The organism is Marinilabilia rubra, assembly GCF_003121985.1.
GTDB lineage: Bacteria > Bacteroidota > Bacteroidia > Bacteroidales > Marinilabiliaceae > Marinilabilia > Marinilabilia rubra.
Genome location: NZ_QEWP01000011.1, coordinates 1 through 115,343, shown reverse-complemented (window position 1 = coordinate 115,343; position 115,343 = coordinate 1). Strand labels below are relative to the sequence as shown.

Annotated in this window: 85 protein-coding genes (1 of these 85 running past the window's edge); 54 read left to right on the top strand and 31 right to left on the bottom strand. The window is 39.4% G+C overall.

All coding sequences use genetic code 11. The features are described 5' to 3' along the window. From DDZ16_RS13765 to DDZ16_RS13645, 28 genes are all read left to right on the top strand, one after another. Positions 1-906, top strand: partial view of a bZIP transcription factor gene (locus DDZ16_RS13765; RefSeq protein ID WP_109265067.1) — the 3' portion only. 96 nt of this gene lie to the left of the window's left edge; 906 of the gene's 1,002 nt are visible here — the last part of the coding sequence; its start codon lies beyond the left edge, outside the window; its stop codon occupies positions 904-906. 58 nt (positions 907-964) lie between these two features. Beyond that, positions 965-1,090 carry a hypothetical protein gene (locus DDZ16_RS21040; RefSeq protein WP_262511939.1) on the top strand — a complete coding sequence of 42 codons (126 nt, stop codon included), beginning with the start codon at positions 965-967 and terminating at the stop codon, positions 1,088-1,090. 11 nt (positions 1,091-1,101) lie between these two features. Next, positions 1,102-1,584, top strand: coding sequence for a hypothetical protein (locus DDZ16_RS13760; protein WP_109265066.1), 483 nt, complete (start codon positions 1,102-1,104; stop codon positions 1,582-1,584). Further along, a complete protein-coding gene (locus DDZ16_RS13755; protein WP_109265065.1) occupies positions 1,584-2,162 on the top strand; it encodes a hypothetical protein in 579 nt (192 codons plus the stop codon). The genes DDZ16_RS13760 and DDZ16_RS13755 overlap by 1 nt, the downstream gene beginning before the upstream one ends. An 11-nt stretch (positions 2,163-2,173) precedes the next feature. Next, complete coding sequence (locus tag DDZ16_RS13750; protein ID WP_109265064.1) at positions 2,174-3,115, top strand: hypothetical protein; 942 nt, start codon at positions 2,174-2,176, stop codon at positions 3,113-3,115. A gap of 11 nt (positions 3,116-3,126) precedes the next feature. Further along, positions 3,127-4,794, top strand: a complete 1,668-nt coding sequence (locus DDZ16_RS13745) for a hypothetical protein (RefSeq protein WP_109265063.1) — start codon at positions 3,127-3,129, stop codon at positions 4,792-4,794. Between the two features lie 4 nt (positions 4,795-4,798). After that, entirely contained in the window at positions 4,799-5,266 is a 468-nt protein-coding gene (locus DDZ16_RS13740) for a hypothetical protein (protein WP_109265062.1), read from the top strand. Positions 5,267-5,449: 183 nt separating this feature from the next. Further along, positions 5,450-6,019 (top strand): glycoside hydrolase family 108 protein, encoded by a 570-nt coding sequence (locus DDZ16_RS13735; RefSeq protein WP_109265061.1) that lies wholly within the window; start codon positions 5,450-5,452, stop codon positions 6,017-6,019. Positions 6,020-6,027: 8 nt separating this feature from the next. After that, the gene (locus tag DDZ16_RS13730) at positions 6,028-6,606 is read left to right on the top strand and encodes a hypothetical protein (RefSeq protein WP_109265060.1); all 579 of its coding nucleotides are present in this window, start codon (positions 6,028-6,030) and stop codon (positions 6,604-6,606) included. 2 nt (positions 6,607-6,608) lie between these two features. Continuing rightward, complete coding sequence (locus tag DDZ16_RS13725) at positions 6,609-6,827, top strand: hypothetical protein (RefSeq protein WP_158275680.1); 219 nt, start codon at positions 6,609-6,611, stop codon at positions 6,825-6,827. Beyond that, on the top strand, positions 6,784-7,008 hold the full coding sequence (locus DDZ16_RS20625) for a hypothetical protein (RefSeq protein WP_146192239.1): 225 nt from the start codon (positions 6,784-6,786) through the stop codon (positions 7,006-7,008). Before DDZ16_RS13725 ends, DDZ16_RS20625 begins: the two co-directional genes overlap by 44 nt. Beyond that, positions 6,996-9,044, top strand: coding sequence for an LPD1 domain-containing protein (locus tag DDZ16_RS13720; RefSeq protein WP_109265058.1), 2,049 nt, complete (start codon positions 6,996-6,998; stop codon positions 9,042-9,044). Before DDZ16_RS20625 ends, DDZ16_RS13720 begins: the two co-directional genes overlap by 13 nt. A gap of 5 nt (positions 9,045-9,049) precedes the next feature. Then, positions 9,050-10,501, top strand: coding sequence for a DNA methyltransferase family protein (locus tag DDZ16_RS13715; protein ID WP_109265057.1), 1,452 nt, complete (start codon positions 9,050-9,052; stop codon positions 10,499-10,501). Between the two features lie 92 nt (positions 10,502-10,593). Continuing rightward, the gene (locus DDZ16_RS13710; RefSeq protein ID WP_109265056.1) at positions 10,594-14,469 is read left to right on the top strand and encodes a strawberry notch-like NTP hydrolase domain-containing protein; all 3,876 of its coding nucleotides are present in this window, start codon (positions 10,594-10,596) and stop codon (positions 14,467-14,469) included. A gap of 19 nt (positions 14,470-14,488) precedes the next feature. Then, the gene (locus tag DDZ16_RS13705) at positions 14,489-16,162 is read left to right on the top strand and encodes an AAA family ATPase (protein ID WP_158275679.1); all 1,674 of its coding nucleotides are present in this window, start codon (positions 14,489-14,491) and stop codon (positions 16,160-16,162) included. A gap of 372 nt (positions 16,163-16,534) precedes the next feature. Beyond that, positions 16,535-16,678 carry a hypothetical protein gene (locus DDZ16_RS20760; RefSeq protein WP_158275678.1) on the top strand — a complete coding sequence of 48 codons (144 nt, stop codon included), beginning with the start codon at positions 16,535-16,537 and terminating at the stop codon, positions 16,676-16,678. A 205-nt stretch (positions 16,679-16,883) separates the two neighbouring features. Continuing rightward, the gene (locus DDZ16_RS13700) at positions 16,884-17,543 is read left to right on the top strand and encodes a hypothetical protein (protein WP_146192238.1); all 660 of its coding nucleotides are present in this window, start codon (positions 16,884-16,886) and stop codon (positions 17,541-17,543) included. A 243-nt stretch (positions 17,544-17,786) separates the two neighbouring features. Then, positions 17,787-22,697: a T9SS type A sorting domain-containing protein gene (locus tag DDZ16_RS13695; protein WP_158275677.1), complete on the top strand. Its 4,911-nt coding sequence runs from the start codon at positions 17,787-17,789 to the stop codon at positions 22,695-22,697. A 235-nt stretch (positions 22,698-22,932) separates the two neighbouring features. Next, positions 22,933-25,821, top strand: coding sequence for a type I restriction-modification system subunit M (locus DDZ16_RS13690; protein WP_109265052.1), 2,889 nt, complete (start codon positions 22,933-22,935; stop codon positions 25,819-25,821). Next, positions 25,821-27,086: a restriction endonuclease subunit S gene (locus DDZ16_RS13685; protein ID WP_109265051.1), complete on the top strand. Its 1,266-nt coding sequence runs from the start codon at positions 25,821-25,823 to the stop codon at positions 27,084-27,086. The genes DDZ16_RS13690 and DDZ16_RS13685 overlap by 1 nt, the downstream gene beginning before the upstream one ends. A gap of 99 nt (positions 27,087-27,185) precedes the next feature. Continuing rightward, the gene (locus DDZ16_RS13680) at positions 27,186-34,055 is read left to right on the top strand and encodes an AAA domain-containing protein (RefSeq protein WP_109265050.1); all 6,870 of its coding nucleotides are present in this window, start codon (positions 27,186-27,188) and stop codon (positions 34,053-34,055) included. 4 nt (positions 34,056-34,059) lie between these two features. Next, positions 34,060-37,878, top strand: a complete 3,819-nt coding sequence (locus DDZ16_RS13675) for an ATP-dependent DNA helicase (RefSeq protein WP_109265049.1) — start codon at positions 34,060-34,062, stop codon at positions 37,876-37,878. A 3-nt stretch (positions 37,879-37,881) separates the two neighbouring features. Next, positions 37,882-41,124 (top strand): type I restriction endonuclease subunit R, encoded by a 3,243-nt coding sequence (locus tag DDZ16_RS13670; RefSeq protein ID WP_109265048.1) that lies wholly within the window; start codon positions 37,882-37,884, stop codon positions 41,122-41,124. Continuing rightward, the gene (locus DDZ16_RS13665) at positions 41,124-41,798 is read left to right on the top strand and encodes a M48 family metallopeptidase (protein ID WP_109265047.1); all 675 of its coding nucleotides are present in this window, start codon (positions 41,124-41,126) and stop codon (positions 41,796-41,798) included. The genes DDZ16_RS13670 and DDZ16_RS13665 overlap by 1 nt, the downstream gene beginning before the upstream one ends. Positions 41,799-41,820: 22 nt before the next feature. Next, positions 41,821-42,282, top strand: coding sequence for a hypothetical protein (locus DDZ16_RS13660; RefSeq protein WP_109265046.1), 462 nt, complete (start codon positions 41,821-41,823; stop codon positions 42,280-42,282). Positions 42,283-42,420: 138 nt separating this feature from the next. Continuing rightward, the gene (locus DDZ16_RS13655; protein ID WP_109265045.1) at positions 42,421-42,798 is read left to right on the top strand and encodes a (deoxy)nucleoside triphosphate pyrophosphohydrolase; all 378 of its coding nucleotides are present in this window, start codon (positions 42,421-42,423) and stop codon (positions 42,796-42,798) included. A 4-nt stretch (positions 42,799-42,802) separates the two neighbouring features. Then, the gene (locus DDZ16_RS13650) at positions 42,803-44,617 is read left to right on the top strand and encodes a DNA/RNA helicase domain-containing protein (RefSeq protein WP_109265044.1); all 1,815 of its coding nucleotides are present in this window, start codon (positions 42,803-42,805) and stop codon (positions 44,615-44,617) included. Continuing rightward, positions 44,602-45,621 (top strand): HNH endonuclease, encoded by a 1,020-nt coding sequence (locus DDZ16_RS13645; protein WP_109265043.1) that lies wholly within the window; start codon positions 44,602-44,604, stop codon positions 45,619-45,621. The genes DDZ16_RS13650 and DDZ16_RS13645 overlap by 16 nt, the downstream gene beginning before the upstream one ends. Positions 45,622-45,959: 338 nt before the next feature. Here DDZ16_RS13645 and DDZ16_RS13640 read toward each other — a convergent pair whose 3' ends face one another. Beyond that, positions 45,960-48,722 (bottom strand): Ig-like domain-containing protein, encoded by a 2,763-nt coding sequence (locus DDZ16_RS13640; protein ID WP_109265042.1) that lies wholly within the window; start codon positions 48,720-48,722, stop codon positions 45,960-45,962. Positions 48,723-48,956: 234 nt separating this feature from the next. Here DDZ16_RS13640 and DDZ16_RS13635 point away from each other — a divergent pair, with 234 nt between their 5' ends. Both DDZ16_RS13635 and DDZ16_RS13630 read left to right on the top strand, forming a co-directional pair. Continuing rightward, positions 48,957-49,712 (top strand): LytR/AlgR family response regulator transcription factor, encoded by a 756-nt coding sequence (locus DDZ16_RS13635; protein WP_109265041.1) that lies wholly within the window; start codon positions 48,957-48,959, stop codon positions 49,710-49,712. Then, a complete protein-coding gene (locus DDZ16_RS13630; protein WP_109265040.1) occupies positions 49,699-51,798 on the top strand; it encodes a sensor histidine kinase in 2,100 nt (699 codons plus the stop codon). The genes DDZ16_RS13635 and DDZ16_RS13630 overlap by 14 nt, the downstream gene beginning before the upstream one ends. Before the next feature lie 312 nt (positions 51,799-52,110). Here the strand turns inward: DDZ16_RS13630 and DDZ16_RS13620 are convergent, their stop codons facing one another. Genes DDZ16_RS13620 through DDZ16_RS13610 form a run of 3 tightly spaced genes read right to left on the bottom strand, consistent with a single transcriptional unit; the run spans position 52,111 to position 53,663 of the window. Next, positions 52,111-52,626 (bottom strand): hypothetical protein, encoded by a 516-nt coding sequence (locus DDZ16_RS13620; RefSeq protein WP_109265038.1) that lies wholly within the window; start codon positions 52,624-52,626, stop codon positions 52,111-52,113. Continuing rightward, entirely contained in the window at positions 52,613-53,338 is a 726-nt protein-coding gene (locus DDZ16_RS13615) for an ImmA/IrrE family metallo-endopeptidase (protein ID WP_109265037.1), read from the bottom strand. The genes DDZ16_RS13620 and DDZ16_RS13615 overlap by 14 nt, the downstream gene beginning before the upstream one ends. Further along, entirely contained in the window at positions 53,328-53,663 is a 336-nt protein-coding gene (locus DDZ16_RS13610; RefSeq protein WP_109265036.1) for a helix-turn-helix domain-containing protein, read from the bottom strand. The genes DDZ16_RS13615 and DDZ16_RS13610 overlap by 11 nt, the downstream gene beginning before the upstream one ends. Before the next feature lie 611 nt (positions 53,664-54,274). Between DDZ16_RS13610 and DDZ16_RS13605 the strand changes: the two genes are divergently transcribed. After that, on the top strand, positions 54,275-54,793 hold the full coding sequence (locus DDZ16_RS13605; protein WP_109265035.1) for a hypothetical protein: 519 nt from the start codon (positions 54,275-54,277) through the stop codon (positions 54,791-54,793). Between the two features lie 439 nt (positions 54,794-55,232). On the opposite strand, the gene DDZ16_RS13600 is transcribed toward DDZ16_RS13605, so the two are convergent. From DDZ16_RS13600 to DDZ16_RS13585, 4 genes are all read right to left on the bottom strand, one after another. Continuing rightward, complete coding sequence (locus DDZ16_RS13600; RefSeq protein ID WP_109265034.1) at positions 55,233-56,423, bottom strand: ATP-binding protein; 1,191 nt, start codon at positions 56,421-56,423, stop codon at positions 55,233-55,235. A gap of 169 nt (positions 56,424-56,592) precedes the next feature. Next, positions 56,593-57,048 carry an RNase H family protein gene (locus DDZ16_RS13595; protein WP_109265033.1) on the bottom strand — a complete coding sequence of 152 codons (456 nt, stop codon included), beginning with the start codon at positions 57,046-57,048 and terminating at the stop codon, positions 56,593-56,595. A gap of 19 nt (positions 57,049-57,067) precedes the next feature. Next, entirely contained in the window at positions 57,068-57,361 is a 294-nt protein-coding gene (locus DDZ16_RS13590) for a hypothetical protein (protein ID WP_109265032.1), read from the bottom strand. A 2-nt stretch (positions 57,362-57,363) separates the two neighbouring features. Further along, on the bottom strand, positions 57,364-58,026 hold the full coding sequence (locus DDZ16_RS13585; RefSeq protein WP_109265031.1) for a ParA family protein: 663 nt from the start codon (positions 58,024-58,026) through the stop codon (positions 57,364-57,366). A gap of 350 nt (positions 58,027-58,376) precedes the next feature. Here DDZ16_RS13585 and DDZ16_RS13580 point away from each other — a divergent pair, with 350 nt between their 5' ends. The 4 genes from DDZ16_RS13580 (at position 58,377) to DDZ16_RS21090 (ending at position 61,867) form a co-directional block, all read left to right on the top strand. After that, on the top strand, positions 58,377-58,943 hold the full coding sequence (locus DDZ16_RS13580; RefSeq protein ID WP_109265030.1) for a DUF502 domain-containing protein: 567 nt from the start codon (positions 58,377-58,379) through the stop codon (positions 58,941-58,943). A gap of 87 nt (positions 58,944-59,030) precedes the next feature. Continuing rightward, entirely contained in the window at positions 59,031-59,636 is a 606-nt protein-coding gene (locus DDZ16_RS13575) for an SOS response-associated peptidase (protein ID WP_109265029.1), read from the top strand. A gap of 91 nt (positions 59,637-59,727) precedes the next feature. Further along, positions 59,728-60,861 carry a hypothetical protein gene (locus tag DDZ16_RS13570; RefSeq protein WP_146192237.1) on the top strand — a complete coding sequence of 378 codons (1,134 nt, stop codon included), beginning with the start codon at positions 59,728-59,730 and terminating at the stop codon, positions 60,859-60,861. Positions 60,862-61,189: 328 nt separating this feature from the next. Then, on the top strand, positions 61,190-61,867 hold the full coding sequence (locus DDZ16_RS21090) for a flavin reductase (RefSeq protein ID WP_109265027.1): 678 nt from the start codon (positions 61,190-61,192) through the stop codon (positions 61,865-61,867). Positions 61,868-61,909: 42 nt separating this feature from the next. Here the strand turns inward: DDZ16_RS21090 and DDZ16_RS13560 are convergent, their stop codons facing one another. Beyond that, complete coding sequence (locus tag DDZ16_RS13560) at positions 61,910-62,923, bottom strand: hypothetical protein (RefSeq protein WP_232526683.1); 1,014 nt, start codon at positions 62,921-62,923, stop codon at positions 61,910-61,912. Positions 62,924-63,138: 215 nt separating this feature from the next. On the opposite strand from DDZ16_RS13560, the gene DDZ16_RS13555 reads away from it, so the two are divergent. Then, positions 63,139-64,368, top strand: a complete 1,230-nt coding sequence (locus DDZ16_RS13555) for an ATP-grasp domain-containing protein (RefSeq protein WP_109265026.1) — start codon at positions 63,139-63,141, stop codon at positions 64,366-64,368. A 3-nt stretch (positions 64,369-64,371) separates the two neighbouring features. On the opposite strand, the gene DDZ16_RS13550 is transcribed toward DDZ16_RS13555, so the two are convergent. From DDZ16_RS13550 to DDZ16_RS13535, 4 genes are all read right to left on the bottom strand, one after another. After that, a complete protein-coding gene (locus DDZ16_RS13550; protein ID WP_109265025.1) occupies positions 64,372-65,277 on the bottom strand; it encodes a patatin-like phospholipase family protein in 906 nt (301 codons plus the stop codon). 178 nt (positions 65,278-65,455) lie between these two features. Further along, positions 65,456-65,650 carry a hypothetical protein gene (locus tag DDZ16_RS13545; protein ID WP_109265024.1) on the bottom strand — a complete coding sequence of 65 codons (195 nt, stop codon included), beginning with the start codon at positions 65,648-65,650 and terminating at the stop codon, positions 65,456-65,458. Between the two features lie 363 nt (positions 65,651-66,013). Continuing rightward, positions 66,014-66,295: a hypothetical protein gene (locus tag DDZ16_RS13540; protein ID WP_109265023.1), complete on the bottom strand. Its 282-nt coding sequence runs from the start codon at positions 66,293-66,295 to the stop codon at positions 66,014-66,016. A 468-nt stretch (positions 66,296-66,763) separates the two neighbouring features. Then, entirely contained in the window at positions 66,764-68,044 is a 1,281-nt protein-coding gene (locus tag DDZ16_RS13535) for a S28 family serine protease (RefSeq protein WP_109265022.1), read from the bottom strand. Positions 68,045-68,144: 100 nt separating this feature from the next. Between DDZ16_RS13535 and DDZ16_RS13530 the strand changes: the two genes are divergently transcribed. Then, complete coding sequence (locus DDZ16_RS13530) at positions 68,145-69,179, top strand: DUF4097 family beta strand repeat-containing protein (RefSeq protein ID WP_109265021.1); 1,035 nt, start codon at positions 68,145-68,147, stop codon at positions 69,177-69,179. Positions 69,180-69,260: 81 nt separating this feature from the next. Here DDZ16_RS13530 and DDZ16_RS13525 read toward each other — a convergent pair whose 3' ends face one another. From DDZ16_RS13525 to DDZ16_RS13510, 4 genes are all read right to left on the bottom strand, one after another. Continuing rightward, positions 69,261-75,986, bottom strand: coding sequence for an aminotransferase class I/II-fold pyridoxal phosphate-dependent enzyme (locus DDZ16_RS13525; RefSeq protein WP_109265020.1), 6,726 nt, complete (start codon positions 75,984-75,986; stop codon positions 69,261-69,263). Between the two features lie 208 nt (positions 75,987-76,194). After that, positions 76,195-77,139 carry a protease modulator HflC gene (hflC, locus tag DDZ16_RS13520; protein WP_109265019.1) on the bottom strand — a complete coding sequence of 315 codons (945 nt, stop codon included), beginning with the start codon at positions 77,137-77,139 and terminating at the stop codon, positions 76,195-76,197. Positions 77,140-77,274: 135 nt separating this feature from the next. Next, complete coding sequence (hflK, locus tag DDZ16_RS13515) at positions 77,275-78,279, bottom strand: FtsH protease activity modulator HflK (protein ID WP_109265018.1); 1,005 nt, start codon at positions 78,277-78,279, stop codon at positions 77,275-77,277. 29 nt (positions 78,280-78,308) lie between these two features. Further along, positions 78,309-80,534 carry a bifunctional alpha,alpha-trehalose-phosphate synthase (UDP-forming)/trehalose-phosphatase gene (locus DDZ16_RS13510; protein ID WP_109265017.1) on the bottom strand — a complete coding sequence of 742 codons (2,226 nt, stop codon included), beginning with the start codon at positions 80,532-80,534 and terminating at the stop codon, positions 78,309-78,311. Positions 80,535-80,645: 111 nt separating this feature from the next. Here DDZ16_RS13510 and DDZ16_RS13505 point away from each other — a divergent pair, with 111 nt between their 5' ends. Next, a complete protein-coding gene (locus tag DDZ16_RS13505; RefSeq protein WP_109265016.1) occupies positions 80,646-82,451 on the top strand; it encodes a glycoside hydrolase family 15 protein in 1,806 nt (601 codons plus the stop codon). Positions 82,452-82,567: 116 nt separating this feature from the next. Here the strand turns inward: DDZ16_RS13505 and folK are convergent, their stop codons facing one another. From folK to DDZ16_RS13475, 6 genes are all read right to left on the bottom strand, one after another. Beyond that, positions 82,568-82,942: a 2-amino-4-hydroxy-6-hydroxymethyldihydropteridine diphosphokinase gene (gene folK / locus DDZ16_RS13500; protein WP_109265015.1), complete on the bottom strand. Its 375-nt coding sequence runs from the start codon at positions 82,940-82,942 to the stop codon at positions 82,568-82,570. Positions 82,943-82,972: 30 nt separating this feature from the next. After that, positions 82,973-83,332: a dihydroneopterin aldolase gene (locus tag DDZ16_RS13495; protein ID WP_109265014.1), complete on the bottom strand. Its 360-nt coding sequence runs from the start codon at positions 83,330-83,332 to the stop codon at positions 82,973-82,975. A gap of 5 nt (positions 83,333-83,337) precedes the next feature. Continuing rightward, on the bottom strand, positions 83,338-84,057 hold the full coding sequence (locus tag DDZ16_RS13490; RefSeq protein WP_109265013.1) for an SDR family oxidoreductase: 720 nt from the start codon (positions 84,055-84,057) through the stop codon (positions 83,338-83,340). 385 nt (positions 84,058-84,442) lie between these two features. Further along, positions 84,443-84,907: a GAF domain-containing protein gene (locus tag DDZ16_RS13485; protein ID WP_109265012.1), complete on the bottom strand. Its 465-nt coding sequence runs from the start codon at positions 84,905-84,907 to the stop codon at positions 84,443-84,445. Between the two features lie 255 nt (positions 84,908-85,162). Then, positions 85,163-85,681 carry an RNA polymerase sigma factor gene (locus tag DDZ16_RS13480; RefSeq protein WP_109265011.1) on the bottom strand — a complete coding sequence of 173 codons (519 nt, stop codon included), beginning with the start codon at positions 85,679-85,681 and terminating at the stop codon, positions 85,163-85,165. 293 nt (positions 85,682-85,974) lie between these two features. After that, complete coding sequence (locus tag DDZ16_RS13475) at positions 85,975-86,454, bottom strand: phosphate-starvation-inducible PsiE family protein (RefSeq protein WP_109265122.1); 480 nt, start codon at positions 86,452-86,454, stop codon at positions 85,975-85,977. Positions 86,455-86,492: 38 nt separating this feature from the next. On the opposite strand from DDZ16_RS13475, the gene DDZ16_RS13470 reads away from it, so the two are divergent. Further along, positions 86,493-87,605 (top strand): nucleotidyltransferase domain-containing protein, encoded by a 1,113-nt coding sequence (locus DDZ16_RS13470; RefSeq protein ID WP_109265010.1) that lies wholly within the window; start codon positions 86,493-86,495, stop codon positions 87,603-87,605. On the opposite strand, the gene DDZ16_RS13465 is transcribed toward DDZ16_RS13470, so the two are convergent. Beyond that, entirely contained in the window at positions 87,586-88,299 is a 714-nt protein-coding gene (locus DDZ16_RS13465; RefSeq protein WP_109265009.1) for a phosphorylase family protein, read from the bottom strand. The two genes, DDZ16_RS13470 and DDZ16_RS13465, sit on opposite strands and share 20 nt — an antisense overlap. Positions 88,300-88,686: 387 nt before the next feature. After that, complete coding sequence (gene dinB / locus DDZ16_RS13455; protein ID WP_109265007.1) at positions 88,687-89,754, bottom strand: DNA polymerase IV; 1,068 nt, start codon at positions 89,752-89,754, stop codon at positions 88,687-88,689. Positions 89,755-90,000: 246 nt separating this feature from the next. Here dinB and mnmD point away from each other — a divergent pair, with 246 nt between their 5' ends. Together mnmD and DDZ16_RS13445 are read left to right on the top strand one after the other, a co-directional pair. Further along, the gene (mnmD, locus tag DDZ16_RS13450) at positions 90,001-90,687 is read left to right on the top strand and encodes a tRNA (5-methylaminomethyl-2-thiouridine)(34)-methyltransferase MnmD (RefSeq protein ID WP_109265006.1); all 687 of its coding nucleotides are present in this window, start codon (positions 90,001-90,003) and stop codon (positions 90,685-90,687) included. Between the two features lie 192 nt (positions 90,688-90,879). After that, a complete protein-coding gene (locus DDZ16_RS13445) occupies positions 90,880-91,695 on the top strand; it encodes an FKBP-type peptidyl-prolyl cis-trans isomerase (RefSeq protein WP_109265005.1) in 816 nt (271 codons plus the stop codon). An 893-nt stretch (positions 91,696-92,588) separates the two neighbouring features. Here DDZ16_RS13445 and DDZ16_RS13430 read toward each other — a convergent pair. From DDZ16_RS13430 to DDZ16_RS13415, 4 genes are all read right to left on the bottom strand, one after another. After that, complete coding sequence (locus tag DDZ16_RS13430; protein ID WP_109265121.1) at positions 92,589-93,806, bottom strand: DUF4861 domain-containing protein; 1,218 nt, start codon at positions 93,804-93,806, stop codon at positions 92,589-92,591. 13 nt (positions 93,807-93,819) lie between these two features. Continuing rightward, complete coding sequence (locus DDZ16_RS13425; RefSeq protein ID WP_109265002.1) at positions 93,820-94,629, bottom strand: gluconate 5-dehydrogenase; 810 nt, start codon at positions 94,627-94,629, stop codon at positions 93,820-93,822. A 92-nt stretch (positions 94,630-94,721) separates the two neighbouring features. Beyond that, positions 94,722-95,558, bottom strand: coding sequence for a 5-dehydro-4-deoxy-D-glucuronate isomerase (kduI, locus tag DDZ16_RS13420; RefSeq protein WP_109265001.1), 837 nt, complete (start codon positions 95,556-95,558; stop codon positions 94,722-94,724). Between the two features lie 48 nt (positions 95,559-95,606). Then, positions 95,607-96,650 carry a LacI family DNA-binding transcriptional regulator gene (locus DDZ16_RS13415; protein ID WP_109265000.1) on the bottom strand — a complete coding sequence of 348 codons (1,044 nt, stop codon included), beginning with the start codon at positions 96,648-96,650 and terminating at the stop codon, positions 95,607-95,609. 333 nt (positions 96,651-96,983) lie between these two features. Between DDZ16_RS13415 and uxaC the strand changes: the two genes are divergently transcribed. From uxaC to DDZ16_RS13365, 10 genes are all read left to right on the top strand, one after another. Continuing rightward, positions 96,984-98,378 (top strand): glucuronate isomerase, encoded by a 1,395-nt coding sequence (uxaC, locus tag DDZ16_RS13410; RefSeq protein ID WP_109264999.1) that lies wholly within the window; start codon positions 96,984-96,986, stop codon positions 98,376-98,378. Positions 98,379-98,417: 39 nt separating this feature from the next. Further along, on the top strand, positions 98,418-99,272 hold the full coding sequence (locus tag DDZ16_RS13405; RefSeq protein ID WP_109264998.1) for an SDR family oxidoreductase: 855 nt from the start codon (positions 98,418-98,420) through the stop codon (positions 99,270-99,272). Between the two features lie 80 nt (positions 99,273-99,352). Beyond that, positions 99,353-100,432, top strand: coding sequence for a sugar kinase (locus DDZ16_RS13400; protein ID WP_109264997.1), 1,080 nt, complete (start codon positions 99,353-99,355; stop codon positions 100,430-100,432). Positions 100,433-100,732: 300 nt separating this feature from the next. After that, positions 100,733-102,007, top strand: a complete 1,275-nt coding sequence (locus DDZ16_RS13395; RefSeq protein WP_109264996.1) for a lactate racemase domain-containing protein — start codon at positions 100,733-100,735, stop codon at positions 102,005-102,007. 124 nt (positions 102,008-102,131) lie between these two features. Then, a complete protein-coding gene (gnd, locus tag DDZ16_RS13390; protein WP_109264995.1) occupies positions 102,132-103,586 on the top strand; it encodes a decarboxylating NADP(+)-dependent phosphogluconate dehydrogenase in 1,455 nt (484 codons plus the stop codon). A 23-nt stretch (positions 103,587-103,609) separates the two neighbouring features. Beyond that, positions 103,610-104,653, top strand: a complete 1,044-nt coding sequence (locus tag DDZ16_RS13385) for a TRAP transporter substrate-binding protein (protein ID WP_109264994.1) — start codon at positions 103,610-103,612, stop codon at positions 104,651-104,653. Between the two features lie 49 nt (positions 104,654-104,702). Beyond that, positions 104,703-105,182 carry a TRAP transporter small permease gene (locus DDZ16_RS13380; RefSeq protein ID WP_109264993.1) on the top strand — a complete coding sequence of 160 codons (480 nt, stop codon included), beginning with the start codon at positions 104,703-104,705 and terminating at the stop codon, positions 105,180-105,182. Positions 105,183-105,298: 116 nt separating this feature from the next. Beyond that, the gene (locus tag DDZ16_RS13375) at positions 105,299-106,603 is read left to right on the top strand and encodes a TRAP transporter large permease (RefSeq protein WP_109264992.1); all 1,305 of its coding nucleotides are present in this window, start codon (positions 105,299-105,301) and stop codon (positions 106,601-106,603) included. A 608-nt stretch (positions 106,604-107,211) separates the two neighbouring features. After that, positions 107,212-108,255, top strand: coding sequence for a LacI family DNA-binding transcriptional regulator (locus tag DDZ16_RS13370; RefSeq protein ID WP_109264991.1), 1,044 nt, complete (start codon positions 107,212-107,214; stop codon positions 108,253-108,255). A 133-nt stretch (positions 108,256-108,388) separates the two neighbouring features. Then, positions 108,389-109,639: a tagaturonate epimerase family protein gene (locus tag DDZ16_RS13365; protein ID WP_109264990.1), complete on the top strand. Its 1,251-nt coding sequence runs from the start codon at positions 108,389-108,391 to the stop codon at positions 109,637-109,639. Between the two features lie 89 nt (positions 109,640-109,728). On the opposite strand, the gene DDZ16_RS13360 is transcribed toward DDZ16_RS13365, so the two are convergent. Beyond that, positions 109,729-110,277: a DUF4251 domain-containing protein gene (locus tag DDZ16_RS13360; protein WP_109264989.1), complete on the bottom strand. Its 549-nt coding sequence runs from the start codon at positions 110,275-110,277 to the stop codon at positions 109,729-109,731. A 295-nt stretch (positions 110,278-110,572) separates the two neighbouring features. Between DDZ16_RS13360 and DDZ16_RS13355 the strand changes: the two genes are divergently transcribed. Continuing rightward, positions 110,573-111,238, top strand: coding sequence for a transaldolase family protein (locus tag DDZ16_RS13355; protein WP_109264988.1), 666 nt, complete (start codon positions 110,573-110,575; stop codon positions 111,236-111,238). Between the two features lie 277 nt (positions 111,239-111,515). Here the strand turns inward: DDZ16_RS13355 and DDZ16_RS13350 are convergent, their stop codons facing one another. Next, a complete protein-coding gene (locus tag DDZ16_RS13350) occupies positions 111,516-112,637 on the bottom strand; it encodes a Fic family protein (protein ID WP_109264987.1) in 1,122 nt (373 codons plus the stop codon). 592 nt (positions 112,638-113,229) lie between these two features. Here DDZ16_RS13350 and DDZ16_RS20620 point away from each other — a divergent pair. Both DDZ16_RS20620 and DDZ16_RS13340 read left to right on the top strand, forming a co-directional pair. Next, the gene (locus tag DDZ16_RS20620) at positions 113,230-113,577 is read left to right on the top strand and encodes a hypothetical protein (RefSeq protein WP_146192236.1); all 348 of its coding nucleotides are present in this window, start codon (positions 113,230-113,232) and stop codon (positions 113,575-113,577) included. A 642-nt stretch (positions 113,578-114,219) separates the two neighbouring features. After that, positions 114,220-114,975 (top strand): DUF6261 family protein, encoded by a 756-nt coding sequence (locus tag DDZ16_RS13340; RefSeq protein WP_109264985.1) that lies wholly within the window; start codon positions 114,220-114,222, stop codon positions 114,973-114,975. The last annotated feature ends 368 nt before the right edge of the window (positions 114,976-115,343 follow it).

Sequence of the window (115,343 nt, the reverse complement as noted above, 5' to 3'; positions counted from 1 at the left end):
GAAAACGACTCCAATCCGGGCATAGCCCACAAATTCATCACCAAACGCATGAAGGGTGGAACGGTTTTTCGTGAGTGCATCAACAAGATGATGAATAATTTCACCCCTGATGTGATCATCATCGATGAATACACCGGCATCAAAGGCAATGCATTGAGCAATTATCCATTGCGCATCCGGGTCAACGAAGAACCGGCTCCGGGAACTGCCCCGATTAACATTCCGGTAATGCAACCAATGGCGCCTCCCTCTGCCATTGATAATGTTTTTGAAGGGCTAAACGGCATTGAGGGTTTTGAAGGAGTGAAAAACGGCCTGGGAGCTTTATTGGCTTTTGAACGGGAGCGTCACACCAAAGACATGATGATTGACCGGCTGAACTATGACCGGAAGTTCACCGAGATGGAACTCAAAAACCACATCTCGGCCCTGGAAGAAAAGCTTGAAAAACTCTCCGAGGCCAATCAGGAACTGGAGAGTGAACTCAGCCATACCCGCGAAGCACTGGAAGGTCTGGAATCCGCCAATGAAGAACTCAAAGAGGAGAATGAGCAATACAAACCCAATCGCCTGATCAAGGATGTGGGCATTGGTGCCATTACCAGCATTGCCATGCAACTGGCCAACAAAAGTCCAATGCTAAAAGGTCTGCTGGGTATTGACGGGGAGATCTCAGGAACCTCTCCAGCACAGGCTCAGCAAACGTCAAACATGGAAGGGGGAACGGAAGCGCCATCTGGCAAAACCAATATCATTCGGGAAATCACCCAGGCACTGAACAACTGGTCCGAGGAGGCCATCAACCACCTCATTCATGTGATGGCTTACATGGAAAACAATGTAGAGGGTCAGCTTGAACTACTGGAAGTCATACGTCACAAAACCAATCAGCAACAGGAGGCTTAATATGAAAACTACCATCAGCATACAAGTGCAATGCGATAGTCTTTTAAAAGTCAAACGCATGGAAAACCTGCTTCAAAACGTGGTCAAAAAGGTCAACCATGATGATTTCCTTTTGCTGCTGCAGAAGGTCAACGACAATCCTTCGGTGGCCAAAACGGCTTTGAAGTTTATCCATCTTGTTTAAATCCTTTTTTTATGAACCCTCTAGTCGCTGCAGCTGCGGTACAGGCAGCTCCCGGAATCATTGACAAGTCTTTCTCGCTGATGAAGGTGGTCTTTCTAACGGCCATTACTGCCGGTGGCGGATTCTTCATTTACAAAAAGATCAAGGGCAATACGAAAGTGACACCGGGCAACAATCTTAGTAAGCTTCAGATCAGCAAGACCGGTCTGTCGTACAGTGACAGTGAATACGGCATCATGGCCCAAAGTCTTTACCTGGCCATGGACGGCCCGGGTACGGATGAAGAAACCATATTTGCCATACTCCAAAGTATGCGCAACCGCGACGACCTCTTAATGCTCATCAAAGCATTTGGGATACGGCGTTACGGAATCGTCACCAGTCTTTGGTTTGGCAATGATCTAAACCTGGTGGGCTGGCTCAATGAGGAGCTCGGCAGCAGTGACAAAGCAAAAGTTCGGTCCATATTCAACAACCTTAATGTGCCCTTTTGATGATGACAACCAAATCTAAACATATTGTGGCGGCTTCATTGATTACCGGGAGCATCATTCTGGCCATTCTGGCCGTGAGAACTGCCAACAAAAGAAAATCTTTTCCATATGTCAGTCGTGAGAGTGACCCGGTGGTCAGAAATTATTTTGGACTGCCGGGCTTTCTCAACGCCTCCCACCCCCGGGGCATCCGTAACAACAATCCGGGCAACCTGAGAATTACAACATCTGCCTGGAAAGGAAAAATTCCGGTGGAAAAGAACTCGGACGGGGCATTTGAACAGTTTGTTTCTTTTGAACACGGTCTCAGGGCAATGATCCGTCAATTGAAAAACGACATTGACCGGGGTTATAATACGCTGACCAAACTCATTGGTAAGTATGCTCCTTCGTCAGAAAACAACACTTCCGGGTACATTGCCTTTGTGTCAGGACAAACCGGCATTCACAAAGATGCGGGACTCATCAGTACCAAAGCTCTTTTAAAAAATCTTGTCAGGGCCATGGCTTTGATGGAAAACGGGCCGGCCTATCCGGTGTCCGACCGTCAATTTGAACAGGCTTACAGTATGCTTTAATCTTTTTTATCATGATACTCATTACATCTGTCAATGGCGTGGATGCCAGATTTCCGGACTATATCTTTTCCACCCGCCGTGTGCGTTACGTGGAGGGGGAATACGTCATTATTGACAATGAACCTTACATTGCGGCTTCCATTCGCCGAATCAGTGACATTGGCACCCCTGGCACCCCTGCAGAGGTGGTTCCTGTTACCGATCTGCCCTTTGACGGCAACCGGACGGTTAAACGGGCCGGTCTCCCCCAAGTCAACCCGGCAGCTTTATCAGTGAAAGGGTTTCTGGAAAAGTATTTCTATCCTTTCGTGCCGGCTGAGATAGCCTTCACGGGCAGTGATGCCACCTTTGAGTTTGGCCGACGACAGAATGTAACACTAAGGGCCAAAATAACGGTCAATGATGAGACCGAAATTGCCAACCGTCGCATCATTCACGTTACCAACGGAAACAGTCTGCTTTTTGTGGGTTCTGACAATGATTTCTCGGTGGAGACTACCATGCAGGGTGATGAAACGGTTTTGCTGCACAACAAGAAACAGGTGTTTAAAGCACTGGCTGATGTGGGTGGCAACGGATCGCCGGCCAGTATTGCATCAGCTCTGAGGACATTCAATTTCTATTATCCGGTGCTTTACGGAATGGCGGGGTATCTTAATGGTGCTACCATGTATGATGCTCTGACCAAAATGGTGGTTAGTGAAAATACCAAACAGTTCTCCATTGCTTTAAACGGCACCAATCAATACATCTGGTTTGCGACACCCTTTTCTCTTTTGAAACCGGTGTTTCGTGATCATAACGGATTTGACATTTCCGACTCTTTTGTTTTGCAGAACATCAACATCACCACCAGTCAACAATACCCCAACTGGACGTATGGCTATTTCGTGTGGAAGACCGGCTTTACGACTTCGGTGGCCAACAAAACATTCACCATCACTTATCCTTAAAACATCAGACTATGCCCATTGAAGTTATTGACGGCTTTAAAGTCAGCAAGAATGTGCCTGTAGACACCCAAAGAACAGTAGTGGCCACCCTGGAAGATCGGGACGCCATTGACCTGGCAGTCCGTTACGAAGGCATGGAAACACGGGTACTAACCACTAAAACCAAATACGTATTGGAAGGTGGTATAACCAACAACCATTGGAAACCGGTACTGGAGGATGAGCTGAATGCTTTGGTATCCCCTCTGGAGGTGCGTCTGCCTGACAGCCAGGATCGCTTGCTGGCTCTGGATCAGGATATTGAGCTGAGCATCCCGGAAAACAATATGGGGATTAAAGATCTGTCCCTGATCAATGTTTTCGGACAGGAAAAGCCCGTTTTATCGAATTTCGCATTTGCGGCAGGATCCATTTTAATGGTGCCCGAAGGATTGCACAAGATCAGCGGGACCATTGTCGGCGCTGCAGGAACAGCTCTGTTTTCAAGGAAAAACCTGGGACGTCGATATCTCAACAAGGGCTCCAAAGGCTTTAACCTCACTTCCTCCTTTAACCCCAGTGTGGCAGCCATTGAAGCTGACTACACCGATGATCCCGATCATCCACGCATATGGCTGCTTTGCTCGGCTGTGGATTATCTGGGCACAAAAATTACCGACCGGCTTCTACTCCTGGATCACGATGGGGCTCTGATACGATCGGACTTCGGTGGATATTTCACAGGATACATGAAAAAGGTTGAAATGACACCCGATCACTCTGGTCTGATTGTCCTTGGCAACATTGACAACGCGGAGTTCAAACACATTTGTAAGATCGACCGGCAGGGCAACCTGGATCCCGGGTTTCTGAAATGCACTGTCGGGTTTGCCGGTTCATCAGGGGCTTCAATCTTTCCCAATTATTTCCGCTTATCGCCCGATGGCAAAATCTATGTCTGGGGAGCTTCCATGGTCAGCTATGAAGGCCAGCCATTCACCGGATTCCTGGCCAGATTGAATGCGGATGGCACTTTAGACAATACATTTTCCTTTTTAGGGGCCAGTTCTCAAAGTGCCCCGATCGGCGTATTGGTTCAGGAAGATCTGAAAGTGGTTGTGCACTACCTCTCCAAAACCAGGATTAATGGTGATACTGTCTCCCGATATTGCATAAGGCTCAACCCTGACGGAACCACCGATCCGACCTTCACGGCAGGACTAATGGATCTGGCCTATTACGGCATGGCCATTCAACCGGACGGAAAATTTTTGGTCGCAGGTGGAAGCAACATTGGCACCAACGGACAGTCTCAAATCTGGCGGTTAAACCAGGATGGCTCAGTGGATGATTCCTTTATCACTGATTTCAGCCTTGGCTCTGCAGTCCACAACAGCAACGGCGGAAGACTTTTCCCAACGCCGGATGGTAAAATTCTGGCTTCAACCAATGGGGTGACACCTCTGACTCATGATCGGGAAGATTTTACTAACAGTCTTTTCAGGATGAATGATAATGGCTCTTTCGACAGGAGTTTTCAGCCACCGGTGATTACGACTTCCAACGGGAGTAAAGGAACCGGGTACTGCTTGAAACCCATGAACGACGGCTCTTTCCTCTTTGGGGGATCATTCGTCAAATGCAACGGGGAATCCAAAGCGGCACTGGTCAAACTCAACTACAACGGATTTAACAGGTAAAGACATGAAAGAACTTTTTCAACACATCAGACTGATAACCAACAGCACACTTTTTTCCGCCAGGACAATGAACCTGCTGGTGGTTTGCATTCTCTCGTTTTCAGTAATTACCAAGATATGGACCATTGGCCGGAAAGTGGACAACACCTTGGCTTACCTGCAGGCCATTCCATCGCTCCAGGCAGAGTTGTCGGAGCTCAGACATGAAAAGAATGCCAATTCTGACAGTCTGCTCCTGTTTCGAAGTGAGGTGGCTGGCAGTTTCCGTCAGGTGGCCGGTAACCTGGAACAAATGGACGGGCGCATAACGCATACCAATGCCAGTGTAAAAATGGAACTGAAAAAGATGAATGAATATTTCATATTGCTCAGCTCCAGCAATGAAGAAATCAAACGGATGCTGATGATCAAAAAGGAAAATGATAAGCTGCTTTTTGAGCAGATATTTCCCACCGGACTGGCTACCAAATAGTGTTCACAAATAAAGCCCGTTTACGGCGTTATGCTCACATTCAAAACCGGTCATTTACGAAAAGCAAACTCCCGGCATTGAATATTCGCAAGCCTTGTACACGTACTTTATTGGCAAACACAGGAATTATAAAATGGAGGGTCTGTTTTATCGTCCGACTCTTAACAGAAAAAATTTCACAAAATGGCACGAGAACATCTATTCATCTCCAAAATCATTCAGATCGAAGGCGGATATGTGAATGACCCATCAGACGCGGGTGGAGAAACAAAATTCGGGATTACGCTTAAGACTGCCAGAGACAATGGCTATAACGGTTCGATGAAAGATCTGACCATAGAGACCGCGCGGGATATTTATCTGCAGCAGTATTGGTTCAAACCGGGATTTAATAAAATCACCAATGACCAGTTGGCTTTTGAACTGCTGGACACGGCTGTCAATATGGGCCCTGAAACGGCCGTTGAGATGCTTCAAAAAAGCTGCAACCTGCTAAACCATGCCAACCGGTATGGAAATGACCTGGAGGTGGATGGCCGTCTGGGCTATAAAACGCTGGCGTTTGTCAACCGTTACCCCATGCCCGACAGGCTGCGCATGCTGATGAATGCGGTGCAGTGTGCCCGTTATGTCAAGATTGCTCAGGCGCGACCGGAGCAGCGAAAGTTTATCTACGGATGGCTCAAAGAACGGGTATTTAATCAAACCTCATTCGATGACAAATTCTCAATCTCGACCACCCTTAACACCTAACCCATCCCATGGCAAAGAAATCATTTAAACAGTTCTGCGGGGAGGTGGTACAAAAAGTGCCTGCCATCGCAACCGGTATTTTTGAAGTGGTCACCTCTCCCAACCCGGCAGCTACGGCCATTGGGAGGGTAAGTGAACTACTCAAAAGCAAAGCTGAAAAGGACGAGAAGGCCCGGATGGCTCTGCAGGAACTGGAGCAGCACCGGATGGAATGGGAAAAAGAGATGTACGAGTTGGACATTGAAGCTTACAAAGCAGAAGTCTCTGACCGGTCCAGTGCACGGCAAAAATACCTGGATGCTGACAAAGCTTCAGCAGATGCCATTGGTCGGCAGATCATCGGACGCAATCTGACTTACATTTTCATTCTTCTTCTGGTTCAGGTGCTGGTGACTATCAGTTCCGTTTTCCTGGCTTCCGGCTTTATTGAAGACAAAGAAACTGCGGTAACCATAGGCAGTTCCCTGGGATCGGTCGTCGGAGCGGCTATTGGAACGGTTATCGGATCGCTTCTGCAGGAGCGCAATCAGGTGGTTGGTTTTCACTTTGGCAGCTCAATGGGCAGCCGGCAAAAAGACTACAAATGAAGATGCGTGCAGTTGTCAGTTTCCGAAACGGGAATTCTTACACCAGCGGGGTTCTTACAGGCATTACCGAAAAGAACGGCTATTACCTGCTGATAAAAAGTTACAACAAACGCAGCCTGCCTCTGGCAGAAATCATTGTTCACAAAACACAAGTCAAATCCATCGCAATACTTGAGTATGGCAACGACAAGATCAGAAGAACTATTCTCTCAGCTTTTTGACCGCAGTCACATATCGGTGATCCGCGATCAATCGGAGATTACCATCGAGGTTTATGCCTTTAACAAAACATGTGCTCACGGGAAAGTAACTGAGGCACCTGAAAGTACCGGCCTCAAAGGTCAGTGGCTGGATGTGAATCTAAACGAAATCATTGATGTCTTTGATCCATGGGAAAGGTGAAATACATTTTTCTAAGCGGAACATTAGGACAATCGCCTGATGTAGTGGAGTTCCTCCGTGAAAAGCAGAAAAAGCGAAAGTTCAGGGATGCCGGGGAGTATGTACCCGGATCTGCCAAAGAACGGGCCGCTATGCGTTCCCTGGTCAACTCCAAAGACCTCGACAAACTGGAACAGGATGAAGCTTCTGCCATTGAAATGGTGGTAAAAGACAATGTTTGGGCGGCTTATGACTTCTCTATCCTCAAGGCATCCAATGCCGATCCGGCTCTTTGCTATCTGAGAAATGAATTTCGGAAATCTTTTCCGCCAAAGCCTTCTGTCAATACCCCAGATATGCGAAAGGTTTATGTCAGAACGGCGGAATACCTTCAACAAAAATTGAATGACTACGATACCATCAAGCCACTGGTGGACACTCTACCGGATGTATTGTGGTCTCTGGAGGCAGCGAAGGCTTACAGCACTTCCGCTCAAATAACTCTTGAGCTTTCAGCAATGATTAAGCACTCCATTGAATTTAAGGATTGCCGGGATTATACTGAAGTTGATCTTTTCCTTAAAGATCATTATGACCGGTTAGATCATTATTTTAAAACCCAAAAGCGCTATTACTTTACACGCCTGCTAAGAGAGAACTTCTCAACTCGCTTTTCCAACATGGTTATGCTCAAAAGCAGTAAGGTTCATGAAACAGCCAATGCTCTCTACAAAGAACCTTCCTGGGACTGGGCTTTCCCCAAAAACAATAAAGGCACAAAGTCAAACGATAAAATTGAGATCAATTCAGGCTTGCCGCTTTCACACATCAGAAGAAAAGGAGGCCTCTTCATCTCTGATAATGATATTTCCGAGAAGGTTTTGACCGAAAGATACGGTTTTAATGCCGTTCAAATAGGTCATTCCATTACCGACAAAGAGCTGAAAGAACACATCCGCTATTTCATTGGTGCCATCACCGATTTATGCGAAGCTCTGGACATCGATATTTGTCAGATCCATAAAATCGGGAATCTGGCGATTGCATTTGCGGCCAGGGGAAAAGGGAAAGCCCTGGCACATTATGAACCGATGCGTCAGATCATAAACCTGACACGAAAACACGGTGACGGAACTGTGGCTCACGAGTGGGGTCATTTCTTCGACCATCTTTTAGGCATCAATCTCGGACTCAGAAAGGGTAAAATGGCCACCGGTTGTTATGCCTTCCGGGAAAAACACATTGAAATTGACAGCGACCAGTACATTCAAAATCCAAAGGCCCTGAACCTATACGACAAAGTCACCAATCTGGCTCGTTTCACCTATCGGGGCAATAATGAGCAAACTGCAGGAAAATCCATTACCCGAAGGTTTTACACCAAAGATGCCAAATACGCTTTCCGCCTTGAATACGGAGCCTCTCCCGAAGAATCGCTCGATTTCCTGAAACGGAGATATCCCGGCTATCTGAAATATCCTTCTTATTACAGCAATGCCAAGGCACTTCTGAGCAGTATTCCCCGAAAGTTTGGACTGGAGTTTCTGGACATTCCGCTAACCCTGAACAATATTTCCGAATTCTATGCAGAATCGAAGTTTTACGGTTCCAAATACTGGGCCTCTCCGGTGGAGATGTTTGCCAGGGCCTTTGAGTGTTTTGTCTTTGACCGACTGACCGCCAGAGGGATGGAAAACAACTACCTGGTCAGCGGGGCGCATTTCGGGGTGGGTGTTTATCCTCAGGGGGAAGAAAGGGCTTTTCTTAACCGGTTGTTCGAAAGCATCATCCGGGAGGCCCGTAAAGTGATCGGATTGGGTCGGTTTGTGCCTTTTACCGATCAGCGGGTAGATGAATTTATTGAACTGGACAAACAGGGCGATGCTGAAAGCGGGGTTGTTTTTGTGGAAACTGAAAAACAGAAAAATAAAAAAACTCCGAAACTGAAAAACAAAGAAACTTCCCAACAAAAAAAGAAAGAAACTAAAAAACAAAAAACCCCGGTAACCATGGCCACAGCTCTGGAACTGGAGATGGAAATGGCCTTTGAATTCTGATTGTTATGAAGACCGCGAAAGTAAAACTCACCATATTGGCCATTGCACTGGCTCTGGAACTGGAAACAGAGATAGAATTCGCTTTTTCTGATAATTCCAACAGCTCCAAAAGCCGGGAAACGGATTTTGTAAAAGCCGTTCAGCAGGAACTTGGCAAACGAACTTCTCACAATAAAACCACCATTGAGAAACTGGCCCGTCAGCGCTTTGGGATTGATAACCAAAACAAGGTAAAAGAGCTGACAGAGCTGGCCATTGCCCTGGAAGCCCGCCGCATTGCTTTTAGTGAAAAACGAAACTTTCGCCAGCGCTTTGAGAGGGTTGTTGAGCTTTACCGCTCACAGGTCAATCTTTCGCATCGCACCTCCATGAGTGTGCTTTTGCAACAGTATTCCACCCCCGCGCCCATCTCCTTCATGGCCGGGCTGTGGGTCAGAAAGGTCAAAGGAGAAGCCCTTTACTTTGAGCCCAGCGCGGGTAACGGACTGCTTTGTCATGCGCTCCCATACAATCACCTCCATGTAAACGAACTGGACAAGATACGTCTTCAAAATCTGAACCGTCAGCCTTACAAAACCATTACCAGTCTGGATGCTTCACTTCCTTTCGGATTCGGCAAAATATACGATGGCATTGTCACGAACCCGCCTTTTGGCGATCTGGAAACCATCGAACAGGTGGAAGGTTTTCACATCAAAAAACTGGAACACATCATGGCCATCCGTGCTCTCGAAACCATGAAAGATGACGGACGGGCAGCTATCATTATTGGCGGTCATACCAAATACAATCCGGATTCCGGAGTAATTACCAATAAGGGTGACCGCTATTTCCTGAACTTTATCTATCATTTTTATCATGTGGAGGACATCATTCCCATTGACGGGCATCAACTTTACTCCCGTCAGGGAACAGCTTTCAACACCCGTCTCATTCTGATTGCGGGGCGCAAAGAAGCTCCCGGGGGAATTGCCGAATATGCCGCCGAACACAGCACCAAAAACAGACATCTGCGGGAGGTTGTCTCTTCTTTTGATCGTTTTTATGACCGGGTTCTGAATGCCGACATGAGTCATTTCCTGGATCTGGCAGCTCAAAAACCGGAGGAGAACCATCGCTGTAAAATAGGAGACCGCATTTCTTTTCTGACATCAGGGAACATCATCATTAATGGCATCGTGACCGGATTACCACGTTCCGGTATTGTGGAGATCACCATCAAAGGAGAAAAAGAGCCGGTTGTACTCCCTGAATCACAGGTGGTACCCGAGCTTTTTGCCTGCAAGGCGGACAAACGCGAGAAAGGCTACAAAGCTTTTTCCAAAGTACAGTTTTACCACGACCGCACCTGGACGGCCCGTTTTATCGACGGAAAGGAAATAACCGTTGGCCGGGTTTTCAATAACCGGGAGGCCCGCATTGCAGCCATTAAAGAAAGATTAAAACAACAAAATTGAAAAACAAAGAAACTCAGGAACTGAAAAACTGAGGAATAAAAAAACAATAAAACTAAAAAACAAGGCAAGAGAAAAACTTAAAAACAAATAACATGAACTTTCATATACAGATTGACAAAAAGCAACAGGTTCTCTTAACTAAAACCGTCATTACATTTGATAAAAGACCGGCCCCGGAAATCAGTGAGAAACTTCTATTCTGGGGGTTTGATGTATCTACCGGCTTTAAGAAATTCTCCGCCAGACTAAAAGATTTGTCCGAGCGCACCCCTCACCGTTGGCGGTTATTTCTAAAATCACATGGATACAAACCAACCGGCAAAGGACTGGGGGAGCCATACATCCCGGTATCGGAAGGGGGTATTATTCTGGAAACCCAGGTGCCGGACTCCATGGCTGATGAGACGCACATCGCTGCACGGAAAATCAAAAAGCACATGGGCGGAAATGTGTTTGATCTGGTTCGCAAAAAGCTGGGCTACAAAACAAAAGAGGAACTGGAAAAGGCTTTGTCTGCCGAGCAGATCGATGCTGTTGCTTTGGCCATTTACAATATTGAGGAGCGCAACCAGTCTTTGATTGTAGGTGACCAGACAGGTATCGGCAAGGGACGCATTGCGGCGGCCATGATCCGGTATGCCAATCAGCAAAAGAAAATTCCCATCTTTTTAAGTGAAAAGCCCAATCTCTTTTCGGATATCTACCGGGATCTTGCGGATATTGGTTCCGGTCACCTGGTGCCCTTCATTGTCAATGCCGATGATGCCAAAACCAGAGTCAAGGATTCGGAAGGAAATCTGCTTTACCAGGCGGATGCCCGGGCGGTTCAGGAGTCTGTTTTCAAATCACAACAACTACCAAAGAAATATGATGTGATCCTGGCCACTTACACCCAATTCAACCAACCGGAAAAGAAACCTTTGAAACCCATGTTTCTGGCCAAAATGGCTGAAGGCAACATCATTATTATGGATGAAGCTCACAATGCTTCAGGGGCTTCACAAACAGGCACTTTTCTGATGAATGTGATTCAGAATGCTGCGGGTGTGGTATTCCTGTCGGCGACTTTTGCCAAGCGACCGGACAATATGCCCATTTATGCTTTGAAAACCTGTCTATCGGAGGCGAACATGACCAAAGATGAGTTGGTGGATTCCATTACCCGAGGTGGCGTAGCACTTCAGGAGATTCTTTCTGCGCAGCTGGTGTCGGAAGGCCAAATGATACGTCGTGAGCGCTCTTTTGAAGGCATCGAGGTGGATTATGTGACCCTCACGGAAAATGAGCGGGAACATCGCCGGATTGCCGACAAGGTAACAGAGATCATCCGGGACATCATTGCTTTCCAGAAAGATTACGTTGCAGAGGCTGTCAACAACCTGGATGATGCCATGAAGGCTGAAGGCGGGGAGGCCAGCTCCAGAAAAGGTACTTCTTCTGCAGGGGTGGACAATCAGCCATACTTCTCGAAGGTTTTTAATGTAATCAATCAGCTTCTGCTAAGTCTGAAAGCGGAGGATGTGGCACGCGATGCCATCCGTTCCCTGAAAGCGGGACGCAAACCGGTCATTGCCTTTGCCAACACCATGGGCTCGTTCCTGGAGGAGATTGCCGAATCGGCTCCGGGTGAAGTCATCAATACGGATTTTAAGCATGTTCTCTATAAAGGACTCAAATCGGTTTTGAAAATTACCATTACCGATTACCGGGGACAGAAGAAATATGATTTCCTGGAACCGGCCATGATCAGCGAGGAAGCCCTGGCAGAATACAACCGGATTACCGATGAGATAGACCGGGTAGCAACGGGGATCACCATCTCTCCCATCGACCGGATTGTGGAGATCATTGAAAATGCCGGCTTCATAGTGGCTGAGGTGACCGGACGGAAAATCATGGTGCAGTTTTCAGGCAGAGAGTCAGGCACCATTCTCAGTCGCAAAAGGATTGCCACCAATGATGCTTTCCGACAGTTCAACGACAATGAGGTGGATTGCCTGCTGATTAATCAGAGTGGTTCCACAGGTGCTTCTGCCCATGCCATTGTAACCCGGAAAGTATCCAAAGCACAGGTTAAACAGCGGGAGATGATTGTGCTTCAGCCTGAGCTGGACATCAACACCGAGGTGCAAAAACGGGGGCGCATCAACCGCACCGGACAAATACTCAAACCGCGTTACCGTTACATTTCATCAGCTATTCCGGCTGAGAAGCGTTTACAGATGATGCTGCAACGCAAGCTCCGCAGTCTGGATGCCAATACCACCAGTAACCAGAAAGCCAACCAGAGTCAGATTGGTGAGCAGGTGGATTTCCTGAACAAATACGGTGACAAGCTGGTGGCGGATTATCTGATTGAAAACCCGGAAATCGATGAATTGTTAGGCAAGCCACTGGGTGTGGAAGCACCTGAGATCAGAGAAGGTGGCATTCAGAAGGTGTCGGGTCGTGTAGCTATTCTATCTGTGGCAGATCAGGAGAAGTTTTATACCGACATGGCACTTCGATACACAGAATATGTGGAGTACCTCAAACAAATTGAGGAATACGACCTGGAGGTGGAAGCCGTTGCCCTGGATGCGGTGGTCATCGACCGGAAAGTGATCAAAGCAGGGAAAGGCGGAAAGAGCGCGTTTGGAAGAGATTCGATTCTGAAAACCTGCGATTGTGCCAATCTTCGCAAGCCTTTTCGTAAAAGCCAGATTCAGGAGCTGATCAAACAGACTGTTGGGAATCAGGATCCGCTGTCTTATACCGAGAAGATTATCCAGGATATGGAACAGGCTCTGCAGGCACGATTACAGAACATGCTTTCGCACATTGATGAGCGGCTGGAAGTGGCACGGTCATACATTCGAAAGGAAAAGAACTACAAAAAATTAAAAAATCAGGCAGAGCAAGCAGCTTACGTCAAGAAGCGGCTGCAGGAAATTGAAAATTCCAGGGAATCTCTGATTAATGCGGAACGGGAAAAGTCAGATCGCCTCAGGCGGGCCATTAGAAACCGGATCAGGACTTTCTATCCCGGTCGCGGAGTTTATGTGCCCAATGTGGTTTCCAACGATCCCTCCCCTGCTGTATTTCTCGGGTTTGTCATCAATCACAAAGAGGAGAATCCTTATACGCTTTCCAAAATAAAGGTGCGGTTTGCAGTTGGTGATGGGCGAAAATACATGGTACTGGCACTGTCCGGTGATCAGGGAGCCATGGTGGAGCGCATCATCGGGTTAAGCAGTTCGCTGGACAATTACAGTCAGGTGGAAATTCTCAATCAATGGGATGAGATGATGAAAAAACGCCAGGCAGATCGCATCACCCGTTACATCATCACGGACAACATTCTTCAGGGCATTGCCAACTATCGGGGAAAGCTGATTGATTTTACACTTCAGGGCGGTGGCAAAGAGAAAGGCATTCTGATGCCTGATGGCTGGGAAAAGGAAAAGGCCACCGCCAGCGTTCAGGTACCGGTCATAAAGATATTGCCCTATCTGCAATCCTTAAACAAGAATTCTCTGGTGGCCCTGACAAACGGCATTGTGCTTTCAAGAGGGTACGATGGTTACGAGCTGGTTATTCCCTATGGGGCCCGCAACAAGGAGATTTACACAGATCCCGATTTGTTCAGGCTCATGGAGGGCAATGACGGATTCAACAAGCGCAGCAGCAATATGGTGGGCAGTTTTGATCCTTCAAGGCTTACCCAGGTCACACGGATTTTGCAGGACAAATATTCCCTGTCAGCCCAGATGTCCAGAACCATGTTCGAGCTCATCTTTGAAGATGAAGATGTCTCCGAAGTGATTGCCCGCCGGGATCCTGATGAAGCATATGCACGAGAACAGCTGGCCATTGACAAGAAGCGATACCGCCAGCGTGTGGGGCAAAACAAAGAAACTAAAAAACTTAAAGCACTCTCTCTGGCAACAGCTCTGGAGCTGGAAATGGAGATGGAATTTGAATTCTGAAAAACTAAAATTTCACAAAATGGCATTTACTATCGACAACTACATTGAGAAGGCAAAAGGGATTGACTTCTCAAAACTGGCACACGGTGACTTTTTTACCCGTAAACACCCGGAGGTAATCAAGATCATTGAAAACATTCATGAAGAAACCAACCCGGAGAATGTGGCAACCATTCACCGGATTCTTGGTAAGTATTTCGAGAATCTGGATAAGGACATTAAAGCCAACCCGGAGGCGCTGAAAAAGGGAAGTAGCAAGCCGGAAAACAAAGAAACTTCCAAACAGAAAAACTCAAAAACTAAGAAACAGGAAAACAAAGAAACTCAAAAACAAAAAAAGCCGCGTCAGTCACGCAAAAAACTGAAGAAGCACAAATACAAAGCCGGACAATTTCTTTATGCCTATGTAAACGGCTATGTGGAAAAGTCAGAAATTGAAACTCTTTCCCACTCTGTGTCGGGAGAACCCGTTTATGTGTATCGAACCGATAAAGGCACCAAAAAGGAGGTTTCGGAAACCATTCTGAAAGGTCTTATCAAACAGAAGCTTGCCCGGATGGATAAGCCGCTACCGGAGCACACCGAAAAGGTGGATGCGGAAGTTTCTTTCCTGCGCCGGTTTGTGGCCATGAACGGGAAAACAAAAACACATGAAGAGCTACTTAACATGCTGAAATCATTGCAAACGGCCATTGTCGAACGAAGGGTTCGCAAGGCATCTGAATATGCTGACCAGATTGAATACATGCAAGACAAACTGATTTCAATGGTCAATGATGGCGGCAGTATAACCGTGAATTTCTCCGGGGATAAGCTTGCAGAACTTAAAGCCATTACCACCGGACTGGCAACCATGCCGGCTGTTCTGGTCATTAAGCGGTTCTTACGCATTCAGGGTAAACCCGGTGTTAAGGAAGAAGCTAAAAAACTGTTAGAGAGAATTGAAACCGGGAAAGCAGCTCTCAATGCATCAAAGCCACTTCATGAAAAGCTTCGGGTGATCAGGAAAGCACTGGAAGATTACCTGGCTGGTCGGTCTATTACGCCTTCCATTAGTCAGTCTGAGCTGAATGGTCTGGAGGGATTGGCCGGTATTGACGGATGTAATAAGACCGAACTGAAAATCACGGTGAAATCAGGGAAGGCCATGCGCTCCACAGATTTTGAACGAAAGGCTTTTTATCCCATGGGACTTACCGGCAAGTGGCACAAACTGCTGGGGGATATGAGCGAACCATTCCGGTTAATGATCTACGGCAAAGGCGGAAGTGGTAAGTCCACCCTGGCTCTTGACCTGGCCAAATACCTGGCTGACCAAATGGGCAAAACCGTTCTTTTTGTGGCCAATGAGGAAGGTTTTGGAGCGACGCTCCAGAAAAAAATCAAAATGCTCAAGGCAGTACATCCGGAGCTCTTCCTAGTGGATAAAATTCCGGCAGATCTGAGTAAATACGATGTTGTGTTTCTGGATAGTGCAGACAGTCTTAGACTCAACCCAGAGGCTGCTACCAAACTCACATTGAAATACCCTAACATGAACCTGGTTACCATTCATAAGGTCACCAAAACCGGAAATTTCCGGGGCAGTGCCGAATGGGAACATGATTGCGATACGTCTGTGGTAGTCACAGGCGCTGTCGCCAGGGCTGAGAAAAACCGGTTTGGAGGAAGTGGTGAAATTACCGTGTTTTGAGCGTTTGGGAATGATTATATTTAGAAAAAGGCTGCCTAAGGGTGGCCTTTTTTTCGTTTCCCTAATGACAATTAGGAAAAAATCTGTTAACCATTTTTGGAAAATGAGAACAAAAAAATTAGTTTTACAGTAAACTAAAAAACTTTAAAACAATAAAACAAATTGACGGCCCTACCCCACATAAAGCTTAAAAGAAATTTGATATTCCTCTCCTCCACTGGATGGGGATTGATTGATAAGAAATATAAAGGTGTACGAGGCATTCCGGATTTGGATGTTTTGTGCACCTTTTGTTTTTGTTAAATGATTGTCGGAACAAACCGAAAAAAGACGTAAAACAGGAGTAGGCAATAACTTAAAAAGATGAATGCAATGGGAAAAACAGGACAACAAGGACAAGGAAATGCTGGTGGATGGCCTTCGACTACAGGTGGAAAATCAGGAGGTGGAAGAAGCAATAATTCATCGGGAGGTGGTAAATCTTCAGGTGGATCTAAAGGCGGTGGAAAAAAGTGAATAAACTAACTGTAAAATGCGGATAGAAATAAATTTCCTATCCGCATTATTTTTATTGGACTAAAAAAAATTAAAAATTTCATATGTATTTTATTTTAAGAATGGAAACAACAACTTTATTAATCAAGCACACACAACATAATAAACACCTTATATTTACAAGATTACACAAACAAAAAATGCAATTAATTAATTTCATATTATTATGAAAAATCTATTTTTATCGACTCTTACAATGACATTTTTGTTAATTGGATGTAGTAAGAATAATGATACGATTGAAAAAGAAGATCCCTCAATTGTTTTATGGGCTTATAAGGGTTACTTCGATCAAAGTTACCCTTATCCATCTAATTTTTCATGTGGAATATTCTCATGTTCGAAATCAGCTGCTAAATTTTATTTTTATGATGCTAAAGATATTACTTCAGAAATACAAAAAGACGAATTCCATTATGATGTAGTATATCCTCACGATAAAAAATCTGAAACATTTGATCTTCTAACAAAAGAGAATGGAAAACTAAAGCTCGATAATGGATCAATAATAGATCCAATTACTATAAAAACTAAAACCCACTATTCCTCTAACACTCCTGGAGAAATTATAACAAGAGAAGAAGAATCTGATTATGCTGTACTTCTCTTAGATGTAAATAATTCAGATCAATATAATGATGTTCTAACTGAAAATATTGTTCTTTTACCAGAAGGCGAATATTACATTGTGGCCGTTAATAGTGACCTAAAATATTCGGGCAAGTTTATTACAGTCTCTCATAAAATGATAGATAATAGATTCAATATTGTTTTTCCTGTTGATAGTTATTACGATGGATATTTTGATTGGATTGAATTGGAGTAAAATAATAAAAACATAGGACGTGGGCACAATGAAGCTATCACATGCCAGACGTGGTACTCACAGCATATTGAGGTTTTCGTTTTACCCTCTCCACTGTGTTCAAGCTGATAAAGTCACAGCGGATCTTAAAGCCACCGCCAGGCGCATATAGCCGGGAGGTTGCGACATATAAAGCAAAAACAAAAAGCACCCACATCCTTCTTCCCAACGCACATGATAAGAGAACATCAAACATTAAGAAAAATGAAAAAAAATTACCCAAATTTTACCCTAAAACTATTAGCAACAGTTTTATTAATTGGAATTAACACTTTAACACATGGCCAAATTGTGTTGCAAGATTCCACCTATACAGATAATTCATTTGGGACTTCAGCTTCCTCCAAAATTATACATCAATACAATGAACATAGTGAATCTATAGGTTATGAATCGTATCGTTTTGAAACATCATCAAGAAAATGGATTGGGACATCGAAACATACAAGTACCTATACCGATGGTGCAACTGAATACGCTTATACATACTATCAATGGAATTCCGTATCGAATTCATGGGGAGAGCATTATCAGAAGATTGAATATGAAGTTGAGAATGGTGTAACTACAGGAACTCAATATAATTGGGAAGCTACAGGTTGGGTTATAGATTCAGACTTTCGGTATAAATCATACTACGAGACTAATAGTGATAACAAAGCAACATTGTCTCAAACTTTTGAATGGAATGAAAAACTAAAAGACTGGATAAATTCATGGAAAATTGAATATGATTATTTTGAGAATGGTAATCAAAAAAATCTTACATGGTTTCAATGGGATAAGGTTACTAATACATGGCAGAATTGGAACAAACAAGAATACACCTATGATGCTCAAAATAATAAACTCACGGAGGATCACTATTTAGCTGATGAAAAACATCAACTATATAAATATTCGGAAAAAATATATAAAAATGAGTATGATGCAAATAATAACCTTACAGAGGTAATTACCACGTTAAATTATTTAACGCATGATATACCTCCTAGCCTAACTAAGGAAGTTCATTTATATGATAAAAATAACTTTAAAACAGAAACTATAACTTACTTTTGGAACAATAATGATTGGGTTATCTCTAACAGACAAACATTCTTTACAAAAAATACAGATCAGGTATTTAATGCTATCTCGCCATCAAATTTTGGAATTAATATAGGTACATTATTTGAAATACCCGTTTTGGAAAAGCCAATTGCAACATCAAGAGAATGGAAATATAAAAAAGGTGGCGAATCGACTTATTCAAGTTTCTCACCAAAACAAACTAACTCTACATTATCAAAAATATTTACAGAAGCAGGTGATTATGAAATAATTTGTGAATCTAATATTAACGGACAGATATACACAAGTAATAATGCGAATCTGAAAGTTATAGGCATCAGTATTGCACCTACGGCTACTCAAAATATTAATGTTGATGAGCTAGGAAAAACACTTACTGTTAGTGAAAGTCCAGAGGCAGACAGTAGGTATTGGTATTATTCAAAAACTTCGGGTGGGCCTTATGAAAGAATAAGTTACAATGCACGAGATGAGAATTATAATCCCGAATTTTCAGAACCGGGCACATACTATGTAATTTGTCAATCTAAATGGGGTAATACCACAGTTAATAGTAATGAAGTAATTGTAAATGTTTCAGGAACAAAATTATCATCAACTGAAACGCAGCTTTTAAGAGTTGGAGAAACAGGCGAAGATATTTCTGTTATCGAATATCCAACATCAGATTCACGAGAATGGAAATATAAAACATCAGAAACGGGGATTTGGAAATCATTTACCCCTGCAATTACAACTTCAAATTATACTCCAAGTTTTTCTACTATAGGAGAATACTATATTGCTTGCTTTTCTGAATATGGCAACGATGTTCAAATGAGTGATATGGCTAAGGTATGGGTAGTTGAGCAAAACAAGATAGACCCTGTTACAGAGCAGACAATTGATGTACTACAAGACGGTTCAGAATTAACTGTTACAGAATTCCCAACTGCTGATTCAAGAAGTTGGTATTATTCAAGTGCAACAGATGACTTTACAAATAACACTAATACTGGAACTTTAAATTACACACCTAATTTTGACGAATCCGGCATCTTCTATGTGGTATGCAAATCAAAATATGATGGTGTTGAATTAACAAGTAATCCAGTTAAAGTTAATGTAATTGGTAATGATATTAGTCCTTACGAAAACCAATGTTATGTAACAGGAAACATTGGAAATACCTTAAAAGTGAACGAGAATATTATCGCAAGTTCACGAGAATGGAAATACAAAACCTCAGAAGCAGGAAGTTGGCAGTCATTTAGTCCTATCGAAGATTCAACGTTCTTAAATCCATCATTTACAACTATAGGAACATATTACATTGCGTGTTTTTCAACTATAGAGGGTAAAGATTATACAAGTAATGAGGTTAGAGTAAGGGTTGTTGAAGCAACTACTATTGCCCCATCAGGAACTCAAACTATCAATATTAATACTGATGGGGATTTGTTGACAGTTTCGGAGAATACTGCTGCTGATTCAAGATATTGGCATGTTTCAAAAGTATCTGGTCAGTACAATTATACAACAAACACGTATAAATCAGCTGAAACTTATCAGCCTAAATTTTCAGAATCGGGGACCTACTATGTTGTATGTCAATCTAAATGGGATAATACAACTGTAACAAGCAATGAGGTTGTTATAACTGTTAATGGATATGGTTCAGCAACATTTGAAAATAGCATAGCTCCAACTGCAGAACAGATTATCGACATTAATACAAATGGAACTGACTTAACTGTTACCGAATCACCGGTAGCTGATTCAAGATACTGGTATTATTCAAAAAATGAGCCTAGTAATTTTACAAGCAATACATATAGAACAACCGAAACTTATACTCCAAGATTTAATTCTTTAGGTGTTCATTACGTAATTTGTAAGTCCAAACTAGACACCTTATACAAAGAAAGTAACTATGTGAAAATATCTGTACATGGTAATAAGATTTCTTCTACATCTTCTCAAAGCTTAGTTGTTGGTTATAACGGAAAAGGTTTGTCTGTTGAGGAGTACCCTGCTGCCACTTCAAGAGAATGGAAATATAAATTGACATCAGGTGGTACATGGCAGTCTTTTTCAACTCCTGAAACTACTCCTATTTACACTCCAAATTTTGCGAAAAGCGGAGAATATTATATTGCCTGTTTTTCAACGATTGAAGGAAAGGTATATGAGACAAATGATGTAATAATAAGAGTTTCGGGAAATAACATTACCCCAACTACAACACAAAATGTTAATCCAAATGTAGATGGCAATACACTAACTGTAAACGAGGATTATACTTCGTCTGACCGTGAGTGGTTTGCATCCACGGTTTCAGGAAAAGAGTATTTTAATTATTTGGGAGATGGTACTACATATACACCTAATATTTCAGAAGCTGGTGTATATTACATTGTATGTAAATCTACATGGTCAAATGGATTCATGTATAGTAATGAGGTTCAAGTCAATGTTTCTGGAAATAACGTTTCGCCAATAAACGACCAAACAATTACACCAAGCACAAATGGATCTACTCTTAATGTCAATGAATACCCGTCTGCTACTTCAAGGGAATGGAAATATAAAACATCTCCTGGAGGAAGTTGGAATTCATTTTCTACGGCTCAAACATCAGCTAATTACACTCCTAATTTTGCAAGCACAGGGACTTATTATATTGCATGTTTTTCTGTAATCGGTGGAAGTTCATATACAAGTAATGAAGTTATGGTGACAGTTGCTGATAACAGCATATCTCCGGCTAACCAACAAACAATTCCTGTAAATACGGATGGAACACAATTGTCTGTATCTGCAACAATACCTTCTGATTCAAGAGGGTGGTATTATTCAATAACATCAGGAAAAGATTATGATAGTTATTTAGGTAATGACGCTACATACACTCCTAATTTCACGGAAGTTGGCGAGTATTTCATAGTTTGCAAGTCTAATTGGGGAGATGCTAGTAAGTTAAGCAATGAAGTTAAAGTTGCTGTTGCAGGGAATAATATTGCTCCAACAACGGAACAAACAATCGCTGTAAACTCGGAAGGTTCAACCATTACTGTTACTGAATATCCAACAGCATCATCAAGAGAATGGAAGTATAAAACTTCACCTTCTGGTTCTTGGACATCATTCAGTACTTTAGAAACAGCCGAAATTTACACACCAAACTTTGCAATTTCGGGTAATTACTATGTTGCTTGTTTCTCTGAAATTGAAGGTAGTACTTTTGCAAGTAATGAGGTGATAATTAATGTAGCAAGCAATAGCATTGCACCAATTGATGAGCAAATACTAAGTGCAGATACAGATGGCTCTCAGTTAACAGTTTCGGAAAGTATTGCTGCTGATTCAAGAGGGTGGTATTATTCGACCACATCAGGAAGTGGTTATGATAATTATTTAGAAGATGGTTTAACATATACTCCTAATTTCTCAGGATTTGGAGAGTACTTTATTGTTTGCAAATCTACATGGGGAACAACTGTTGCAACAAGTAACGAAGTCCATATTGTTATAGCAGGAAATGGCATTGAACCTGAGAATGAGCAATCTATTGCTATTAACAAAGATGGTCTAACTTTAACAGTTACAGAATTCCCGACCCAAACGTCAAGAGAATGGAAGTACAAAACTTCTGAGGGTGGACCATGGACTTCCTTTAGTGTTGCAGAAACATCAGAAAGCTACACTCCTAATTTTTCATCAGCAGGAACATACTATATTGCCTGTTTTTCAAAAATTGGAGGAAACACTTATGAAAGTAATACGGTATCTATTACAGTGAATGTAAGTAGTTCGATTAATTCTCTTGAACATTATGGAATAAAAATGTTCCCTAATCCTTCAAATGGATATTTTACAGTCCAACAAGATGATATTTTAGAATCTATCTCTGTTTACACTATTGAAGGAAAGTTGATTTATTTAAATGCAAATGTCTCAACGGAATCTACTTTTATTACAGTTCCAACAAAAGGTATTCATACAATAATATTAAAGACAAAAGACGGAAGAAAACTATTTGATAAGATAATAATTCATTAATTATCGCTTCAAAACCAAGCTCCACGGAGCAGCAGAGGAATTAAAGCATATTCAATTTCGAAAATTAATATGTCTTTACGATTTTCTAAAATATGGCCTTCAAGTGAATAACAATTAAAGATTCCTTAGACCGCATTTTGTCTTGCTCAGCAGTGCAATTTTTTCTTCCCCAATCATGGTGACAGAAACAGAATTTGTATCTTGTGTGATTTTAAATTTGGATTAGAACTTAGAGATGAAGAAAGAAAAGATTAAACTCTCAAGACTGGAGAACTTTTTAATGAAAGCTGCTGACATCCTGAGAGGTAAGATGGATGCTGCGGAGTATAAGGAATTCATTTTCGGAATGTTATTCCTGAAGCGAATGTCAGATGTTTTTGACCAAAAAAGAGAGAAATTAAAAACCGGGGATTACAAACATCTTGATGAAAAAACTTTAAATACAATTCTTGAAGAAAAAATAACTTATGGGGAAACTTTCTTTGTGCCAAAGAGAGCAAGATGGCATGAAGGATTTACTGATGAAAATGGAGTTAAACACCCACCAATAAAGCATTTGCAAAACAACATAGGGCAAATGCTAAACAAAGCTTTGGATGCAATAGAAGAAGCAAACCCTGACACCTTATCGGGAATTTTCAAAGGACGGATTAACTTTAACAAAGAAGTGGACGGAAAGCAGATTGTAAAAAATGTTGACCTGAAGCAAATGATTGACCACTTCAATGAATTCCCTGCTTTAATCAACGATAATTTTGAGTTTCCTGATTTGCTTGGTGCTGCTTATGAATACCTCCTTAAACACTTCGCTGATGAAAGCGGAAAAAAAGGCGGACAATTCTATACCCCACATCAGGTTGTGCGTTTACTGGTTCAACTCATGCAACCAAAAGCAGGAATGTCAATTTATGACCCGACAGCAGGTTCGGGGGGTATGTTAATCCAATCGTACCAATATATTGAAGAGCAAGGGCAGAATCCAGAGAATATTGAACTCTTTGGCCAGGAAAACGATCCCGCAGTAGTAGCAATTTGTAAAATGAATATTATACTACATAATATTTCAAAGTACAATATTGAATATGGTGACACTATTGCGGAACCACTAAACGAAAAAGATGGCCAATTAATTCAATTTGACCGGGTTATTGCCAACCCACCTTTTTCTCAAAATTACAACAAAGCCACCATGCAGTATCAAAGCCGTTTTTCTTATGGCTTTGCTCCTGAAACTGGAAAGAAGGGCGATTTAATGTTTGTGCAACATATGTTGGCAAGTTGTAAAAAAACCGGAAAAGTGGCCGTTGTAATGCCTCATGGCGTATTATTCCGAGGAGGTAAAGAGAAAGAAATACGGGAAGGCATGTTAAAAGCTGATATTTTGGAAGCTGTAATAAGCTTGCCCCCACATCTCTTTTATGGAACAGGTATACCTGCTTGTATAATGTTTTTCAATAAAAGCAAGCCTGATGAACAGAGAAACAAAGTATTTATCATCAATGCAGATAAAGACTATGCAGAGGGAAAAAATCAAAACTCTCTCAGGCCGGAGGATATTGAAAAGATTGATTTCGTTTTTCAAAACAAAATTGAAGAAGCCAACTATTCAAAGTTGGTTGACTTAGAAACTATTGAGAAAAATGATTATACGCTAAACATCAGAAGATATGTAGATAATACTCCACCACCTGAACCCGAAGATGTAAAAGCTCATTTGGTAGGTGGTATTCCTGTTTCAGAAATAGAGAAAATTCAAAAAACACTTTGCCCAAAATTTGATTTTGAAGGCAACCAACTATTTAAAGACAAGGATAATACTTACAAACTTTTTAAACTTGATGATAAGGAAGAAATTAAACAAATCATTGAGGACGATAAAAAAGTTGAGACCAAACTTGTTGAATTAGGTGTACATCTTGCAGACTGGTGGCAATTGGCAAAAGATGATTTTTCGTTACTTGCCAATGGAGAAGAAAAGGATGAAAAAAACCAGGTTCAAGAACCAATAGCTGATTATATTTCCTTGAAGGATGAAAGATTTCCTGATATCCGTAAACAATTACTTCAATCCATAAAAGACAAATTTGTTCCTGTTGGTGTGCTCGACCAGTTTCAGGTAGCCGGTGTATTTGTTAACTGGTGGGACAATATAAAGTACGACCTGAAAACCATGATGCAAAATGGTTGGGATGCCGGGCTAATACCTGACGAATACCTGATTGAAGAGTTTTTCAAAAAAGAGCAGACAGAAATTGAAAACCTTGAAATAAAGCAGGCAGAAGCAGAAACCAACCTGGAAGAAGCAGTTGAAGAAGCATTGAATTTGGTGGAATATGAGCAGGATGAAGAAGAAGGGGAAGTAAAACAAACACCCAAATTAGCAAAAGAGCAGTTAAAGCCGCAAATTGAATATCTATTAAACGAGAAAAAGAAACCAGAAGACGCGAAACCATTTCAGGAAGCTGAGAAAAAAATTAAAGACCTCGAAAAAGAAATAAAAGACTACAAAGCCCAAATTAAAGAGAAACAGCAGGAATTAAAACTGAAGCTGATTTTAAAACGGCATGGCCCTGATGATGAAAAGGCAGAAAGCCAAAAGATGTTGAAAGCAGCAAATGAAGAAATAGATAAGCTGGATACTGACATTGAAAACCTCATTACCGATTTTAAAACTGACCTGAAAGATACAGACGACTACGATAAAATTAAAAAATCAACCTCAGCATTGGAAAAAGCTTTGAAAAAGAGTAAAGACCAGCCCGATAAACTCAATGCAGTTTTAGAAGCCAAAAAACAGTTTAAGGAAATTACAAAAGCCTATAATGCCCGTTTAAAGGATAAAGGTATTTTAAAAGCAAAAATTGACAGCTTAGACAATTTACTAAAAGAAATTGGTGGCATCATAACCAAGGAAGAAGCTAAAAAACTAATCCTGAAAAAGCATTTCGACATTATCAATACCCAGTTACAACGCTACCTGAATGCCGAAAAACGGGCTTTGGTGGCAGCTTACGAAAACCTGTTTGATAAATACTATGTTTCTGCACAGAGCATTGAAAAACAACGTAACCAGACCATGAACGAACTTAATGGTTTTCTAACCCAATTAAACTATTTAAGCTAATGGAGGAAAATCAAGCGAAAATACCGGAAGGGTGGAAGTTTATATCGGGTGAAAATATCTTTAAAGTGCAAGGAGGGTATGCTTTCAAATCCAGTGATTACAAAGAGGAAGGTATTCTACTTGTTCGTATTGGTAATGTCGGGAATGGGACCTTCCAATTTAAAGATTTAGTTTATGTATCTTCAATATTTAAAAAAACTCATTCTCCCTTTTTATTAAATAAAAATGATGTTTTAATTGGATTAACGGGTGATTTGGGTAAAGTATGTATGCTTAAGCATGGCAACTTACCATATATTCTGAATCAAAGAGTTGGAAGGTTTCATGTTCAAGAAAACATTGATAATAAGTATTTGTTTTATCTTGTTTCTTCAGGTATAATTCAAAGAGAATTAGAAGCATTTTTTGCGGGCGGGGCACAAAAAAATATAAGCCCAAAGCAAATTGAAAGTTTAAGCTTTTTACTCCCCAAATCCCCCACCGAACAACACCAAATCGCCACCATACTTTCCAAAGTAGATGAAGCCATTACCGAAACTGAACAGCTTATTGCCAAATACCAACGTATTAAAACCGGCTTAATGCAAGACCTACTCACCAAAGGCATTGACGAAAATGGCAATATCCGCAGGCAAGAAACCCATGAGTTTAAAGATAGTCCTTTGGGGAGAATTCCGGTGGAGTGGGATTGTAAAACTCTTGATTCTGTAATGGAGTTGCATAATAATAAGCGTTTGCCTCTTTCAGCAAAAGTACGTGAGGCAATGAACGGTGATTATCCTTATTACGGAGCAACAGGTATTATTGATAAAATCAACGAATATCGTCTTGATGGAGAATTTGTTTTAATTGGAGAAGATGGTGACCATTATCTTAAATGGGCTTTTCAAGAACAAACAATTTTAGTAAATGGCAAATTCAATGTAAGTAACCACGCACATATATTAAGAGGCACCAATGCTTGTTCAACTAAATGGATTCATTATTTTTTTAATCATCGTGATATAACATTTTATTTGACTCGCCAGGGAGCTGGCCGATTTAAACTTAATAAAGCCAGTTTACAAAGTCTTCCAATTCTTGTACCCAAAAATATTAAAGAACAAGAATTTATAATTGACAAAATACAAAACGTCAATTATTACAAGTCTATAATTGAAGCTAAAAATATGAAGTTAAAGTTATTAAAGACTGGCCTCATGCAAGATCTGTTAAGTGGCAAAGTGCGGGTAAATCATTTAATTAAAGAAACCTATACAAAATAATGAAAAACCCATGATTAAGGGATAAACCATAAACTATGATATAAGAGTTCTCCCGACACCTCTCGGGATTGCCAATAAAAATTAAAAACTCATAGAGAAATGAAAATAAAAAACATCCGGCAATATCGAGAATTTTATAAATCAATCAGACCTGTTGATGCCTCACAAGTAGATGAACATTTTATCGGAAATTTTCACGATAAAGAAGAAAAACGAAAATATGGATGGTTCGCACTTTACCATGGAGATAAAGAAGGATACGGAAATGCAGAAGAAGGAATTGGCAACTTCTTATCCAGTTTTCTGGATATGGCAAAAGATGGGCAGGCGGTTTACGAATTTCTTCAAAATGCAGTTGATGCCGGAGCCAGTCATTTTACTATGGCCTGGGGAAAGGACGAAATCGACGGAAACAATTACCTGCTTATTGCCAACAATGGCGATATGTTCAATTTTGATAGTGTTCGTTCCATTCTCAATGTAGGTTCATCAACAAAAACTGCCGACAGTCAAAATATTGGTAAATTCGGTATCGGTTTTAAACTGGCGCACCGCCTGGTTGGTAAAGACAATGGATTGGAAGAACTTCTCAATAACAATCAACCATCTGGTCCAATTCTTTTTAGCTGGCAAAACCGTGAACTGGGTGCACTCGCCTCAGGTTCAAACCCTGAACCACAGCCTGTTCTATTTAAGAGAAAAGAAAATCAAAATTACCTCATTACTGACAATAATCCTTGGTTGTTTAAAATTCTGATCACCTGCTTCCCAGCACTACCTGAAAACACCACCTTTGCTGAAAACATTCGCTTATCAGATGGTACAAAAATCACCTCCCCTGTTTTTAATCAATCAGAATACCAAACATTATGCCGGTGGGTTAACAATTACCGAGAATACCTGAATGATGAAATTTACGAACAAGGAGCACTCTTTTTCATCAAGCTCGGCACTGGTAAAGAAAATGATTTAGCCGATAAAAACTTAGCGGAAGGAGTACGTTTTTCGTTGGCAATTCTTCAGGAAACCGCTGAAGAAGAAATTCGGAAAAAACATACACTCCAGACCGTTCAGTTAAACAGGGAGGCACCTATTAAAAAACCATCTCTTAATTACCTTTATTTTGAGATTACAAAAGCAGAGCATCTAAGTGAATACATATACATTCGTTTTGGCGTAAGAAATGAGGTTGAATTAACCTCTGAACAGAAAGCTAAACTTTCACGCGAATCGGATATTGAGGTTTTATTTGGATTCCGGGATTACGATAGCATGGAAGACTATTTCAAGGGAGCTCCCAATTTCTATCTTTACTTCCCTTTAAGCGAAGAGGTACACAATTTTAATTTTGTACTACATTCCAATGCCTTTTATAAAGCTAGTTCCCGTACTTTCCTGCATAAAGGGACTACAGGCGAAGATGGTATTAATGAACGCTTATTAAAAACCATTGCAAACCGTCTTGAGGACGAACTACTAAAATTGTATAAGTCAGATAATCCAAAAGACAAGAAAAACTTCCTGAACCTTTATGCCTCCTTATTAACTTCTAGTGAAAGCTCCAATTACGAACGCCAATGGGTAAAAGAACCTTTTATCAATGAAATAACCAGGGTTTTAAAAAGAATAGTCCCGGTAAAAGAGAATAATACAGATGAATTCACCTTGTCATCTACTCAACCAAGAATAAAAACAACTGCAGTTAATCTCCCCCTTGAGGCTTATGGAATGCATCACCTCACCTGGTTTTATTGGGGAGCCGAAGCCCCTGATCTAATAAGGTATAAAGCCATTGAAAAACTACACCCGTTGGTTTTCGACATTTTCCAACTTTTATCCAAAGAAGGAATTAGCATTTATGTAAATAACTGGATAGAGGAGGATAAAAGTCGGATTGAAATCATTTTAAAAGAACTCGATAAAGAAAGCCATGAAAAAGTCCGCTCAGAGCATTTTAAACAAAATCTGAAAAATCTGAAAATTTTTGAGTTCTCGGATAGTTCACTCTTAAGCGACAATGAGTTGGTTGAGAAACAAGATGACGGATATATTGTATTACACAACAAACTGGAGGATACAGAAAATGAGTTGCAGAAAATTGGTATTAAAACAACCAAAATAAGCTTAGACAGCTACCAGTTCTTCAGCAAATATGCCCCTTACTTAAGCCCCGATTCTCAACTCAGGAGTCAGGCTAAACTGATTGAAATTGTCAGCAACTCTGATACTCAAAAATTAAACTCTCAGGAGAAGCTAAATATTTTTTGGGTATTCAGGAACATGATAGAAGAAGGAAGACGCAGTGAACGGCTTGGTGAATTAAAGTTGTTTAAAAACAAATTAGGTAATTGTGTTAAGATAAAAAACATCTTAAGAAGTACTGAAATTCCTTGGCTCAAGCCATTTTTGATGGATAAAAGTGAGCAGCATGTTGATGTCGACCGATACCTTCTACGCGACAAAACATTGATTTATGAGAATATCATTTACGCGTTTTGGAGTACAATTTCACAGCAATTAATGCAAAAAGACCCCGAAGACAGATACATTGTCTTTGACCAAATAAAACAGTACTACGAGGAAAGCAAATATAGTGCAGATGAGGAATTACAATTAACGGATGAAGGAGGCATATTTTTCAAAGGGATCTTTTCAAAAACAGAATCACCCTATTTCAATGAGATCCTGCAAAAAATCGATTCTGAAAAATATTCCCAGATACAGGATATAGTTGATGATAAATTAGGACTTCAAATTCCGGATGAGTTTTTTCTTTCAGTCCATAACCAAATCCCATTTCTAATTAATTCTCCAAATAAGGTCATTACTAAAAATCAGTACATCTTTAACCCAGATGAAATTCATTCTTTTCTCAGATTTTGCAGCGTATGCAACATCAATTTATTTGCCGATTATTCAGTTTACAAAAATGAAGAAAGGTCATATCATTGCATCCGAAATGACATTTCTAACTATTTCACCGAAAACAAAAAAATAAAAAAGTACATCGAAAAATACCTCGGTGAAGTATTGCTTCAGTTACCTGAAACCCTTAATGGCTATTCAAAAATGGTTCCCCTACAAGGAATGGCATTGGCTGAGTTTTTAATTGAAAAATCCAATTGTAAAAATGAAGAACAAAAAACAGATTTAATTGAGGCTTTACTGCAAGAAGATGAAGAAACATTGGCACGATTATTCAAGGCGCTGGATGAACTGCCTCTGGATTTGACCTGGGAGGATGAAAAAATTAATGAAGTTGTACTCGGGTTAATTAAAAGACTTTTGTCCGGTGACAAAATTGAAAGATTACAGTTACAGGCCAAAATTATTTTTAAAGAAAAAGATTCTCAATTCCTGCTAAATTCAATTGATTCGGCTAATGATGATGTAATTGTTCATAACGGAACTTCAGTTATTAAACTATCTCGTACCCTAATTCTTGGTTTGGAGGATGACGGGGCAATCCGTAAAATATTGGTTTTTGCTGATGAAGCAACAAACCGAGAACTGCTTACTCGGAAAGAAGCAACTAGGATTTTCAGAATTGAATCTGGTGACGTTACAGAGGAGTTGATAAAACATTTTGAAAAGAATCTATCTGATGGACAACTACGAAATGCTCATCAACTCATACTTGTTTTGTTGTCTTCACATTTTGGACACGATACTCTAAATAAGTTCAAAGTACGGGATGCCGCTGGTAAGTGGCAAAAACTTAAGGACAATTGGGTTTTGCCAGGAATTCCAACCATTGAGTTTTATGATAAGGAATACGTTTTGGCGGAAGATTATAATAGCCTTGCAACCCTGCTTAAGTTAAAAGAAAAAGAAGTCTTTTATTATGGAAAAAACAACGCAAGTCTCGAAAACGAACCAGATGAATATATTATTCCATTTTTCCTTTTTCAGCGTGGGTCCTCTTCCAAGGTCTTAAATACAGAAATCCATGATATTAAAAAATTAAAATACCTTTTTGGACGCTGGCACCTAACACCCCATGAACAAAGAATAAATAAAGATAAAGAACCGTGGGAAGAAATTTTTTCTTTCAATCCAAGACTCTCAATTTACTCAGATTTTATTTTAGAAAGTGAAAAACTGAATAATTCAATACTTGATTGGGTAAAAGAGAATGAACAAGATAGAATCTCATTTTTAAGAGCATTGGGTGTGCAAACCAACGGGAGTGATATTGCCAGGCTGAGAAAATGGTTTATGGATTCCGAGAATCAGAGTATAATTCCCGTTAGCATAGCAGGCATTCCAACCGTTTTTCTTTCAAATACGCTGGTTGGCCTTGCTGATGGATTCTTCGAGCAGACAGAAAAAGCTCTGCCTTTTAAAGCAAACTCTCAAAAACACCATCAAATAAATGAAATCATTTTAACGCTTTTAAATGCCGGAGAAAACAAAGAATTAAGAATACCTGTATGGTATTCAAATGAATTGATATTATTAGGTAACCAGCAGGGAGTTTGGCCTTATTTTTTAGAAATGTTTGACTATGAAATATTAATTAAGAATGCTAATGCCGAAGTCACTGAAAAACTGTTCGAATCGTTTCAGGTCATTGTTCATAATGAAGAATACCTAGAATTTGTAAGAGAAAGTTATGAGCAGTTGGTAATTTACTATTATTTCATCGAGCCGGAAGATTTCACTGAACATGATGAACCATTTTATAAATCGTGGTTGAAAAAATACGGAATTCAGTTGTTTAGAATTCCGAAAATTGAGTATGGAGCTTTTGCAAAAACTCGCAACGATGAAATTTTTATCGGCAAGGTTTCTTTTGCTGACTACTATCTTGACGACGAGCATGAAACCAATAAGAAATTATACTATCGCTCAGATATTTCCCTGGAAGCATTAAAAAGCAGCTTGGTTGAAGATGAAAAATCTGATCTTGCTGATTGGTTAGAAGAATTAATCAATGACCGCAATAAAATGCTGGCAGCTTTCTACAATACACTTACAGCAAGTGGTAAAGATGAGTTTGATAACGAAGACACAAAGCTATTACTCGAAAGTTTGAAGGAAAGAAACAAAGATGAACAACGGAATGAGATAGTCGAGGACATAAAAACCAATGAAAGGTATTCTTACAACTGGTTTAAATCATACATTAACTACCTACTTACATTTGAAGAAATAGCGGATACTACAGATCAAAAATCAATCTCCTTCCAAAGTATTGAACCCTATTCAATAAATGGCAAAAAATCGGATAAATACTTTATCCTGAGAGGGGCCAACAGCATGATACCAATGAATATTGAGGCCTTTGAGGATTTTAGCATTAATTTGGTTTTCCGAAGTGGCTTGAAAGTAAACATCATTGTTGAAGGTGTCTCTAAAAAAGGACAAGATTTACTTACGTACATTCCTAAAGGAATAGAATCAAAATTTTCATCAAATTTTAGCCAGGTTGTTAATATCAAGATAAACTTCTCTCCTAACCTCGATTTAGTTCAGCGCTTATACGATGTTTTTACCAACGAAAAAATTATTACACCATGGGAAAATATTCAGGAGGCAATGCAACCTCTGCATTTTATATATGGCCCTCCAGGTACTGGCAAGACAACAAAAATCTGTAAAATACTGAAAGAGGAATATTTAAAGAACCCAATATTCAAAGTATTGGTTTTGGTTCCTACAAACAAAGCAGGCGACGTATTGGCAAAAAAATTAATTGTCGACAATGTGGGGTTATCTGTTATTCGCATCGGAAGCGCTACTGACCCTGAGTTAGAGCAGCTCGATGAGGATATCTATCAAGTATCGCTGAATGATTTAGTCTTTGATGGTGCCAACGTTATAATTTCTACAATTCACCGCTTTCCTTACTATAAGATAAGCAAAGAGCATGGTGCACATTTCAAACTTTTTGAAAAAGAAGCATTGTGGGATTTGGTGATTTTTGACGAATCATCTATGATTAGCTTACCCTATATTGTTTTTGCACTTCTAAGTCTAAAGGAGGTTAATTCCAATACAAATTATTTAGTAGCAGGAGACCCCAAGCAAATACCCGCCATTGTGGATACAAGTGACAAAAATCTGGAAAGCCTAAATCTGGACGACGAAAGCATATACAAGATGCTAAATATTCACAGTTTTGACAAAGAAGAGCAGGAGAAAACAAAAAGAAAAAATGACATTATTGAAAATCTTAACACCCAGTTTCGCAGCATTGAGGCTATTGGGAAATTATTTAGTGAGTTTTCTTACGAAGATCTTTTATATCACGGACGTAATTTATCAAAAGAACCTCGTAAAACATTGCCAGAAAATTTTATTGATACATTGAACAATCCTGTTTCTTTAATTAATTTCTCAATTGATCATGACACCTCTGTCCTGCAACCCCGTAAACTTCTGTACAGTTCTTATCACGTGTATGCAGGAATTCTGGCATCAGAAATAGTCAAGTTCCTGAATAATTGTAATACTGAAAATACCAATTATTCAATTGGTGTTATTAGCCCATATAAAGCTCAGGCACTTCTAATGAATAAACTAATTGTTGCTTCTGGAATATCAAAAAATTTACAAATTAAATGTGATACAGTTCATGGATTTCAGGGTGACCAATGCGACATAATAATTTTAGTAATAAATCCGAATAATCACTACTATACTGGTCATAAAAACTCATTGTTAAGCAAGGAATATGTATACAATGTTGCAATAAGCCGAGCAAGAGATTACCTGTGGATTCTTAACCCCTTTCATCAAATTAAAAACAACCCGCATATGCAAAATATGCAGGAAATATTAGGAAATAATGCTTCTATAATTAGCAGCAAATACATTGAAAAAATATTATTCGGTGATTCTGATTTTATTGTACAAAATAGTTACCTGACAGGTCACGACAACATCAATGTATTCGGCCAGGTAGATATGAAATATTTTATTAAGGCAGGGAATACTGCAATTGATATACAATTGAGAAAATAATATTATGAAACACAATCCATGTTACATACTAAAACATTTATCAGTTCGTGTTCCCTGGCACGATAATGCTTGGGATGGAAGTATTTGTAACAATCCCAAAAACAATGGAGCATGTCTCATACTAAAGAACTGCGCATTAAACCGGGATGATGAGAAAGAAGAAAAACTAGCCGGCAAATCATTAAATGAGCTTGATGAGAAAGATTATCCTGTATGTATCGGAGAAAGAGCAACATTTATGGCCCCTTTTTCTATTCAAAGAACATTACATCATCCTTATGTTGAGAGCTCGCCCTCAACCCATGGGCATTTAAAAGACACGAGGGTTACACAACCTTCTTTTTCCGCATCAGCAGTACCCTACCATTGGATGCTTAAAGAGAATGCTAAGGATAAAGCACAAACATTTGATTTAAATTACGATGAATCCAGAGAACCTACTCTAGATTGGGCTTCTAATGGAAACGATAACTGGGTGCAGGAAATAAATAACCAAAAGGCTTTGCTAAACTGCTTTTTTGAACATCTTCAGCCCGAAGCATCATTAATTTTCTTTTATGCCAAGCAGGTTCCATTTGTTGAAGATTCCGGAAGGGTTTTAGCCGGGGTAGGAAAAATAAAGAAGATTATTCCTTCCGAAGCATATAAGGGAAGTAACAATCGTTTCGGTGCAGCCTATTGGGAACATATGGTTTTACATACAGTCCGCCCTAAAGGTAACCATGGTTTTACACTTCCCTATCATGATGCAATAGATTATCAGAGCCAACATCCTGATTTTAACATAGCGGATTTAGCTGTAGTAGTTCCAAATGACAAAAGGTTTGAATTTTCTTATGGCACAGAGCATGTGAGTAACGATAGTGCAATACGGGTATTACTGGAATGCATTAAGTCTCTGGAAAAAGCAGAAGAATTGGGTATTGGAGAAAATCATAAACAAAGCATCCAATGGATTCATAATGAAATTGCCCAATTAGAAAAATTAAGAGGGGTTTATCCGGGAATGGGTTCAGCGCTTTGTGCTTTTGGTATTGAAAAAGGTCATTTTGTAGCTGCCAATATCATCAATCAATTACAAGATGAGAATGAAAATCCCTGGGCCCTTTTTGAAAAAGCATTGGACAACCCTGAGGGGATATTATCAGAAACCATACATGCACTAATTCCATTTAACACAAAAAAACTGTATAAGCGGTTAAACGCTAAATCAACTCCTACACGCATTCAATTTTTACATTTAATTAGTCGTTTTGATTTAAGTATTGAACAAGCCATAGCATTATATATTGAGGAAGAAAGAGAAGCAATTGGCGTAAAAAGAAATGATGACGAGTACCTTGAAAATCCCTATTTAATATTTGAAGATTTACGCCATACCTTAATGCCTGTTGCATTAAGTACAATTGATTTAGGGATGTACATCAAGAATGCCCCCGACAATCTTCTCCCAAATAATTTACTGCTTGATGACCCTTTTGAAATTAATCGAATTAGAGCATTAACAATTCAACAACTAGAATTGTCAGCGCTCCAAGGACATACATTGTTACCTCGTAAAGAATTAATAAAACAGATACGAGCCTTATCTCTCAGTCCTGAATGTGCCATTAATAGTGATTATTTTGAATTAGCCGAGGAATGTTTCGAAGGTAGCATCGTTTTTGAAGAAATGAAAAATGGAGATTCGGCATATCAGCTAAAACGATTGTCTCACGCAAGGAACATTATAAATCAAAAAATTACAGATAGAGTTAACGGCAAAAGATTGTCGTTAGATGCTGATTGGAGAAATTTAATCGACAATGCATTAAAACCATTTACTGAAGGACAGCCAGACGAGCAGGAACTGAAAGCCAGGAAAGAAAAAGGTGCGTCTTTAAAAGAAATAGCTGAAAGTCGATTTTCTGTTCTCATAGGCCCGGCAGGAACAGGTAAAACAACACTTTTAACAATCCTTGCTACCCATGAAGAAGTTGAAAACAATGGTGTATTATTATTGGCTCCAACAGGAAAAGCAAGGGTTAGAATGGAGGATATTGCCAAAAACATACAAGTTACCGCAAAAACATTGGCCCAATTCTTATCTGCCTATGATAGATACAATGCTGAAATTCAGCAGTATGTATTTTCCCAAAGATATTGTGATGAAAAATATGATACTGTCATTTTAGATGAAGCCTCAATGCTTACTGAGGAAATGCTTGCAACCACCTTGGATTGCATAAAAGGGGTAAAACGCTTCATTTTAGTTGGCGACCACCGTCAACTTCCACCCATTGGTGCAGGTAGACCCTTTGTTGACATTATCCAACACTTAAAACCTGAAAACATTGCAAATGCCTTTCCAAGGGTGGGGAAAGGATATGCAGAACTCACTATTAAACGACGTCAGGGGGGCTCAAAAAGAGAAGACTTACAACTGGCCGAGTGGTTTAGTGGCGAAGCATTGGAACCAGGTGCAGATAGCATCATAAATCAAATGTTAACGCAACCCAATTCAAAATACTTACGGCTAGAGCACTGGGAAACTGAAGCTGATTTCGAGACAATATTTGAAAAAGTTTTAGTTGAAGAACTTGATTTGGATTCAATTGAAGACATACAATCCTTCAATCAATCACTTGGCTCAACAGATGGTCGTTATTTTAATAATAGTTATGATGCGAATTATTTTAAAATTGAACCCTCTGTAAATAAAATTGAATCATGGCAAATACTCTCACCCATAAAAGAAAAATTATTTGGGGTAAAAGCAATTAATAGGAAGATTCATAAGCTTTTCCGTGTTAAAAAAGTGGAATATGCAATAAAAGGCGCGAAGAAAAGCTTTTATAAGGATGGGAAATTAATAGAATACCAAGAAAAGAAACTCCCAAAACCAGTTGGATTAGAACAAATTGTATATGGTGACAAAGTATTAAACCTCGGGAATCACCATCGGGATTTTGTAAAGCCCAAAGAGGATTCACTAGCATATTTGGCTAATGGTGAAATAGGTATCGTTACTGGGCAGTTTAAACGTAAGAAGGCCAAATTTAAGGGACAACCTCAATTTGTGGAGATAGAGTTTTCTTCTCAAAAAGGATTTACTTATTCCTTTACTTCAAAGGATTTTAAAGAAGAAAGTGATGTGCCAATTGAACTAGCTTATGCACTAACGGTGCATAAAGCACAAGGCAGTGAGTTTGGAAAAGTATTTCTCGTAGTTCCAAATCCATGTTTTTTGCTTTCAAGAGAAATGCTTTATACATCTCTCACACGTCAAAAAGATAAGGTGATTATACTGTTTCAAGGAAATGCTTTTGATATTAAAGGATTAGCATCCCCTTTAAAATCAGACACACTTAGCAGGATAACAAATTTGTTTGTAAAACCAGAATTAGTGGAGGTTGAAGGGAATTATTTAGAAAAGAACCTAATTCATCAGGCAAGCGATGGTAAAATGCTTCGTTCGAAAAGTGAATTATTAATATATCAAAGGTTGTTGGATAAAAATCTTAATCCGTTGTATGAAAAGAAATTAACAATAAAAGAGGTTGAAAAACTCCCTGATTTCACCATTGAAAATGAGGATTCTGGTGAAGTCTATTTTTGGGAACATTGTGGAATGCTGTTTGACGAAGAATACAAAAATCGTTGGGAAGAAAAATATCAATGGTACATAGAAAATAATATTCTTCCATTTGAAGAAGGTGGTGGAGAAAATGGCATTTTAATAATAACAGAAGATAAAGCGTCAAGAATGGAAGATGGAAGCTTACGAGGTGCGATTTCGGTTAAAGAAATTGATGAAATAATAGAGAAAGTTTTTAAGAAATAGCATATGATACTAAGTAACGATAATAAATACCGGGGCAATTTAGGTACTACCCTAACACTAGACGAATACAATCATGTGGAAAAACCTTTTATGGAACAGCTCATAGATTTGGGCTGGGATAAGGGTGAAAACCAGGTATTGGAACTAAAAATGCAACAAAGCCCCGCAGATAGTTTTCGCTCTTCTTTTTCAGATGTTATATTGCAGCCTAGACTTCGCAATGCACTCAAAAAGATAAATCCATTCCTTACTGAACCACAAATAGATGAAACAGTCCGTAAAATAAGCACATTCGACAAAAATAGTCTGATTGAAAATAATCAATACGTACTTTCTAAGTTACTTGAAAATACTAGAGTTTCAAAAAACGAAGAAACAGGAGAGCTAAGCCCTACTGTTCGATATATTGACTTTGAAAATATTGAAAACAATATTTTTACCGCTATTTCCCAATTTAAGGTTAGCGTTACAGGTACCGACCATCATATTATTCCTGATATTGTTTTATTTGTAAATGGTTTGCCTTTGGTTGTTGTCGAAGCTAAATCTTCAAAGGTTAAGGAGCCTATCCCTGAGGCAATTGACCAATTAATGCGTTACTCTGAACAGCGAGGCGACACCGGGGAAGGAAATAAAGAATTGTTTTTTTACAATCAATTTCTAATTACTACATGCCGTACAGAAGCAAAATTTGGAACCATTACCACCCAAATAGAAAAATATTTTTACCGTTGGACTGACCCTTACCCCAAAGATGTAAACGATTTAAAGCATGGAAAATCATCGCCTAATGATCAACAACGTTTGGTCGCAGGTATGCTAGAACCAAAAAATCTTCTGGATATTTTACAAGTCTTCACTGTCTTTAAAACAGATGACAAAGGCAAAAAAATAAAAATTGTCGGTCGATATCAACAATTTCGTGCCGTAAAACTAGCCACAAAAAGGTTAATTGAAGGTAAGACTCCAATCGAAAGAGGTGGTATTATATGGCATACCCAAGGTTCGGGGAAATCACTTACCATGATGTTTATGGTGCGGGAAATGAAATTACATAATCATTTGATGCCTTGGAAAATCATTTTTGTTACAGATCGCACCCAATTGGAAGAACAGCTTTCGGAGACAGGTCAAAGTATTGGGTTTACTATTAAAGAGGCAAAAAGAATAAATCCTGACCAACCCAATCCCAAAGGTAATAGTTTAAAAGAACTTTTATCAAATGATAACTCGGATTTAGTCATGGCAATGATCCACAAATTTCAAGAAAATGGAGAATTGCCGAAAACCGATGACCTAAAGGCTTCTACAAATAATCTATCCATATTTCCTGAATTAAACACTAGTTCAAATGTGTTGATTATGACTGACGAAGCCCACCGATCTCAATATTCAATTCTAGCAGCTAATTTAGATCATGCTTTACCTAATGCCACACATATTGGTTTCACAGGAACTCCAACAGATAAGGCAGAGAAAAAATACAAAGATTATATTGACAAATACACCATGCGCCAATCTATTGATGATGGTGTTACCCTTGAAATTGTTTATGAAGGATTTACTCATAACGCTGAGGTAAGAGACAAAAAAGGGATGGATAAAGAGTTTGAAGACGTTTTCAGTGAGTATAATTTAACAGAACGGCTTAAAATACTCGGTTTTGGTTCTCGTGACGCTTATCTAGATAGTATAAATACCATTCGGGAGAAAGCTAGAAAAATGATTGACCACTACGTGGAACAAATATTTCCAGGGGGGTTCAAGGCACAGATTGTTGCCAATTCAAGAATTGCTGCCGTACGATACAAAGCAGCAATTGATGAGGCTATGAAAAAGAAGATTGCAGAGCTTAATGAAAAAAACATAATGAATCTGAGACCTGAACAAATTGAAATACTGAAGCAAATGGAAGCAGCGGTTGTAATTTCAGGTAGTCATAACGATTCAATTGAGATCAAAGCATATACAAATAGAAAATATCATAACCGAAGTATCAAACGATTTAAATTACCGTTTGGTGAAAAAGATGAAGAAGATGATTCAATTAACGGTAATGTAGGTATTGTAGTTGTTAATAATATGTTGCTTACAGGTTTTGATGCTCCAATTGAACAAGTGTTATATCTCGACAGAGTAATTATTGCTCATAATCTTTTACAAACAATTGCAAGGGTTAACCGTGTTGGCCCGGAAGGTAAAGACAATGGATTCGTAGTAGATTTCGTTGGTGTTGGGCATCATTTAAAAAGAGCATTAGACACTTATGCAGAAAAAGAATTAAAGGAAATAGTTGATTGCATTTCTGATGATGAAGCTGAATTAAATGAATTGATAAAAGCCCATAACGATATTTGGGATTTCTTAAAAAAACAAGGAATGGAGGACTTATCAGATTCTGACGCATTCTTTGATATTTTTTACGATGAAGATATTCGTTTCGAATATATCGAACTATACAATAAACTGACATCATGCTTTAATACTGTATTGCCAAGAAAAGAGGCACTGGAATTCTTGCATGAGTGGAGGGCGTTCACAGAAATAAATGATTTAGCCAATAAACATTTAAGAGATGATCGATTTAGCATGAAAGGCATTCCTCCAAAGTTAAGAAATATCGCTGATGAGTATCTTCTATCAAAGGGAATTGAGCAAAAGGTTGCTCCTATTTCCATAATTGCAGATGATTTTCAAAAACATGTAAAAACAAAAAAAAGAGAAAAAACCAAAGCAGCAGAAGTAGAACATGCAATTAGGCATTATATTGACATCAATATAGATGAAGACCCGGAATTATTTGCTTCTTTTTCTGAAGCTTTAGACGAAATACTAAAAAATTTCAAAGGAAACTGGAAAGTTATTTACGAGGAACTTGAAAAATTACGAGAAAAGATAAAAAACAGGGAAAAGGAAAAAACATTTGGTTTGGACAGGAAAAAGCAAATGCCTTTTTTCAGGATTTTTAAATCGGAATTATTTGAAAACAGGGATTTGAATGAAGATGAAATTGCACACAATGTAAATCTAACACAACATGTTTTTAATTTGGTATCAAGAGAGATTCGATTAGCAGGGTTTTGGGATAGTACACCATCCCAAGCAAAACTAAAAGGGGATTTGCAGAAACTTCTTCTTTCTCCTGACTTTAATAAGTTGCCAAATATAATCTTACGCAAAAATGAAATTATCTCAAGAATAATGGAATTGGCAAAGACCAATCATTTTAAAATAATTCAAGATTAATGCGTTTCGAGTACGAAGTAAAATATAGCAAAAGAAAGACATTAAATATCACTGTTGAACGTGACAGGAAAATTATTGTTCGGGCTCCTGAAAACCTGAGTTCTGAAAAAATAGATCAGATTGTTTACAAAAAGCGGCAATGGATAAAACAAAAATTAGGTCATGCTCAAAAATATCCTGTCATACCTGAACAAAAAGAATTCATTTCAGGTGAGACCTTAATGTATTTAGGAAGAAACTATCAACTTTTAGTTGTTGATGAAGAATTTAAAGGGATTGAGTTTAATCAACGGTTCAGGATTTCCAGAACAAATCAAACAAAGGCAAATTCTTTATTCAGGAGTTGGTATTTTGAGCAAGCTAAAAAGAAAATTAAACCATTAGCTAATCAACATGCAAATAGTCTTGGTGTAAAATACAATGAGTGTAAGGTTTCAGAAATGAAATACCGCTGGGCCTCTTGCACTCCAAACAATAATATTATTTTTAACTGGAGAATTATAAAAGCTCCTATGTATGTTGTGAATTATTTGGTTGCGCATGAATTGGTTCATTTAATTGAAAGCAATCACACACAGAAATTTTGGAATATTCTTTCAATTCAGGTGCCCAATTATGAAAAAGCCAAAAATTGGTTAAAGAAGAATGGGTATTTATTGGAAGTGGATTTTTAGTAATTGAAAAATTATGAGAGCTATGAAAAATCAACCTTTAAATTCAGACCAAAAGATTATTTTTCAAAAGTTTTGTAACGTTTTTCTTCCCCCAACCAATAACAAGAGAAAATACAAAAGCAATGAACTAGACTATGTCTCTTCCTCCTTAAATCGTGTTTTCTATCAAAACTTTGGATTTAATCTTTCAAGAGACCATGTACGAGATAATTTCATTGAAATGGGATATCAAATTTTCACCAAAGGAGGGGTTTGGGATCCCGATGAAAAAAAATTCAAACCCTCTGCATCCAGCACAATGGTTAAAGTGGTGGCACCTCAGGCGGATCCGGAAACCCTCTATACTTACTTTAACATTAGTCCTACAATGATCAGTAGTTTAAGGAGGACAACAGTCAAATTACAGCAAAACACAAATGAGTCTAAAAGAAAAGAAATTGAGGATTTAAAAGATAAAATCCGAGAATTTGCTGAGTCGATTTAAATAAAACATTCAATCGACTTGCATCGCATAGTACACCGGTAACTCTTTTATGGCTATTGGAATTGAGTCGGTATTTTCTGTTTCGGATGCGCAAATTATCATAAACACAGACAGATAGAATTCATTACCCAATAATTAATGATAACAGTAACAGCAGCAATTATTCAAAAGGGAGCAAAAATCTTAATTACACGTAGGGCTCCAGGTAAGCATTTAGCAGGATATTGGGAGTTTCCTGGTGGCAAACTTGACCAAAATGAGACAGAACAAGAATGCCTGGCGAGGGAAATTCAAGAGGAATTAAATATTACAATACAGGTTGATGAATTCTACAGGGAAAACATTCACCAATACGCAAATAAACAAATCCTTCTTAAAGCCTTCAAATGCTCCCTTGTTTCAGGGGATATTATACTTCGAGACCATGATAAAATGGCCTGGATAAATAACAATGAATTGACTAATTATGAATTTGCTCCAGCAGACATCCCTATTGTAAAAGCATTACTTGAGTAACCAAATGGAGACAACTGTATATTCCTTAACCCAGTTTTTGGCTGTGGATGTAGCGACATGGGGTGAACGGTTAAAGCAACACCATTTAAAATGCATGCACGAAGTTGCTTGCTATTCACAACGAAAAGCGTGGTTTGATTGCTTCAATATATTACGCGAGCAAATAACTTTGCTCAATTTGAGCGATGATATTTTAGATGGTTCCTTTATCATTTTTGAATATGAGTTACCTCGTGAGCGTGGTCGTCGCCCTGATGTAATTATTATAAGTGGGACTAACCTATTAGTATTAGAGTTTAAAGGTTATGGATCGGAGGATCAATCACAAATTGATCAAGCAAAACATTATGCTCGTGATTTAAAGTCTTATCATGCGGAGTCACATAAATTAAGAGTAATACCGTTTTTAGTGTTGGCTGGAGGGTCCTCAATCCAAAGAAGTAAAGAAGGTGTTGGTATCGTTTCCGGCGAAAATCTACACAAAGTCTTAAAACCTCATATTTCCGAAGCTTTTTCTAATATTGAAACTTGGTATAAAAGTGAATATGCCCCTCTCCCTTCACTAATTCAATCCGCTAAGCTATTATTTAAAAAAGGCCATTTCCCACAAATAAAGCGCTCTAAAAGTGCTGGAATCCCGGAGACCTTAAATCGGTTAGGCGCTCTGATGAAACAGGCAAAGAACGATCAAAACCATCATCTCGCACTTATCACAGGGGTCCCTGGGGCAGGTAAAACCTTAGTTGGTTTGCAGTATGTTTTTGAAACAACTCAACATAAAGAAGGTCAGGATGCGGTATTTCTCTCAGGGAACGGTCCTTTGGTGAGAGTCCTTCAAAATTCGCTAAGAAATAGAAATTTCGTGCAATCTGTACATGGTTTCTTAAAGCAATATGCACATTCAACTCAAGTTCCTCGAGAAGATGTGATCATATATGATGAAGCACAACGTGCATGGGATGCTGAAAAAGTATCAAATTCAAGACGGGACGGGAATAACTCAGAACCTTCTGATTTCATTAATATAGGCAATAAGAAAACCCATTGTTTGTTGATCGCTCTCATTGGAGAAGGTCAGGAGATATACCTAGGTGAAGAGGGTGGTTTGCAGCTCTGGCAAGAAGCTGTATCCAATTCTTCCCTAAACTGGCATATCCATTGTCCACAACATATTAAAGATATTTTCCCAAATAATGAAGTTAATATAGTAGATAGCTTTAACTTAAGTACTTCTTTAAGGACTCATCAAGCTTTGACTCTTCAAGGGTGGGTGCAAGCCTTATTAGAAAATAAAATTGATCAGGCGAGAAACATGTCTTCATCACTATTTGAGGAAGGCTATCCACTCTATATTACTCGCAATCTGGATGAGGCCAAAAACTACTTACAAAAACGTTATGAAAATGAACCCAATAAGACGTATGGATTAATCGCTTCATCAAAAAATCAGATACTTCATCATTATGGTGTTCCAAATGATTACCGCTCAACAAAGTCATTTGGTGTAGAACAATATTACGTAGAGGCATTTAATCCCTACTACTGCAGAACATTCAAAGGCGTCGTGACTGAATTTGCGTGTCAAGGGTTAGAATTAGACATGCCTCTCTTAGCCTGGGATACAGATTGGATCTATAAAAATAATTGGATGAATAAAACTACGATGAAAGGTGCTAAAGATCCGGATTTATTGCGTATGAACAGTTATCGAGTATTGTTAACACGTGGTCGGGATGGAATTGTTATATACATACCGGAGCATAAGGAATTAGATCAAACTTACCAAGTCTTGATAAATTCTGGATGCAGACCACTATGACTTTGGGTAAATTTAATTACGGAAATGAATTAGAATTTAATCATAATAAAAAATTAAGTATGAATATTTACGAAGAACTAAAATTAGGCAACAGGTACTCCAAAACTGATCTTGCTAACAAATTGGACCAAGAGAGTTTAAAAACAAGTAGAGAAGGTTTATATCATTCCAAAAATGATAATTCAACACTTTTCTTCGTGACCCTAAAAAAACAAGGAAAAGAGGATCGGTTACATTATAATGATTTTTTTGAAGGAGAATTTTTTCATTGGGATTCACAGACAACTCAACACATAAATTCACCCAAAATACAGGAGATAGTAAATGGTGAGAGAACAGTTCATTTGTTTACTCGTATCGAAGAAAAGATAAAAGGGAAAACACAACCTTATGTGTATTGTGGAAGATTACAATATGAACAATATGAGGAGGGTACATCTAATCCAGTCCATATTGTCTTCCGAAGCTTGGACTACGAAGACAATACACTTAATGAGGATTTAAGAGAAATATACCTTTGGAAGCCTAATAAAGTAGGGAAAAGCACACAATCGAGAATTGACAAAAGCAAAGTTGTATCTGAAGAGAGGAAAAGAAATTATAGCAAACCTGATGAAACTGCACGTAAGGGGTTAATTACATCGAGGGTAGGTCAAGGATATTACAGACAACAAATAATTGAAAAATGGGGAGGTGTTTGCCCGGTTACAAAGTGCGATATTCTTGAAATCCTAATCGCGTCGCATATTGTGCCTTGGAATGAGAGTAGTGACGAAGAAAGATTGGACCCGGAGAATGGTATTTTATTAGCGCCTCATATCGATGCGTTATTCGATAAACATCTAATATCTTTTGAAGACGACGGAACTATTGTTATTAGCAATAAGATTCAAAAACACAATTATGAAGCTCTGAATATATCACATGATTTAAAGCTTGGTGTGAGCGAAAACATGAAAGGTTATTTAAAGCGCCATCGGCAAAAAATGCAAGAGAAGGAATAGGATTTTAGAGTTTTTTCAAAAGTTATGATATTGAAAAACTACAAAAGGGACTTTAAAAAAGTGTACTAGCTAAGACTTACTCTGACAGTTGAGAATTCAAAGAGTTTTTTTGCATTTCAACTGTCAGGTAAAGTTCAGGTTAGTAAATAGTATAAGAGACTTAACAAAGCCTCTTATACTAATAAGCCTAATATTTATTTAGTCGTAATTCACATCCGGATTTACCAAAAAATTTATTTCTACTTTACCTCAACTATGATAAAGCCCTATTTCTTTAAACTTCAACATAAAATTCATTCTATCAGACTAAAAAAATTTCTTTTTCAGCATGCACCATGCTAATTGTTTCCTGCTTCTATTCCATCAAGATTCAAAAATTGCAAGCCTTCGATAGCTTTTCCTTTTTCTTCATTTTCAGGAAATTCATTCTCAACTTGGACAATATCGGCCTCAACCCAGCCAGATTTCAGGTCTGATTTGTCGATAATATAAGCTCGAATTGCTATATGTCCTTTTTTGAGCCAAGCCTCATTCCCATAACTATCAATAAAAAGACTTGTGTAATCCCCTACATCACTATCTTTAGCGTCAATATAAATAGGTAGCCTATAAGAATTTTTTGACTTTATAGATACATAAAACTCTTTTGTAGTAACAGTCTTTGAAACATTATATTCTTCCCATTCATTATACCCTGGAATGGCATTTGAAAGTAAAGTAAAGGTTGTGCCTGATGGGAATTTTATATCACTTGAATTTATTCTTGACTCTCCATTATATAGAATATCAAATCTAGAATAAGAGCTACTATTTGCGAAACTAATTCTAACTGCAGTGAGTTGAACATCGCCCCAACCATAAGGCACTTTAAATCTTACAATAAAATATGTATTACTTGCTGTAGAATATGCGTAATCATTACTTCCAAATGATCCATCATCATAATAAAGATAACGAGGTTGATTTAAATATTCATCGGTTGTAAATGAAACCTGATTGCCATAAGCAACTCCTTTAGAATTTTTAGCCCATGCCCTGACATAATACCTTGTTTCGGATTGCAAATAGGATAGGGTACTAGTAAAATCCCCAAGTCCAGAACCAGAAGTTGTCTTAGAATCATTAATCGTAGGACTACCTGATTTATTCCAGCAAACTCCTCTGGAAGTAATAACTCCACCACCGTCGTTTGTAACATTTCCTCCACAAGTAGCCTCATTATGCTTAATACCTATCACATTTTTCGTCGCGACAGTTGGAAGAAGTGGAAGTATGGTACATTCCAAAACAGCACCAAAGCTAACTCCCAACGAATTCATTGCATAAGCCCTCATATAATATTTTGCTCCAGGGGTCAAGTCCATGATCTTAGTACTATAAGTCCCTTCGCTATTTCCGTTTTCTATTTTATTATCATCCAAGGTCGGATTTCCAACACTATTCCACACAACTCCTTTTTCAGTAATCGCACTTCCATTATTAGAAATAACTTCTGAATTTACAATCACACTTGAAGAAGTAATGTCTGTCAAAGATAAAGTTGACACTTCTGGTTTATCAGCCGATGTTGTAAAGTCAAACTGTTCACCATAAGCAGTACCAACCTCATTAACCGCATAAGCTCTTACATAATAACGGGTTGCCGGCGACAGAGAATTCAATTGACTCTGAAATAACCCAATTCCGGTCCCATCACTTGTTTTAAAATTTGTAATCACAGGATTTTCTGTTGTATTCCAGCAAACTCCCCTTGAAGTAATCTCAGCCCCTCCATTATTTAATACTTCTCCCCCTGAGATTGCACTTGAAGATGTTATACCAGTAATAACTGAGGTTTTTAGTTCGGGTAAAACCGTTTGGGTTTCAAATTGCCATAAAGCGCCATAGGAAACACCAACTTCATTAATGGCATATGCTTTTAAATAGTAGATAGTTCCTGGATCTAATTCTTCCATTTGAGCACTGAATGCTCCATTTCCTTCACCACAAATAATTTTGTTATCCAAAACTGAAGGACTATCTGTCAAAGCCCAACATACACCCTTTTCTGTTACAGAAGACCCATAATCATTAATAACTTCGCCATAAATATTTGCAGAATTGGTAGTGATGTCTGTAATATCACTTATTTCAACTGATGCAACTGATTTTTTTGTTCTAAACTCTTGTATCTCTCCATATGAAGTTCCTAGTGAATTGGTAGCATAAGCTCTGACAAAATAAATTGTATTCGGTACTAAATTTTCCATTGACGATTCAAATTCATCAATCCCAGTTCCATCATTGGATTTTTCATCAGAAAGTGATGGTTCTCCAGCTGTATTCCAGCAAACACCCTTAGCAGTAACTTCAAGACCCCCATTTTCAATAGCATTCCCGCCGCAAACAGCAGAAGAATCTGTAATACCAGAAACAGGGGCAGTTGTTATTGTTGGTTTCAGCGCATCGGTAGTAAATGATTTTTCTTCTCCGTAGGATACCCCTTTTGAATTAATTGCGAATGCCCTTGCATAATAAGTAACACCAGGATCTATATCATTAATTTTCACTGAAAACTTTCCAGCAGTTTTATCTGATTCTAGCTTATTACTCTCGACCGTAGGATTTCTGATTGAGTCCCAACAAACACCTAAAGATGTAAGCTCGGAATCCCCTAAATTAATTAATTCACAATTAACCAACGCTGAACTATCTGTGACTTCTGATATACTTAATGTAAGAATATTAGCATATTCCGCTTCAATTCTTATACTAACTTTATCTTCGGCTGTCTCAGATTCATCATCATAAGCAATTGCTGTAATATCGACTTCTCCAGAAGAAAAATCTGATGATTTTACATTTGTAGTATAAGGTTCCCCCTCAAAAGTTTGAAAAAGGAGTCCATTTATGTAATATTCCACCTTGCTAACAGTACCATCCTTATCATTACAATTTGCCCTTATTGTAAATTCATTCCCATATTTTACAACAAACCCATTCTCAGGTGAAGTAATATCGCATGTTGGTTTTTGATTAATTTTTTGCTCATCTTTTTCGCAATTAATCATTACAACTGGTAATAAAACCAATAACAAAATTACTAACCAGGATTTTTTCATCTTTCAAATTTTTGAAGTTATAAATATGAACTATATCAACTATTTCGTTTCTATCATATTTTATATCGTAAATTTCAAGACAATTATTTAGTTTCCAACAACAATAGGCAATCATTTAACCTGTCAGCAATTTCCTTTAACCAACAATCAACCTTAGTTAACCAAAGAAATCTGCAGAGAAAAAATATTTTAGATATATTGGATTAATCCTTAATATGATAACCTCTTTAAGACATGTATAAAGTAATTATTGCTGACGATGAAATAGGGGCCATCGACCTAATTGAAGAGTTACTCAAACCTTTCAAAGAATATGAAGTCATTGCAAAGATTGACAATGCAGCTAATATCATTCCCAAAGCCATTGAATTAAAACCAGATTTGCTTCTTCTGGATATAAACATGGGCAGTTTTAATGGTGTAGATATTCATCAGGAAATACTAGCCACTCATTTAAATGCACAAGTAATTTTTTGCACGGCACATACAGAGTTTGCTATTGATGCGTTCAATTGCCAGGCTTGTGATTATCTATTAAAACCAATATCCCTTTCCAGACTGTCTCAGGCTCTTGACCATTTCAAAGAGCACTTCATTGCTGGCAAACAGAACAATATCGCTCAGAAGAAAAAAGATAGAGAGCTTCTAAGATTTAACACTTTAGATGGCTTTTTATTAACTAAAACCAGTGATATAATTTGTCTTGAGGCCGACAAAGAATACACCTCCATTCGCCTCAGAGACAACAGAGTATTACACATTTCTCAAAACATTGGAAAGTTGGAAGGGCTGCTTCCCTCCAACTTTCTCAGGATTTCTAGATCAGGAATTATCAATACCACTTTTGTTTCTGAAATATCCAGAAAGAAGAAAGTATGTTTGCTCCGGTGGAATAACCTTGAGTACAATATTTCTTTGAGTAAACCTGGTTTTGAAAAATTAAATAATATCTTCCCTATCCCAATGGAAAAGAAGTATGAAAAGAACTAATTCAACCTGGCTTTTCGCTATGGTAATTTCAATTCCAATCTCTCTTATAATCATAGCCATTCAACCAATAGATTTTGATGAACTTAAGTTTTATGTACAATCTAAAATCATTACTGACAAAGCCGATTTCCCAAGAGTAATATATGAAGATCTTAACAATGATTACTTTAGTGAGAAAGTTGAGTTTAGAAAGGATCCATTTTCTAAAAAAGCTTGTCTTTTGATTCAATCAACAACTAACCAATTCAAAGATCAAATAAATCTTAAAGGTTCCATAGATGAAGTTAATAATACATTATTAGTTGGGGATTTATTTAAGGATGCCTTCAAAGATGCTGCAGTAGTCACAAGAGAAAAAGATTCTTTATTTCTGATTTTAGTCGATATGAATCTTGATTCCACTGGATATCACATAAAAGATCAACAGCATGAAGTTTTTCTGGACACCATATGGGAAAACAGATATGGAGAATATGACTATTTGGTAGATATCAAGTTGAGGGATACTGATAAAGATGGATATAATGAAGTTTTTGTTTCTTTATTGGCTGGATTTTCTGTTTTCCCGAGACGTTTATACAAATTCGATATTACAAAAGGTAAATTATTCAGATCCAACACTGACGGAGCATGTGGCCATTGGAATTTAACATTCTCTGACTTGGACAAAGATGGAATAGAAGAAGCTATAGGGGTTATGCCATCGAGATGGAACATCTCCGATACATCCAAATTCCTTTACCATGACAAGGATGCCTATCTGATGGCCTTTGATTCAAAATTAAAACACTTCTTTAAACCAATACGGTTTAAGGGAATATACTCCTCCCTACAGCATCAAATCATTGAACGTAAAAACCAGAATCTCATAGGCCTTCTGAATAACTCAAGATTAAAAAACATTGATAATCAAACTCTTTTTATTTGCAACAATAAAGGTCAGATTATTGCCCAAAAAGGCTTCAAAGAAAAGAAAAACCTTATTCGTTATAACCTTCTCGCTTCAATTAAAGATTCTTTATTAAACGTTTTTGACCGTGCGACAGGTGAAAAAATTTCATTCTCCGTAAACCTTAAGAAGATAGATAAATTTAAACTACCAACTAGCGGTCGTTTTTCAAAAATCAAACTAAAACTTAATCCTAAAGGAAAACTAAACACATTGTTTTTTAATATCAGTAAGGGAGAGTATTATCTCGAATACAATGAAGCATTTCATAAAATCCCTGAGATCCCCCCTTTTATTGCTAATACCAGTTCGTGTTCAGTCAAAGAAAATGGGCCAAACCAACAATGGAATGATCTCGTTATTTATCACGACGGCACAGAACATCTAATTAAGATTGCGCCCACGGGCTATTCCTGGGCACAATATCCTTTTTACACGGCTATATGCATCATACTATTTTCTTTTGTTTTCCTGTTGCTAAATTATCAAAGGAAACAGGTTGAAGCCAGGTATCAAGAAAAAGAGAAACTAAAAGAACTTGAACTAAGATCCGTCTTCAGTCAGCTAAATCCCCACTTCACTTTTAATGTTTTAAACTCGGTAGGAGCTTCTATACTAATGGAAAATAAAGAAATTGCCTATAATCAATTGATAAAGCTCTCCAATATTATCAGGTTTATCCTGGTCAAAGCTAAAGCACAATCTCTAATGCTAAAAGAAGAAATTGAATTTGTAGAGCAATATCTATCAATTGAAAAAAACCGTTTTGGAGAGAAATTAGAATACACAATTGAGCTAGATGAATCAGTTGACATGAAAATCGAAGTCCCCAAAATGATCATCCAGGTATTTGTTGAAAATTCTTTGAAACATGGAATTTCTTCTAAACTAGAAGGAGGCTCAGTGAAAATATCCATTTCACCAAAAAACAACAATCCTTTAATTACAATTGAAGACGACGGAATCGGCAGAATTAAAGCAAAGCAAAACAATACTCATTCGACCGGAAAAGGAATTAGAACCATTACGGAATATATTGAATTATTTAATAAACAAAAAAACAGGAATATCAATTTCAAAATTGAAGATGGTTCTTATTCAGAAGGCTTCGGTACACGGGTTTTGATATCTCTTTAAATTTACAAAGAAACTTCCAAAAAAAGTATAAAATAGGTTTGTACACCTCTGCAGTCATTCTTATTTTCGCATTGGGTTAGAGTTAAGGTTGAAGGGCTTGTCGGAATGCCGGCAGGCCTTTCTTTTTTCTTAATATCCGGCTCAAAACAGGAAGCAATCCAATAAAGGGTAGAAAAATTCAACCGATTCCAGTTAGACATAGAAAATCACAAGTGTTGGCATATAAAAGATTTATCCTGTGCGCAATTCTTTAGTTTTACAATACATGGGAGGCCGAATGGTTAACATCAAAGAACCGGGATTGTCATAAATTTAGCGGGCCTTTCTGTATTCAACGAAAGTTTTATTTGGCAATTTACTGCCTTTGGTGATCACATTATTGATGAAAGTATCACATTCTTTTTCAGAAAGTAATCCAGTCTCATAGGCAGCTTCAATGAAATCCATAGTGGTCAGATAAGCGATTTCATTCTCTTCGCAGTATTTCCTGATATCTTTTAAATTGCTGCTGGCTAACACATCTCGATGAAATTTGCAATAGGCCATACAAGCACTCTCTCCGGGACCAAATTTTTTCTTCAGACGAGCATACTCCATGATGACTTCCAGATCTGATGAAAAATCTAATTCCTTTAGTAAGGACATATTCAACAGCCTTTCTATTTCAGTTCTAAGTGGTCCCTTAAAAACCTCCAGAAATACGTCCTTTACTATGTACAGTTGATTAGGAAATATCCGGGTAAGTAAAAACAGCTGTTCACCTTTGGAAAAATGAATGATTACATCCGCATCTACAATTATTTTTTTCTTTCTATCAATTGACTTCATCGGCATTGGTGTTCGTTAAGGCATCAAAGCCGATGCTATTCATTAATTCCAGATAATGTCCCTCAGAGATTTTTTCTTTGTCAAAAAGTCTCTTTGCTAAAGAACCAAAATCTCCGATAACAACATCTTTATTGCCTGGCCGGTAAAGAGAATCGTAATATCCATGTTTTCTGGCAGACAGAATAATATCTGATTTAAAGTTATCGATAGTTTTGGAAGAAATTAACCCCAGCTCTTTAAACCTTATCAGTAGTGCTTTTCTTGAACAGCTGAAATAGTGCTCTACTTTTAAGATAGTTTCAAGTGAGATTTTATCCTTGCCCAATTCGTGATCCGGTATTAAGCTAATAATTCCTTCTTTGGGCATTAACAGGTGTGCAGCAAATAAATCTGCCTGATATTCTGTGGAATCTTTCCTGTTGAAAGAGCCGGCAGAACAGTGATGTGGCGTAAAGTTTTCCTGAATAAAAAGATGGTATAATTCATGACTGATAGAAAAATGCTGTCTTCCCAATGAATGGTTGGAATTAATAAGCATAAAACGAGCGTTTTCTACTTTTACAGCCATTCCGGAGAAGTTTTCTGAAAGAGGCTTAAAGAGTGTTATCACATTAAGCTTTAATAAAAGACTTTTTAGCCTGATTGGGTCGAAATTAGCAAATCCGTACTTTGCCCTGAATTCGGAGGCTTCTTTCTCTATTTTATAATGCATTTTCTAAACGTTCCATTTTTAAATAATTCCGGACGACTTTTTTAAACGAAGCGATGTACTCCAAATCCGACTCTGTGTTTTTACTTCTAAAAGCAAAAGCCAGGTTCAGTTTCTGCATCTCTAAATTTTCTTCCAACAGATCTGACAATTCAACCCCGAATAAATCAGCTAATTTATTAAGCTCTGTTACGGAAATATCTCTTTCACCTCTTTCATAATGAGATATCTGCACACGGGAAACACCCAGGTAGGCAGCCAGGTTATCCTGAGTAAGGCCTTGGATATTACGCAAATTAGCGATATTTTTACCAATAATTTCTTTCATGGGTTTTTATTGATTTGTTTGTTACAAAATAACAATTGTTTTCAACAACAAGCAATAATGTAACATATATTTGATTGAATTTGTTCTCTATTTAAAATCTATAAAAACAAAACATTCTCTTTTATGCTGCAATATTTGCAGATCTTTTTGTAACCGGCAAAATTGGAATCTTCCAAAATCTACTGGAATCTCCTGGAATTAGTTGGAATTTTTCGAGAATTAATGGATAATTCTTGAATTGAACCCATCCGGCTCCAACCGTTTAATATATGTCTCTGACTTTGGATGGATTTTGTCATCAAATTAGAAGCCCTTACCCTTTTAAAAAAAGAAAGCCTGCAATCACACTAAGGCGAGGTTTAACTCCTCAATGGCCTGAGACCAACATTAATGTGAAGCAGACTTAAAGCTGTAAAGTTATGAATTATTGAAAGATCTGAGTATTTTGGGTTAATACGACTTGTTTTTTCACAAAACTTTTTACTCACGTTTCCTGACAAGAGTTTTTTGTGAACTCTATCTCTAACCTAGGTTTCAGATAATTTATTTGATCATAAATCAGATTCAGTAAAAATTCTCATCTTTATCAATTCAAACCATCGGTAATTTTTATGGATAAAGAGCACAGAGGCGTTGTAACCCAATTTGATGTCAATAAAGAATACGGATTTATTAAAGAAGAACTAACCGGAAAATCCCACTTTTTTCGGTATGAACGAAAAGAACAAATTTTATGGTCTCGACAAACCAAAGAGCCCACTTTGACTTGTCCCCACAAAGACGATGTAGTATCTTTTCGTTTAAAAACCTCAGATAACAAAGACCATGAGTATCAGGCCTGCCACCTGACTTTCATCAAAAACCCAACCATTGAATCCATCAAAGAAAGGATGGCACAGGGAGTAAAATTTTATGGGCGGATATCTTTTAGCAAATACCGGTATTTTATACATGATACTAAGACCGGCATCGTCTTTCCGGTAAAGATCCTGTCCAAAGAAAGGGAATTCATTGATTTTGAACAACTGGACACCAATCCGGTTATTGAGTATATTTTGGAACAAAGAAAAAACCCGTCAAAGGTTTTGGCCAGGTTTAAACTCCCGGTTGGAGAGGCCATGGGAAAATAGGTTAGCCCCAAATTAACATGCTTTTTTCCCATACGAAATAATAAAACTGCCTACAAACCAGGACAACGTCATAAAACAAAGTCACTGATTTCTTCAATATTTTTGCCTGGTCATCCAAAACCTGCCACTTGCATTGTAAATCTTATTTCATTCATGGACAATTGATACTTTCACCAAGGAGAGCTATAATTTGATGAAAAAATTGCAATAAACAATCCAAGGCTGAAGGTTTATAAACTGGTAATCGGGTAATTTTGGGATTGAGGTTTATGTTTTAGCCTAATAGTAAATAAAGACCTAACAGCAACAAAGAGTAAATTATATTGTCTTTATTTCAACAAACTTGCATACATCAACAAGTATGCCTATTTTCGCTTTTGGGTTAGGGTTAAGGTTTGAAAGGTCTGTCGGAATACCGGCAGGCCTTTCTTTTTTACCCTCAATACAAAAACCCAAACAACCACAACGGTATCTTGTGCATATGCCCCACTTCAATCCCATCAGCAACCACAAATGAGTTGTCAATGTGCTTAACCTGCTTGTTGCTTTTCCCCCTTCCTCCAACCTCAAAAACATAGTCTCGAAAGGCAAAGTCCCCTTCAGGAGTATATTTCATGGGCCCAAGCGTTCCAAGTTGATTAATAAAAAAGCTCTCCCTAACATTTCCGATATTTGGATTATCGGAGGCCAACGCATATTGCAGATTTGGGTGGTGCAAATAAATCTTCTCCGGTTTTTGCAATGCCCCTATTCCTTTCGTATCGGAATACAGGCATTTAATCATCCGGATATCTTCCAAGTAACGAATAAACTGAACCAGACTGTTCCGACTAATACCAATACGCTCACTTAGTTTGGAAATATTAGGTTTAAAGGGAACCGATTCTGAAATAACATGCAAGAGCAATCTTATTTTTTCTACACTGGCAAAACTTATGTCGTGAGAAGATGGTAAATCAATACTCAGGGCCAGAGAAATGGTTTCTGACAGCTTTTGATGGTACAACTTAGGAGCCTCCTTAAAATGAGGATAATAACCATATTTCAGGAAATCCGAAAAATAAGCCAGGGGCCTTATACTCTCCGCAATTTGTAGGGCTTGGGAGGTATGATTTTCCAGCAATTGTTCAATGTCGATTGACTCAAAATCTGTTTCCTGAGTGAAGTTCAGAAACTCTCTAAAGGACAACCCATAAAGCTCATACATAACCGCACGTCGACTTAAATCTCCCTTTGCCTGATTCAGATGAATCAGGGAAGAACCAGTGAATACAATCTTGAGGTCAGGTTGATCATCATAAATGTTTTTCAGTTCTTGTGACCAATTCTGGTAGCGATGAACTTCATCCAGCAACAAATATCTTCCTCCCTGGATAACAAATTGCTCTGCAAAATCGACAAGCGTATTTTCAGTAAAGTAAAGATCATCAAGACTCACATAAATAGTCTGGTTATCCTGCGGGAGAAACTCTCTGGCATACTGAAGTAACAGAGTCGTTTTGCCAGCTCCACGAGCGCCTTTAATTCCGATCAGGCGACTATCCCAGTCAATTTTGTCCGCCAGATACCTCTTAAACTGAGTGGGTACCCTAAAGAGTTTCTGATATGATTTTTGAAAAAGCTTATCCATTTTGCTTATTTTATTAAACAAATATAATGATTTTTGCTTTTTCCATAAAGCACTTTGTGCGTTATATTATAAAAGCTGGCTCCCTAACAGAACCAGCCCTCGCACGGTGGAGGCAAAGCCCCCTCCGCATTGTAAACTTAAAAACAAGTTCTGGAATAATCAATAACTTTTAATACACATAACCGGGATCAACCAAACACCTGGAAGAACTGCAGGCCTTCGATGCCAATCGGTCAACCAGTCGGTTTTGAGCATGATCTGAATGCCCTTTTATCCAATGTATAGACACCTGGTGTTTTCGCATCTCACAGACAAGCTTTCGCCATAAGTCCTCGTTTTTTCTATTAAGAAAATAGGGAGATGACAACCAACTATTCAGCCACCCCTTATTAACGGAATCTGCCAGGTATCTTGAATCCGTATATAGTTCCACTTTACAGGGAAATTTCAAACAACGTAAAGCTTCAATGGCGGCCATCAATTCCATCCGGCTACTGGTTGTCCTACGATAACCCTTTGAACCTTTGAGCGTTTTACCGGCCTCACTAATCAGATAAAAGCCTATACCTCCCCTACCCGGATTGCCTTTGCAGGCTCCGTCAGTAAAAATCACAACCTTTTGCATGGGATATTTATTTAGGAAGTCACTCTATGCCCAGGAATTTAACTATTGCTTCGGCAACCAGGAGTTTAACCGGCTTCCCGGTCTCAATCTTTTTTAGATTAAGGGCTTTCTTGAGCTCTTTACTCACCTGCACCACATCATTGCCGGGCCCATCTGAATAATACTTTCTAAGGTGTGGCGCACATTCAGCCTTTTTCCTTCCTGAACCTTTCTTCCGTTCATAAAAAATATTTTCCAAGTGGGATTCTGATTTCTGACGAATTTGATTGACGACAGAATCGTCTGATAATTTATCGAATATAGATTTGACCATGACTAAAGGAATTTAATGATTTGCTGCATAAAGAGTCTGAATTCATTATTGATTTTAGGAGAAACGGTTTTGGAAGTAATTAAACTCTCACAACTGCGAATGGATCGTTCATAGGAAACAGAACGGGAAAGATTACGTCCAAGCAGCGGGAGTTGCTTTTGCTCAATCAGCCGTTCCATTTGCCTTATTTCTTTTCTCCCGTGCAAATCATTGAAGAACCATGCCACTTGAGGCTCCATATCAAACTTTTCAATCCGGCTTTGAACAACCTCATTAACTACCGAAGCAAAATCAATGAGATTCAAAGCATCAAAGTCATGAACCTTTAATGGAAGTAACATCAGGTCCACGAAAAAGAGAAAATCAGTAATCTCTTTGCGACTACCATCGGGTGTATGCAGAAAGCCGGGCATATCGATAATAATAATGTCGAATTGCTCATTCAATCCCTTAACCTTTTCGTATATTTCAGGCAGGGAAGCCGGAATAACAGTAAAAGGAAGGTTCTCCTGAACCGATGCATTTTTGAAGAGACTAAGCTGAAGGTCTGCGTCAACTATGCAGACCCTCCTGCTGTAGTCATTGGCCAAAGAACAGGCCGTAATCCAACTCAGGGTACTCTTACCCACTCCACCCTTGGTGGAAACATAAGATAGTGTTGTCATTTTGTTTAAATTTTTAAGTTATCGCCATTCCAAACTTAAAAACTTAAAAACCTATCACCAAAAATTTATGTGATACAAGTGTGATACACTAAAAATTATTGTAATTGATAATCAACCCACTAAGGGTTTTATTCGAGTTTTCTCATCCCGACTACTAAAAATGAAAGGGTTAGCACTGAAGTGCTGACCCCTTCTTTCATTTTAGCCAGGATGCTCCCATCTTCTACAATTATTGCCACTCACCTATGTCGCTTTGTATTCAATGAAATTTCGCCGGGCAGAGGGCCATCTTCAAAAAACCAAGGAAATATACTAAGTTTGTTGATAATAAACTCCTTCAACTTTGTGTTATGAAGAAAATTATTAATTATTTCCTGCAGGGCTTGTTGTACATTGCTCCCTTTGCAATTACAGCATACATCATTTACATTCTTTTCAATTTCACAGATAATCTATTGGATGGGATTCTTGAAAAGTATATTGGAACCGATATTCCGGGATTGGGACTTGTGGTCATTTTCTTTTTCCTGGTTTTGGTGGGCATAATAGGGAAAAGCATTTTAGCTCAGCCGGTCAAAATATTATTTAACAGAGTCATTGAGAAAGCGCCATTTCTAAAGTTTATCTACTCAGCATTGAATGATCTTTTTTCTGCATTTGTGGGCAAAGAAAGAAAGTTTAAAAAACCCGTAATCGTTTTGGTTAATCCGGTTTCCAATTTGGAAAAACTGGGTTTTATCACCGAAGAAGATTTAAGCAAACTTGATGAAAAAGAAAAAGTGGCTGTTTATTTTCCACACTCATACAACTTTTCGGGAGAGCTGTTTATTGTTCCAAAAGATCAGGTTAGAGAAATAGATGTTAATCCGGCCATGGTGATGAAATTTATTGTATCAGGAGGGGCTACAGGAATTTAAGTACCCCAACTATGTCCATGACAATTTTGAAATTCACCCAAAAGAAGTGCAATTCAAATTCAGGTATAACCCCAAATATATTAGTCCATGTGTTTCCGCACCAAAAACAATAAAACAGCACACGAGCTTGAGCAGCGCTTCAAGGCAAAGTTTCTTGATCCGAAATGGTATTCTCCGGATATTTTCAACGCCTTTACATTCCCCCAAACACCAATTGTAGCCAATAATCAGCCAAATGCCATTCAGGGATTTACATGGGGATTGATTCCACCCTGGGCCAAAGACATCAATATCCGCAAAAGCACTCTTAATGCAAGAATTGAAACGCTTGATCAAAAACCTTCCTTCAAACCCTCTCTCTCAAAACGATGTCTGGTCCTGGCTGATGGGTTTTATGAGTGGAAGTGGCTGAATCCAAAAGGCAACTTAAAACAAAAATACCTCCTTTCCCTTCCCGGAGATGAAGCCTTTGCTTTTGCCGGCCTCTGGAATGAATGGACCAACAAATCAACCGGAGAATTACTAAACACCTATACCATTATCACAACAGCTGCCAACGAACTAATGAGTGAAATCCACAATACCAAAAAAAGGATGCCTGTAATTTTGGAGCCGGAAAAGGAGTATGATTGGTTAACGGGAGGTGATTTAGCTATGGCTAATGATCGTTTGATTGCTTTGGAAAAGGACTGATTTCTGATTTTTAGACACATTATTTTTCATTTGCTCGTCCACAAACCAACTAAAAGAATGGATTATACTAAAATCATTAATGATTACTTTTATGAAAAGCTCTTTGCTAATCTCCTTTTCTTTATTGTTTTTCATTGGCTGCAACAGCCCACAATCCTCAAATAACAATAAAAACAATAACTGTTCTGAAAGCGGCAATGCCACAGAAATTTCGTCTCAATCCGGACAATCTGTCTCCAATTCAAACCAGGAAGACAACTACACCATTGTTTGGATAGAAAGAGCATTTGAACCTGAATACAATTATTCAGTCTATTTACAATCCTATAAGAACAACGTATCTGTAGGAGAAAAAACCAAAATTGACCTATCTTCATATGAAGGAGATATAATGCACGACAAGTATCACGTAGGAGGTTCTGTGGGGTTCCCGGTACAACTCAATAGTGACAAAACAAAAGCCTATTGCTCTATCGTAAAAAATGACGAACTGGAGGGTGAGTTTTCATGGGCTAAATTGGTTGAGGTGCAAATCAGCAATCAAGAATCAAGAGTAATCGCAGAATTTGATGGCTTCTTTCCAGCCTGGCATTACCACGAGCCTAACAACACTATTTATGGATACCTGCCTGATAAAAAACAACTGGTAGCAATAAATGCAGGGTCAGGAGTAATTACAACAATCAAAGAATTTCAGCATTATCAGGATGAATTCATTTATTATCCGCTAAACAATGGCTCAATTAACATCATCACCGAATCATCTGAAAAAAAGGTATTCAAACACCAACTCTCAACTAATAATAACAGTATAAAATCCACTCTTGTGGCCAATACAGATCAATTCTCAAGCTATAAAAATGGCTTTATGATAGAAACCTATAAAGATTGGAGCTCTGAAGTGGAGGAGCTCAGGATTTACTCCGGAGGAGAAGTCAAAGAGTCTGTTCCATTTAACTTTAACAACTTTAATACATACTGGGTAAGCAATAATGAATTTGCCTGCATCAAAGAAGACACACTGGTAAAAATAAATACAGACCTTAAAGAAACTGCAGAATTTAACAAGAAAAATATCCATATTATTGATGAACTTGAAAATTCTTTGTTCATCTCGTATGGAGATCACGGCAGCAAAACATCTGCTCTATTAAGTGATGATTTCCAAAGAATAAAAGTCATAAAAGACATTAATCCGGACGATATAATTGCCCTTCTAAAATAAAGCACACAGAAGCCGGATTAGGTTAATCTTCTGAATCCGGTTTTTTCACTTCATTTCGACAACAGCATCCAAAGCCTGATTCACCTCAAGATGAACTTTATATTTGGATATTCTTAAATCGTCGGGATCAAGATTCATTGGCTTTTTCAGATATGCACTTTAATAAACCGCCATTAATATATTCATATCCCGAAGCCTCATTTCTCCAATTGCTAATAATAGCAACCTCATTTCAATATGCAATGCAAATGCATCCATCTGAAGGACCTTTTGATTTACATCAGGAAAATTCATTATATTAGATAAGTTGAATTGAAAAAAACAGATCATGATAGACATCGAAGCTTTCAAAAGAATGTCCTATGGACTTTACATTGTTTGTTCAGGCAATCAGGACAAAGGAAACGGCTACATTTCCAACAGTGTATTTCAGGTTACTGCCAAACCAGCTCAAATAGCTGCGTGCTGTCATAAGGATAACTACACCTCCAAAATTATCGACAAAACCGGCAGTTATTCTGTTTCAATACTGCACAATGAAGCAGAAACATCTGTAATCGACAAATTTGGTTATCAAAGTGGAGAGAATGTCGACAAACTCCAGGGAATGAGAGTGGAATATGGTGGCACCGGAGTGCCGATTGTGCTCAACAGCGTGATTGCCTGGATCGAATGCAAGGTTGTAAAAAAAGTAGATGTGGGCACCCATATCATGTTCATTGGTGAAGTATTGCAAACTGAGGTAATTAATGACCAAAAGCCGGCAATGACTTACAATGAATTTAAAGAAAAGAAAAACCGTGTTGCTCCGCCCAATGCTCCTACACATATTGATGAGCCATCAGAAGAAGAAACTACAGAAAAAAGCTCCTCCGGAAAATACCAGTGTACACAATGTGGTTTTATTTATGATAATTCAGAAGAAGATACACCTTTCGAAGATCTTCCTGAAGACTGGACCTGCCCTGTTTGTGGTGCAAAGAAATCTGATTTTAAACCCATTTAAGTATCATAAAGGGCATCGACAAAAAAGCCGGTGCCCTTCTTTTCAGGATTCGCCATCCCATCCGGCCAATCGGGCCAAAATCCACCAAAAGGCGATGGCTTTACGATTGGCTGTAATATGTTGAGTATTATGCTCTCCAAACTTTACGATTCCATCAGGTTCAATGCGGTTTTCCCAATAGTCAACACCCACTTCATGGCTTTCCTGCCAATCAACATAATAGTTCCCTCCATAATTCTCTGAATCCCCATCATCACCTGAATCCTCCCAGTAATTTCCATCCATATCGTGGGTATCAATACTGTAATAATCCAGGCAAAACTGCTGGTTTTCCAGGCAAAAGGCATTGATCAATTCTGCCTGGCTTTTGGGTCTTTTCTTTCCGGTATTATTGTTTTTATTGGCATGCCCGGTCATTAATATAAAGTGAACACTATTTTCCCGCATATTCTCCCCTGAGCCTATTCTTGAACCACCCGGTCCATATTCAGCAATTAAATCTGCTATTCCCGGCAAATAAGTGCCTTCAACATCATGTCCTTCAATATCACACCAGGACCACATTACAACATTCACATCCGCATTTTCAGAGGCATCCAAAAAATTCCTGGTAGTTTGAACAAAGGCAGATTCATTAGTACTCAAATCTCTGGATATAACCCCTTCTCCGGCATACTTCTGAATTTCATTGTCAAAAAAAGCCAGTTTTCCGTCCACTTTTTGATCTTTTGTGACACCAAAAAGGTCAGAATCGCCATCTTTAAAGCCAGTTAGTCCAAATACCCCCCTTGAAACATGGGTGCCATGAGAAGTATGTTGATATGCCACAACAAATTCCTGTCGGGCTTTATCAATGTACTCCTCCGGAATACTTCTCAGAACATGATCAAAAGCTACTTCATGACCTGCAACAAAAGAGGGGTTTTCTACATTCTCTTCTTTTGTTTCCTGATTTTCATCGTTTGTTGATTTTTCTACCTGATCTTTTTCTTCGGTAGTGGAGCATGCAAAAAGCATAATTACCAACAATAAATACGATTTGGATTTAAATTTCATGACTTAAGTTTCATTTGAATGATTTACAGATTGATTTATAAAAATCGCAAACACGTAAAAAGAGGTTGCATAGCCACGACAACTAAATTGCCATTCAGTGCAGATCGGTGCTTAAAACTTACCAGTAGCAAATTACAACACCATTAGATTTTAATCAACCATTATTTTGAACACCGGAGTGAATTTGTTTATTAGTTTTGCACAAAATTCAAAAGATGATGCGCAGGTTTTTTCTTTTCAATCCCACCAATGAGATGGCTATTGCCAACGGCCAGGTTTCCTATATGCCACCTGCGCATCTCAAGCAGTTTGAAAATGATTTGGCAGCACTCCCCTGGCTTATGGCAAATGAAAATGATATTATCCTTGTTCCGGAGGGCAAAATGGAAAGTCTAAGCCACCTTGCCCAATATGACTTAAAATTGCCAAGATTGATCTCAGGTCCGGAAGACATTAATAATGAAGGAATAAATGAGCTATGGCCCGAACCCTGGGGATGGAGTCCTGCTGTTTACCGTTCTTTCAAGCCATTCAATGATTTTATAGATTCAAGTTGGCAAACACATCCGTTTAATAAGTGGGACGAGAACCACAAACAATTACTAAGCAGGGAAACAGGTTATGAGCTACTCAAAACGATTAAAAACATAAAAACAGCTTCTCCAGGCGATTTTGACCTGATTTTTTTACCGGAAGCCCCCATGGTGATAGACCATGAAGCTGATTTATCAAAAATTCTTGAAAGCATGGCACCTCCGGCGGTAATCAAAACACCGTTTAGTGCCTCCGGAAGAGGATTGTACAGAATCAGAAATTCGCAGGATAATCCTGAAAAATCTCCCTGGGTAAAAGGAATGCTAAAGCGCCAGGGCAAAGTATATATAGAAAAAATGCTTTGTAAAGTTCAGGATGTTTCCTTTCAGTTTATGCTTTCAGAAAAAGAAATTAATTACTGCGGGCACAACTTTTTTTATGCCGATCCTTCGGGCCAATTTGCCGGATGTGCAATTGGGGAACCTGTTATTAATTCTCAGATATTAGCAGATAAAACAGTATTGGAAACAGCCATTGAACAAGCCTCAACATTACTAGGCAGAGGATTGAAAAAAATGAATTTAAGTCATAATTATTGGGGGCCCGCAGGGGTAGATGGAATTTTTTTTAAACATTCTGACGGCCGTCTTCTTCTTCAACCTTGTCTTGAGATCAACCTTCGCCATAACATGGGGATGGCCAACATATTCTTTAAAAAGAAACTACATCCGGAAGCCATTGGCAGCTGGCAAACCGGTTTGTTTCAAAAAGAAGAGTGGAAGAAATTTTGCCATGAAAAAAAGAAATCAATGCCTGTTATTCTATGTGATGGAAAAATAAGACATGGCTTCCTTCCTTTCGTAAGTCCGGAAAACCCACAGCTGTTTGGAGCCTGGTTAACTCTAAAATAAGAGTTAACCTTCAGTCTCTTCTTTCTCAATGCTCTCCTTTTTCAACACGGGGGCCAACTCTTCCTCTATCATCTTTTTTGTATTTTCATAACCCACCTCTACCAATTCATCGACCCTGTCAAAATCAAGAAAAGTAAATTCCTTCAATTCTTCAGGTTCAATCATAAAATCACACATTTTTCGGCTCTCGATAACATTCTGTTCAATTCCCAAACTAAAGGTGCGCTGGGCGATTTCCCTGATCCCGTCAAGTTTAGTCATAGGACCATTATAATTGACATGGACTCCAATTAATGTCTGGCATTTATCTTTAATAGAAGCGGCAGGCAGATTATCAAACAAACCTCCGTCAATATAGGTTTTTCCATCTATCACCTGTGGTAAAATAATAACAGGTACAGAACAGGAAGCCAGAACATAATCAAAAAGAGGTCCTTTTTCTCCTTTCACTTCATTTTTGCCATCAGAAATATTGGCAACTGACAAATAAAAGGGTTTTTTCAGAACAGAAAAATTATCTTCCTTAATTTCATTTTGCAGAATTCGTCTGACCGCATCCAATTCGAACAATCCGTTTTGTCCAAACCTTAGAGAAACCATATTGTATATTTTGTCTTTCTTGACCAGTTCCAGTATATGGTCGGGACTGTAACCAGCAGCATACAAAACACCCACCAAAGCTCCCATACTGGTTCCTGAGATAATATCGGGAGACATTCCCTGTTCATCCAACGCTTTCAAAACACCGATATGGGCATACCCTCTTGCGCTTCCACCGCTAAGTGCAATCCCTATATCATGATCTAAAGAATTTTGCTTTGGCTCAGGCCCCTCGTCTTTATTAGCTTTTGGTAACGAAGAACTGTGTCCTTCAGATCTATTCTTTCCAAACCATTCCAGAATTCCCATTTTTCAATAATTAAAAACTTAAATACATTCTGTCAAAAGAGAGAAAAAAGCTCTCTTTCTGCCATCAGGTGAAAAACTGATCACGTTTACACGCAAATAAAATTACCAAAAAGGGGAAGAACATCAAATGTCCTCCCCCTTTATTTTTCTCAAAAAAGATTAATAAAGCCTTTTGGCTTTAATCAGTAGCATACATTAAAAGCGCGGAATAAGTATTAATGCCCTGACTTGAGTGAGCAGAATATTCCAGCTCAATAATTTGTTCGGGCTTTACACCTTCCTCCTCCAAAAAAGTATTAATTTGATCATCAAGTGACATATCATAGTCGTCCAGCCCGGTGTACTGAAAATGTTTAGCTAAAACTTTTTTCATAAGTATATTAGAATTACTAAGTGATATAAGTAGTTTGTTTTTTCATTTTCTTGTACGCAACAAAACTCTTTTTGATACAAAAAATCTTATTTAACAGACCATCCAATTTAAAAAAACATGCTCTTCTACTGATAAACAAACAATTGGGAAAATGACCCATTTGGTAATTGTATGAACTTCATTCAATACACCAGAGACAAATCCCTTATTTAGTGCCAGCAAGAAAACTCATGTTTTTCATCTGTGCTTGCAAGAAGACGTCAAGTGCAAGGCTTGCGATGTTTGAAAAACAGGAGTTTACTTTTCGTAAATGACTGTTTTGAAGACAAGCATAACGCAGCAATTGTCGTTTTCTTGCAAACACTATTTAAGATTATTCACAGCATCAATTAGCTCTGAAGACTTTTGGTCCATTTCTTTTCTAACGTCTCTAAAAAAAGATTTAACCTTTTTGGGATTATCTTTTCCATCGGGATGATTAATCTTAGCTATTAAATCATTTCTGAATTCAATCGCATCGGTTATTACTTTCTTAAATTGGTCTTCAGAAATTCCATCGAAAAGCATTTTTCTTACATATGCTTCGGTGACAATCTCTGAGGCTAAATAATTTATGTCTTTTTTGAGATCTCTGATACTCGCCATAATTATAATTTTTAAAGTTTACTATTTCAAATTTAGGCCTTTTTATCCATGATATAAACAGATAAGCAGACTTTTTAAGATTTGCAACCAATATCCTGAAACAAAAGGTTGCCAGACCGGTTTCTTAACTTCAAATATTTCACACCTACAAAACAAGATGAAAACAACAATTCCAGGTAACCAATTAAACTGGAAATCATTTACCTAAATACCCAATACAACGCCCGCTTGCATCCGGAAAGTGCATAAAACACGTATTAATCATAAAAAACGGTCCATTCGTAAAAGAATTAGACAATTTAAACATTTAAGCGTGACAAAGGCAGTATAATTATTTAAATTTGTGTGTGTCAGAAAGTGCTTGTGCTTTTTACCCAAGGAGCACAGCCTGACCCAAGTTAACCCATGTTCAAAAAGAAAAAGACGACCCAAAACGTTGGGCCGTCTTTTCTGTTTTATAATGAATAATTATTCTATCCAGTCGTTCAATTGATGTATCACTTTCTGTTTAAGAGAATCGGGAAGATTATTGATGCGGGTACGATGACTTCCACCGGGCTTTTCAATTTTGATAACATTAGTAAATCCTTCCGGATCCAAAGAAGTAGCGCTCCAGGGATCATTTTCACCGGTGATTACAATCATTTTAGGATCCTCTTGTTTCAATTTCTTCAAAATATTAACAGGCGCCTGCTTGTCAAAAGTCAGTTTATCTACTTCCGGAGCCATAAACCGATTTGAAACGGTATCTTCTTTTATTTCATCCAACCATTCTTTTAGCGGGGTTGCCAGGTATGGATAATAGCCTAACTCCTTATAAGCCTGATAAAAAAACGGACCAATCTGTTCCCACTGTTGATCTGAAAAATAACCAAAGTCACTTCCCTGATGTAAATGATTAAAAAGTACTTCTGCTGATGCTCCCGGTTCAGGAATCTGATCCACCGGACCGCCCCACTGCCACAAACTAAAGGGATATTCAAGAACGGCTAATTCGAAAGCTTTTTCTTTTCCCATTCTGAATGTATATCCTTTTTCCCTAATCAGTTCCTCAAAATACGGGATTAGTTCCTCTTTTCTTTTAAGCACCTCTTTCTGGAACTCCCTAATGCGTTTTCGCTGCTTTGAGGTGCCCACGTTCTCGAAAAACTGAACCAACCTCTGATCTTCTTTTTCCAAATTGAATGGGGCTACATACGGAACAGAAATATCAACATCCTTTGGATAAAGAGCACGATGGATCATAGCCGTTTGGCCTCCTTTACTAATGCCTGTATTTATCCATGTTCCCTTGTAATATTTCTTCAGCAAATCCACAATATGGTGGTGATCCATAGCTGCCTGTTCAATAGTCAGGTAATCCCAGTCAATGGAGTCAGGTGCTGAACGGTCAAAATAGCGGTGCTCCACAATCACCTGGTTACCCTCGACGATTTGTGTAAGCTCAGTAGTGTAATTTCGCGGGGCCATGTACCCCTCTGTAACCAAAACAACAGGAGCCTCGGACGACCTATGCGAAAGCCAGACCCGCTGTTTGAAGGTCCCCTTGTCAGGATTATGATGATCAACAGGCTGCTCCACCCAAAGAAGCCATGATTTTTGAAAACCGGAATCCGGCTCAATTTCTTTAAACGAAAAAATCTCTTTATCCTCTTCAATATTATTTGTTGTTAAAGGAACAGAAACCCCACAGTATGTTAAAAATCCTGCTAAAGCGGCCAGGACCGCAAAACGTAAAATTTTACTCATTTATTAAATTTTTATTCAACCAGAAGAAGTGCAAAAATACATCAAAATCACTTACTTTGTGATGATATAAGTTACGAAATAATCACTTAAAAACGGAATTATGAAACATCTGCTTATCTTATTAACCACTTTTTATTTTGGTGCAACTACTTGTATCGGTGCTCCTTTAGAGGTAGTACACAAATCCGCCAAAAGCTATGACAACATTGAAAGCTTAGAAGTAAAAGGCGATTTTTGCAAAGTAATAGTCACTTCTTCAACAAACGACAAAGTTGAGGTTGATGCCCTGATTGAGGCCTCCAAAAAGATTGATGGTTTTAATATAAATGAAAAAGTAGAGGGAACTAAACTAACGCTATCTGTAAACACTCCGGATGAACATGTTTCAACCAAGTCGGGAGAAATCGCTATTAAAGTACCGCAAGATTGCAATATAAAAGTAAAAACCCGTTCCGGATATATTGAAGCTATAGACATTTCCACTGGAAATTTGGATGCTGATGCCTCGTATGGAAAAATAATACTGAATGAGGCATCGGGTAATTTCAAATTAAAAACCAGTACGGGATCTATTCAGGTCTCAAATTTGAAAGGCGATCTCAACGCAAAAACGACAAGTGGAGATATTGAACTGAAGGATATCAACGGACAAACAATGCTTATTACCGACAAGGGATTAATTGATCTTCAAAACATAAAGGGAAGTCTGAATACCCAGACCAATACTTCGGCCCAAAAAATATCAGATGTTGATGGTGACTTAAAACTAAGAACCTCCACCGGCGAATTGGCACTGAAAAATATCGACGGCCATCTTCAAACCATCAATGACGACGGAGATGTTTGGATTGAGGATCTCAAGGGGACCATGGACCTAAAATCAATTTCCGGGAACCTAAACGGGGAAGGCATTCTTCTGACAGGGAATAGTAATTTTGAAACGACCAAAGGACGTATTGATATGGCCCTTAAAAACGATCAAAAAGAGCTCACCTATGAACTGGAGTCAAATTACGGGTTCCTCTATATTCCGGGAAAATCAAAGAAAAAGAGACTTAAATCCGGTAAAGGATCTATACATGTTACGGCCATCAGCAACAATGGCGCTCAAAGATTTACAAAAGCAAAAGAGTAGGGACTATATCAACGCAAAAAAAAGAGGTTGTTTCAAACATGCGAAACAGCCTCTTTTTTTGTTATTCAGAGTAAGACCTGGTTACTTTTTATTACTGCTTTTCCCGGAACCACTCTCCTTTCCGGTATTCTTTTGCGCTTTGGTATTTTGTGTTTTCTGAGGAGCCGTGTTTGGTTTAGAAGCTGTTTTGCGACGTTCCAATTCCTGTAAAACTGCATATTTGGCAGCAGCAATTGTTTCACGATTTACCTTTTCTGTGATTCTTCCTTTCAGGAGATCATCAAACTCGATGTAACCATCCATCAACAATAGTTGTGTAATCATATTGTTAATTATAGTTTCATCACTATATCCTCTTGCTTCATAAAGTTTTCCAGAATCTTCCAGAAACTCCTGTGCAAAATCGGGATAATTAGGCAAACTCATCAACTCATTGCAGGTTTCACCAAAACTATTCAGCTCAATATTCAGGTTGGGTGTCACCAACAAAGGACTAAATTCCTCCTTCCGATCTTTAGGACAAAACATATTAACTCCCTTTAGATCAACAGAAACAGTGGCATCATCCATCCGCACAAATTCAGCTTTCATCATTTTATCCAGCTGGTATAGATAGAAATTATACCTCCATATCTCATTGCTCGATTGTCCCTGCGCGAATACATGGGCATACTTTTCCCGAACAATGCGCCTGACATGGTTTTTCTTATCATTTATTTCGCTGCTACCGGCACGCAGTTCCTTGATAAGATTGGTAAGTGACTGGGCTGCCTTTTGCGGACCCATAATCTCTTTTCCTTTTTTACCAATCTCTGTAGAAACTATTCCACATTCTATTTTAGCCCCTTCTCCTTTTCCGTCAACTCCCCCGCTCAAAACATCAATCAGGTAATAACGACCTTCAATTTGTTCATCCTGCGCAATGAAAGGCTGACCTGCAGGCGTACTGGCCAAAGAATCAAATATTGAACTAAAAATATTTCTGGAAAGAACAACCTCATCTATCTGATCACCTAACTTTACATGAGCAATGAACCTGTTTTTGACAATATCGAAATTAACATTCTCAACAGTCCATTTCTCATCCTCAAATGGAATCTTCTTACCAATAAAAATCTGACTAACAACTTTCTCAATATCAATTTTATCCATCATCTTGTAAGAAGATGCCAGATAATATTTCCCATCTCCTGGATCAATCTCCCAGTCGAGAACATCATCAAGATAATTGCCGTGTTGAGACAACATTTCAACGATATTTTTGTCAGCGGTGTACCTCGACAAAGTCCTCTGAAAATGAGGCCCGTCCTGACTTGTCGCTTTTTCTTTACGTTCTCCGTGGGAATCAATGTAAAGCATAAAATTTTCCGGGTTACTAACCCTTGTAATGCCGGCTTCCTCTTTTGAATAGTTGTGAGCCGTCAACATGATGTCAATTTTATATGGCATCTGAATCTCACAAAGTCCGCTAATGGTACTTCTTGAGTTAAGATCATCCACATTGCTGTCAGCGCTGCTTTCAAAAAGATATTTGTAATACTGAATGTATTCGGGATCAAAATCAGTCACCCGTGAAAAGTCTCCCTCTTCAGTACCAAAACCATAAAGATTGCCTTCCTTATCCCTGAAAACATGGAACATATCTCCGGCAATATTCTTTATAGAGCGAACTCCCGGAAGATTCTGCCGCAACCATTTCAAAGTCAAACCGGCAAGCATTTCTGATTTTCCGACACCGCTGTCTCCATCCACTTCAACAACGAATATGGAGCCATCTTCAAGTTCTATGGCAAAGAGAGAACCATGCTTGGGAATCCCGCCCATTTCTTTCACCCGCTCATTCATCATGGTAAGCCAGGGCTTTTTAACATCTCCAAAATAGTCGGCTTCTTTGCGAAGGGGAGTAACCAGTGTTTTGATATTTCCATTGGGCCCTTTAATATCAAAATAACCAACCTGAGGGAAAGAGATGACCTTCTCCGGAGCTCCTAGAAGCAGCAATACATCAGGTACAAAATTCTCAGCTTCCTGCAATGAAATATCTTTGTATTGAGTCAGTCTGAAAAAGTCAGTCAGATACTTTATGTAGCCTTTCTGGAAAATGATAAGCTGAGTAACCACACCGCTTCGCATTATTTTACAGCGATAATCATCGGGATCCATATTAGCTACAAATCGAGCTACTCTGCGCTCAAAAAATTTAGAATCAGGTTTAGTCGACAAAGCTTTTATGTAATCGTTTTTCGACCTTCCCCGGTTCATATCCAACAGGTACATGGGTTCATCCTCCCCCCTGTCGATTTTATGGAAAGGATACTCCCGCTTTTTGGCGTCCGTAGAGATGCGTGTATGCCGCTGAACCGATTGTTCAACCGATATCACACCACACTTGGTCATCACATCATTAATCCAGGCCAACGATCCGCCGTCAAAATCTTTCAAAGTCTTATCCTTAACTTCAAAGTTCCGGTACAAGGTAATCCCGTGTTGAATCATCTCATTTACATCACTTTTCTGCCGTCTGAAGCAGGTATCCAGAACTTTTATTAAAGTATGCATGTACTTATGGTAGTAATCGGTTCCCTTAGAAAGGTTTTGCAATAAAATCAGAAACCCTACCACTTTCTGAGTAACCTCATTAAGTCTGTCTTCTCCAACCTTTATATCTTTCTTGCGGATGATGTAATTCATAATATCATCAACTTCTCTGGGAAGAATATCTGTCAGGATGTTTTCAGTAAATATCTTAAGATCTGCATCATCCGTAACATCAATTCTTTCCTGGAGAAACTTCAGTTTCTCGGTAACCTGCCTGAAGAAGCTGTTATTATTCTGAATAAGGTACAGATAAAGAATCCGGTCACTTACAGCCAGGTCTTTGTTAAAAACCCTTCTTTTAACAACATCGGCAATAAAACCTACGCTCCTCGAGGAGATATTAATGGCTGAGAACTGTTCATCCTGCCTTAAAGTCTCAACAAAGTGACTTACGTATCGCTCCAGGTCAAGATCTTTTACCTTCAAGCCGGTAACTTCCTCAAACAATTCACAGGCCGTATTAATGATTTCAAGTCTGCTGGGTTCAATGGTTGCCTGCTCAAACGGAAGATTGAAGTGAAGGAGGATTTCCTGAATATGCTTTTTTAATACAATATTCACCCCTTCCAGTCGAGCAACATCCATGTAATAATCACCGCTGGCCTGAAGCGTAAGAATTTTCATTTTTGTATCAGAGAAAAGCAAGCGCTCCATTTCAATCAGGATTTCGCGCATGATATTCTTCTCCTCCGGATCATCAAGGACATAATCGTTTGGATGAAATGTCTTTTTATTGTTGATGTACTTCAATATTGTGGCTTTACTGAAGCGGGAGGCCACAATGTTGAAATTAAGATTCCTGATCTGAGGTATTTTTTTGTAGATCTGTGGAAGAAGGTTCTCGTAAATTTTGGTAAAAGCCCTGCTCCTGATAAACTCTTCAACATTACGGCAATCCCCCACATCACCCTGAAACTCTATCACAGAATTTTGAGAGTCACCAATGGTGGTAATAGAAACTCCACTTACTTGTGGAGAGGCATGATACAAAGAGCGGTTTTCATTGATTAACAAGGATTGATTAACCTTTTTCTTCAGGTCCCGAACCATCTTGTAATCATCATAAACAGCCTCCAGAAAATCAGAGGTTTTGCCCGAATTGAGGATTTGATCCATCAGCACAGACACTTCCTCATTGGGAGCTTGTTTTCGCAAAGCTTTAAATTGCTTCCAGTAATTGAGAAACAATGTCAGTGCTGTACGTATTTCTTTTTCAAAAATTTCATAACTCTTTGGTGTCCCCTCAATAAAGCCACCCAGCGAAAAACGCATCACGCCTGTACGATAAGGCAATGCAGAAACACCTCGCTCACCGGCAATCTTTTTGGCGAAATCTTCCAAATCATTGAAAGTGCCAAAATCATGAAACAACAAATTAAACAGGTAAGAACCATCCGACTTGATGATAGAAACATCTTCAACCTCCAGTTCTTTTATAACTTCGTCAGCAATTCTGGTAGCTGTTTTTAATCGCAGATTAGACTCTGAACGGAAGTTTTTGTTAATCCTGAATCTGTTTAATCCTTTGATTAACTCTCCACTATAATAAATATAGAAAGGAACATCTTTATATTTAAAATCATCCGGTAAACCAAGTATATCAAGTTTGGCAAGTGACGCCAACTCATCCAGCAGGAATAAATGAAGCGGACTGCCTTCAAAACAGGCTTTAATAGCATCTCCTGTAGCAGTTTTTCCTTTTCCGTCACCGGCACTATTGCCCACAACAAAAGTTTCAATCTGACTGATAATGCGGCTTCTGGAAGCATCTTTAGGAAGTTTGGATTCCAATTTATCTTTAAGAGCTTTGGATTTCAGCCCAACCTCCAGTACAGTATTAAGAAAATACAGTGAACTACCATTGCCTCTGACTGCCTTATTGATATTTCTGGAATAATCAATAACTTCTTTCATGGCAGGTGTAGCAACCAATGCTCCCAGGCGATCGCCCGATCCGGCCAGATTTTTGGTGGTAGACAGAGACGAAACTGCACGGATCTTGGAATAAACATTCTCGTTATTAAATATGTACCGTGATATCGAACGCCATTTTGGCATCATATCATCTGCAGTTTTTACACTATCAGTATAAGCTTCATCAAGCAATAGCGATATCTTACTATTATTGATAAACTTAAGAAATTCAATTAGATTGTCCCGGTTAAAATCACTGTAACCGGTTGGATTGGATGGATCATTAACAATAATGGTAACATTCTCGCTGAAACGATCCCACAGGTTTCCACTGGCATCAAAAAGCTGTAAGGTATTTTTAATCCGGGAGAGTTTAGCTAAAATGCGTTCATAATCGAGTCTTTGGTCATCCAGGTTTTCGATTTCAATATCGAATGGATTGATGTAAAACTTATCATCAGCAAAAAGATCGGTATATTCCCATGCCAGTACTTTATTGTAAATAATGTATGGCTTGGGCCTCTTATCTCTGTAAAACAGAAGATCCCTGATTATCATCTGAACATCATCAGCGATGGAGGTCTTTTCCAGATTACCTAAGTCACTAATAAACTCTTTGATAATTATCTGGTCTTCTTCATTCAGGTTTTCAAAATCTTTGTAAACGCCAAGATCTATCAACACGTTGCGGAAACGGCCTTTATTGTCAGATTCATTGTCAACCTTAGCAATATATTTTTGGTATTTTTCCAAAAACAGGTTAACACCAAAGTTCTTGTGAAAGTGATTGTGGAGGGTCCGCTTATAATTATCGGGGATAAAGTTGATAATGGTTTTGCAACGATCAAGTATTTTATTGTCAATAGGTTTCAAGGGGCGTTGCAGCAAATACTCCCCGTAAGTTCGAATCTGGTTGCGCCCGCCGCCTTCCAGAATTGTAGCAATCTGAACAGCAGGGGTATCAGAATAAAAATACTTTCTAATTCGATCTTCAAAAGTATTAATAAGTTCTTTATTCTGCTTTTCACGTTTTTCGGGAGAGGCAGTATTTTGAATGAATTGAATAAAATCCCTGAGACGGGCCAGGGAATAGCGGTCTTTAAGTATCTGACGTGAAAACGAATCAAATTTAAAAAGGCTCGTATTTTTCAAAAGATCACTGGTTTTTCCAAGTTGTTCTTTCTTGATCTCTTCCAGCTCCTGATTGTAATTATCAATTTTTTGATCCAACAGCTCCTTAAATTCTTGCAGGTTTTTGGAATTGACGTTCTCCAGAATTAATCTCAGGTTCAACTGAGTATTCGCAGGCGCACCCAGTTTCTTCGTATGGACTTTATTCAGGGTGTTAATAATTCCATTATGGAAACTGAAAACAAGGGATGTATTGGAAGCATGAGATTCGGGAGAATCGTCCACTACCACAATGCGGGAAATTAATGGAAACCATTTAGCTCCGGCAAACATATTTTTACGCATATGCTTAACCTTCACAACGAAAACACTGGAAGTTTCATCCTGCATTTGATCAAACAGGTCACTCCCTGAAATATCTTCCACCACCCGAACGCAGTCCCGGCCAAACACCTCTCCTTTCAGGAGATCAACAGCTGTATCACTATTACCTGATACAACGGTCCTGATAAGCCCGTTAAGACCTTTGAAATTTACCGCCCACTCGGTTCGATGAAGAAAATTGTTTTTCTCTGCCTTTGTTGTATAATGGGTACTCTGATTAATCATCTGTTCCAGAGTATCCATCAGATAATTCCAGTGTGCCTCATCAATATCACCAATCACTCCAATTACATCCCGGAAACGACGCAATTCAACGGGGGCATCGCCAATAATGACCCTGGACAAAAAGTTTATGGTCTTTTCAGTTACTGGTGGCGTACCCACTGAAAAGTCATGAGCATTAAGGATATTTTTAATCCATATTTTTTGATGGTTATTAACAATGTCATGATCGGCAAAGTAGCTCAAACGCCGATTAAAACCCTGATTCAATGAATTATATATAAATGCCTTTGAATCCTCATGAGGAAAAAGCATCAAAGAAATATCAGAATAACCAGGTATTTCTTCACGAAACTTGAGTAAAAACTTCTGAATCTCAGCTTGCTGTCTTGCAGGATCTGTTGGTTCTTCATAACAAAGGCGGGCAAACGCCTTCAAATTATCGAAGACAAAATTGGGCAAAAACACTTCGGCCCTTTCTCCCAATGAAGCATAAAGGTCAATGTACTCACGTGCTTCTTGTCTTAGAAATGCTTTGGGGACTCCTTCGATTTGCATAACCTATAAGTATTTAAAGATCCATAAAAACATCCGGCTGTGGTTCTAAAATCAAAACAACGTTACACCAAATAAAAAATTCATCTCCAACATTGATTTTAGCTTCCGAACTATAACAAATATAGCTAATTTTAAATCAATATTGAAGATGAATGATCGCGATTTATGTTAAAACCGCCATAATGGTATCACGACAAAGACAAAGTCTTTAATCGGAACTTTTCAGGTAACGATACAATTCACTATCTGTAGAAATAATGACATGGGTTTTATCATCAAAGGTCTTCTCAAATGTTTCCATCGACTTCATGAAGCTGTACAGATTTCGGGCAGAAGTACTTCTATTGTAGGCTGAGGAATATACTGCAGCTGCCTCTCCATCAGCTTTACCCATGATTTCTTCAGCTTCACGGAACGCCTGTGAACGAATGGTCTTCAGTTCCCGCTCCTTTTCACCATTAATCCTTGAAGCTTCGCCCTGGCCTTCAGAACGGAATTTATCAGCAATGCGATAACGTTCACTTTTCATTCTTTCATAGACCTGAGTCCTTACGTCCTCTACATAGTTGATACGCTTAAACCTGAAATCCAGGATCTTTACTCCAAGGTCTTCAGTCTGCTCATTGGCAGCTTGTAATATCATGGCCTGAATTTTCTCCCGGCCTACTTCAATAGATTCAAGGCTATCACCAATCATTTCGCTTATTACCCCTACTGACAGTGGCTGACGGTTACTGGTCCTTACCGCTTCGATCAAATCGTGATTGGCAATAAAGTCACGGGTTTCTCCATCAAGGATGTCATCCAAACGGGATTGAGCACCCAGTTCATTTCTTAAGCGTTTAAAAAACTGCAAAGGATCAACAATTTGCCAACGGGCATAAGTATCCACAAAGATGAACTTTTTGTCTTTGGTTGGAATTTGATTGGGATCACCATCCCACTCCAAAAACCGCTTTTCAAAAAAATTGGCTGTTTGAATAAAAGGCGCTTTGAACTTCAGACCCGGTTCTGTAATGGCATCCCCCACAGGTTTACCAAATTGGGTGACGACCACCTGTTCGGTTTCATCCACCACAAAAATACTTCCCATGAGTGTAATTAAGGCCAAAAAGGCAATTACTACAACTGCTATGATTCTATTTTTATTCATAATACTTGTCATTTATTTTAAGTTATCTCTTCATATGAGTGCCGGAATTCAGCGATGGTTCTGCCAAATGCAATCTTAGAAAAAATGCTCTATCCAACATTTTAACCGGAGCACTCAGAAAAAGATAAAAACAGGTTATTGATTTCCTCCTGTGGTGTTTAATTTCTTCACATTATCCATTTGCATTTGCAATAAGGGAAGAACACTATTTCCATCCTGATCGGTTATAATTTTATTCCCCAGTTCAGGTAAAACCTTTTGCAAAGTTTCAAGATAAATACGTTGACGTGTAACCTCAGGGGCACGAACATACTCTGAATAAAGTTCATTAAATCTTGCAACTTGTCCCTCCGCATTATTCACACGCTCCACAGCATAACCTTCAGCCTTCTGAATAGTTTCTTCAGCCTGACCTTTGGCCTTTGGAATCACCTTATTGTACTCCGATTTGGCCTGATTAATAAGTGTTTCCTTTTCCTGCTGGGCTTCATTCACCGCATTAAAAGCGGCTTTTACAGGATCAGGCGGATTGACATCCTGAAGCACCACCTGGTCAATTTTAACGCCCAATTCATAACTATTGGCAAGTTTTTGAATAAGCTGCTCAACACTTGCAGCTATTTCGGTACGACCAACAGTCAAAACTTCATTTACAGTACGGTCACCAACGATTTGGCGAACAGCACCTTCAGAAACATCCCTAAGTGTAGATTCAGGGTTTCTAACTTTAAACAAAAATTTGTAGGGATCATTAACCCGGAATTGCACAACCCACTCCACATCTGCCAGGTTTAGATCACCTGTAAGCATCAGGGACTCATCTTCGGTTCCCCTTTTGGTGTATTGAGACCTGACATCTGCACTGGTTGTTCTAAAGCCAAATTCTAATTTTTGCTGCCTTTCAACCGGAACTTTGTATACCTGTTCTATAAAGGGGATCTTAAAATTAAGACCCGGCATCACCGTTTTAGTGTATTTCCCAAACCGGACAATTACCCCGGCTTCTTCAGGGCCAACCTGAAAAAAACCGCTCCAGGCTACAACAACGACTGCCACTACCAAAATGACACTCCTGATATTCTTTAAGAGTTTTTGAAGGACAGGAGGTATCTCTTGTCCTGAAAATTCATTTCCATTCATAAGTAAAAAATTAAATATTAAAATTTGGATTAGTGATTCTTAGACATTTCGCGCAGGAAGTTTCTTACAGCATCCACAGTCTCCAATTTATAGGAGGCATTGGTATGCTTAATTCCCACTTTTATGGTAACAGCTTCGGGCGGCAATTCGCGGAATAAATACTCATCCGTCCAATCATCGCCCATCGCCATAATATAATCAAACTGTTTATTCAGCAGGAAGCGGTTTGCTGCCACACCTTTGTTAATTCCACCAGTCTTGACTTCAACAACCATATTACCTTCCATAATCTCAAGGTTGTGATTGGCCACCATAGTGGTCAATTCATCCTTAAGCTCATTGGCACGCAATTCACCCAGTTCAGCTTCAGCTTTTTCGTAATGCCAAACCAGAGAGTAATTCTTCTCCTCAAGATAGGTGCCCGGTGTTCTAACAACAAAGCTATCCAGAATTGGACGAACCATAGGCATCCAGGAATTGGTGGCATTGGTAAGCATTTGCCACTCCTTGCCTCTTTCGCGCATCCAAACCCCATGCTCACTAATGAGGCTTACATCAGATTTATCAAACCATTTACTTAACGTTTCTTTATCCCTGCCACTAATCAGGATCACTTCATTTCGTTCATCATCTGTTAGTGCATCAAGAATTTTGTGCAAGGTATTATCCGGAGCAGCGCTTGGCTCCTCTTCCCTGGTAGCCTTTTTAAAGTGTGTCAAAGTACCATCATAATCGAGGAATATGGCTCTTGATTTACCTTGGGAAAAGTTTTTGAGGAGTTTCTCACTAAGTCTGGGAGTGATCTTTTTAGCCAGAAATTCACTCTGTATCTGATTAATACGTTTCAACGACGAAACAAATTGCTCCGCCCATTTAAATACATCATAACGCTTCAGTCGCTTCTGCATAACCGACATTCGGCTTCGTTGCTCATCAACAGGCATTTCAAGTGCCTGCTTAATCGCATCTGCAACCTCTCCTTCATGGTTGGGATTAATAACAAGGGCTTCTCCCATTTCTTTCACCACACCTGTCATTTCACTAATAATCATGACCCCGGTTTGATTGGTTCTGGAAGCAACATATTCCTTGGCAACCAGGTTCATTCCGTCCCTGACAGGAGTTAGCAGCGCCACATCGCTCATACTGTAGAGCTCAACGAGGTTTTCAAATGGCATGGAGCGGTAGAAATACCAAACCGGCGAATAGTTCACAGAACCGTACATTCCGTTGATTCGGCCTACAAGTTCATCCACCTCCCTTTTTAGTTTTTGATATTCCGGAACTGAATTTCGGGAAGGGACGGCTAACATAACCAGTGTGACCTTGGTTCCGTATTCAGGATACTTTTCCAGGAAGTATTCGAAAGCTCTTAACCGATGGGGGATTCCTTTTGAATAATCAAGCCGGTCAATGGACAAAATCAACTTGCGATCCGGAGAGACCAAAAAGTATTTCTCAAGCTCCTGATGTAATGGCGATTTTTCCTGTAAAGGTTTGGATATTGTTTTAATGGCTGAATTACTGAATTTATCGTAATCTATTCCCATTGGGAAAGCATCGGCCAAAACAATCCGCTCTCCTATATGGATTTGGTTAAATGAAATTTCATATCCAAATAATCGACGAACACTACTAAGGAAGTGTCTTTCATAATCGTAAGTATGAAATCCTATCAGGTCGGCTCCCAATAATCCCTCCAGCAATTCGTTACGCCACGGAAGCATCCTGAATATTTCGTATGACGGGAATGGTATATGTAAAAAGAAACCAATGGTAATATCCGGCCTTTTGGCTTTGATCATACCGGGCACCAACATTAATTGATAGTCATGTACCCAAACAAAATCACCCTCTTCAACCACTTCAAGAGTTCTGTCGGCAAACTTTTGATTCACTTCTACGTATGACTGCCAAAACTCGGTTGAATAATCTACATATTGATTAAAGTAATGAAAGAGGGGCCAGATAGTGCGGTTGCAAAAACCTTCATAAAAAGTATGTACTTCACTGGAAGAGAGCGGCACAGTTTCGCATCCTTCTGCACTGAGCATTTCCTGAATTTCTTTGAATTGGTCAGCGGTATAGCTTTCAGTTGCCACTCCAGGCCACCCAATCCAGCGACCTTCAAAATCTTTATAAACCGATTTCATTCCGGTTGCTAATCCACCCACAGAAGGTTTTAACAAAAATTTATCTTCTTCTGAAACTATACTGAATGGTAATCGATTAGAAACAATATGAAGTTTTTTCATGGTTTTAATATTTTTATTTTGCTATAAAGTATAGTGTTTTTTCTTTATTTTACAAACTTTGCAGCGATAATTCGAACTATAACCGTTAATTGATTGAACACGCGACGACACATGAAGAACCTAAATTATGGCATAGTAGGAAACGGAAAAAGTGCAGCCCTTATATCAGATAAAGGCTCAGTGGAATGGCTTTGCTTGCCTAAGTTCGATTCTCCTTCCATGTTTGCCTCCCTGTTAGATAAAGACAAAGGAGGTTACTTCTCGATAGTATCCGTAACAGGTGCTGACATTACTCAAAGATATGAATTTCATTCGAATGTTTTGATTACCCGATTTGAATGTGCTGACGGAACCTTTGAGATTCATGATTTCATGCCACGTTACAAAATGGACAATGGCACTTATTATCTGCCTCCGGATCTGGTCCGTTACATAAAATGGATCGAGGGAAAACCAAAGATAAAAGTCCACTTTGATCCACGTTTGGAATATGGGAAATTCGACACTCACATAACATTCAATGGAAAATATGTAAAAGCCTATACCACCAAAGGAAGTTACGACTCTTTATATCTTTACACAAGTATGGACAAACTTTCGGTTGTAGGTCAATTGCCGATCACCATCGAGCAGGATGAGTTCATACTGATTAGTTACAACCAAAAATTGCTTGCTCAAAATATTACCCGGGCTCATTTAAAATTACAAAGGACCAAGGTTTACTGGTTAAACTGGGCTGAGCGCACTACCCGTTTTAAGGATTACAACGATGAAATAATGCGGAGTGCTTTGTTGCTAAAACTTCTGAGTTATCATAAATCGGGAGCCATACTGGCAGCTGCCACTACTTCCCTGCCTGAAACCATAGGCGAAGTTAGAAACTGGGATTACAGATTTTGCTGGATTAGGGACGCTTCGATGGTTATTAAGGTGATGACTATGCTAGGGCATTTCAATGTTGCTCACAAATATCTGAATTTCATCATTGACTTGCTTCCTGACAAGGATGAAAAGATCCAGATCATGTATGGCATTAACGGGGAGAAAAAACTTACAGAATACGAACTTCCGCACCTTGATGGTTATGAAGGCAGTAAACCTGTAAGAATTGGCAACGCCGCGTACAAGCAAAAGCAGAATGACATTTATGGAATTCTTGTTGATGTAATATACCAGTTGTTCCACTTATTTACAACTTCGTTGGAGCACAGTGAAGAACTGTGGACCATAACCCGCAACATAATCAAAGTTGTTGAGCGAAACTGGCAAAAACCTGACAAAGGAATCTGGGAAATCAGACACAGTTCAAAACACTTTACTTTCAGTAAGATACTCTGCTGGGTAGCTGCCGACCGTGGTATTAAAATCGCTGAATTGCTCCATCAAAAAGAGTACATAAAATCGTGGGGCAGATTGAGAGACAAAATCAAGAATGACATCTATAAAAATGCGTGGTCAGAAAACAAACAGTCGTTTACCCAGGCTTATGGCTCTGAAGACCTTGATGCTTCTGTTCTGCTGATGGAAGCCTATGGTTTCATCAGTGGTGATGATCCAAAATACAAAAGTACTGTGAAAGCCACCCAGGCAGAACTTGAGCATAACGGACTAATGTTTAGATACAAAAACAAAGATGATTTTGGACAACCATCCTCTGCCTTTACAATTTGCTCCTTCTGGCTTGTAAAAGCTCTGTATAAAATCGGGGAAAAAGAAGAGGCCAGGCAAAAATTTGAGGAATTGTTAAAATATTCCAATCACTTGGGTTTATTCAGTGAAGATCTTGATTTCCAAACAAAACGTTTACTAGGAAACTTCCCTCAGGCTTATTCGCACCTGGCACTTATTGACACAGCAATGTTGTTGGCCGGTGGTGAAATGAGTTCAGAAGAAATAATTCTGGGAAATATAGGCTAAGCATATTCATAAGGCTGAGTTTACAGCCACAAAACATAAAAACGCGGAAATCAGGAGATGATGAATCTTTTGATTTTCGCGTTTTTTATGACTGTAGAAGATTTTCGCGTTACAAGCTATTTTCGAATTTCCTTCACCAATTGTTGTAAAAACTCACGCTCATAATAATCCTCATCGACCACTTCTCCATTCCATAAGAGAATATCGAGATCAATTTCCCGAGGTCCGTATTTGGGACGATTTCTATCTCGCCCCATCTCATCCTCAATGCCTTTCAACTGTTTTTTCAACTCATTGGCCGAAAGCGAAAATTCAATGAGGCCAACTGCATTGTAAAAATCCGGTTGATCAGTAATGCCAATCGGAGAAGTCTTTACCGGTCCTGAAGATTTCAGTAAACCATACCTCGAGTCAAGTATTTCGAAGGCTTCCCGTATATTTTGTTCAGGGTTAATATTTGATCCAAGTCCTATTATTACGCGGTTTGCCATGGATTACGGTTATTCTGTTTTTTTATGAGATCAGTTTGCTTTCCGGTTTTTTGTTATGGAAAAGGAAACACTTTTTGAAAATCTCAGGGCGTGAGGTTTATCAACCTCCACTGTCACCCTCTGAACCCTTTGGTACTGCAAAAGTAAACCAGTTATGTCATTGGCAATTTTTTCCAAAAGATTATAGCTTTTACTTTCAACCAGTGCTATAATTGTTTTACAAATATCCCTGTAATCGAGAGCTTCCTCAGGCTCATCACTGTCTTCTTCCCCATTCAGTGAATAATCAATTACAAGATTGATAACAATATCCTGTTTTTTCCCCAATTCATGGGGATTAAACCCAACCTGGGTTCGCAATAAAAGATCCTTTATTGAAATTGTAGCCATAAGCCTTAAACAAGATGAGAACCGCTGTCACAAAAGATAACCTGTCCGGTAACAGAGGGATTGTTCAACAAAAAGTAAACTGAAAATGCAATATCATTAACGTCAACCTGCTTCTTCAAGGGTGTTTTTTCAACAACATCCTTAAGGTAATCAGAACTTTTACGGGGCGGAGGCAATACCGGTCCGGGAGCAACACCATTTACCCGAATAACGGGCGAAAAGTCGAGAGCTGCCATTCGCGTAAGTTCAGCCAGATTTTTTTTAGCCAATAAATATGCTGCATGGGTCCCTTCATTTTTTACAATTTTAGTATCCAGCAAATTTACCACACTCCCTTCTCCAAAATGGTTTTTAAATGCCTGCATCAGCAAAAAAGGAGCCTCAAAATTGACCATCATTTGTTTTCGTAAGAAGCCCAGAGAAGTTTCATCAATCTTACCGGGATCGAAAATACTGGCATTATTAATCAAGGCATCAATCTTTTCAATACCCTCAGGCAGTCGGTTAAACACAGATAAAACAGCATCAGACACGCTTAAATCGCACTGAAAAATGGGAAACAGCCTGTCAGGATACAATTGTTTTAGCTTTTCCGACAAGTGTGCAGCATCATCGCGGCTATGGTTATAGTGCAATACAACCTCCCATCCGGAAGATGCAAGGTATTCAGAAATTGCTGAACCAATCCTTTTGGCAGATCCAGTCACAAAAGCAGTTTTCCTCATTCTTTCAAAATTTAATTCTCAATTGGTTGAATCTGTCTTCTATTTGTCAATAGATCGTTAGATTTTTAGATATTAGATTTAAGATGAATCATATGGTGCTAATAACCAGGGCCTTAAAGCAATCATGCACATGATTCCAAAAAGTTGATTTATAGCCCTTTCCAATCCCGAACCATCGGGATAACGGAGTATTGAATTGTGTAAATATCAATAAATCGTTAGTCCCGAAGCTTCGGAAAAGACCTGCAAATTAAGACAAGCCATATAATTCTGATAACATAAGCTTTACACAAATACGCCCTTAATTGCAAATGGTTGATTATCGACCTCTAACAACCCAGAATCCTCTGGATAGCAAAGCATTGAATAAAAACCAACAGTTTTACTAACAATAAATCAATTCTACAATCTTTTCAAGTTCTATACGGTCCGTATCATCAAAAGCATTTAACTCCCGACTGTCAACATCAAGAACGGCAACCACTTTTCCTTCTTTATTTTTAACCGGAACTACAATCTCTGATTTGCTTAGAGAAGAACAGGCAATGTGCCCGGGAAATTCTTCTACATCCCCTACCACAACACTCTCCATTTTATTAATCCCGGCCCAACAGACCCCTGTATCTTTTTTTAATTTCAAACAAGCAATAGGTCCTTGATAAGGTCCTACAATTAAATTATTCTGATCATCAAGATAATAAAAGCCGGTCCAGAAGAAACCGGAAAACTTATGATGCAACAATGCAGCAATGGTACTCATTCGTGACCATGGACTTTCAGTTGCCACAATTAATTCTTCAATCTGCGTATAGATTCTTTGATATCGCCCTGTCTTTGCTTTTTGACTCATTTGGAAATTAAGAATTTATTAAAAAATGTGATTTAAAAACCTGGTGATTGGATATAAAGATAAAAAATATGCTCAACACTTTTCAGTGGTTAATATACATTTTATCAACAACCATGATGCTTAAGGCAAAGAATAAACAAAAAACAACCGACCACTGCCTTAACAGGTGGCCGGTTGCCCACTCATCCACTAAACCCAAACCCTAAATTTATCTTATTTAAGAACCCTATTACCTAAATAGGTTGTTTAAAAAAATCATACAGCGTAACTGCCCTCACGGTCCTTCAACATTTCCTGTAATTTTTTACGAGTGAAGAAAATGCGACTTTTAACTGTACCAATAGGCAAATCAAGTTCTTCTGCAATCTCTTTATACTTGTATCCATCAGTATGCATGCGGAACGGAATGCGAAACTCATCTCCAAGTTGTTCAATGTACTGATTCATTTCTGTTACGGAATGAACCATTTCCGGCGTTTCTGACGCATAGTTTTTCCTGAAAGCATGCTTGAATGCATCATCAGATCCATCAAATGTATTTCTGGTTTTTTGATTGCGTCTGTAATTATTAATAAAGGTGTTTTTCATGATGGTAAACACCCAGGCTTTGAAATTTGTGTTCGCTACAAACTGATTCCGATAAGTCAAAGCTTTAAGAATAGTTTCCTGCAAAAGATCATGTGCATCGTCATCATTTGCTGTTAAACTAAGGGCAAAATACAAAAGCTTGTCTTGAAGCCCCAAAAGACGGTTGTTAAACTGAATTGATGTCATGGTGTATGGATTTTTATTGATTTCTGTCTAACAAATATAATTAAAAAATAAACGCTTGCAAATATTTAATCAACTTTTTTATTCCATGATTTAGACCCATTCTAAATAACGAGGCTTTTACTTCATTGATTTATTGCTTTTTACAAGTTGTTTTACAAATTACATCTAAATTAATCCATTAACCAGAGAATGTCAAGAAAAAAAAAGATTAAACAATACAAATAACAAAATATTAACATCCCCGGACAAAAAACACACCTTCCTTAACATGTCGTCACAGGCCGAGCAAGCGCTCAATGATGCAATTTTTCATCATCCTCCGAGATTATTTCTTTCCTTTTTCCTTTAGCAAATATTTTTTCAAGAATAACTTTCGTCCAGGTTCCCTTAATAATGCCATAAGAAAGAGCCAACGCAAGTAACATAGCAGAAAGACTAAACAATTGCTCAACTTCATATTCAGAAAAATCCCATACAATAACTTTTCTGGCAATCGCAATAATTGCGACCAGGAGAACAATTTCTACATGGATTTCCTCTTCTTTAAGAAAGGCTTTAACAGTATCAAGGAGCTCAATTCCAATTAAAATAACCAAAAACAATCCAAAAAGGGATTGAAGCTGATCTGCGGTAAAAAATTCACGGGGATCTGAAACCGCAGCAGAAACAACTGTTAAAATAATATTTACAGTACTCACCAACAGAATAAGTACCATAACGAAAAGCAATAAAAATATAATTGCCTTCTGGAGAATTCGTACATATTTAAGCATATCCATTAACTTTGAAATTAATTATTAAAAATCGGAATATGGAGCCTTTCAAATCCCCAATGGCAAACATGGTATTTGAACTTTGCAAACCTAATCAGGACATTTCATCCAAACTTAAGCTTGAGAAGGATGATGAAGAGTCTCTTCTATATTTTGCGGCCCGAAATGGTGTAGCTCCATGGTTATTTTACAGAATAAACAATGCCAGTATTAAAGGGGTTCAATTTTCTGACCGTGTAAAAGCCGGCCTTCGAATGCAATACCTGCAAACATTGGTAATGAATCAGCAGAAGTGGAAAGTTTTTAAAGAGTTGCATGCACTGGCAGCTGAAAACAACATTCAGATTATTCCTCTTAAAGGTACTGCCCTGGCTTTTTCTCTTTATCCCGAAGAAGCTCTGAGACCAATGGGGGATATTGACCTGTTAGTGCCGGATAAAGACATTTTCAAACTCAGAGATCTGATGTTGAACAATGGAGCCAAACCTGTCCATGTTCCGATTTCAAAGCTCCATGACCAGATGCACGCACATATTTCGGCTCTCAGCTGGCAAAATATCATGATAGAACCTCACCAAAGACTCTTCGCCATGGGCAGTGCACTGAACCCTTCTTCTGCCAATCTCTTTGGCAATCTGAAGAGAATAAAGAATCATCCTGAAATAAGCGTATTTGATGATACCATGCAGGCCTATCACCTCATCACCCATGCCTTCAAAGGGTACAAAATGGGCGGAATGCGACTGGGATGGCTTTTAGATATTGCCCTCATTCTAAACCGTCATAAAAAAGATTCCGGTTTTCTAAAACAAGTAAAAAACCTGAACCCGAAAGCGGAAAAGCAAATAGACACAATCATCCAATGGTCATGCCTGCTTTTGGATGAAAAAAATGAACAAAACCTGACAACGCCTTTTCCGCCAAAAGAAATGTTCCTGGCAGAGCAAGATCCTAAAACAAAACACAAAAAAATGGTCCTTCAGGAAATTGCAGGTTTGCCCGGCATAAAAAACAAAGCAAATTTGTTATTCAGAGAGTTTTTTCCGGAAATACAGTACATGGACCACCAGTTTGGGAAGCACCGTGGGATTGATCTTCTCAAATTGTACCTGAAAAGAATTACCGGAAGAATCAATCGGCCAGATAATTAAGAACTTTTACAATAGCCTTTTCCAAATTACCGGTGGCCAAATTCAAATTTTGCCGAAACTCTTCCTCTGTTGGAATACCGGAGTCTACCAGATCCGTTACAGCTTTTACACAAAACAACGGAATGCCATGAAGTCTGGCCACCCAGGCAACAGCAGCCGCTTCCATCTCTTTTACTTCCCCTCCAAGAGCGCGAATATTCTTCTCATCTATCGGGGGCATATCCAGTGAATTGCTGGTTGTGACAATACCGGTTTTAAAATTTTCTTTCAACGCCAACTCCTCAGTATCCCAAACTTTGAAATACCCAATACTTTGTTTATCCCAGCCGGGAATTGGCACCCTCCGATCGTGAAAAACCACATGATCGCGACTTAAATAAACATCCCCGATTTCTGAGCCATTTTCACCAAAAGCACCTGCTGTCCCCATATTTATAATAAGCTGAGGAGAATAGTGACTAATGGCATAATCAGTGGCCAAAGTGGCTGCCTGTGTTCCAATCAAGTCAAGATTTGTTTCGGGATCTTTGCCATTAATAACCAATGAAAGCTTTATTCCATTAAAATGGCCTGTCCAGCCAAGCATGGGCATCCCCGGGCAATAAGAATGATCTTCTTCAAGATTAAGTTTTTCAATTACCGGTTTGGCCTCGGCCTCCATGGCAACAACAATGGTTATGTTATCAAATTTCATATTTAACTGTTATTTATCTCAACACTCCGTTAAACTTCAACAATAAATTCGTAATCAATTAATTACAAGAATACCTCTTTCATTTTTTTTTGCTAATTTATAACATGTTACGAATTTTCTTTTATCCAGGTGGAGTCATAAACCATTTAAAATGTGTTTTTTATAATTTTCTTAGTTTTTTAAATATGCCGCAAAAAGAATCAAAATTTCTTATAGTCAAAAGTTTCCAGCTTCTAACTTCCAGCCTCCAGTTTCCGGCTTCCGCGCGGCTGGGTTACTTAAATCTAATATCTAACGTGACTCGCGTCAGGCAGGTATCTAAAATTCTAACGATCTATTGGTATATTAATAGAAACAAAATCACTATTGTCCGGAATGAGTTAATGGTTAATCAAATTTAATGGTCAGTTGCACCGGTCCCTCTGATTCTTTCTCTTTAAAGTTTGAAATAGAAATCCCAAGTAATCTCACGGGTTTTTCCATATCTGCCAAATTTAATAAATCTATAACAGCCTGATGGACTAATTTGGGATCGGTTACATAATCCGAAAAAGTATGCGATCGGGTGATTTGCTCAAAATCGCTATATTTCACCTTCAGAGTAAGGGTTTTACCATAAGCACCGTGTCTTTTAACTCTATCCCACAATCCTTTTTCCAGATTTCGTAATTCGGTGAGCATTTCATCCCTTGTACTCAAATCTTGTGAGAAAGTATTCTCGATACCAACAGACTTTCTTATTCTATGAGTAACAACAGGCCGCTCATCAATCCCGTTAGCAATATTGTGAAAGAAAATACCAGACTTCCCAAAGTTCCTTACAAGCATGGAAAAGTCAGCCTTACGTAAATCCCCACCGGTAAAAAGCTGGAGATCGTGCATCTTACGGGCAGTACTGGGACCTACACCAAAAAACTTTGTTACCGGCAGACTCTCAATGAAATCCAGCACCTCATCTGGTTTTATAACAAACAACCCATCAGGTTTATCCTGATCGGAGGCAATTTTTGCCAGAAATTTATTGACACTTATCCCTGCTGAAGCCGTCAGTCCGGTAGCTTCCTTAATCCTCTTTTTAATATCGCGGGCAATAATGGTTGCTGACGGCATCCCCACTTTATTGGTCGTAACATCAAGAAAGGCTTCATCAATGGACAGTGGTTCAACCAAATTGGTATAATCTCTGAAAATCTCCATTATTTTGGAAGAATCGGCCTTATATACATCGAAGCGCGACTTTACGAATATCAGGCCGGGGCATTTACGTGCAGCGATTTTTGAAGGCATGGCAGAATGAACACCATACACACGGGCCTCGTAACTCGCTGCAGCCACTACACCCCTGTCACTACTCCCTCCAACGGCGACGGGCTTACCTCTTAAAGAGGGGTTGTCTCTTTGCTCTATTGAGGCAAAAAAGGCATCCATATCTATATGAATAATCTTCCTGGTCACAGATGCAAGTATACAATAGATTGTTAGATTTTTAGATGTAAGATGTAAAATGATTCGTACAATCTTGATATTCTGTATTTTAACAAACAAATTCTTAAAAACACAAATTTCTGATTTTTAGCGCGTCGTAAAAGTTTAAGCTGAGTATTGATTTAAAACTTGATATTAAAAAGGACAAAAGAAGTTACTGCATAAAGCCGGGAAAATATAAACAAACTATTTTCTACCTTTGCTTCAAAAATAACAATGTCAACAAACCACCCCTCAATACAGCTTAAGATATCAGAGGACGGGTCTTCCACGCTTTACCGACCCGATCTGGATGAGCATTATCACTCTATACACGGGGCAATTCAGGAGTCTATGCATGTTTTCATTGAAGCCGGTTTCAATCACCATCCCGGTAATCAATTAAACATTCTGGAAATTGGCTTTGGGACAGGTCTGAATGCCCTCTTAACGCTGCTTTACGGGCAGGATAAAAACATTTATTACCACAGTCTGGAACGATATCCTGTAAACCCGGAACTTGTTTCCCGGATCAATTATCCGGACTGCCTCCATATTGCCGAGGCAGCAAATTATTTCGAGAAGTTACATGAGGCACCCTGGAACAGCAAAGAAGAAATTCATAAAAACTTCACCCTCTTCAAAGAAGCAGGAAGTCTTGAGGATTTCAATACTTCAATCCGGTTTGACCTCATCTATTTTGATGCTTTTGCTCCTGACAAACAACCTGAATTGTGGACGCCCGGGATATTTGAATATCTGGCTCAACACATGAATGAGGGTGGGACACTAACAACCTACAGTGCCAAAGGAACCGTAAAAAGAGCTTTAAAGAGTGCAGGATTATCACTCGAAAAAATCCCGGGACCTCCCGGCAAAAGGGATATGCTGAGAGCAGTAAAAAGACAGAAGATGGTAAGGTAAAAAAAAATCAGAACTGTGGAGCTTTTCTCTTATCAACAACTACCTTGATAAGCAATCACATAAATTACAATGAAATATATTCGCCTAAGCCCATTCAAAGCCAACAGAATTCATTGTTTTCTTACATTTTTTTGTAAATTTCGCCTCCGAAAAAATAATTTTAATCAGTATAACAAAACATAATTCGCATTTATGAAAGTAAAACATCTGGCAATTGGATTAATTGCAGCGTCATTCTTTGCTTCGGCATGCAACCGGGTTCCCCATACCGGTGAAGCTAACATGGAAACAGAACTGGACAGTTTGAGTTATGCATTGGGTTTTATTGAGGCCAACAGCTGGAAAGAGCGGGTTCAGCAAGCCCCTTTCGACACACTGGACTTCAAACAAGTTGCCCTGGCATTCAAAGATGCAAATATTCTGGATCGATACATGGAATTCCGAAAGAACCAATTTGACACACTGAATGTAGCAATGTTCAAAAAAGGTTTTTTTAACGAAGTTGCTTACGACAAGTCTTACTTTACAGACATGACCGCTGATGTTTATGTTAGGAAGATATTTCAAAAGAACAAAGAGAAAAGAGACAGTCAAAAAAAAGCCGATGCAGCTGAAAACCTAAAAAAAGGACAAGCATTTTTGGATGAAAACGCTTTAAAAGACGGAGTTATTTCCACAGAAAGCGGACTCCAGTACAAAGTAATTGAAGAAGGCGATGGCCCCGTTCCCACTCCTGAAGATCGCGTGAAGTGTACCTATCACGGAACTTTAATTGACGGAACGGTTTTTGACAGTTCTGTTGAGCGGGGTGACACAGCATCTTTCAGAGTAAAGGGTGTAATAAAAGGCTGGCAGGAAGCTTTAACCATGATGCCTGTGGGAGCCAAATGGAAATTGTACATTCCTTCTGATCTGGCTTATGGTCAAAATGGTGCCGGCACAGATATTGGACCTAACGAAACCATAATGTTCGAGGTGGAGCTTATTGACATTATAGAGTCAAAATAACAATTTAACCAAAACATTTTCAAGGCTGCTTCTAACTAACGGAGGCAGCCTTTTTTCTACAAAGCAAGTTGTTTAGCTGCTGAAAAATTCATAAGCTCCATTTCATATTTAGCGCCAGTAAGAAAACAAAGGTTTTTCCAGTCTTTGATAAGAAGGCGCCAAATACGAGGCTTTCGAAGTTATTGAAATCAAGGAGTTTACTTTTTCGTAAAGGCTTAAGTTTATTTTTGCGTGTTTTTGGGGATCGAACCTTACCAATGGAAGATGCCTTTTTACTTTAAGATGGTGACTTTGTCCTTGCAAGGCCTTGCACAATTTAATCTCCAAGGGCAAAAACGCATTTTTAAACTACAGCCTTCGTAAATGACTGTTTTCAAAAACGAGAATAACGAAGTAGTTGGTGTTTTCTTGCAAAGACTATTTATTTGTCTTTTTGGACATTGCCCAAAAAAGAACGAAATCCCGATTATGGTTTTTGGGAGTTTTCCACTACATCTTTACAAAATAGATATCGGAACCAGTCCGTTTAAACCGATCCGCCCACATCATGCTTAATTTCCGATTGGCCCGTAAGACCTTGAAGTCGCCCATTAAGACTTCTCGCTGACCCCCCTGACTGGCAGCAGCATAAGCATTTTTCAACAGACCCTGTATAACTCCAATTTTGACTGTAACAGGATGATCTTGAATATAAATAAAAAAGAGTGAAACTGTCTGGGATGACAGCCCCACTCCTTTCACACACAACTAATAAAACCTATATAAAAACAGGCACAAGATAAGCAAACTTCTGATTTCTTTGAAAAAATATCATCAAAAAATGCTTGTTAACTACCACAAACATTTAACCGTTTGTCAACACTTATGCCTTCTTAAAGACATATTTCAAATACTTAAAACTTATTGGAGAGCATGTGAGCTGCATGCACCACTTGTTCCCGAAAATAATCTTCGGTTTTAAAACCTTCATCCTGGTATTCCCATCCGCTGAGGAAGCAATATTTTGCAGGCGTATTAACCTCAAGGTCAATGGCGACCATATGGGTTTCCACAATACCTTCACCCTCATCAGGAGCTTTCCATGTTTCCACAAAACTATTTCTTGGAACCAATACCGCCATACCCAGTTTTTCTCCCTGATATGCCTGGCTGCCATGTGATGCCAGTATTCGATAATCACCTTCCTCCATCCTGAAAGATTCCTTCTGGTGCATATTCACAATACCAGTCACCAACTGTTCATCTCCCTGAAGTCCATCAACAGAAACTTTGCTTCTGTAAAACAGGTCTCCTGCGCATATTGAAATGCGATGGGTAATGTCATAGGTTCTTGCCCCAACAGGCACACCTACGTATTTAAGCTCAAACATTGCACGCACAGGGCCCTCTGTAATAAATTCGTAGGTTCCTTTTTCAGATTTCCCCACGCGACTAACTTCATCACCAATGCGAATGCCAATAGCACCGGCTCCGAGAGAATTACCAACCTTTAGGATATCCATCCCCCAATCGTCCAATTCATGATAATTCTGACCTCTGATACCGGCTGAATCCAACACCATTTCTGTGGTTCTCTTACCGTAAATATCAATCCCATTACGGGCATCATAATAGTTGCGGAAACCGACTTTATCATTTTCCCAGGCCGGGCCTTCCATCTGAAAAACTTCCGAAATGGTGGGACTGTCTGTACTCTTAAGTCGAGCCTCATCCGTAACTTCTACATAAGGTTCATCTTTATAGCCAAATCGAATATTGGTCCTCTTTGTATAGTCCGGCACCTCGGATTTGGGAACAGCGTCGAAGTAAACTGTTTTGTTTTCTCCACCAGCCAGATCTACCAAAAAGGCCAATTCATCCCATTGTCCATCGTTATTAAGATCATCACATTGTGATGGTAAATTATTGCCATCAGCATCGACAACCACAATGTAGTCACTGCCAATGTCTCCAGGCAGATACTGATTGACCTCATCGTAAGTCAGAACAACGGCTTTGTCTTGTAGCGGATCTTCCAACTTATTGGTTACCTCATAACCACTTTGGGGAGCTTTACAGCCAGCCACCAAAGCAGCAAACAGTGCCAAAATAAAAATTGTTTTTACTTGCATAGCGATATGATTTTTAGTCATTAATCTCATTTTCGCCTTTCACATACCCAAAGTTTGCAAGAATTCCTCCATCAACATATAATACATGCCCATTCACAAAATTACTGGCGTTACTGGCCAAGAATAAGGCTGCATTTCCAATATCTTCGGGCTCGCCCCAACGTCCGGCGGGAGTACGTGTCATTACAAGATCGTTAAAAGGATGATTACCCTCTCTAATTGGGGCTGTTTGGGCTGTTGCAATATACCCCGGACCAATACCGTTAATCTGAATATTGTATTTGGCCCACTCACAAGCCATGTTTGCCGTCAACAACTTGAGTCCACCTTTTGCTGACGCATAAGCAGATACAGAATTGCGTCCATATTCACTCATCATCGAACACAGGTTGATAATTTTACCCTGTCTGCGTTCAATCATCCCGGGCACAACCCGCTTGGCAACAATAAATGGTGATACCAAATCAATATCAATAACCTTTTTGAATTCATCCACCGGCATCTCAAGCATAGGAATACGCTTAATCAGTCCGGCGTTATTTACCAAAACATCAATTGGGCCCACTTTTCCCTCAATTGCGGATACGCCTTGATCTACGGCTTCTTCACTGTTAACATCAAAAGCAAAAACGGATACATTAATTCCATCTTTTGCAAATTCTTTTTTGCTCTCTTCGAGCTTTTCCTGTGAGCGTCCATTAATCACAACCTTTGCACCTGCTTTGCCCAGTGCTTTTCCAATTGCCATACCTATGCCGTGGCTACCGCCGGTGACAAGGGCTACTTTGTCACTAAGGTCGAACAAACTATTTATGAAACTCATTTTCGATTCTTTTGGTTTTTAAAATGAATTCCGAAATGCCCTTTGTCATTAGTTTTTAATATAAACGGAACATTTCGGGATGTCAAAATTTTTCATCTCAATTCTTGCTGGGTAAAGTGATCCATATCACCAAAATCCTGGTTTTCACCGGCCATGCCCCAAATAAATGAGTAACTGCCGGTTCCGGAAGCGCTGTGAATACTCCATGAAGGAGAAATAACAGCTTGTTCGTTCTTCATCCAAATGTGACGTGTTTCATCTGGTTGTCCCATAAAGTGGCAGATGGCTTCATTTTCGGGCACCTCAAAGTAAAGATAAGCTTCCATACGACGGGCATGAAGGTGAGGAGGCATGGTATTCCATACACTTCCGGTTTTTAATTCAGTAATTCCCATTTGAACCTGACAGGTTGGTGTCACATCATTAACAATCAACTTATTGATGCGGCGCTCATTGGCACTTTCACCAGACCCAAGGTCAGCAACAACGGCCATATCCAATGTGATTTTTTTGTTTGGATGTTTCTGGTGAGCGGTTGCACTGTTGAGATAAAGATGAGCAGGTCTTGAAGAATCAAGAGACTCGAAAACAACATCTTTATTACCGCTTCCCAGATAGAGCGCTTCTTTGTATCCCAGTTCATACTGTGTGCCATCAACAGTAATCTTCGCATTTCCGCCGATATTAATAATCCCCAATTCACGACGTTGCAAAAAATAATCGGCTTTCACCTCTTCAAAAGGCTCAAGCTTCAAAGGCTTATCTGTTGGCACTGCTCCACCCACGATAAGTCGGTCATAAAGCGTATAAACCACATTAATTTCACCGGGAACCATAACACTGTCCACCAGAAAATCTTTCCGGATGCGGGCAGCATCATAACTTTTAAAATCCTCCGGATGTGCTGCGTACCTTAATTCGTAATTCATAATTTTATGTTTTTGAATAATTATTAAATGGTTTGTATTGGTGATAAATTAAAAATCCTTTTTTATCCTTATTTCTGAATTCCCCGACAGGGATGATTCCCTGACAATAAGCCTCACCGGGACATGAATTTCTTCATCCGGGATGCTTTCTTTGCCAATATTCTCCATTATCAAGCGAGCTATTTGGGTGCCCATTTCAAAGGCATTTTGTTCAACACTTGACAGAGCAGGATCCACCAAATCTGAAAATGGTTCATTTGCAAAACCTGTGACTTTAACCTCTCCGGGAATAACAACCTTCATTTCCTTCAGTTTTTTGATGGCCCCTAAAGCTGAAAAGTCACTGGCAGCAAAAACACCATCAATCTTCTCTGATCTTAAAAGTATTTCAACTGCCTGGGAGCCTGAATCCTGAAGAATACAGTTATCAACAACCAAAGAAGAGTCAAATACAATCCCTGCTTTTTCAAGAGCGTATTTGTACCCATCAAACCGTTCTTTGTAAACATTTACATGAAGCGATCCGGCAAAATGTGCAATCCTTTTACAACCATTTTTAATAAGATGACGGGTACTGCGCATGCCCCCCAAAAAATTATCATTGACAATACGGGGGCCGCCAATTTCATCTGTAACCCGGTCAAACTGCACCAGGGGAATATCTTCCGCCAACACTTCATTATAATGATTAAAAGATTTAGTTTCCACCGAATGGGAAATAATGATTCCCCCAACACGGTTGCTAAGCAATGAATGAATGGCTTTGCGTTCATCTTCCACGCGTTCATGAGACTGACATATCAATAAATTAAAACCCGCAGGATTCAATATAGCTTCAACACCACTAATTACATTGCTAAAAAAATGCCGGTTTATTCTGGGAACAATCATCCCAATCGTATCGCTTCGCCCACTCCTTAGGGAAGAAGCCAACACATTGGGTTGATACCCCATATCTTTTGCTACAGCAATCACCCTTTCCCTGGTTTTCAAACTCACCCGCTCATTCCCGGCAAGTGCTCGTGAAACGGTGGAGGGAGTCACCCCCATTTCTTTGGCAATATCTGTTATTGTAATTCGGTGTTTAGCCATAGTTCTAAAAATAATACTGGCAAAAATACAAACGTTTGCACGGATAACGCAAATTTTTTCTCACTTTTTTCAAAAGCAGAGGTTTCTGACTATCATACAGAAACTACTTATTGGGCATTCATAAACAGTAAAAAGAGCAAAAACAACCAAAAGCAACATATCTTTAAACCCTCTTTTTTTAAGCCATTAAATCAAGCCGAATCAAACATCAAAGCAAACATATACTATTAAAATCAGAAAAAAGTAAATTAAAAACTTGACTAAAGAAAAAGTTTACGTTACTTTCGTGTCCGTTAACGTTAATTGAAACTGAACCGAAAAATCACATCAGTCATGAAAAACTTTATTCATCCTGATTTCTTGCTTGAAGGAAAAACGGCCCGGGAAATCTATCATGATTTCGCCGGGGATCTACCCATAATAGACTTCCATTGCCACCTTTCACCAAAACTGATTGCCGATGATCATAACTTCGACAATCTGGGGCAAGTATGGCTGGAAGGAGACCACTACAAATGGAGGGCCATGCGCACCAACGGGATCGACGAGAAGTTTTGCACAGGAGCCCCTTCTTTTTATGAAAAGTTCATGAAATGGGCAGAAACAGTCCCCCACACAGTAGGGAACCCACTTTATCACTGGACACATTTGGAGCTGGCTCGTTATTTTAACATTCACGACCTGCTCAACTCCAAAACAGCAGACAACATCTATCATGACGCATCAGAGATGTTAAAACACAAAGATTTTTCGGTAAAAAACATACTCAGAAAGATGAAAGTGGACGTTGTGGGAACCACCGATGATCCCGCGGACACTTTGGAAGATCATGCCCGTCTGAAGAACTCTGAAGTTAAAGTTTGTCCCACCTGGCGTCCGGATAATCTGATTAAAACAGATGATCCTGAAGCATTTAGTGCCTACATTAAAAAACTTGAAAAAACAGCGGAAAAGCAAATCACCAATTATGCCGATTTATTGAAGGTACTGGATGAGAGGCATGCCTTCTTTGACAAAATGGGCTGCCGCGCCTCAGACCATGGACTTGATCGAATGTATTACACCGATGCAGCAGGCACGGATCCTGACAAAGCATTTAAAAAATTGCTCCAGGGTGAAAAGCTTACAGAAGAAGAAACTGAAGGATATCGTTTTCGCCTTATGCAGGAGCTTTGCAAGCTCAACCACAAACGGGGCTGGGTTCAGCAATTTCACCTGGGGGCTATGCGTAACAACAACACCCGTTTATTCAACAAACTAGGCCCGGATACAGGTTTTGACTCCATCGGTAATCCTCAGGACAGTGTCAAGATATCCAGATTCCTTGATAGTCTGGACGTAAATAACGAATTGGCAAAAACCATTCTTTACAACCTTAATCCCGCAGATAACGAAATGTTTGTCACCATGATTGGTAACTTCCAGGATGGATCTGTTCCCGGAAAAATCCAACATGGAGCAGCCTGGTGGTTCCTTGACCAAAAAACAGGAATGGAAAAACACCTGGAAAGCCTTTCTGTACTTGGTCTCCTCTCCCGCTTTGTGGGAATGGTAACCGACTCAAGAAGTTTCCTCTCCTTTCCACGTCACGAATACTTCCGAAGAATTGCCTGTAACCATATTGGTAATGAAGTTGACAAAGGGATTATTCCTTATGACAGAGAGATTCTAAAAAATCTCGTGGAAGGAATATCTTACAAAAATGCCAAAGGATATTTTGGTTTTTAAGCATGCCCAATACATTCAACTAACAGAAAACGCATTAATATGACAATTCCAGTCAAAGAATTAAATCTCCGGGACAAAGTTGCCGTCATTACAGGTGGCAGCGGCGTCATTGGGTCGTTTATGGCTGCTGCTATGGCAAAACATGGCATCAGAACAGCAATAATTGGACGAAACAAAGAAAAAGCTGAAAACACGGCCAGGGAGATAACGGCCAATCATTCCACGCCTTGCATTGGTATTTCAGCTGATGTAATGGACAAAGAATCCCTAGCTGAAGCCAAAGTACGGATTAACCGCGAATTGGGTTCAATTGATTACCTGATCAACGGAGCAGGAGGCAATTCTCCACTGGCAACTTCAAAAGTTGAGATGATAGAGAAAGGATCCCCCGATGACCTGGAGGGTACATTTTTTGGCCTTAAAATGGATGGCTTCAATCAAACCTTTGATATTAATTTCCAGGGAACCCTTCTTCCTACTATGATATTTGCAAAGGATATGCTCGAAAAAGAAAGAGGGTCTATTGTCAATATATCTTCAATGAATTCCTACCGGCCATTGACAAAAATTCCCGCTTATTCTGCCGCTAAAGCAGCCATCAATAATTTCACGCAATGGCTATCGGTACATTTTGCAAAGACAGGTATCCGTGTCAATGCCATTGCTCCGGGCTTTTTACTAACTGATCAAAACCGCTTCCTGCTTATTGATGAAAAGACAGGAAAACCAACGGAGCGTGGACAAAAAATCATCAACAGTACCCCGATGGGAAGATATTGTAACCCGGATGAAGTTACCGGAACGCTTTTATTTCTTTTGTCCGACTGGGCCGAATTTACCACAGGGGTTGTAATACCGGTGGACGGTGGCTTCAGTGCCTATAGCGGAGTTTAATATTTTTCAACAGTGACAATCAGTTGATCCGCCCGAAAGTTGAAAAAAGATTTATTAAAACTTTTTAAATCCAACAAGAGATGAGCCTACAGCTAAAAAAAGATTTTAAATATTCCATGGTTGTCCCCACCAGCATGGGGGTACGTATTACGCCCGAAAACGGCCAACCCGTTCACAGTAGTGATACTTTTAAAATGCAGGCCACCAGCGCCGAAACCAATGTTGCCAGTATTTCATCATACCTGGGGTTACCCGTTAAAGTACTCACTACTTTTGTAAAAGGAAGTCCGGTTGCGAAATTCATAAAAAGTAACCTGCGTAACCGTCACATGGATTATGAAGGCTCCGATATTGAACAGGGAGATCCCTGGGGGTATCGCCACCAGTTTAATATTGCCGACAGTGGCTTTGGAGGCCGCGGTCCCCGTGTTCAAAATGACAGGGCCGGGGAGGTAGGACGAACACTCAATGCAAAAGATTTTGACCTGGAACGCATTTTTGGAAAAGAAGGCGTTCAGATCGTGCATCTTTCAGGTTTGATTGCCGCCTTATCACCGGAAACCAGTAATTTCTGTCTGGAAGTGGCACGTTCAGCCAGGAAGCACGGAACCATCATCTCTTTCGATCTTAACTACAGAGCCTCATTCTGGGAAGGAAGAGAAAAAGAATTAAGGGCTACTTTTAACGAAATAGCCTCTGTTTCGGATGTTTTAATAGGTAATGAAGAAGACTTTCAGCTTTGTTTGGGTATTGAAGGGCCTGAGGCAGGAGGCAAAGAGATATCCGAGAAAATTGAAAATTTCAAAGAGATGATCACCCGGGTGAAAGCAACATATCCAAATGCATCTGTATTTGCCACCACACTCAGAGAAGTGATCAGTGCCAACGAGCACCTTTGGGGAGCCATTATGCTGCATGGAGATGACTGGCAGGTAATAGAGCCACGTCCCATCAGGGTACTGGACCGTATTGGTGGAGGTGATGGTTTTGTTGGTGGTTTGCTTTACGGTATCCTCAAAGACTGGAACCCTGAAAAATGGATTCAGTTTGGATGGGCTACCGGCGCACTGGCAACCACCTTCCTTACTGATTACGCTCAGCCAGCGGATGAGGATATGGTCTGGAGTCTTTGGAGTGGAAATGCACGGGTAAAAAGATAGAGGCTTTTCTGAAACCACAGAAGGCACTAAAAAACATAGGTTTTTGAACCCTATCTGGCATATCAGGACATTTGAGGTTTGCCTGTTTTTGAAACAGAAGTTAGAGGTTGGAGGCTGGAGGTTAGAGGTTAGAGGCTGGAGGATAGAAATAAATCCTTTAACCACGGAATAGAGTTAATATAACGGACATTCAGATATGGCGGATTCTTTTCGGGGAAAGCGGCAAAGCCGGAGCTGATCTGCCATCTATACATCGTTTCACGGTATCACTGCCTGACTCACACAAAATAAACAAACATCATGATATATTTTCAACGAGGATCGGAACATGAGGCCTTAGGTCCGGAAGATCTCAGGGAAGCTTTGTTTACAGCTCTCGACAAGATTGGTACCCGCCAAAAAGTGCTGGCCGTGCCCCCGGACTACACCCGTTTCCATTCAAAATCGGGGGAACTGACGGCGTATGCCCACGAATACTATGGGGATAACCTGACCGATATATTACCGGCACTAGGAACTCACAGCCCTATGACCGACGAGCAGATTGATCATATGTTTCACGGCGTTCCCAAAGATTTGTTCCGCATTCATGACTGGCGAAATGACATTGTCACACTTGGCGTCGTTCCCGGGAGTTACATCTCAGAAATAACGGATGGCAGAATTGACTATGACTGGCCGGCCCAGGTAAATAAGATGATAAATGAAGGCGGACATGACCTTATTTTATCTATTGGTCAGGTCGTTCCACATGAAGTCATTGGAATGGCCAATTACAACAAAAACATATTTGTAGGTACCGGTGGATCAGAAGGTATCAATAAGAGTCACTTCATTGGGGCTGCTTATGGCATGGAACGCATCATGGGGCGGGCCAGGAACCCCGTTCGCAGAGTATTGAATTACGCCTCTGAAAACTTTGCTTCTCATTTGCCCATCATCTACGTACAAACCGTTATTGGCCGCGATGAGCAAGGCAACCTTGTTCCCAAAGGCATATTCATTGGCGATGATGAGGAAGTCTTTGAGAAAGCTGCAGATCTCTCCATTAAAGTCAATTTTGAGATGGTGAATGAACCCCTTCAAAAGGTTGTTGTATACCTGGATCCGTCAGAATTTAAAAGTACCTGGCTGGGGAATAAAAGCATCTACCGCACCCGTATGGCACTGGCCGACAATGGGGAGCTGATAATTCTGGCACCCGGTCTTAAAGAGTTTGGGGAAGATGCCACCATCGATAAGCTAATCCGAAAATATGGCTATTTTGGTACTCCAAGAACACTCAAGGCAACTGACGAGAATCAGGAATTAAGGGATAATCTTGGGGCGGCAGCTCACCTTATTCACGGAAGTTCAGAAGACCGCTTTTCCATAACCTATTGTCCGGGACATCTTACCCGGCAGGAGATTGAATCCGTCAATTTCAAATATGCCAATCCGGACGAAATGATGGAACGTTACAATCCGGATAAACTGAAAGACGGTAAAAACATCATGCCAGATGGAGAAGAGATATTTTTCATCTCCAATCCGGCCGTTGGCTTGTGGGCTCACAAAGAACGGTTTTGCGATTAGTGGCCCCCCAAATCCCCCAAAAGGGGACTTCAAAGATCCAGGGCATGAAGCATGGGGAAAGGAGCTTATATTAAAGATGAATTGAGTACTCAGTAAGAACAGTATTACAGAAGACATTAAAGTTATGAAGAATTTTTCAGACATCGGACTCATAGGGTTAGCCGTAATGGGCGAAAATCTGGTTCTTAACATGGAAAGCAAGGGTTTTCAGGTTTCAGTTTTTAACCGAACCACCGAAAAAGTAGATAATTTCATCAATGGACGAGCAGATGGCAAAAACATTAAAGGCACCCATTCCCTTGAAGAATTGGTTCAATCGCTTGAACGCCCCAGAAAAGTAATGATGATGATTAAAGCAGGAGGAGCGGTTGACAAACTCATTGACAGTCTGGTACCATTACTCGAACCGGGCGATATCATCATTGATGGAGGAAACACTCATTTCCCTGACACCACAAGAAGAACAGAGTATGTTGAAAGCAAAGGTCTTTTATACATCGGTACCGGCGTGTCAGGAGGTGAAGAAGGGGCATTGCTGGGTCCATCTATCATGCCCGGAGGATCTCCAAGGGCCTGGCCTGCAGTGAAACCCATCTTCCAGTCAATCGCCGCCAAGGTAGAGGACGGCACACCTTGCTGCGACTGGGTAGGAGAAAAAGGAGCCGGTCATTTTGTAAAAATGGTGCACAATGGTATTGAATATGGTGATATGCAAATCATCAATGAGGCCTATCACATCATGAAAGAATTGCCGGGCATGACCGCCGATGAAATGCATGATGTTTTTAAAGAATGGAACGAAGGCCCTCTGGATTCTTATCTGATTGAAATAACCCGTGACATACTGGCTTTCAAAGATGAAGATGGAGAGCCGTTGGTCGAAAAGATACTGGACACAGCCGGACAAAAAGGCACCGGTAAATGGACAGGTATATCAGCCCTGGATTTGGGAATTCCATTAACACTCATTGGTGAAGCCGTTTTTTCAAGATGTCTGTCTGCCATTAAAGATGAACGGGTTGAAGCCTCAAAAGTGCTTTCCGGCCCTAAGCCTGAATTCTCCGGAGACAGAAAAGCATTTCTGGAAGATCTGCATGATGCTGTTTATGCATCTAAAATCATCTCTTATGCACAGGGCTATGCTTTAATGGCTGCAGCAGCAGATGAGCATGGATGGAACCTCAACTATGGCGGTATTGCATTAATGTGGCGCGGAGGTTGTATTATACGTTCAGTGTTTTTGAGCAAAATCAAGGAGGCGTATGATAACAAACCGGATCTTACCAATCTTCTTTTAGATCCTTTCTTTAAAGAGGTGATTGAAAATGCTCAGGGTGGCTGGCGCAGAGTTGTTGCCAAAGCTATTGAAAACGGCATTCCCACACCGGCATTTGCTACCGCATTAAACTATTACGACGGATATCGTCACAACCGGTTACCTGCCAACCTTCTGCAGGCCCAACGTGATTATTTCGGGGCACATACCTATGAAAGATTAGACAAACCAAGAGGTGAGTTCTTTCATACCAACTGGACAGGACGAGGTGGAACGACTTCCTCCAGCACGTACAATGTATAATCGATTAATAACAGTCCAACACAATGAATAAATTATTATTAGTCTCAGTATCGTTCTTTCTATTTCTTTGTATAGGAGGTTGCGGGCTCAAGAATGATGTCAAAGTTCTAAAGTTAGGGCATGCTCTTGACACCAAACACTCTGTGCATATTGCCATGGAATACATGGGCAAAAGACTGGAAGAAATTTCCGGAGGAAAGATGAAGGTTGACATTTATCCGGGAGGGGTTTTGGGTTCTGAGAGAGAGAGCCTTGAACTCTTACAGTTAGGAAGTCTGGACATTACCAAAGTATCGGCTGCCGCTCTGGAAGGTTTCGTGGAAGAATACAAAGTCTTTGGTTTACCCTATATATTCAAAAGCAAAGAGCACTCTTATTCCGTTTTAGATGGTCCTATTGGGAAGGAGGTCCTTTCCAAAGGTGAGAAGTACTGGCTTCAGGGACTTTGTTTTTACGATGCAGGTGCCCGGAGTTTTTATTCATCTGTGCCCATTAGAAAACCTGAAGACCTGGCTGGTTTAAAGATCAGGGTAATGTCAAGTATTACCTCTTTTGCAATGGTAAGGGCCATGGGTGGCTCCCCTACCCCTATTTCCTGGGGTGAACTTTATACCGCTCTTCAGGGAAAGGTTGTTGATGGTGCGGAAAACAATCCACCAAGCTTCTATCTCTCCCACCACTATGAAGTTTGTAACTATTATACGCTCAACGAGCACACCATGATTCCTGATGTTTTAATAATGAGCACACATGCTTTAAAGAAGCTCACCGATCAGGAAAAAGAATGGTTGACACAGGCCGTGGAAGAATCAGTTGTCGTACAGAGAAAAGAATGGATGAAATCGGAACAGGAAGCACTTGAATCAGTAGAAAAAGAAGGGGTTAAAATTATAAAGACCGATAAACAACCGTTTATTGATGCTGTACAAAGTGTTTACGACCTGTATGAAGACAACCAGGAACTTAGCAGCCTCATTCAACGCATTCAAAAAGCTGATCCCGCATTACTCAAAAAAGAGGAAGCTTCTGATGCTACAACTTTGCAGGAAGAAACCAAGCAAAATTAAAGGAGGCAGGATCTGATTTGAAGGAAATAAAAACAATAACAAAACTATTATGAACCTCAGACAAAAAATAGACAAACTCCTGGAGATATTTCTGGTAGTTTTGATGAGTACGCTTGTGGTAGATGTGGTGTGGCAGGTTGCCAGCCGGTATATCTTTTCCAATCCCAGCTCCTTTACCGACGAATTGGCAGTGTTTCTGCTGATCTGGGTAGGAATGGCCGGAGCAGCTTATGTAAAAGGAAAGAACGAACATCTGGCCATTGATATTTTACCTGACAAACTAACGCCAAACAGGAAAAGCCGGTTACTTATTTTTATCAATTTCTTAATCATTCTTTTCAGCCTGACAATAATGGTAGTGGGAGGAACATGGCTGGTTTATACCCGGTTTCAGATGGGACAGGTATCATCTGCATTACAAGTTCCTATTGGGTATGTTTACATGATTGTGCCTATAAGCGGACTTCTTATGATCTATTATTCGCTGGATGATATCAGCCAACTGATTAAGACGATAAAAAGTAATTAGTCGACAGTTATTAGTTAAATAGTGAAGTGGGGAATTTCTGACGCAGAAAAAAAGCAACCACAGTCCTAATGACGGCAATTACTTCATAGATAAAAAAACCAATAAAAGATAATACCATGGAACTAGATATGTTGGGCATCGTTGTCCTGATCTTTTCATTTATATTTTTTCTGGTGATAGGTACGCCTATTGCATATAGTATCGGCCTGTCAGCCGTAGCAACCATGCTGGTAAGTTTCGACACGCTCCCTGCCTTTTCAACAATGGCTCAGCGCATGGCTACCGGTTTGGAGAGTTTCTCACTATTGGCCATCCCTTTTTTCATACTCGCCGGTCAGTTAATGAACTCGGGAGGGATAGCCATGCGATTGATAGAATTTGCCAAAGTCATAGTAGGACGCCTTCCCGGAGGTCTGGCTTTGGTTAATGTCACCGCCAACATGTTATTTGGTGCCATTTCAGGTTCGGCAGCTGCATCGGCCTCAGCAATTGGAACCATTATGGGCCCCAGGATGGAAAAAGAAGGATATGAAAAAAGTTTTTCAGCCGCTCTAAACGTAACATCTGCAACCACCGGACTGGCGATCCCTCCAAGTAACATTCTTATCGTCTACTCCCTGGCCAGTGGTGGTGCTTCCATTGCAGCGTTGTTCCTGGCAGGTTATCTACCCGGCATTCTTACAGGCGTTGCATTAATGCTTGTAGCAGCCGTTTACGCCCATAAAAAGAAATATCCCATCGCAGAGAAAGTTCCATTTCGCTTTGCAGTAAAGAAATTCTTCGATGCCATCCCGAGTCTGATGATGTTGGTTGTCGTTATCGGTGGAATTATTGCAGGACTTTTTACTGCTACCGAAGCAGCCGCCATTGCCGTTGTTTACAGTCTGATATTGGCCCTTATTTACAAAGAGGTAACCGTCAAACATCTGCCTCAGATCATTGTAAATACGGTTCGCACAACAGGCATGGTAATGTTGTTGATAGCAGCATCAATAGGTCTTTCGTGGGTAATGTCATTCGAAAACATTCCCGAAACCGTAAGTTATGCTTTGCTTTCTCTTTCGTCTGATCCGTTTGTAATTCTGCTGATCATTAACCTGGCATTGCTGGCAGTTGGAATATTCATGGACATGACCCCTGCAGTTCTGATCTTTACCCCGATCTTCCTTCCGATTGTAACATCACAGCTGGGACTTGATCCCATTCATTTCGGAATCATAATGATTCTTAACCTGAATGTAGGACTGGTTACGCCACCTGTGGGGGCCGTATTATTTATTGGTTGCAGCGTTGCGAAACTAAAGATCCAGGACCTGGTAAAACCCTTGATCCCTTTCTACATCGCCATGTTTGTGGTACTTTTGCTGGTCACATTTATTCCCGAACTCTCTCTATGGATACCTGATTTGTTCGGATATTAATATACTGTCGTTCAACAATAGATCGTTAGATTTCCCGCCTGCCGGCAGGTAGGTTAGAGATTAGATTTAAGTAGCCCAGCCGCGCGGAAGCCGGAAGCTGGAGGCTGGAAGTTAGAAGCTGGAAACTTTCGACTATAAGAAATTTTGATTCTTTTTGCGGCATATTTAAAAAACTAAGACAATTATAAAAAACACATTTTAAATGGTTTATGATTTTACTTAGATGAAAGATAAATCATAACCAATTGATAATACAAACGTTAACCTAGAAAATTGTTAATCTATAAACAATTGATTCAAAACTTATTGCAATCCCGAACCATCGGGATAACGGACTATTATTGCATTATTGTATGTTACAAAAATCCGTCATTGGTAGTGGCTACCCCAATATAACCTTGAGGCATAATGCGAAAATGACAAATCATGCTGGCATGGGTTCCGGGGCCCTGAACAGGGCCAATTTGGATAACCCCGGACGAAACCCGGGGACATGCGGTCAGGCAAAGCAGGTCCTCGAAGAGGGCCAACTATCAAAGTTAAGCACTCTAAAACAGCAATTGTGATTTTTTTGGTCAATAGTGATCAGAGAATTAATTTGACAAACCATGAAGCAAGTAAGAATAAAAGATATAGCGGAAAAGGCAGATGTTTCCATTGGAACAGTGGACAGGGTACTTCACAACAGGGGGGAAGTGGCGCAAAAGACCCGTGAAAAGGTGCTGGCCATCGCCAAAGAGATGAACTATCAGCCTAACATTGTGGCCCAGGCTCTTACCACCAAAAAAACCTATAAATTCTCGGTTTTGATACCCAAGGGCGGGCAGGACAACGTTTACTGGCTGGCACATCCCAAAGGCATCGAAAAGGCCGTTCATGAGTTGCAACCGTTCTCTGTGGAGATCGATTACCGATTCTTTGAATTGCACAATGAGGTTGATTTTCTGACAAAAACCCGGGAAATCCTTGAAAATCCAACAGACGGAGTTATCCTTGCCCCTATCCTGAAAAACGAAGCTCTTCACTTTTGCGAAGAACTTGACCGGAAAAAAATTCCCTATATTTTCATCGACACATTTCTTGACAACACCAATTGCATTTCTTTTATTGGAGAAGATGCTTTTCAGGGAGGTCGGGTGGCTGCAAGCCTCATCGACTTTGGCATTGCCCCGGAAAAAGACATACTGGTAGTTAACCTTGCCAAAAATCTTGAGAACACTCAACATCTCAACCGACGAAATCAGGGATTTCTGAGTTATTTCCTGGATACCGGCCAAAATACCGGCATGAAAATTACGGTGGAAATTCATCAGACTGACAAAGAAACGGTTGAAGCAAAAATAGATAAGGTTCTAAAACAAAACCCAAACATAGGCGCCATACTTGTTTCCAGCGCCAAGACGCATGTTATTGCCAGATATCTTGAAAAAAAGAGGCTAGATACAATTCTGGTGGGTTACGAGATAACGCGCAAAAACACTGATTACTTAAAGAAAGGTATCATCCATTTTCTCATTGGCCAAAGACCCATGGATCAAAGTGAAAAAGCGGTGAAGCGCTTGTTCGAATACCTGACCTCACACACCATTGCCCTGAAGCATGAATTTCAACCGGTTGAAATCATTAATACTGAAACACTTTCTATGTATTAGGAAAAACACAACCATTGGCTTAATCCATGATTATCAAGGGGCTTACCCTCATATATATAAAAGGATTAAAGCCTTTACTTACTGTAAGCCTGCAACAAAGAACTCATACGCATAAAACAATAAAAACTTAGTTATGAAAAAACTATCAAAGTACTCATTCGGTATGGGCGATCGGTTCGCTCATCAGGCAGGATGGCAACTAAAAACCATAATTGAAGCTCAAAAACAGGGTCAGGAAATAACACCTGTCTGGAACAAATCGCACCGCGAACACACAACCATTGGCAGTGAGCCAAAGGATGCCCGCCAAGCAGTTGAAAAAGCAATAAAAGAAGCGGATTGGGATAAGCCCTGGTTCATTGATGCGGATCATATTAACCCGGATACGGTTGACCGGTTTCTGGATAGCTCGAACTTTTTCACCATCGACGTTGCCGCTTACATCGGACAAAAAGGAGAGGCTGCTGATGAAGAAAACTTCATTGGCGAAATGAAGGATTTCATTGGTAATACTGAAATTCCGGGCCTCGGAGCCTCCTTTAACATCAACGAAGATATGCTGCGAAGTATTGTTGACCAATATTTCTATGCCACTCAAATGGCAGGGGCAACCTACAGGCACATTGAGGAAACCAAAGGAAAGGGCAACTTTATCACAGAAGTCTCAATGGACGAGGTTCCTGATGCTCAATCACCGGAAGAGTTACTGTTTATTTTGGCAATGCTGGCACATAACGGGGTTCCGGCACAGACCATAGCGCCCAAGTTCACCGGACGATTCAACAAAGGAGTAGACTATGTTGGAGACCTTGACGCTTTTCGCACCGAATATGAGACCAACCTCATGGTGATTGATTTTGCCATTAAACAATTCGGACTCCCTGAAGAGCTGAAAATGAGTATTCACTCAGGATCGGATAAGTTTTCCATATACCCCATTATTAAAGAGCTTTCTCAAAAACACGACAAGGGATTTCACCTTAAAACAGCAGGAACCACCTGGCTGGAAGAGGTTATCGGCCTGGCACTTGCAGGAGGAGAAGCACTTAAGTTCATTAAGCACCTTTATTCCAGGGCACTGAGTAATGTTGAAAAACTTTGCGCCCCTTATGCCGACGTGATAGACATTGACGAAGATAAACTTCCAACAGCTCTTGAAGTTCAGGGTTGGACTGGCGAAGAATTTGCTAATGCTCTTCGTCATATCCCGGATAATCCGAAATACAATTCAAACCTGCGCCAATTAATTCATGTTGGTTACAAACTGGCAGCTGAAGACATTGATGCCTTCAACGCATATCTGGAACATCACTCCGAAATTGTGGGTAAATGCGTATTTGAGAATCTTTATGAAAGGCATGCCAGGAGGCTGTTTGTAGATTGATTTTTTAGGGGCTGATATAGAAAGGAGGCTGTCCCATTTCGAACAGCCTCCTTTTCCAAAAAAAATACAAATTTTAAATGCTAACATTTTTAATAAGACTGACTTCCCTGGAAAACACCTGAAGATGCAAGCGGCACAAGCTCACCCGAGTAATTCAGCCTGCCACGGCGTAATCCGGAAACAGAAGCAGATGAATGACCTCTGGCATTAAAAGACATGTGAAGATCATAAATGCCAAGATTGGTCGTTACAGTCATCGAAACTGTCCCGGACTTCTTTTTATGATTCTTTTCAATTTCGTAACCGCTAATCTTTCCTTCAGCAGTAACACCGCCTACTCCGTTTGCACCCATCCTTCCGTTTGATCCGATTTGAATGATTGCCTCACCTGCCTCCACTTTTATGAAATTGAGTGAGGAAGGAACTATTACTCTATGTCCGTACTGATTGCTCAGATAGTCGGCTTCAAGAACGAAAGCCTGGTTTTCAACTGCATTAAGCATCGTCTTATATTGTTCCAACAAAATAGCTTCTTTCCGGGCTTTCCGCAGAGCTTTATCTTCTTTCTTAGTGTTTTCCATGGCGAAGGTTCCCATTGAAAACACGGTTGCTAATACTAATACAACTAACTTTTTCATAACTTCCTCCTAACAAAAAATAACACATCACTAAAACAACAATTGTCATGCCATGAGATTTGGTAAGCGATTTTGATCATCACAGGACCTGATCAAATAAAAAAAAGAAGCTTTTCTTCCTGGCAATAACCCTGTTAAAGATCAAGGATGCAAACAAAATAAAGACTGTAGATTTCCAAAAAATTCTAATATTCCCTTATATGATTAAATATTTTAATGCACATTTTTAAAAATATTTATTGCCGGAACATCCGATTTTTCCCCAACTTTGCAAAAAATTAAAAAATCAAACATCATGTATTATCTAGCAGATACAGCCAACATTGAAGAGATCAAAAAATTGTTGCACTATTTCCCGCTTCAGGGAATCACCACCAACCCGACTATTCTGGCCGCTGAAGGCAAGAAACTTTCAGTGATTCTTCCCGAACTGGTAAAACTGGTGGGCGACAAAATGCTTCACGTGCAAATGATCAGCGAAAAAGCTGAGCGCATGTTGGATGAAGCCAAAAAATACCGCGAGATATGTGGTGACAAGTGCGACTTCTATGCCAAGATCCCTATTACAGAGGAAGGATTCAGGGCTATTCCCATGCTTAAAAAGTCTGGCATCAAAGTAACGGCTACAGCCATCTTTACTCACCAGCAGGCTTTAGTAGCCGCTCGCGCCGGAGCCAACTTTGTGGCACCTTACGTCAACCGACTGGACAATATTTCTTCACACGGCATTGAAGTGGTTAACCACATCGTAAAAAGCTTCACCGATTTCAAACTGCCCACCAAAGTACTAGCTGCCAGCTTTAAAACCGTTGATCAGGTTCACCGGGTGACCCTTACAGGGTGCTACTCGGCCACCATCAGTTACGAAATACTGGAACGCCTGCGCAGTCACCCCATGACCGATGCCAGTGTGGATGCCTTCCTGAAAGACGGGAAAAAGCTTTATGATATTCCGTTTTAATTAGGGCTTTTCCCTATAACAATAAATCCCGCTCCGTTTATGGCAGCGGGATTTGTTTTTTAAAGGGTTTTCAAAGCGTTAGGAATTGTTAATTTATATATCAATAATTATTTCGTCCCTAATTTTCCAACCTTCCCGGCTTTATTCGTTTAACCATGGCTTTAAGGCCAGATGCGACTTTATCACCTTGAATGCATTGGAGAGCTAAAAAGAAAACCATCAATATGCTGTGGATGCCACGGCTGGCGTATATGGCTTTGTTAGGCTTTTTTGTTTTCTATCCTTCTAATATTCTTATCAAATCATCATTTATATAATATACTTCCACTCCATCTTTTTTTGGTCTCAGGATATTGTAATTAACCAGTTCATTTACATATTTAGTTAATGTTGTTCTGGATGTTTTTCCTATGATTCTCCCAATGATATTAGGTTTGATATATGGCTGGCTAAATATAGCTTCATTCACCTCTTTATTATACCATTTTATTTTTCCTTTTCCATATTCCAGAGTAGAATCCATCTGAGCTAGAATTTCATCAATTCGGGTATTTGTCAAAATTGAAGTCTTTTCGGTGGCCTCCAACATAAATTCAATCCAAGATTCCCAAGAGTTTCTTTGAGTTACAGCTCCTAATTTAAAATAGTAGTCCTCCTTATTTTGAATGACAAATTTTGACATATATAACACAGGTTGACTAAGTAATCCCTTACTAAACAAATACAAGAGATTTATAATTCGTCCTGTTCTTCCATTTCCATCCTGGAACGGGTGGATTGCTTCAAATTGATAATGAGCAACACACATTTTCAATAATGGGTCTGCAGGATATAGATCATCGTTGTTTAAGTACGTAATGAGATTATCCATTAAATTTTCTATCAATCCTTCAGCTCTTGGGGGAGTATAAATGATTTCTCCCGGGCGAAATTCACTTTCACCTCTTTTAATTACGACTTGTGCTTGTGGTGGCCGATATCCTGATGTAGTTTCTTTTATTTGATTGAAAATTTGCTTAATTAAGTTAGAATCAATTTTTTTTCTTGTTTGAAGTTCTTTAAATCCTGCCCAAAGAGCTTCTCTATATTTCAAAACTTCCTTTGTTGCTGGATTTACATTGGTTTCTTTACGTGTATCTGAAATTGCCTTATAGAGTTCATCCTCTGTGGTGAAAATGTTTTCTATTTCAGTAGAAGTTTTAGCTTCCTGCAATGCCAAAGTATTTATTAGCATTAATGGATTAGGCAATCGATTTAAATTTCCGTTAACAGTAGCCAGAGCTCTTGATGCAGAAACCAATCGCTTTAAAATAACAGGATTATTTTCGATGTCCTTACCTGGTGGCAACAGGGGTAAGTCATTGTAGGGATTTTGTCTATCAAACTTCCGGCCGCTCATATGTGTTCAATATTTTTTTAATTGTGGACGTAATACAAATATATGTCCAATTATTGAAAAGGAACTTCTTATTTGTTCAAATTTCTGCAAATATTGAACGATTTGCGAATTTGTAAATAAAAATGAACACCATTTAAGCCTTTGTCCATATATTTAATTTTTTTGGACGTATTGGTCATTACCATAAAGCCTAACGTCCCCATATTGTCATTGTGCATAAATTCTATTTTGGGGGCCATTAAATAAAAACCGGGAAAAGAGAAATGAAAGCATCACTTCTCTCTCATTCAATCCAATATCCCCATTCACATCTAAAAACTTATTATGTTTTGTCAAAAAGTTAAAAGAATGCGGGAAGGGCGCGGGGCATGGAATATGGAGCGTGGGACATGAAGCATGGGGTTCGTTGCCATCCCAATGTAAGACCTACCCCATTTCTTTTGCAACCATCACTTGCCCCCTCTCCAAATGATCAAATATCACTGAAATGGTCCGGTATCCCTGCGGCAACAGACAAAAGTTATTTGGTAAGCTCAGGTATGCCTGCAGCATATGGCCAAAACTAATTGAGAACTGAAGGCACCCCTACGGCATGCTTCCAAATTTTATCGAGAACACCGTGTACCCCTGCGGCATGCTTCCAAACTTCGTCGAAAACATGCTGTACCCCTGCGGCACGACATCAAATAATATTGGAATAGTGCTGTACCCCTACGGCGTGTTTCCAAATTTTGTTGAAATGGCCGGGTACCCCTGCAGCAAAATTCCAAATTTTGTCGGAAGCTTCCTGCACCCCTACGGCACGATTTCGAGATTTGTCGGGATCGTGCCGTACCCCTGCAGCAAGATTCCGAAGCTTGTTGGAAACGTCCTGCAGGGGTGCAGCACTCTGTATATGAAAAAGTTAACAAACACTCACTTAACACACCTTTCATGTTAAAAAAACATTACATCCCTAAGGGACTCATCGAATGTTTGAATCTCATTTTCTACCTACATTACAGCCCTAACGGGCTTTGATCATAGCTGACAAGGCGCCCCCTTAAAAAACCAAAAACAAGAAAAATCACTTAGTCCCGGAGGGACGAAATATCGGTAGAGAAACTTGGTGAAATTAATTGAAGACGAGTGCCATAGGCATGAACAATAATCACATCCCTACGGGACTCATCCAATGTTTAAATCCCCTTTTCTACCTATATTACAGCCCTACCGGGCTTTGACCATAGCTGACAAGGCGCACCCTTAAAAAACCAAAAACAAGAAAAATCACTTAGTCCCGGAGGGACGATATATCGGTAGAGAACCCTGGTGAAATAATTTTGAGACGAGTGCCGTAGGTACGAAACAACAATCACATCCCTACGGGATTCATCTATGTTTGAATATACTTTTCTACCTATATTACAGCCCTTCCGGGCCTTTTCAAATTTCATCCGACCTCCACAAAAAAAAATTCCCCTCCGCTATCGTATAGCATTACTGACATTCAGGGGTTTTAAAATTTGAACGGTTGCGTTTAATGATATTTATCATTAATTTTAGTGTCGTTTTATTAAAACCCTGTTAAAACCAAAATTTTATGTTAGAAAGTATCTTAATCCATAAGTTAAGAAACAGTGAATTTGTACAGTTTTTCAATGTGATTGTTAGAATCATAAAAACAAAAGACCCTGAAAAACTCCAAAATCTGGAAATCTGTAACCAAATTGAAGAGAAAACGGCTTTGGCCTCTTCCATGTACAAAACCAAACGTGGCAGCGACATTACCCCTCAGCTTGAGAAAGCAGATGAGCGTCGCGATAATGCCATAGGTGGTTTTAACCTCGTTCTGGAAGGCTTAACATTACATTACGACAATGCGGTTCGCACTTCTGCTGAATTTCTGCTCAATAAAATCAGAATTTTTGGCGGTGGCATAGGGCGAATGAACTACCAGTCGGAAACCAGCACCTTAGCAAGTATAGTTAGAAAGTTGACCGGCACAACAGAAGCGGTGGAAGCTTTGGAAAAAACAGGCCTTACGGATTGGCTGGCAGAATTAGATGCCGCCAATAAAGAGTTTGAAAACCTCCATTTTGCGAGGCTGAATGCCAATGCCGAGAGTCCCGACGTTAAATTCGAAGAAGTCCGCAAGGAGTTGATTGAACTGTATCGCTTCTTAACCAATTACCTGGAGATGTCGGCTAAAATCAGTTCCGACACGGTGTTTGAGAAAACCATTGATGCCATTAACGAACTGGCTGAAGAGTATAACCAATTAATATTAGTTCGCACAAATGATGATGATAATGAAGAAGAAGTAAATGATGCGGAAAACAGTATAGAAAATAATTAAACTTTAACCACGGGGTTTTAATAAAACAAATTTGAGCCGGAGGCCTGCAAAAGGTTTCCGGCTTTTTGTTCAAAGAAGCTGGCTAAAAAAATGTATGAGGGTGTCCTAAAAGTCACGGTATTTGTTTGCCAGAGCATCTAAAAATTCTTCAAATTAAGACAGAGAGATCCTTCACTGCGTTACCAATGACAGATTTCTGTAAAAATCAAAATATCAGCAAATTGAAAGTTGGCCCCTATCAGGCATAGCCGTCAGGCTAAGCAGATTGATGCAATGGAATATTCACAAAATCAAAGGTTTGGTTTATCATTTCTAATATGTGGATACTCGAAAATGTTTTATTTTTTGGTTCTACATTCTGTTCCTTC

Excerpts from the sequence above, each read along its gene's own strand:
- DDZ16_RS13380 (WP_109264993.1), top strand. The coding sequence starts at position 104,703 with ATGAACCTCAGACAAAAAATAGACAAACTCCTGGAGATATTTCTGGTA.
- DDZ16_RS13540 (WP_109265023.1), bottom strand. The coding sequence starts at position 66,295 with ATGGCGAGTATCAGAGATCTCAAAAAAGACATAAATTATTTAGCCTCA.
- DDZ16_RS13570 (WP_146192237.1), top strand. The coding sequence starts at position 59,728 with ATGAAAAGCTCTTTGCTAATCTCCTTTTCTTTATTGTTTTTCATTGGC.
- DDZ16_RS13355 (WP_109264988.1), top strand. The coding sequence starts at position 110,573 with ATGTATTATCTAGCAGATACAGCCAACATTGAAGAGATCAAAAAATTG.
- DDZ16_RS13645 (WP_109265043.1), top strand. The coding sequence starts at position 44,602 with ATGCAGACCACTATGACTTTGGGTAAATTTAATTACGGAAATGAATTA.
- DDZ16_RS13655 (WP_109265045.1), top strand. The coding sequence starts at position 42,421 with ATGATAACAGTAACAGCAGCAATTATTCAAAAGGGAGCAAAAATCTTA.
- DDZ16_RS13470 (WP_109265010.1), top strand. The coding sequence starts at position 86,493 with ATGGAGCCTTTCAAATCCCCAATGGCAAACATGGTATTTGAACTTTGC.
- DDZ16_RS13485 (WP_109265012.1), bottom strand. The coding sequence starts at position 84,907 with ATGAGTCAAAAAGCAAAGACAGGGCGATATCAAAGAATCTATACGCAG.
- DDZ16_RS13685 (WP_109265051.1), top strand. The coding sequence starts at position 25,821 with ATGGAGGAAAATCAAGCGAAAATACCGGAAGGGTGGAAGTTTATATCG.
- DDZ16_RS13370 (WP_109264991.1), top strand. The coding sequence starts at position 107,212 with ATGAAGCAAGTAAGAATAAAAGATATAGCGGAAAAGGCAGATGTTTCC.
- DDZ16_RS13610 (WP_109265036.1), bottom strand. The coding sequence starts at position 53,663 with ATGAAAGAAATTATTGGTAAAAATATCGCTAATTTGCGTAATATCCAA.
- DDZ16_RS13530 (WP_109265021.1), top strand. The coding sequence starts at position 68,145 with ATGAAACATCTGCTTATCTTATTAACCACTTTTTATTTTGGTGCAACT.
- DDZ16_RS13605 (WP_109265035.1), top strand. The coding sequence starts at position 54,275 with ATGGATAAAGAGCACAGAGGCGTTGTAACCCAATTTGATGTCAATAAA.
- DDZ16_RS13505 (WP_109265016.1), top strand. The coding sequence starts at position 80,646 with ATGAAGAACCTAAATTATGGCATAGTAGGAAACGGAAAAAGTGCAGCC.
- DDZ16_RS13615 (WP_109265037.1), bottom strand. The coding sequence starts at position 53,338 with ATGCATTATAAAATAGAGAAAGAAGCCTCCGAATTCAGGGCAAAGTAC.
- DDZ16_RS13735 (WP_109265061.1), top strand. The coding sequence starts at position 5,450 with ATGGCACGAGAACATCTATTCATCTCCAAAATCATTCAGATCGAAGGC.
- DDZ16_RS13340 (WP_109264985.1), top strand. The coding sequence starts at position 114,220 with ATGTTAGAAAGTATCTTAATCCATAAGTTAAGAAACAGTGAATTTGTA.
- DDZ16_RS20760 (WP_158275678.1), top strand. The coding sequence starts at position 16,535 with ATGGGAAAAACAGGACAACAAGGACAAGGAAATGCTGGTGGATGGCCT.
- DDZ16_RS13580 (WP_109265030.1), top strand. The coding sequence starts at position 58,377 with ATGAAGAAAATTATTAATTATTTCCTGCAGGGCTTGTTGTACATTGCT.
- DDZ16_RS13740 (WP_109265062.1), top strand. The coding sequence starts at position 4,799 with ATGAAAGAACTTTTTCAACACATCAGACTGATAACCAACAGCACACTT.
- DDZ16_RS13575 (WP_109265029.1), top strand. The coding sequence starts at position 59,031 with ATGTGTTTCCGCACCAAAAACAATAAAACAGCACACGAGCTTGAGCAG.
- DDZ16_RS13690 (WP_109265052.1), top strand. The coding sequence starts at position 22,933 with ATGAAGAAAGAAAAGATTAAACTCTCAAGACTGGAGAACTTTTTAATG.
- DDZ16_RS13700 (WP_146192238.1), top strand. The coding sequence starts at position 16,884 with ATGAAAAATCTATTTTTATCGACTCTTACAATGACATTTTTGTTAATT.
- DDZ16_RS13465 (WP_109265009.1), bottom strand. The coding sequence starts at position 88,299 with ATGAAATTTGATAACATAACCATTGTTGTTGCCATGGAGGCCGAGGCC.
- DDZ16_RS13715 (WP_109265057.1), top strand. The coding sequence starts at position 9,050 with ATGAAGACCGCGAAAGTAAAACTCACCATATTGGCCATTGCACTGGCT.
- DDZ16_RS13350 (WP_109264987.1), bottom strand. The coding sequence starts at position 112,637 with ATGAGCGGCCGGAAGTTTGATAGACAAAATCCCTACAATGACTTACCC.
- DDZ16_RS13585 (WP_109265031.1), bottom strand. The coding sequence starts at position 58,026 with ATGACAACACTATCTTATGTTTCCACCAAGGGTGGAGTGGGTAAGAGT.
- DDZ16_RS21090 (WP_109265027.1), top strand. The coding sequence starts at position 61,190 with ATGATAGACATCGAAGCTTTCAAAAGAATGTCCTATGGACTTTACATT.
- DDZ16_RS13550 (WP_109265025.1), bottom strand. The coding sequence starts at position 65,277 with ATGGGAATTCTGGAATGGTTTGGAAAGAATAGATCTGAAGGACACAGT.
- DDZ16_RS13705 (WP_158275679.1), top strand. The coding sequence starts at position 14,489 with ATGGCATTTACTATCGACAACTACATTGAGAAGGCAAAAGGGATTGAC.
- DDZ16_RS13640 (WP_109265042.1), bottom strand. The coding sequence starts at position 48,722 with ATGAAAAAATCCTGGTTAGTAATTTTGTTATTGGTTTTATTACCAGTT.
- DDZ16_RS13650 (WP_109265044.1), top strand. The coding sequence starts at position 42,803 with ATGGAGACAACTGTATATTCCTTAACCCAGTTTTTGGCTGTGGATGTA.
- DDZ16_RS13545 (WP_109265024.1), bottom strand. The coding sequence starts at position 65,650 with ATGAAAAAAGTTTTAGCTAAACATTTTCAGTACACCGGGCTGGACGAC.
- DDZ16_RS21040 (WP_262511939.1), top strand. The coding sequence starts at position 965 with ATGGAAAACCTGCTTCAAAACGTGGTCAAAAAGGTCAACCATGATGAT.
- mnmD (WP_109265006.1), top strand. The coding sequence starts at position 90,001 with ATGTCAACAAACCACCCCTCAATACAGCTTAAGATATCAGAGGACGGG.
- DDZ16_RS13385 (WP_109264994.1), top strand. The coding sequence starts at position 103,610 with ATGAATAAATTATTATTAGTCTCAGTATCGTTCTTTCTATTTCTTTGT.
- DDZ16_RS13560 (WP_232526683.1), bottom strand. The coding sequence starts at position 62,923 with ATGAAATTTAAATCCAAATCGTATTTATTGTTGGTAATTATGCTTTTT.
- DDZ16_RS13760 (WP_109265066.1), top strand. The coding sequence starts at position 1,102 with ATGAACCCTCTAGTCGCTGCAGCTGCGGTACAGGCAGCTCCCGGAATC.
- DDZ16_RS13595 (WP_109265033.1), bottom strand. The coding sequence starts at position 57,048 with ATGCAAAAGGTTGTGATTTTTACTGACGGAGCCTGCAAAGGCAATCCG.
- DDZ16_RS13510 (WP_109265017.1), bottom strand. The coding sequence starts at position 80,534 with ATGAAAAAACTTCATATTGTTTCTAATCGATTACCATTCAGTATAGTT.
- DDZ16_RS13630 (WP_109265040.1), top strand. The coding sequence starts at position 49,699 with ATGAAAAGAACTAATTCAACCTGGCTTTTCGCTATGGTAATTTCAATT.
- DDZ16_RS20620 (WP_146192236.1), top strand. The coding sequence starts at position 113,230 with ATGCTTCCAAATTTTATCGAGAACACCGTGTACCCCTGCGGCATGCTT.
- DDZ16_RS13430 (WP_109265121.1), bottom strand. The coding sequence starts at position 93,806 with ATGCAAGTAAAAACAATTTTTATTTTGGCACTGTTTGCTGCTTTGGTG.
- DDZ16_RS13405 (WP_109264998.1), top strand. The coding sequence starts at position 98,418 with ATGACAATTCCAGTCAAAGAATTAAATCTCCGGGACAAAGTTGCCGTC.
- DDZ16_RS13395 (WP_109264996.1), top strand. The coding sequence starts at position 100,733 with ATGATATATTTTCAACGAGGATCGGAACATGAGGCCTTAGGTCCGGAA.
- DDZ16_RS20625 (WP_146192239.1), top strand. The coding sequence starts at position 6,784 with ATGGCAACGACAAGATCAGAAGAACTATTCTCTCAGCTTTTTGACCGC.
- DDZ16_RS13475 (WP_109265122.1), bottom strand. The coding sequence starts at position 86,454 with ATGCTTAAATATGTACGAATTCTCCAGAAGGCAATTATATTTTTATTG.
- DDZ16_RS13725 (WP_158275680.1), top strand. The coding sequence starts at position 6,609 with ATGCGTGCAGTTGTCAGTTTCCGAAACGGGAATTCTTACACCAGCGGG.
- hflK (WP_109265018.1), bottom strand. The coding sequence starts at position 78,279 with ATGAATGGAAATGAATTTTCAGGACAAGAGATACCTCCTGTCCTTCAA.
- gnd (WP_109264995.1), top strand. The coding sequence starts at position 102,132 with ATGAAGAATTTTTCAGACATCGGACTCATAGGGTTAGCCGTAATGGGC.
- DDZ16_RS13720 (WP_109265058.1), top strand. The coding sequence starts at position 6,996 with ATGGGAAAGGTGAAATACATTTTTCTAAGCGGAACATTAGGACAATCG.
- hflC (WP_109265019.1), bottom strand. The coding sequence starts at position 77,139 with ATGAATAAAAATAGAATCATAGCAGTTGTAGTAATTGCCTTTTTGGCC.
- DDZ16_RS13400 (WP_109264997.1), top strand. The coding sequence starts at position 99,353 with ATGAGCCTACAGCTAAAAAAAGATTTTAAATATTCCATGGTTGTCCCC.
- folK (WP_109265015.1), bottom strand. The coding sequence starts at position 82,942 with ATGGCAAACCGCGTAATAATAGGACTTGGATCAAATATTAACCCTGAA.
- kduI (WP_109265001.1), bottom strand. The coding sequence starts at position 95,558 with ATGAATTACGAATTAAGGTACGCAGCACATCCGGAGGATTTTAAAAGT.
- DDZ16_RS13495 (WP_109265014.1), bottom strand. The coding sequence starts at position 83,332 with ATGGCTACAATTTCAATAAAGGATCTTTTATTGCGAACCCAGGTTGGG.
- DDZ16_RS13360 (WP_109264989.1), bottom strand. The coding sequence starts at position 110,277 with ATGAAAAAGTTAGTTGTATTAGTATTAGCAACCGTGTTTTCAATGGGA.
- DDZ16_RS13590 (WP_109265032.1), bottom strand. The coding sequence starts at position 57,361 with ATGGTCAAATCTATATTCGATAAATTATCAGACGATTCTGTCGTCAAT.
- DDZ16_RS13665 (WP_109265047.1), top strand. The coding sequence starts at position 41,124 with ATGCGTTTCGAGTACGAAGTAAAATATAGCAAAAGAAAGACATTAAAT.
- DDZ16_RS13620 (WP_109265038.1), bottom strand. The coding sequence starts at position 52,626 with ATGAAGTCAATTGATAGAAAGAAAAAAATAATTGTAGATGCGGATGTA.
- DDZ16_RS13425 (WP_109265002.1), bottom strand. The coding sequence starts at position 94,629 with ATGAGTTTCATAAATAGTTTGTTCGACCTTAGTGACAAAGTAGCCCTT.
- DDZ16_RS13480 (WP_109265011.1), bottom strand. The coding sequence starts at position 85,681 with ATGACATCAATTCAGTTTAACAACCGTCTTTTGGGGCTTCAAGACAAG.
- DDZ16_RS13695 (WP_158275677.1), top strand. The coding sequence starts at position 17,787 with ATGAAAAAAAATTACCCAAATTTTACCCTAAAACTATTAGCAACAGTT.
- DDZ16_RS13445 (WP_109265005.1), top strand. The coding sequence starts at position 90,880 with ATGAAAGTAAAACATCTGGCAATTGGATTAATTGCAGCGTCATTCTTT.
- DDZ16_RS13535 (WP_109265022.1), bottom strand. The coding sequence starts at position 68,044 with ATGAGTAAAATTTTACGTTTTGCGGTCCTGGCCGCTTTAGCAGGATTT.
- DDZ16_RS13710 (WP_109265056.1), top strand. The coding sequence starts at position 10,594 with ATGAACTTTCATATACAGATTGACAAAAAGCAACAGGTTCTCTTAACT.
- DDZ16_RS13660 (WP_109265046.1), top strand. The coding sequence starts at position 41,821 with ATGAAAAATCAACCTTTAAATTCAGACCAAAAGATTATTTTTCAAAAG.
- DDZ16_RS13525 (WP_109265020.1), bottom strand. The coding sequence starts at position 75,986 with ATGCAAATCGAAGGAGTCCCCAAAGCATTTCTAAGACAAGAAGCACGT.
- DDZ16_RS13670 (WP_109265048.1), top strand. The coding sequence starts at position 37,882 with ATGATACTAAGTAACGATAATAAATACCGGGGCAATTTAGGTACTACC.
- DDZ16_RS13730 (WP_109265060.1), top strand. The coding sequence starts at position 6,028 with ATGGCAAAGAAATCATTTAAACAGTTCTGCGGGGAGGTGGTACAAAAA.
- DDZ16_RS13675 (WP_109265049.1), top strand. The coding sequence starts at position 34,060 with ATGAAACACAATCCATGTTACATACTAAAACATTTATCAGTTCGTGTT.
- DDZ16_RS13600 (WP_109265034.1), bottom strand. The coding sequence starts at position 56,423 with ATGGATAAGCTTTTTCAAAAATCATATCAGAAACTCTTTAGGGTACCC.
- DDZ16_RS13755 (WP_109265065.1), top strand. The coding sequence starts at position 1,584 with ATGATGACAACCAAATCTAAACATATTGTGGCGGCTTCATTGATTACC.
- DDZ16_RS13490 (WP_109265013.1), bottom strand. The coding sequence starts at position 84,057 with ATGAGGAAAACTGCTTTTGTGACTGGATCTGCCAAAAGGATTGGTTCA.
- DDZ16_RS13635 (WP_109265041.1), top strand. The coding sequence starts at position 48,957 with ATGTATAAAGTAATTATTGCTGACGATGAAATAGGGGCCATCGACCTA.
- DDZ16_RS13375 (WP_109264992.1), top strand. The coding sequence starts at position 105,299 with ATGGAACTAGATATGTTGGGCATCGTTGTCCTGATCTTTTCATTTATA.
- DDZ16_RS13555 (WP_109265026.1), top strand. The coding sequence starts at position 63,139 with ATGATGCGCAGGTTTTTTCTTTTCAATCCCACCAATGAGATGGCTATT.
- DDZ16_RS13365 (WP_109264990.1), top strand. The coding sequence starts at position 108,389 with ATGAAAAAACTATCAAAGTACTCATTCGGTATGGGCGATCGGTTCGCT.
- DDZ16_RS13680 (WP_109265050.1), top strand. The coding sequence starts at position 27,186 with ATGAAAATAAAAAACATCCGGCAATATCGAGAATTTTATAAATCAATC.
- DDZ16_RS13745 (WP_109265063.1), top strand. The coding sequence starts at position 3,127 with ATGCCCATTGAAGTTATTGACGGCTTTAAAGTCAGCAAGAATGTGCCT.
- uxaC (WP_109264999.1), top strand. The coding sequence starts at position 96,984 with ATGAAAAACTTTATTCATCCTGATTTCTTGCTTGAAGGAAAAACGGCC.
- DDZ16_RS13415 (WP_109265000.1), bottom strand. The coding sequence starts at position 96,650 with ATGGCTAAACACCGAATTACAATAACAGATATTGCCAAAGAAATGGGG.
- DDZ16_RS13750 (WP_109265064.1), top strand. The coding sequence starts at position 2,174 with ATGATACTCATTACATCTGTCAATGGCGTGGATGCCAGATTTCCGGAC.